This window comes from Streptomyces sp. NPDC088261 (assembly GCF_044740805.1).
Classification (GTDB): Bacteria; Actinomycetota; Actinomycetes; order Streptomycetales; family Streptomycetaceae; genus Streptomyces.
Window position 1 is genome coordinate 1 of sequence record NZ_JBIURL010000016.1, and the last position, 115343, is coordinate 115343.

General features: G+C 71.7%; 87 protein-coding genes and 1 pseudogene (1 of these 88 running past the window's edge). 43 read left to right on the forward strand and 45 right to left on the reverse strand.

Annotation, left to right across the window (positions count from 1 at the left end; all coding sequences use genetic code 11):
- The first annotated feature begins 257 nt into the window (after positions 1-257).
- Complete coding sequence (locus tag ACIODU_RS26390; protein WP_401770279.1) at positions 258-1148, forward strand: alpha/beta fold hydrolase; 891 nt, start codon at positions 258-260, stop codon at positions 1146-1148.
- 30 nt (positions 1149-1178) lie between these two features.
- On the opposite strand, the gene ACIODU_RS26395 is transcribed toward ACIODU_RS26390, so the two are convergent.
- Positions 1179-2090: an NYN domain-containing protein gene (locus ACIODU_RS26395; RefSeq protein ID WP_356432545.1), complete on the reverse strand. Its 912-nt coding sequence runs from the start codon at positions 2088-2090 to the stop codon at positions 1179-1181.
- A gap of 177 nt (positions 2091-2267) precedes the next feature.
- On the opposite strand from ACIODU_RS26395, the gene ACIODU_RS26400 reads away from it, so the two are divergent.
- Entirely contained in the window at positions 2268-2420 is a 153-nt protein-coding gene (locus ACIODU_RS26400) for a hypothetical protein (protein WP_165840668.1), read from the forward strand.
- A 134-nt stretch (positions 2421-2554) separates the two neighbouring features.
- Here the strand turns inward: ACIODU_RS26400 and ACIODU_RS26405 are convergent, their stop codons facing one another.
- The 4 genes from ACIODU_RS26405 to ACIODU_RS26420 all read right to left on the reverse strand — a co-directional run bounded on the left by ACIODU_RS26405 (position 2555) and on the right by ACIODU_RS26420 (position 5724).
- Entirely contained in the window at positions 2555-3160 is a 606-nt protein-coding gene (locus ACIODU_RS26405) for a MarC family protein (RefSeq protein WP_401770284.1), read from the reverse strand.
- 169 nt (positions 3161-3329) lie between these two features.
- Positions 3330-4199, reverse strand: a complete 870-nt coding sequence (locus tag ACIODU_RS26410; protein ID WP_401770286.1) for a PHP domain-containing protein — start codon at positions 4197-4199, stop codon at positions 3330-3332.
- Positions 4200-4362: 163 nt separating this feature from the next.
- The gene (locus ACIODU_RS26415; RefSeq protein WP_401770288.1) at positions 4363-5001 is read right to left on the reverse strand and encodes a DUF6758 family protein; all 639 of its coding nucleotides are present in this window, start codon (positions 4999-5001) and stop codon (positions 4363-4365) included.
- Between the two features lie 120 nt (positions 5002-5121).
- The gene (locus tag ACIODU_RS26420; protein ID WP_401770290.1) at positions 5122-5724 is read right to left on the reverse strand and encodes a suppressor of fused domain protein; all 603 of its coding nucleotides are present in this window, start codon (positions 5722-5724) and stop codon (positions 5122-5124) included.
- 421 nt (positions 5725-6145) lie between these two features.
- Between ACIODU_RS26420 and ACIODU_RS26425 the strand changes: the two genes are divergently transcribed.
- Both ACIODU_RS26425 and ACIODU_RS26430 read left to right on the forward strand, forming a co-directional pair.
- On the forward strand, positions 6146-7273 hold the full coding sequence (locus ACIODU_RS26425) for a magnesium and cobalt transport protein CorA (RefSeq protein WP_356432530.1): 1128 nt from the start codon (positions 6146-6148) through the stop codon (positions 7271-7273).
- A 61-nt stretch (positions 7274-7334) separates the two neighbouring features.
- The gene (locus ACIODU_RS26430; protein ID WP_401770293.1) at positions 7335-7850 is read left to right on the forward strand and encodes a hypothetical protein; all 516 of its coding nucleotides are present in this window, start codon (positions 7335-7337) and stop codon (positions 7848-7850) included.
- Positions 7851-7876: 26 nt separating this feature from the next.
- Here the strand turns inward: ACIODU_RS26430 and ACIODU_RS26435 are convergent, their stop codons facing one another.
- Complete coding sequence (locus ACIODU_RS26435) at positions 7877-8665, reverse strand: hypothetical protein (RefSeq protein WP_356432526.1); 789 nt, start codon at positions 8663-8665, stop codon at positions 7877-7879.
- Positions 8666-8932: 267 nt separating this feature from the next.
- Between ACIODU_RS26435 and ACIODU_RS26440 the strand changes: the two genes are divergently transcribed.
- The 3 genes from ACIODU_RS26440 (at position 8933) to ACIODU_RS26450 (ending at position 12066) form a co-directional block, all read left to right on the forward strand.
- A complete protein-coding gene (locus ACIODU_RS26440) occupies positions 8933-10249 on the forward strand; it encodes a magnesium transporter MgtE N-terminal domain-containing protein (RefSeq protein ID WP_401770296.1) in 1317 nt (438 codons plus the stop codon).
- Positions 10239-10829, forward strand: a complete 591-nt coding sequence (locus tag ACIODU_RS26445) for a DUF1003 domain-containing protein (protein WP_356432522.1) — start codon at positions 10239-10241, stop codon at positions 10827-10829. The genes ACIODU_RS26440 and ACIODU_RS26445 overlap by 11 nt, the downstream gene beginning before the upstream one ends.
- Positions 10830-10905: 76 nt before the next feature.
- Entirely contained in the window at positions 10906-12066 is a 1161-nt protein-coding gene (locus tag ACIODU_RS26450; protein WP_401770298.1) for an Mrp/NBP35 family ATP-binding protein, read from the forward strand.
- An 87-nt stretch (positions 12067-12153) separates the two neighbouring features.
- Here the strand turns inward: ACIODU_RS26450 and ACIODU_RS26455 are convergent, their stop codons facing one another.
- The 5 genes from ACIODU_RS26455 to sigE form a co-directional block, all read right to left on the reverse strand.
- The gene (locus ACIODU_RS26455) at positions 12154-12819 is read right to left on the reverse strand and encodes a hypothetical protein (RefSeq protein ID WP_401770301.1); all 666 of its coding nucleotides are present in this window, start codon (positions 12817-12819) and stop codon (positions 12154-12156) included.
- A gap of 116 nt (positions 12820-12935) precedes the next feature.
- Positions 12936-13406, reverse strand: a complete 471-nt coding sequence (locus ACIODU_RS26460; RefSeq protein WP_161308679.1) for a sec-independent translocase — start codon at positions 13404-13406, stop codon at positions 12936-12938.
- 137 nt (positions 13407-13543) lie between these two features.
- The gene (locus ACIODU_RS26465; RefSeq protein WP_401770303.1) at positions 13544-15100 is read right to left on the reverse strand and encodes a trypsin-like peptidase domain-containing protein; all 1557 of its coding nucleotides are present in this window, start codon (positions 15098-15100) and stop codon (positions 13544-13546) included.
- Between the two features lie 88 nt (positions 15101-15188).
- A complete protein-coding gene (locus ACIODU_RS26470; RefSeq protein ID WP_401770306.1) occupies positions 15189-16046 on the reverse strand; it encodes an anti-sigma factor family protein in 858 nt (285 codons plus the stop codon).
- Positions 16043-16801 (reverse strand): RNA polymerase sigma factor SigE, encoded by a 759-nt coding sequence (sigE, locus tag ACIODU_RS26475; protein ID WP_401770308.1) that lies wholly within the window; start codon positions 16799-16801, stop codon positions 16043-16045. The genes ACIODU_RS26470 and sigE overlap by 4 nt, the downstream gene beginning before the upstream one ends.
- Positions 16802-16942: 141 nt before the next feature.
- Between sigE and ACIODU_RS26480 the strand changes: the two are divergent.
- A pseudogene (locus ACIODU_RS26480) lies at positions 16943-17609 on the forward strand (O-methyltransferase).
- Positions 17610-17744: 135 nt separating this feature from the next.
- On the opposite strand, the gene ACIODU_RS26485 reads toward ACIODU_RS26480, so the two are convergent.
- Complete coding sequence (locus ACIODU_RS26485) at positions 17745-17912, reverse strand: DUF3117 domain-containing protein (RefSeq protein WP_003966491.1); 168 nt, start codon at positions 17910-17912, stop codon at positions 17745-17747.
- A gap of 319 nt (positions 17913-18231) precedes the next feature.
- Here ACIODU_RS26485 and ACIODU_RS26490 point away from each other — a divergent pair, with 319 nt between their 5' ends.
- Positions 18232-19035: an enoyl-CoA hydratase/isomerase family protein gene (locus ACIODU_RS26490; protein ID WP_401770311.1), complete on the forward strand. Its 804-nt coding sequence runs from the start codon at positions 18232-18234 to the stop codon at positions 19033-19035.
- Positions 19036-19833: 798 nt separating this feature from the next.
- On the opposite strand, the gene ACIODU_RS26495 is transcribed toward ACIODU_RS26490, so the two are convergent.
- Both ACIODU_RS26495 and ACIODU_RS26500 read right to left on the reverse strand, forming a co-directional pair.
- Positions 19834-20415, reverse strand: coding sequence for a DNA-3-methyladenine glycosylase I (locus ACIODU_RS26495; RefSeq protein ID WP_401770313.1), 582 nt, complete (start codon positions 20413-20415; stop codon positions 19834-19836).
- The gene (locus ACIODU_RS26500; protein ID WP_356430947.1) at positions 20412-20765 is read right to left on the reverse strand and encodes a DivIVA domain-containing protein; all 354 of its coding nucleotides are present in this window, start codon (positions 20763-20765) and stop codon (positions 20412-20414) included. The genes ACIODU_RS26495 and ACIODU_RS26500 overlap by 4 nt, the downstream gene beginning before the upstream one ends.
- 172 nt (positions 20766-20937) lie before the next feature.
- Here ACIODU_RS26500 and folP point away from each other — a divergent pair, with 172 nt between their 5' ends.
- The gene (gene folP / locus ACIODU_RS26505) at positions 20938-21807 is read left to right on the forward strand and encodes a dihydropteroate synthase (protein ID WP_401770316.1); all 870 of its coding nucleotides are present in this window, start codon (positions 20938-20940) and stop codon (positions 21805-21807) included.
- A 5-nt stretch (positions 21808-21812) separates the two neighbouring features.
- Here folP and ACIODU_RS26510 read toward each other — a convergent pair whose 3' ends face one another.
- Positions 21813-22562 (reverse strand): TIGR00730 family Rossman fold protein, encoded by a 750-nt coding sequence (locus ACIODU_RS26510; protein ID WP_356430944.1) that lies wholly within the window; start codon positions 22560-22562, stop codon positions 21813-21815.
- Positions 22563-22698: 136 nt separating this feature from the next.
- Entirely contained in the window at positions 22699-23778 is a 1080-nt protein-coding gene (gene dapE, locus ACIODU_RS26515; protein ID WP_401770320.1) for a succinyl-diaminopimelate desuccinylase, read from the reverse strand.
- A 91-nt stretch (positions 23779-23869) separates the two neighbouring features.
- Between dapE and ACIODU_RS26520 the strand changes: the two genes are divergently transcribed.
- Together ACIODU_RS26520 and ACIODU_RS26525 are read left to right on the forward strand one after the other, a co-directional pair.
- Complete coding sequence (locus ACIODU_RS26520; RefSeq protein ID WP_401770323.1) at positions 23870-24865, forward strand: hypothetical protein; 996 nt, start codon at positions 23870-23872, stop codon at positions 24863-24865.
- 288 nt (positions 24866-25153) lie between these two features.
- On the forward strand, positions 25154-25621 hold the full coding sequence (locus ACIODU_RS26525) for an ATP-binding protein (protein WP_401770325.1): 468 nt from the start codon (positions 25154-25156) through the stop codon (positions 25619-25621).
- A gap of 122 nt (positions 25622-25743) precedes the next feature.
- On the opposite strand, the gene dapC is transcribed toward ACIODU_RS26525, so the two are convergent.
- Together dapC and fdxA are read right to left on the reverse strand one after the other, a co-directional pair.
- On the reverse strand, positions 25744-26838 hold the full coding sequence (dapC, locus tag ACIODU_RS26530; RefSeq protein WP_401770328.1) for a succinyldiaminopimelate transaminase: 1095 nt from the start codon (positions 26836-26838) through the stop codon (positions 25744-25746).
- A 99-nt stretch (positions 26839-26937) separates the two neighbouring features.
- Positions 26938-27258 carry a ferredoxin gene (fdxA, locus tag ACIODU_RS26535; RefSeq protein ID WP_003985062.1) on the reverse strand — a complete coding sequence of 107 codons (321 nt, stop codon included), beginning with the start codon at positions 27256-27258 and terminating at the stop codon, positions 26938-26940.
- Between the two features lie 141 nt (positions 27259-27399).
- Between fdxA and ACIODU_RS26540 the strand changes: the two genes are divergently transcribed.
- Both ACIODU_RS26540 and ACIODU_RS26545 read left to right on the forward strand, forming a co-directional pair.
- On the forward strand, positions 27400-28395 hold the full coding sequence (locus ACIODU_RS26540) for a GNAT family N-acetyltransferase (RefSeq protein ID WP_401770330.1): 996 nt from the start codon (positions 27400-27402) through the stop codon (positions 28393-28395).
- 52 nt (positions 28396-28447) lie between these two features.
- The gene (locus tag ACIODU_RS26545) at positions 28448-29296 is read left to right on the forward strand and encodes a tetratricopeptide repeat protein (protein ID WP_401770332.1); all 849 of its coding nucleotides are present in this window, start codon (positions 28448-28450) and stop codon (positions 29294-29296) included.
- A 16-nt stretch (positions 29297-29312) separates the two neighbouring features.
- On the opposite strand, the gene ACIODU_RS26550 is transcribed toward ACIODU_RS26545, so the two are convergent.
- On the reverse strand, positions 29313-31514 hold the full coding sequence (locus tag ACIODU_RS26550) for a prolyl oligopeptidase family serine peptidase (protein ID WP_401770335.1): 2202 nt from the start codon (positions 31512-31514) through the stop codon (positions 29313-29315).
- Positions 31515-31671: 157 nt separating this feature from the next.
- Here ACIODU_RS26550 and ACIODU_RS26555 point away from each other — a divergent pair, with 157 nt between their 5' ends.
- The 8 genes from ACIODU_RS26555 (at position 31672) to ACIODU_RS26590 (ending at position 39332) form a co-directional block, all read left to right on the forward strand.
- Positions 31672-31866, forward strand: coding sequence for a hypothetical protein (locus ACIODU_RS26555; RefSeq protein ID WP_161310061.1), 195 nt, complete (start codon positions 31672-31674; stop codon positions 31864-31866).
- A 45-nt stretch (positions 31867-31911) separates the two neighbouring features.
- On the forward strand, positions 31912-32799 hold the full coding sequence (gene mshB / locus ACIODU_RS26560) for an N-acetyl-1-D-myo-inositol-2-amino-2-deoxy-alpha-D-glucopyranoside deacetylase (protein ID WP_401770338.1): 888 nt from the start codon (positions 31912-31914) through the stop codon (positions 32797-32799).
- Positions 32796-33206, forward strand: a complete 411-nt coding sequence (locus tag ACIODU_RS26565) for a DUF6113 family protein (RefSeq protein WP_356430928.1) — start codon at positions 32796-32798, stop codon at positions 33204-33206. The genes mshB and ACIODU_RS26565 overlap by 4 nt, the downstream gene beginning before the upstream one ends.
- A gap of 331 nt (positions 33207-33537) precedes the next feature.
- Positions 33538-35520, forward strand: coding sequence for a hypothetical protein (locus ACIODU_RS26570; RefSeq protein WP_401770341.1), 1983 nt, complete (start codon positions 33538-33540; stop codon positions 35518-35520).
- 220 nt (positions 35521-35740) lie between these two features.
- The gene (locus ACIODU_RS26575) at positions 35741-36688 is read left to right on the forward strand and encodes an ABC transporter ATP-binding protein (protein WP_356430924.1); all 948 of its coding nucleotides are present in this window, start codon (positions 35741-35743) and stop codon (positions 36686-36688) included.
- Positions 36685-37422, forward strand: a complete 738-nt coding sequence (locus ACIODU_RS26580; protein WP_356430922.1) for an ABC transporter permease — start codon at positions 36685-36687, stop codon at positions 37420-37422. The genes ACIODU_RS26575 and ACIODU_RS26580 overlap by 4 nt, the downstream gene beginning before the upstream one ends.
- A 92-nt stretch (positions 37423-37514) precedes the next feature.
- Entirely contained in the window at positions 37515-38636 is a 1122-nt protein-coding gene (locus ACIODU_RS26585; protein ID WP_356430951.1) for a sensor histidine kinase, read from the forward strand.
- Between the two features lie 81 nt (positions 38637-38717).
- On the forward strand, positions 38718-39332 hold the full coding sequence (locus ACIODU_RS26590) for a response regulator transcription factor (RefSeq protein ID WP_401770345.1): 615 nt from the start codon (positions 38718-38720) through the stop codon (positions 39330-39332).
- A gap of 167 nt (positions 39333-39499) precedes the next feature.
- On the opposite strand, the gene ACIODU_RS26595 is transcribed toward ACIODU_RS26590, so the two are convergent.
- From ACIODU_RS26595 to ACIODU_RS26615, 5 genes are all read right to left on the reverse strand, one after another.
- Positions 39500-40573 (reverse strand): dipeptide ABC transporter ATP-binding protein, encoded by a 1074-nt coding sequence (locus ACIODU_RS26595; RefSeq protein WP_356430918.1) that lies wholly within the window; start codon positions 40571-40573, stop codon positions 39500-39502.
- On the reverse strand, positions 40545-41540 hold the full coding sequence (locus ACIODU_RS26600) for an ABC transporter ATP-binding protein (protein ID WP_401770347.1): 996 nt from the start codon (positions 41538-41540) through the stop codon (positions 40545-40547). Before ACIODU_RS26600 ends, ACIODU_RS26595 begins: the two co-directional genes overlap by 29 nt.
- Positions 41541-41553: 13 nt before the next feature.
- Complete coding sequence (locus tag ACIODU_RS26605; protein ID WP_356430914.1) at positions 41554-42555, reverse strand: ABC transporter permease; 1002 nt, start codon at positions 42553-42555, stop codon at positions 41554-41556.
- Positions 42548-43471, reverse strand: coding sequence for an ABC transporter permease (locus ACIODU_RS26610; RefSeq protein ID WP_356430913.1), 924 nt, complete (start codon positions 43469-43471; stop codon positions 42548-42550). Before ACIODU_RS26610 ends, ACIODU_RS26605 begins: the two co-directional genes overlap by 8 nt.
- A gap of 133 nt (positions 43472-43604) precedes the next feature.
- Complete coding sequence (locus ACIODU_RS26615; RefSeq protein ID WP_401770351.1) at positions 43605-45257, reverse strand: ABC transporter substrate-binding protein; 1653 nt, start codon at positions 45255-45257, stop codon at positions 43605-43607.
- A gap of 362 nt (positions 45258-45619) precedes the next feature.
- Between ACIODU_RS26615 and ACIODU_RS26620 the strand changes: the two genes are divergently transcribed.
- From ACIODU_RS26620 to ACIODU_RS26640, 5 genes are all read left to right on the forward strand, one after another.
- Positions 45620-46648: an ABC transporter permease gene (locus ACIODU_RS26620; RefSeq protein WP_356430909.1), complete on the forward strand. Its 1029-nt coding sequence runs from the start codon at positions 45620-45622 to the stop codon at positions 46646-46648.
- 77 nt (positions 46649-46725) lie between these two features.
- Positions 46726-48510 carry an ABC transporter substrate-binding protein gene (locus ACIODU_RS26625; RefSeq protein WP_401770354.1) on the forward strand — a complete coding sequence of 595 codons (1785 nt, stop codon included), beginning with the start codon at positions 46726-46728 and terminating at the stop codon, positions 48508-48510.
- 87 nt (positions 48511-48597) lie between these two features.
- Complete coding sequence (locus ACIODU_RS26630) at positions 48598-49578, forward strand: ABC transporter permease (protein WP_161312454.1); 981 nt, start codon at positions 48598-48600, stop codon at positions 49576-49578.
- Positions 49579-49589: 11 nt separating this feature from the next.
- On the forward strand, positions 49590-50660 hold the full coding sequence (locus ACIODU_RS26635; RefSeq protein ID WP_356430905.1) for an ABC transporter ATP-binding protein: 1071 nt from the start codon (positions 49590-49592) through the stop codon (positions 50658-50660).
- A gap of 25 nt (positions 50661-50685) precedes the next feature.
- Positions 50686-51753 (forward strand): dipeptide ABC transporter ATP-binding protein, encoded by a 1068-nt coding sequence (locus tag ACIODU_RS26640; RefSeq protein ID WP_356430903.1) that lies wholly within the window; start codon positions 50686-50688, stop codon positions 51751-51753.
- A 167-nt stretch (positions 51754-51920) separates the two neighbouring features.
- Here ACIODU_RS26640 and ACIODU_RS26645 read toward each other — a convergent pair whose 3' ends face one another.
- From ACIODU_RS26645 to ACIODU_RS26675, 7 genes are all read right to left on the reverse strand, one after another.
- Positions 51921-53069, reverse strand: a complete 1149-nt coding sequence (locus ACIODU_RS26645) for a dipeptide ABC transporter ATP-binding protein (protein ID WP_356430902.1) — start codon at positions 53067-53069, stop codon at positions 51921-51923.
- A complete protein-coding gene (locus ACIODU_RS26650; protein ID WP_401770358.1) occupies positions 53062-54120 on the reverse strand; it encodes an ABC transporter ATP-binding protein in 1059 nt (352 codons plus the stop codon). The genes ACIODU_RS26645 and ACIODU_RS26650 overlap by 8 nt, the downstream gene beginning before the upstream one ends.
- Before the next feature lie 11 nt (positions 54121-54131).
- Positions 54132-55088: an ABC transporter permease gene (locus ACIODU_RS26655; RefSeq protein ID WP_356430898.1), complete on the reverse strand. Its 957-nt coding sequence runs from the start codon at positions 55086-55088 to the stop codon at positions 54132-54134.
- Positions 55081-56010: an ABC transporter permease gene (locus ACIODU_RS26660; protein ID WP_401770361.1), complete on the reverse strand. Its 930-nt coding sequence runs from the start codon at positions 56008-56010 to the stop codon at positions 55081-55083. Before ACIODU_RS26660 ends, ACIODU_RS26655 begins: the two co-directional genes overlap by 8 nt.
- Positions 56011-56144: 134 nt before the next feature.
- Positions 56145-57782 carry an ABC transporter substrate-binding protein gene (locus ACIODU_RS26665; RefSeq protein WP_356430894.1) on the reverse strand — a complete coding sequence of 546 codons (1638 nt, stop codon included), beginning with the start codon at positions 57780-57782 and terminating at the stop codon, positions 56145-56147.
- 448 nt (positions 57783-58230) lie between these two features.
- The gene (typA, locus tag ACIODU_RS26670) at positions 58231-60105 is read right to left on the reverse strand and encodes a translational GTPase TypA (RefSeq protein ID WP_356430892.1); all 1875 of its coding nucleotides are present in this window, start codon (positions 60103-60105) and stop codon (positions 58231-58233) included.
- A gap of 336 nt (positions 60106-60441) precedes the next feature.
- The gene (locus ACIODU_RS26675; RefSeq protein ID WP_401770365.1) at positions 60442-62868 is read right to left on the reverse strand and encodes an ABC transporter substrate-binding protein; all 2427 of its coding nucleotides are present in this window, start codon (positions 62866-62868) and stop codon (positions 60442-60444) included.
- A gap of 254 nt (positions 62869-63122) precedes the next feature.
- Here ACIODU_RS26675 and ACIODU_RS26680 point away from each other — a divergent pair, with 254 nt between their 5' ends.
- Positions 63123-63350 (forward strand): hypothetical protein, encoded by a 228-nt coding sequence (locus ACIODU_RS26680; RefSeq protein WP_356430888.1) that lies wholly within the window; start codon positions 63123-63125, stop codon positions 63348-63350.
- A 103-nt stretch (positions 63351-63453) separates the two neighbouring features.
- Here ACIODU_RS26680 and ACIODU_RS26685 read toward each other — a convergent pair whose 3' ends face one another.
- Positions 63454-64005 carry an isochorismatase family protein gene (locus tag ACIODU_RS26685; RefSeq protein WP_401770368.1) on the reverse strand — a complete coding sequence of 184 codons (552 nt, stop codon included), beginning with the start codon at positions 64003-64005 and terminating at the stop codon, positions 63454-63456.
- A gap of 313 nt (positions 64006-64318) precedes the next feature.
- Here ACIODU_RS26685 and ACIODU_RS26690 point away from each other — a divergent pair, with 313 nt between their 5' ends.
- The gene (locus ACIODU_RS26690; protein WP_401770371.1) at positions 64319-64636 is read left to right on the forward strand and encodes a hypothetical protein; all 318 of its coding nucleotides are present in this window, start codon (positions 64319-64321) and stop codon (positions 64634-64636) included.
- A 61-nt stretch (positions 64637-64697) separates the two neighbouring features.
- On the opposite strand, the gene ACIODU_RS26695 is transcribed toward ACIODU_RS26690, so the two are convergent.
- The 6 genes from ACIODU_RS26695 to ACIODU_RS26720 all read right to left on the reverse strand — a co-directional run bounded on the left by ACIODU_RS26695 (position 64698) and on the right by ACIODU_RS26720 (position 71710).
- Positions 64698-67274, reverse strand: coding sequence for a SpoIIE family protein phosphatase (locus ACIODU_RS26695; protein WP_401770373.1), 2577 nt, complete (start codon positions 67272-67274; stop codon positions 64698-64700).
- A gap of 199 nt (positions 67275-67473) precedes the next feature.
- Positions 67474-67950 carry an ATP-binding protein gene (locus ACIODU_RS26700; protein WP_401770375.1) on the reverse strand — a complete coding sequence of 159 codons (477 nt, stop codon included), beginning with the start codon at positions 67948-67950 and terminating at the stop codon, positions 67474-67476.
- Positions 67951-68066: 116 nt separating this feature from the next.
- Complete coding sequence (locus ACIODU_RS26705; RefSeq protein ID WP_401770378.1) at positions 68067-68480, reverse strand: (deoxy)nucleoside triphosphate pyrophosphohydrolase; 414 nt, start codon at positions 68478-68480, stop codon at positions 68067-68069.
- Positions 68481-68586: 106 nt separating this feature from the next.
- The gene (locus tag ACIODU_RS26710) at positions 68587-68766 is read right to left on the reverse strand and encodes an SPOR domain-containing protein (RefSeq protein WP_356430877.1); all 180 of its coding nucleotides are present in this window, start codon (positions 68764-68766) and stop codon (positions 68587-68589) included.
- Between the two features lie 201 nt (positions 68767-68967).
- Complete coding sequence (locus ACIODU_RS26715; protein ID WP_401770381.1) at positions 68968-70686, reverse strand: purine-cytosine permease family protein; 1719 nt, start codon at positions 70684-70686, stop codon at positions 68968-68970.
- Between the two features lie 271 nt (positions 70687-70957).
- On the reverse strand, positions 70958-71710 hold the full coding sequence (locus ACIODU_RS26720) for a GntR family transcriptional regulator (protein WP_356430873.1): 753 nt from the start codon (positions 71708-71710) through the stop codon (positions 70958-70960).
- Positions 71711-71922: 212 nt separating this feature from the next.
- Here ACIODU_RS26720 and ACIODU_RS26725 point away from each other — a divergent pair, with 212 nt between their 5' ends.
- The 6 genes from ACIODU_RS26725 to ACIODU_RS26750 all read left to right on the forward strand — a co-directional run bounded on the left by ACIODU_RS26725 (position 71923) and on the right by ACIODU_RS26750 (position 100421).
- Entirely contained in the window at positions 71923-73347 is a 1425-nt protein-coding gene (locus ACIODU_RS26725; RefSeq protein WP_401770385.1) for a glycoside hydrolase family 18 protein, read from the forward strand.
- Positions 73348-73496: 149 nt separating this feature from the next.
- Positions 73497-76244 (forward strand): discoidin domain-containing protein, encoded by a 2748-nt coding sequence (locus tag ACIODU_RS26730; RefSeq protein ID WP_401770387.1) that lies wholly within the window; start codon positions 73497-73499, stop codon positions 76242-76244.
- A gap of 188 nt (positions 76245-76432) precedes the next feature.
- Complete coding sequence (locus ACIODU_RS26735) at positions 76433-76780, forward strand: hypothetical protein (protein WP_401770389.1); 348 nt, start codon at positions 76433-76435, stop codon at positions 76778-76780.
- A complete protein-coding gene (locus tag ACIODU_RS26740) occupies positions 76781-98968 on the forward strand; it encodes a lonely Cys domain-containing protein (RefSeq protein WP_401770391.1) in 22188 nt (7395 codons plus the stop codon).
- Between the two features lie 32 nt (positions 98969-99000).
- Positions 99001-99621, forward strand: coding sequence for a type VII secretion system-associated protein (locus tag ACIODU_RS26745; RefSeq protein ID WP_401770393.1), 621 nt, complete (start codon positions 99001-99003; stop codon positions 99619-99621).
- Positions 99622-99668: 47 nt separating this feature from the next.
- Positions 99669-100421 (forward strand): type VII secretion system-associated protein, encoded by a 753-nt coding sequence (locus ACIODU_RS26750; RefSeq protein WP_401770395.1) that lies wholly within the window; start codon positions 99669-99671, stop codon positions 100419-100421.
- A gap of 64 nt (positions 100422-100485) precedes the next feature.
- Here ACIODU_RS26750 and ACIODU_RS26755 read toward each other — a convergent pair whose 3' ends face one another.
- Positions 100486-101109 carry a hypothetical protein gene (locus ACIODU_RS26755; RefSeq protein ID WP_401770398.1) on the reverse strand — a complete coding sequence of 208 codons (624 nt, stop codon included), beginning with the start codon at positions 101107-101109 and terminating at the stop codon, positions 100486-100488.
- Positions 101110-101511: 402 nt separating this feature from the next.
- Here ACIODU_RS26755 and ACIODU_RS26760 point away from each other — a divergent pair, with 402 nt between their 5' ends.
- The 3 genes from ACIODU_RS26760 (at position 101512) to ACIODU_RS26770 (ending at position 104454) form a co-directional block, all read left to right on the forward strand.
- Positions 101512-103500 (forward strand): NACHT domain-containing protein, encoded by a 1989-nt coding sequence (locus ACIODU_RS26760; RefSeq protein WP_401770400.1) that lies wholly within the window; start codon positions 101512-101514, stop codon positions 103498-103500.
- A 428-nt stretch (positions 103501-103928) separates the two neighbouring features.
- Positions 103929-104198, forward strand: coding sequence for a type II toxin-antitoxin system Phd/YefM family antitoxin (locus tag ACIODU_RS26765; protein WP_401770402.1), 270 nt, complete (start codon positions 103929-103931; stop codon positions 104196-104198).
- Entirely contained in the window at positions 104191-104454 is a 264-nt protein-coding gene (locus tag ACIODU_RS26770) for a type II toxin-antitoxin system RelE/ParE family toxin (protein ID WP_401770405.1), read from the forward strand. The genes ACIODU_RS26765 and ACIODU_RS26770 overlap by 8 nt, the downstream gene beginning before the upstream one ends.
- Positions 104455-104587: 133 nt before the next feature.
- Here ACIODU_RS26770 and ychF read toward each other — a convergent pair whose 3' ends face one another.
- Complete coding sequence (gene ychF / locus ACIODU_RS26775; protein WP_356430705.1) at positions 104588-105676, reverse strand: redox-regulated ATPase YchF; 1089 nt, start codon at positions 105674-105676, stop codon at positions 104588-104590.
- Between the two features lie 182 nt (positions 105677-105858).
- Between ychF and ACIODU_RS26780 the strand changes: the two genes are divergently transcribed.
- Positions 105859-106497 carry a DUF6542 domain-containing protein gene (locus ACIODU_RS26780; RefSeq protein ID WP_401770408.1) on the forward strand — a complete coding sequence of 213 codons (639 nt, stop codon included), beginning with the start codon at positions 105859-105861 and terminating at the stop codon, positions 106495-106497.
- A 43-nt stretch (positions 106498-106540) separates the two neighbouring features.
- Here the strand turns inward: ACIODU_RS26780 and ppgK are convergent, their stop codons facing one another.
- Together ppgK and ACIODU_RS26790 are read right to left on the reverse strand one after the other, a co-directional pair.
- Positions 106541-107278, reverse strand: a complete 738-nt coding sequence (gene ppgK / locus ACIODU_RS26785) for a polyphosphate--glucose phosphotransferase (RefSeq protein ID WP_401770411.1) — start codon at positions 107276-107278, stop codon at positions 106541-106543.
- A 151-nt stretch (positions 107279-107429) separates the two neighbouring features.
- Entirely contained in the window at positions 107430-108458 is a 1029-nt protein-coding gene (locus ACIODU_RS26790; protein ID WP_401770414.1) for a 4-hydroxy-3-methylbut-2-enyl diphosphate reductase, read from the reverse strand.
- A 116-nt stretch (positions 108459-108574) separates the two neighbouring features.
- Here ACIODU_RS26790 and ACIODU_RS26795 point away from each other — a divergent pair, with 116 nt between their 5' ends.
- From ACIODU_RS26795 to ACIODU_RS26805, 3 genes are all read left to right on the forward strand, one after another.
- On the forward strand, positions 108575-110041 hold the full coding sequence (locus ACIODU_RS26795; RefSeq protein WP_401770417.1) for an APC family permease: 1467 nt from the start codon (positions 108575-108577) through the stop codon (positions 110039-110041).
- Positions 110042-110291: 250 nt separating this feature from the next.
- Positions 110292-111500, forward strand: a complete 1209-nt coding sequence (gene xseA, locus ACIODU_RS26800; RefSeq protein WP_401770419.1) for an exodeoxyribonuclease VII large subunit — start codon at positions 110292-110294, stop codon at positions 111498-111500.
- A gap of 157 nt (positions 111501-111657) precedes the next feature.
- The gene (locus ACIODU_RS26805) at positions 111658-111891 is read left to right on the forward strand and encodes an exodeoxyribonuclease VII small subunit (protein ID WP_356430715.1); all 234 of its coding nucleotides are present in this window, start codon (positions 111658-111660) and stop codon (positions 111889-111891) included.
- 762 nt (positions 111892-112653) lie between these two features.
- Here ACIODU_RS26805 and ACIODU_RS26810 read toward each other — a convergent pair.
- Complete coding sequence (locus ACIODU_RS26810) at positions 112654-113214, reverse strand: DUF4245 domain-containing protein (protein WP_401770421.1); 561 nt, start codon at positions 113212-113214, stop codon at positions 112654-112656.
- Positions 113215-113338: 124 nt separating this feature from the next.
- Between ACIODU_RS26810 and glpX the strand changes: the two genes are divergently transcribed.
- The gene (gene glpX, locus ACIODU_RS26815) at positions 113339-114370 is read left to right on the forward strand and encodes a class II fructose-bisphosphatase (protein WP_356430719.1); all 1032 of its coding nucleotides are present in this window, start codon (positions 113339-113341) and stop codon (positions 114368-114370) included.
- Between the two features lie 130 nt (positions 114371-114500).
- On the opposite strand, the gene ACIODU_RS26820 is transcribed toward glpX, so the two are convergent.
- Positions 114501-114875 carry a WhiB family transcriptional regulator gene (locus ACIODU_RS26820; RefSeq protein ID WP_356430721.1) on the reverse strand — a complete coding sequence of 125 codons (375 nt, stop codon included), beginning with the start codon at positions 114873-114875 and terminating at the stop codon, positions 114501-114503.
- A 207-nt stretch (positions 114876-115082) separates the two neighbouring features.
- On the reverse strand, positions 115083-115343 hold the final stretch of the coding sequence (locus ACIODU_RS26825) for a DUF1707 domain-containing protein (RefSeq protein ID WP_356430722.1). It continues 426 nt past the right edge of the window; 261 of the gene's 687 nt are visible here — the last part of the coding sequence; its start codon lies beyond the right edge, outside the window; the stop codon is at positions 115083-115085.

The following is a 115343-nucleotide window of genomic DNA, read 5'->3' on the forward strand; positions in this document are numbered from 1 at the left end:
TGGCGATCGTCAACCAATACGACCGGTCGCACGCGACGTAAAACATGCAGTGCAGGACACGACCCCTGACCGGCCCCCGGCAACAACCCGCACCCGGGACACCGGCCCGCAGCGGGCAAAATCAAGCCCGTCCGGCGATTGAGGACATCAGTAAGCCGCGCCCGCGCACCGGGCAGACGCCACAAACAGAGCCCGTCCGGCGATTGAGGACAAGACGCAACCTCAACGGACAACGCTCACGGGTTAGCCTCAAGAACATGAGTCGGCCCCCCACCTGGACCCCACCCCCCTGCGCCCACGCCACCGCCCTCGGAACCCGTCGCGGCCGCTTCGCCGCGCTCGACGCCCGTCCCGCCGGCCGCCCGCAGGGCACCGCGTTGCTCGTTCCCGGGTTCACCGGCAGCAAAGAGGACTTCATCGCGCTGCTGGAGCCCCTCACCCGGGCCGGGTACCGGGTCGTCGCCGTGGACGGCAGGGGGCAGTACGAGACCGACGGGCCCGACACCGAAGAGGCCTACGCCCAGGGCGAGCTGGCCGCCGACATCCTGGCCCAGGCCGAGGCCCTCGGCGCAGGCGGCAGCGGCAGCAGGGGCGGCGACGCCGATAAAGGCGACGGCCCCCTCCACCTCCTCGGCCATTCCTTCGGCGGCCACCTCGCCCGCGCCGCCGTCCTCCTCGACCGCACCCCGTTCCGTTCCCTGACCCTGCTCTCCTCCGGCCCCGCCGAAGTCGCCCCCGCCCAGCGCGAGAAGCTGAAGCTGCTCCGCGACGCCCTCACCACCATGTCCATGGAGGACGTGTGGGAGGCCATGCGGGCGATGGACGCGCCCACCGAGGAGACCCCCACCGACGGCGCCGACCTGCGCCGTCGCTGGCTGCGCACCCACCCCGCCCAGCTCCTCGCCGCCGGGCGTCAGCTCTGCGCGGAGCCGGACCGGGTCGCCGAGCTGGCCGCCGTACATCCGCTGCCCAAGCTCGTGATGTCGGGCGAGCGCGACGACACCTGGCCCGTGGCCTGGCTGGACGCGATGGCCGTCCGGCTGGCCGCCCGCAGGACCGTCATCGCGGGCGCCCAGCACTCGCCGAACACCGACCGCCCCGCCGAGACCGCGAAGGCGCTCGCGGACTTCTGGGACGAGGCGTACTAGAAGGCGTACCAGGCGGCGTACTGGCCGGCGTCAGTAGTTCGACTGGAGGTGCTGCCAGAAACCGTCCCGCAGCGCCCGCCGCAGCATGGAATGCCCCCGCAGCGACCGCTGGAGCAGCTTCTCCGCCTCGATCAGCAGGTCCTGGTCCACCGGCCCCGGGAGGTACGGGTGGCCCGGCAGCAGCTCGCCCATCGCCATCCGGCCCCGCTCCGCCAGCCACGTCGCCGCGATCTGCGCGCCGATGAAGCGCACCTGGTCGCGGGAGGGCGGCGGATCGCCCTCGTGCTCGTACGTCGTGACCGGGCGCCGCGTGACGAAGGGCTTGTAGAAGTCCAGGTCGAACGTGCGCTGGCTGTCGACCTCCCACAGCAGCGGCTCCGCCTGGTTGCGCCCGTCGGACGCCTCGATGCCCCACAGGTGGACCCGGGCCCCGTACCCCTGCGCCGCCTCGACGGCGGACACCAGATCCTCGTCGCCACCGACCAGCGCGGCGTCGCTGATGGCGCGGTGCCGGGCGAGCGATTCGAGATCCGTGCGGATCAGCGAGTCGACGCCCTTCTGCTGGTTGTTCGCGTTCAGGTTGCCGAGCCTGACCTTGACGTCCGGCAGCTCGGCGATGAACTGCTGCTCCGGGGTGTGGATCCGCCGTCTGGCCCCGTCGTACCAGTAGACGCGCAGCAGCCGGCTGTCCGCGAAGATGATCCTGGCCTTGTCGATGAAGGCCTCGATGATGCCTTCCGCGTCCAGGTCAAAGGACCGCCGGTCTTCCGTGCCCGCTACAAGCAACCCGGCCGCAGCATAGACGTAACCCGCGTCGACGAAGATGGCATGCGTGGACGGGGTCTTGGCGACCTCGGCGAGCATGCGCTGGAGCAGCTCGTTGGTGTGCTCCAGACGGGCGCCGATGTCGTGGAGCTCTGGGTTGATCTCTGCCTCGTTCATACGCGCTTCATTCTCCGTGGACCGCACCGTACCCACCAGTAGTTAGCCACCCGAAAAATTTCCTTAGCGTAGGGAATGTTTGCAGAGGGCAAGCCGTTGCAGACTCTTGTAAGCAACGGCGGGCAAGCCCGCCATCCATAGTTCTCCAGCAGGAGGATCAGACGAAGGGAGAAGCGCGTGCGCTTCGAAATCATGCGTCTTGACGATGTCGACGGTTCCGCAGTGGACTCGACCGTCGTGGACGCCGCCTCCGTCAATCGGATCGTGCAGCAGGCCGCAGCGATGGGGCAGCGCATCTACATCCGACCGGCCGAGTCCTCGGCCTCGTAACACTTACCCCATACCCGGACCACCGCTCGACGACCGACCACGCACGACGGACGCCTGACGACCGAGGGCCGACGACCGACGCCTGGTGAAAGCGCCCCTGTACGGATCACCCGTACGGGGGCGCTGCTGTGCGCTCAGGCGTTCCGGACGACCTGGGTCATGCCGTTGATGATCTGCTGCACGGCGATCGCCGACAGCATCATCCCCGCCAGCCGGGTCACCAGCACCACTCCGCCGTCCTTGATCAGCCGGATGATGACCAGCGAGTACCGCATCGTCACCCAGAGCACGGCGTGCATCGCCACGATCGCCGCCCAGACGGAGACCTGCGCCGCCGCGCCGTCCGCGTGCTGCACGGCCAGGATGACGGAGACGATCGCGCCGGGACCGGCGAGCAGGGGCATGCCGAGGGGTACGAGGGCGACGTTGACGTCCTTGGTCTGCTGGGGCTCGTCGGTCTTGCCGGTCAGCAGGTCGAGCGCGATGAGCAGCAGGAGCAGCCCGCCGGCGATCATCAGGGCGGGCACGGAGACGTGCAGGTAGTCGAGGATCTGCTGGCCGGCGACGCCGAACACCGCGATCACCCCGAAGGCGACCGCCGCCGCCTGCCAGGCCATGGAGCGCTGGACCTTGGCGGGCCGGCCCGAGGTGAGGGCGAGGAAGATCGGCGTGATCCCGGGCGGGTCCATGATCACGAACAGGGTGAGGAAGAGGGAACCGAATATGGCGAGGTCGAACACGGTGAGGGCCTAGCGCGAGTGACGGGCCGTCGGGCCCGTCCGGTGGGTGGGTGGAGAGCGCGGCGGGGCGGGGGAAGGGGCCGCGTGAGGGGTGTTTGTGGGTGGTGCGGAGGTACGGAGTGGTGCGGCGGTACGGAACCGGCGCCGCGCGGCGCCCCCGCGCCACCCGTCAGGAACGTCCGCCCGCGCCCGGTACCGGGAAGGCGCCCGACGCGCGCCGGGTGATCTCGCCGTAGATCTCGGGATCGGTGACGCACGCGCCCAGTTCCACGAACTTCCGCGTGCCGTGGTAGTCGCTCGACCCTGTGCCCAGCAGCCCCAGGTCGGCGGCGAGGCCGCGCAGCCGGGCGCGGGTCGGCGCGTCGTGGTCCATGTGGTCGATCTCGATGCCGTCGAGTCCGGCGGCGGCGAGGCGTTCGATCACGGACTCCGGCACCACCGCGCCGCGCGTGACGGCCTGCGGGTGGGCGAAGACGGTGACGCCGCCGGCCGCCTTGACCAGGCGGATCGCGTCGAAGGGGTCCAGTTCGTGCTTGGAGGCGTACGCGCGGCCCCCGTTGCCGAGCCATTCGGGCGTGAAGGCGTCGGAGACGGTCTCGACGATCCCGAGGTCGACGAGGGCGGTGGCGATGTGCGGGCGGCCGAGGGAGGCGTCGCCCGCGATCCGCGCGACCTGCTCCCAGGTGACCGGGACGCCCATCTCCTGGAGCTTGCGGACCATCGCCCGCGCGCGCGGGACGCGGTCGTCCCGTACCAGCTCGCGCTCGCGCAGCAGCTCGGACTCGTCGGGGTCGAAGAGGTACGCGAGCAGGTGCATCCCGACGCCGTCGATCCGGCAGGAGAGTTCGGCGCCGGTGACGAGGGTCAGGTCCCGGTCCAGGCCGGGGAGCGCGGCGATCGCCTCGGCGTGGCCGCGCGTGGAGTCGTGGTCGGTCAGGGCGACGACGTCGAGTCCGGCGGCGGCCGCGTTGCGGACCAGTTCGGCGGGGGTGTCCGTACCGTCCGAGGCGGTGGAGTGGGTGTGCAGGTCGATGCGCACGACGCGGGACTCCGGGGCTCGGGACGGGCTGGGGACGCTCCAGGATAACGGGGGGTGCGAGCGATTCGAACGCCCGGTTCCGGATGCCGGAGGTCCTGGAGGAACGCCCCCCCACGCCCCGCGGGGATCGCCCCGCGGGGATCGCCCCGCGGGGAAATGCCCGTCAGGACAGCAGCCTCGGCGACAGCGCCCCGCACGGCAGCAGTTCCACCTCCGCGCCCGCGTCCCGCAGGTCCGTCAGTACCAGCTCGTCGTACAGCAGCAGCCCCGACTGCTCCGGCCAGACGATCGCCCAGAGCCACAGCCCCAGCGCCTCCCCCGCGAACACCGCCCGGTCGTCCGGGGTGCCTTCCACCTGCCAGAGCGCGGTGGGCCGCCCGGCGGCCAGCAGCTTGGCGTGCGGCGGGCGGTCGACCCGTATCCGCGGCCCCGGGTCCGGGCCGTCGATCCCCGCGTACCGCGCCCCGAGCCCCACCCCCAGCTCCTCGGCGACGAGCAGCAGCTCCCCGACCCCGCCGAGCGGCGCGGGACCCGAGCAGGCGACGGCGGTGGCGCGGCCGCTGCTGCGGTCGTCGCCCGCGTGCGCGACCCCGGTGTAGAGCCAGCCGACGGGCAGGGGCCAGGGCATCCAGACGGGGACGCGCGCCCGGTTCACCACCACGCCGAGCGCTTCGACGCTGGGCGGTATCACCGGCTGGAGGGGCTGGATCGCGCCGTGCGCGCCGCACTCCCACGAGTCGGCGAAGAGGCCGGGCGCCCTGATCCGGCCACCGCACTTCGGGCAACTGGGTTCGCCCCTCATAGCGCCCCACGGTCCTCCCCGCTCGACGCCCCGTCAAGGACGATCACCTGGCCGGTACGGGAGAGGTCGCCGATCCCCGTCGCGGCCGGTTCGCCGACCGCCGGGTCCGGGCCTGGCGGGTCAGTCCAGCGCGACCGACCGGCGCAGCGGATCACGCAGGTCCGTGCCCCGGGACAGCCACCGCTCCTGGAGTTCCCGTGCCCCCCGTACCCGCTTCCACGCCGCCTCGTTCACCGTCATCGGCAGCAACGGCAGGAACCGCACCGGCTCCAGCGGCGCGTCCAGCGCCAGATCCGCCACCAGCCCGCCGGGCTCCCCCACCAGGACCGAGTGGAACGGCGCCCCCGGCCACAGCGGCCCGCCGACGTCCAGCGAGGCGCCCGGGGCCACGACCACCCCTTCGACCTGCGGAGACGCGGCCAGTACGGCCAGCGGGCGCAGCACCTGGTCGGTGGCGGCGAGCCCGGCCCGTACCGACAGGACCAGCTCCGCCCGGGGCCCCTTCACCGGGTCGGCGAGCATCTGCGCCGGGTCCCCCATCGGCCGCGCGGACATCCCGAGCGTCGCGTACCGCACCACCCCGTCACCGCCGCCGCCCGGGGAGTCCGCGAAGCGCAGCACCTCGAAGCGGTCCGTGCCCACGAAGGTCACCGCCGCGCGCGCGTCCGGTTCGCCCAGAGCGGCCGTGAGGTGGGCCTCGACCCGAGCCAGTATTTCTCCCATGCGGGGAGCATAGATCGCGTCAGGAACGGGCAAGAGGATCTATTGGCCCGCCGTCAGCTGATACTCTGGGCCGCCGGTAGGGACAGCACGCAGAAGCGTGTCTCTCGAGTCCCGACACACGTCGTCCCCCACGGGGGACCGGCCGGAGGAGGTGGGGCTGCGGTGGATCGAAGTCACCCGGCCAGTACCAGCCGCTCTTCCGCACCTTTCCTTTCTCTGTGATCTGAGGCCCCGCCCTTGTCGGGCCTGCGGCAGTTCGCACGACGGAAGAGCGCTTCAGCTCCCTTTTTTCTCGCCTGTCTGTAGCGAACGCCGTTGTCGCGACCCCGCGGTACGGCCCGCTTTGCGGACGTACGCCTCACGTCCCCATTCCGGGCTGTGCCACGCCTCGCCGACGGCCTCTCCGTGAAGGAGCCCAGCCATGTCGATGATTCGTGACCTGCGCGCGGCGGTCCGCCCGTCCCTGCGCAAGACCAGTGCCAGTTACGTCAAGTACGACACGTACGACGCCACCCGTGACCCCTCCGCGTCGACCGCGGTCGTGGACTGCGCCGTCTACCGCGACGGCCGGCGGGTGAAGAAGGACCCGTGCGTGACGCCCCACGAGGCGATGCTGCGGGTGCGGGAGAGCGGCGGTTTCGCCTGGATCGGCCTGCACGAGCCGACGGAGGAGGAGTTCGCCGGGATCGCGGCCGAGTTCGGGCTGCACCCGCTGGCGGTGGAGGACGCGGTGCACGCGCACCAGCGGCCCAAGCTGGAGCGGTACGACGACACCCTGTTCACCGTCTTCAAGACGATCCACTACGTCGAGCACACCGAGCTGACCGCGACGAGCGAGGTGGTCGAGACCGGCGAGGTGATGTGCTTCACGGGCCGGGACTTCGTCATCACCGTCCGGCACGGCGGCAAGGGCTCGCTGCGCACCCTCCGCCACCGCCTGGAGGAGGACGAGGAGCTGCTGGCCAAGGGGCCCTCGGCCGTCCTGCACTCCATCGCCGACCATGTGGTGGACGGGTACGTCGCGGTGGCGGCGGCCGTGCAGGACGACATCGACGAGGTCGAGATCGACGTGTTCTCGGCGCCGTCGAAGGCGGCGGGGCCGCGCGGCTCGGACGCGGGGCGGATCTACCAGCTCAAGCGCGAGGTGCTGGAGTTCAAGCGGGCGGTGTCGCCGCTGCTGCGGCCGATGCAGCTGCTGAGCGAGCGGCCCATGCGGTTGGTCGACCCGGACATCCAGAAGTACTTCCGTGACGTGGCGGACCACCTGGCCCGGGTGCACGAGCAGGTCATCGGCTTCGACGAGCTGCTGAACTCGATCCTCCAGGCCAATCTGGCGCAGGCGACGGTCGCGCAGAACGAGGACATGCGCAAGATCACCTCCTGGGCGGCGATCATCGCCGTCCCGACGGCGGTCTGCGGGATCTACGGCATGAACTTCGACCACATGCCCGAGCTGCACTGGAAGTACGGCTATCCGATGGTGCTGGTCGCGATCGGCGTGGTCTGTCTGACGATCCACCGCAGCCTCAAGCGCAACGGCTGGCTCTGAACGGCACCGCGCACCGCACTCCCCGAGGTCCCCGGCGGCCCGTCCGTCTAAGCTGCGGCGCATGACTGAACCACTGCTCGGCCAGGCGCTCGTCGAGGAGGCCACGAAGAAGTCCGGCATCGTCTGGGTGCGGGGCTCGGGTCCGGAACGGGCGCTCTGGTACGTGTGGCACGACGGCGCCCTGTACCTCGTCGGCGACGGCCCGGGCGAGCAGCCCCTGCCGGGTCTCGCCGACGGGGGCGCCGCCGAGGTGACCGTACGGAGCAAGGACAAGGGCGGCCGGCTGGTCGCCTGGACGGCGGCCGTCGCCGAGCTGGCACCGCGCTCGGAGGAGTGGGAGGCGGCGGTCGCCGAGCTGAAGGGCAAGCGGCTGAACGCGCCGGACGCCGAGGTGATGCCGGAGCGCTGGGCGCGTGAGTGCCGGGTCCTGCGGCTGACACCCGGTGACGTACGGAGGGAGCTGCCGGACGGCTCGCTGGCGGCCGCGCCGCTGCCGACCGGGGCGACGACCCGTCAGCCGGTCCCCGCCGCCCTGGGACGGCTGCTCTTCCCGCGCCGGAAGCGCACCGGGCGCTGAGCCGGTCCCGCGCGCCGGACGGCCCGTCAGCCGCCCGAGGAGGACGACTCCGGCAGGTCGCTGCCGTAGTCGACCGTCTGCCCCTTGGGGGGCGGCTCCAGGGTGAAGTCCTTGCCCCAGTCCGTCAGCGTCAGCGTCCCCGCGCCGCCCGCCCGCATCAGCTGGAGCGGGTACGGCACCCCCACCAGCGACACGTCGAGCGTGCCGCCCGCGCCCTTGCTCGCGACGACCTTGATCGTGCGGATGCCGCCGACCTTGCTGTAGTCACCCTTCGTCAGTTCGCCGTGCAGCGACAGCAGTCCGCCGAGCAGCACCTTGATGTCGGTGAAGCCGCGCAGCTGCTTGTACGAGGGGTCCTCCCGCGGCACCTTCACGTACTTGTCCTGGAGCTTGTCCGCCGCCTCGGTGTCGCTGGTGCTGGGCGGGGCGCTCTCCTTGCCGTCCGCGTCGCTCTCGTGCGTCCAGAAACCGGCGTCGGCCTTGAGGAACAGCTCGTCCTCGACGCGCAGCAGCTCGAAGGTGTCGTCCTTGGACGTCACCGAGCCGGTGCCGCCGTTCTCCTTGAGGCGCATGTTGAGGCGGTACGTCTCCCCCTGGCTGACCAGGGCCCCGGAGAGCCGGACGGCGGCGGCGCCGTCCACGGCCGCCTGCGCCTTCTTCTCGATCCCGGCCGCCGTCAGTTTCCCCACTCCGTTGGTCCCCGCGTCCGGGTCCTCGGGGCTGCTGCACGCCGCGAGGAGTGCCACGAGCCCGGCGCACAACGCGAGGGAGAACACGGCCCTGCGGGCACGGCCGGAGGACATGGGAGCGGTCACGTACACACTGCCTCTCATACGCGGTGGGAGGTGGCAGACCGCAGCGTACCGGGGCCGGGTGAGGACCCGGGCACGGAGCCTCGGGGACGCCGTACGGACGGATCCACCAAGGCGCCCCGCACGGGGACGGGCTAGCCTGAACCCGTAATCCCGCAGGATAGAAGGACAATCACGGGCAAGGGACCGGTCGGCGGAACGACAACCGGCGACAGCGGACGACAGCGGAACGACCACGCGACAACAACGGACGATCAAGGAGGCGCTCGGATGGCGGCAGGCGCGCCTCGGGTCTTCGTCTCGCACCTCGCCGGGGTGCCGGTCTTCGATCCCAGCGGCGACCAGGTGGGGCGGGTGCGCGACCTGGTCGCGATGCTGCGCGTCGGGCGGCGGCCGCCGCGGCTGCTCGGCCTCGTCGTGGAGGTATTGAGCAGGCGCCGGATCTTCCTGCCGATGACCCGGGTCACCGGCATCGAGTCGGGCCAGGTGATCACCACGGGTGTGGTGAACGTGCGCCGCTTTGAACAGCGGCCGACGGAGCGTCTGGTCCTCGGCGAGCTGCTGGACCGCCGGGTGCGGCTGGTGGAGAGCGACGACGAGGTGACGGTCCTGGATGTGGCGATCCATCAGCTCCCGGCCCGCCGCGAGTGGGAGATCGACAAGGTCTTCGTACGGCGCGGCAAGGGCGGCGCGCTGCGGCGGCGCGGGGAGGCGCTGACCGTCGAGTGGTCGGCCGTCACCGGCTTCTCGCTGGAGGAGGACGGGCAGGGCGCGGAGAACCTCGTCGCGACCTTCGAGCGGCTGCGCCCGGTCGAACTGGCCAACGTACTGCACCATCTGACGCCCAAACGGCGCGCGGAGGTGGCGGCGGCCCTGGACGACGACCGGCTCGCGGACGTCCTGGAGGAGCTGCCCGAGGACGACCAGGTGGAGATCCTCGGCAAGCTCAAGGAGGAGCGCGCGGCGGACGTCCTGGAGGCGATGGACCCGGACGACGCGGCCGACCTGCTCTCCGAGCTGCCCGACGCGGACAAGGAGCGGCTGCTGACCCTGATGCAGCCGCACGACGCGGCGGACGTACGGCGCCTGATGTCGTACGAGGAGCGCACCGCGGGCGGTCTGATGACGACCGAGCCGATCGTGCTGCGCCCCGACGCGACGGTGGCGGACGCGCTGGCGCGCGTACGGCAGCAGGACCTGTCCCCCGCGCTCGCCGCGCAGGTGTACGTCTGCCGGCCGCCCGACGACACCCCCACCGGCAAGTACCTGGGCACGGTGCACTTCCAGCGGCTGCTGCGGGACCCGCCGTTCACGCTGGTCAGCTCCATCGTGGACACGGACCTGCCGCCGCTGTCCCCGGGCACCCCGCTGCCGGCGATCACCAGCCACCTGGCCGCGTACAACATGGTCTCGGCGCCGGTGGTGGACGAGAGCGGGTCGCTGCTCGGCGCGGTGACGGTGGACGACGTACTGGACCACATGCTGCCGGACGACTGGCGCGAGACGGGCTTCCGCGGCGCGGAGGAGTCCGGTCGCGGTGTGGACGAGACCGACCGCGGCCCGGAGGAGACCGGCCGTGGCGAGTGACCGTACGGAGAAGGACGGCGCCGCCAGGGAGCGGGCGCGGGCCGGGTCGACCGCGTTGAACCGGGGCCCCCGGGTGCGGCTCGACCAGCCCCGCGTACAGCGGCGCAGGCTGCTCCCCGACTACGACCCCGAGGCCTTCGGGCGGCTCTCGGAGCGGGTGGCCCGCTTCCTGGGGACGGGGCGTTTCATCGTCCTGATGACGCTGGTGATCATCCTGTGGGTGATCTGGAACATCACCGTCCCGAAGGCGCTGCGCTTCGACGAGTACCCGTTCATCTTCCTGACCCTGGCGCTGTCCCTCCAGGCGTCGTACGCGGCGCCGCTGATCCTGCTGGCGCAGAACCGCCAGGACGACCGCGACCGGGTCACGCAGGAGCAGGAGCGGGTGCAGAACGAGCGGTCGATCGCGGACACCGAGTACCTGACGCGGGAGATCGCGGCGCTGCGGATGGGGCTCGGCGAGGTCGCCACGCGCGACTGGCTGCGCTCGGAGCTCCAGGACCTGCTGAAGGACCTGGGCGAGCAGCGGGAGCGGCTGGCGGAGGACGGCCGTCCGGAACGCGAGGACTCCGACCGCTGACGTTCCCGGCGGCGGCGTTCCCGGCGGCGGTGCCCGGCCTTACCGGTGGCGGTGCCGGGCGCCGTACCATCTCGGTATGGCTACCGACACGTACGGAACCGTCCTCCCGGCGGAAGACGCGGTGCGCGACGCACTGGCGACGGTGAACGACCCCGAGATCCACCGGCCGATCACCGACCTGGGCATGGTCAAATCGGTGGAGATCGGCGCCGGCGGCGCGGTGGCCGTGACCATCTACCTGACCGTGTCGGGGTGCCCGATGCGCGACACCATCACCAGGACCGTCACGGAGGCGGTCGCCCGGGTGGCGGGCGTCACCCGCGTCGACGTCACGCTGGACGTGATGAGCGACGAGCAGCGCAAGGACCTGGCGGCGTCGCTGCGCGGCGGCAAGGCCGAGCGTGAGGTCCCCTTCGCCCAGCCGGGGTCGCTGACCCGGGTCTACGCGGTGGCGTCCGGCAAGGGCGGCGTCGGCAAGTCCTCGGTGACCGTGAACCTGGCGGCGGCGATGGCGGCCGACGGCCTCAAGGTCGGCGTGGTCGACGCGGACATCTACGGGCACAGCGTCCCCAGGATGCTCGGGGTGGACGGCAAGCCCACCCAGGTCGAGAACATGATCATGCCGCCGTCGGCGAACGGGGTGAAGGTCATCTCGATCGGGATGTTCACGCCGGGCAACACGCCGGTGGTGTGGCGCGGGCCGATGCTGCACCGGGCGCTCCAGCAGTTCCTCGCGGACGTGTACTGGGGCGACCTGGACGTGCTGCTGCTCGACCTCCCGCCGGGGACGGGCGACATCGCGATCTCGGTGGCGCAGCTGGTGCCGAACGCGGAGATCCTGGTGGTCACCACCCCGCAGCAGGCGGCGGCCGAGGTCGCGGAGCGGGCCGGCTCCATCGCCGTACAGACCCACCAGAAGATCGTCGGCGTGGTCGAGAACATGTCGGGCCTGCCGTGTCCGCACTGCGACGAGATGATCGACGTGTTCGGTACGGGCGGCGGCAAGGCGGTCGCGGACGGCCTGACGAAGACGACGGGCGCGACGGTGCCGGTGCTGGGCGCGATCCCGATCGACGTACGGCTCCGGGAGGGCGGCGACGAGGGCAAGCCGGTCGTGCTCTCCGACCCGGACTCGCCGGCGGGCGCGGCGCTGCGGGACATCGCGAACAAGCTGGGTGCCCGTCAGCGGGGCCTGTCGGGCATGTCGCTGGGGATCACCCCGAGGAACAAGTTCTGAGCCGCTGAGCCCGCGGTGACACGGGTTCACGACGGAGGGGCGGCTGCCGCGGCAGCCGCCCCTCCGTCGTGTGCTCGTGTCAGCGGACTAGTGGGCGTACGACGTGATGTCCTCGATCGCCGAGAAGCCCAGGCCGTACGCGCTCATGCCGCGCCCGTACGCGCCGATGTGGACCCCGCTCTCCGCCGACCCGGCCAGGACCCAGCCGAACTCCGTCTCGCGGTAGTGGAAGGGCGTCGGCACCCCGTCGACCGGCAGGGAGAGCGCGGACCAGTCGGCGCCCTCCAGGTCGTCGGCCAGTTCGAACGCGGCCTCGGTCTGCTGGGCCAGCCAGTCGTCGCGCAGCATGTGGTCGAGCTGCGCGGGCCAGGTGGACACCAGCAGCCCCGAGCCGGCCAGCCAGGCCGCCGACGACACGGTCGTGGCGTCCAGATGCCCCGTACCATCACCGGTTCGGCGTACGGGTCCGGCCGCGACGGTCACGACGACCGCGAAGCGTTCCTTGTCGGCGGCGGACGCCTCCGGCCTTATGGTCGGCTCCTCGCCGTGGCCGGTGGAACCGTGCTGGACCGTGCCGTCCGCGGCGGCGCCGACCTGCATCAGCCAGCGGGGTCCCGTGAACGCCTCGTCCAGCCCGTACCAGGGGAAAGCTGCCCGCAGATAGCCTTCGACCGTACGCCGGGCCGCCGGCACCCCCTCGGCGGCGGATGAGCTGGACGCGGTGTGCGCCCCTGCCCGACTCGTCGTCTCCATCTACCCGGACGCCTCCTCGATCTCGGTGTCCGGAGCGGCCCGCCCCCGACGGGCGCCTCACTGCCGGACAGATGGAGGATAGCCACCCGGTCCCGACTCGTTGGGATTGGTCGTACTCAGGTGGCGTCTGCGTCGAAGGGGGGCCGGTCGTCCCGATCGGGGTTTTCGCGCTTCTTCAGCAGGTCCGGCGTGCCCCCGGAACCGTTCACCGCGGACGTGGCCGCCACGGGCGTGTCCTTGGCCGCCGCGGCGTCCTCGCGGCTGTTCACCGCGTCGGCGACGTCCGTGATCTCCTTGCGGAGGTCGAACGAGCTGCGGATCTCCTTGAGGCCGAAGGTGTCCTCGTCGCCGTCCGTGAGGTGCTTGCGCACGAACGTCTTCGGGTTGAGGTCCTCGAACTCGAAGTCCTTGAACTCCGGGCCCAGCTCCGACTTGATGTCCTCCTTGGCGCTGTCGGAGAACTCACGGATCTTCCGGATGAACCGGGTGGCGTCCTGGATGACCTTGGGCAGCTTCTCGGGACCGAAGACGAGCACGGCGAGGACGACGAGCGTGACCAGCTCAAGCGGTCCTATGTCATTGAACACCTAGCTGCTCCTCGTGTTCTCCGTGTGGTCTCCGGGCCCCGGGCCATGACCGTTATGTCCTGACCTGAGGGGGCTCGGGTGCCGGGCCGTTCCACGGTACCTGCCCGAACTGTCCGGGCGGTACCTTCCGGTGGCCGTCAGGTGCCGTCGGCGGATCCGAGGGTCAGGTTCACGGTCCGCTCCCTGCCGCCGCGCAGCAGGGTCAGTGCCAGCCGGTCGCCGGGGCGGTGGGCGCGGATCTTGACGATCAGCTCCTGGCCGCCGTGCACCCGCTGGCCGTCCACCTCCGTGATGACGTCCCCGGGCCGGATGCCGGCCTTCGCGGCGCCGCCGCCGGGCACCACCGACGGGCTGCCGTCCGCCGCCTTCTCGCCGACGCGGGCGCCGTCGCCGGTGTACTCCATGTCGAGGCTCACACCGATCACGGGGTGGGCGGCCTTGCCGGTGTTGATGAGTTCTTCGGCGACCCGCTTGCCCTGGTTGATCGGTATGGCGAAGCCGAGCCCTATGGAGCCGGCCTGGCCGCCCTCGGTGGCGCCGCCGGTGTCGGCGGCGCGGATGGCGCTGTTGATGCCGATGACCCGGGCCTTGCTGTCCACCAGCGGGCCGCCCGAGTTGCCGGGGTTGATCGGGGCGTCGGTCTGGAGCGCGTCCACGTAGCTGACGTCACTGCCGTCGCCGCTCTCGCCGCCCGCGGTGATGGGGCGCTCCTTGGCGCTGATGATCCCGGACGTCACGGTGTTGGAGAGGTCGAAGGGGGCGCCGATGGCGACCACCGGGTCGCCGACCCGGACGTTGTCGGAGTTGCCGAGCGGCAGCGGCTTGAGGCCGGAGACGCCGGAGACCTTCACGACCGCGAGGTCGTACCCGCTGTCCTTGCCGACGATCTTCGCCCGCGCGGTCTCGCCGCCGCTGAACGTGACGGAGATCTCGCCGGAGGCGCCCGCCGGCTGGACGACGTGGTTGTTCGTCAGGATGTGGCCCTGCCGGTCGAGGACGAAGCCCGTGCCGGTGCCCTGCTCGTCGGCGCCGCTGACATGCAGGGTGACGACGCTGGGCAGGGCGCTGGCGGCGATCCCGGCGACGCTGTCGGGGGCGCGGTCGCCGAGGTCGGGTCCGGCCTGCGGGAGTTCGACGCTGCCGAAGCCGTTGTTGCGTTCCACGTTCGCGCCGACCGCGCCGCCGACGATGCCGGTGAGCAGCGCGAACAGCAGGGCCCCGACGATCCCGACCCGCCTGCGCGGGCGCGGCGGGGTGCCGTGGTCGGTGAACGGCTGCGGTCCGGGGACGCCCCAGGGGTCGTACGGGCCCCACTGCGGGCCTCCGGGGAGGCCGGGGCCGCCCGGACCGGCCGGGGGCTGCTCGCCCGGTCGCTGGTCCGCCGGGGGCAGGAACACGCCGTGCGCGGGGGTCGGCAGCGGTACCTGCGGCGCGGGCGCCCAGGGGCCCGGGCCGCCGTAGGGCGGGGTGCTGTAGGCGTCGGGCTCGTGCAGCGGCTGTCCGTGCTGCCGCGGCTCGGGCGCCGGCCCCGGGTGTCCCTCTGCTTCGGGGGACGGCCGTGCGTCTCCAGGTGCGTGTCCCGGTGGCTCGTGGGACGGCCGGGGGTCCGGCTGTGGCCCCTGCTCCGGCACCCGGCCCGGCGCGGGTCGGCTCCACCACGCCGCCTTGGATCCGGTGGGCTTCCCGTCGTCCATGCTCTCCCCGCAACTGCCGCTCCGCGCCCCGACGGGGGCACCCCTGGGAGGATTCAACCAGGTTTACGAATCGGTGCGCAGGACGCGGTCAGCGGGCGGACGAGAGCGGACCGGTCGGAGCCGCGAGCTGGGACGGGCGGGGGGTCGCCGTCGGGCTCGTCCCGGAGGGCGCGTCGACCTGGAGGGCCGGGCCCGTGGGTTGCAGGTACGGCGCCAGGGACGGCGTCGTCAGATACGGGCTGCTCAGATACGGGCTGTTGAGCATCCCGGGAGGCGCCGAGGGGGCCTGCCGGACCAGCGACACCGAGGGCGGCCCACCGCCGAAGCGGCGGCCGGTCTCCGCGCCGAGGGGCGCCGGGGCCGTGTTGCCCGCCGGGGCGCGCAGGGGCGTCACGCTGTTGCCCGCGCCACGGGGCAGCACGTCGGCCGCCGTGCCCAGCGGCACGGAACCGCCGAGCGCCATCGCGGCGAACGACACCGCGCTCGCCGCGGCGAACGCGAACCGCCGTGCGCGCCACGGGGAGCGCTCCGCCGCCTCGCGTCCGACCTCGTGGATACGGAATCCGGAGCCGCCCGGGACCATTCCGGAGTGCGCCGCGGCCGGTTCGTATCCGAACCCGCCCGAGCCCACTCCGAACACGCCGTTCCCGAACGTGCCCCCGTCGAAGAGGCCGCGACGGGGGTCGTCGTCGTCCCGGCCGGAGGAACCGCCGCCGGGCAGCCCCTGGAGTCTGGCGAGCAGGCCCGCGGACATCGCGGGTCCGGCGGCCTGCGCGAACACGTTCTTGAGCCGGCGCTGGGCGTCGGCCTCCGCCTTGCACTTGGCACAGGTCGCGAGGTGGGCCAGCACGCGCTCACGCGCGTCATGGTCCAGCTCCCCGTCCACGAGGGCGGCGAGTCGGTCCCCCAGATGCTGTTCGGCGGGGGTCGGGCTGGTGGCACTCACGCCGGTCCGCCCTCCCCGGCCACACTCACGAAGGCACGCTGCTCGGCCCGGGCCTCGGGCGAACGGTGCTGGAGGGCCTTGCGCAGGTGGGAACGCCCGCGGTGGATCCGGCTGCGCACGGTGCCGAGCTTCACCCCGAGCGTCGCCGCGATCTCCTCGTACGACAGTCCCTCGATGTCACAGAGCACCACCGCGGCACGGAACTCGGGCGCGAGGGTGTCCAGCGCCTGCTGGACGTCCGCGTCGAAGTGGGTGTCGTGGAAGACCTGCTGCGGGGACGGCTCACGGCTGGGCAGCCGCTCCGCCGCGTCGTCACCGAGCGCGTCGAACCGGATCCGCTGCTTGCGGCGGACCATGTCGAGGAAGAGGTTGGTGGTGATGCGGTGCAGCCAGCCCTCGAACGTGCCGGGGGTGTAGGTCGACAGTGATCGGAAGACCCGGACGAACACTTCCTGGGTCAGGTCCTCCGCGTCGTGCTGGTTGCCCGTCAGCCGGTAGGCGAGGCGGTAGACACGTCCGCTGTGCGTGCTGACGATCTCCTCCCAGCTGGGGGGCGTCCACGCCTGCGCGTCCGCATCCGATGCGAAAGTCGCCGTAACTGCGGAGTCGTTGGAGCGAGAACGGTCAGCGAAGTTGGTCACGGATCTCGGCTCACCCGCCGACCCGAGGAAGCGCCGGAGCACTCCTCCCCGATCCACAGGCTCAGCCGCACCTCCCCTATCGGCTCTGGTGGTGTCCAGTCGAGCCCCTACCATAGCCACCTCGCCCGTTAGCTCCGGATAAGAATCTTTACGTGAATATGGGGCCGATCCCGGCCGCTCTTCCCCCTGCCGCCCGCCCCCTCATAACGTCCGGTCCCATCTGCGGGTTCCCGGGCGCAGCGGATACAGTCACCGTTGCGCCGCCAACGGGGACAAGGAGAGGGTCATTACCGCCAACCGGCAGACGAGCTGGGCGTTCTCCGACGCCTACGTCGCCGAGGACGAAGCACTCCACTGGGCCCGCGACAGGGCCCATGAGACGGGGCTTCGCTCGGTGTCACCGGGCACCGGTGCCGCGCTGCGTCTGCTCGCCGCCACCCTGGACGCGAAATCGGTGGCCGAGATCGGCACCGGGACGGGTGTCTCAGGGACGTACCTGCTCCAGGGCATGCGGCCCGACGGCGTGCTGACCACGGTCGACACCGAACCGGAGCGCCAGCAGTTCGCCCGGCAGACCTTCCGCGCGGCCGGCTTCACCGGCAACCGCGCGCGCTTCATCCCCGGCCGCGCCCTCGACGTCCTGCCCCGGCTCGCGGACGGCGGGTACGACCTCGTCTTCTGCGACGGGGACCGGCTGGAGTCCCTCGACTACCTCGACGAGTCGCTGCGGCTGCTGCGGCCGGGCGGGCTGGTCTGCTTCGAGGGCATGTTCGCGGACGGCCGGACGGTCGACTCCGCGGCGCAGCAGACGGAGGTGCTGCGGCTGCGGGAGCTGCTGCGGGCGGTGCGGGAGAGCCAGGAGCTCCAGTCGGCGCTGCTGCCGGTGGGCGACGGGCTGCTGTGCGCGGTCCGCCGCGGCTGAGTCCTTTTGTATGTCTTGGTGAAGATTGTATGTCCGGGTGAAAAAGGGCTGCCCCGGCGCGGACCTGATCCGTGCCGGGGCAGCTGTGGTGTCGATCCGGGGATGACGCACGACCCCGAAGACTGTGCGTTCCGCTCAGCCGACGACCTTCTTGAGAGCGTCGCCGAGGGCATCCGCCTCGTCCGGGGTCAGCTCGACGACGAGCCGACCGCCGCCTTCGAGCGGAACGCGCATGACGATGCCCCGCCCCTCCTTGGTCACCTCGAGCGGGCCGTCGCCCGTCCGCGGCTTCATGGCCGCCATGCTCGTTCCCCTTCCTGAAACCAGCTCATCTCCGCCGGCGGCCCCATGACAGGCGCTGTGTCACCGGCATCGAACACATTGCTTCCAGGCCATTATCCCGCATGGCGGGACCCGATGACCAACATCGGTCGGCATCGCTTGCGCAACGCGCTTCCGCAAAACCACTCAATTCGGCGATCCGCCTGCGATACTTCGCCGCCGCCGGGACCTGGTACGAACGGGCGGGACACGGGCGGGACCCGTGCGGCACCCGGCGGCCGGCTTTCCTGGGCCATGCTGGACCCGGACAGGACTGCCCGAGCCGCGAAGGGACCCGATCATGGCCGACACCGTGCTGTACGACGTGAGTGACGGACTCGCAACGATCACGATCAACCGGCCCGAGGCCAGGAACGCGCTCGACGTGGCGACGAAGGCCGCGCTGCGGGACACGCTGGAGACGGCGGGCGCGGATCCGGCGGTACGGGGTGTGCTGCTGACGGCGGCGGGGGACCGGGCGTTCTCGGTGGGCCAGGACCTCAAGGAGCACATGGCGCTGCGCGCGGCGGACCGGGAGCGGGGCTCGGACGACACGATGCGGACGGTGCGGGAGCACTACAACCCGATCGTCCTCGCGATCGCGACGATGCGGAAGCCGGTGGTGGCGGCGGTGAACGGGGTCGCGGCGGGGGCGGGCCTCGGCTTCGCCCTGGCGGCGGACTACCGCGTGGTGTCGGACACGTCGTCCTTCACGACGGCGTTCGCGGGGGTGGCGCTGACGGCGGACTCGGGGGTGTCCTGGACGCTGCCGCGCCTGATCGGCGCGGGCCGGGCGGCGGACCTGCTGCTGTTCCCGCGGACGGTGGGGGCGGAGGAGGCGCTCGCGCTGGGGCTGGTGCACCGGGTGGTGCCGGCGGGTTCGCTGGCCGCTGAGGCGGTGTCGGTGGCCCGGTCCTTGGCGTCCGGGCCGACGGTGGCGTACGCCTCGCTGAAGGAGTCGCTGGCGTATGGGGTGGGGCGGACGTTGGAGGAGGCGGTGGTTCGGGAGGCGGAGTTGCAGTCGGTGGCGGGTTCGTCCGAGGACCATGGGGCGGCGGTGGAGGCGTTCCTGTCGAAGACGCCGCCAAGGTTCTCGGGCCGCTGACACCGACTCCGGGGCCGGGCCTTTTGTCCTCAATCGCCGGACGGGCGTCTGCGCCCATGTGGTGGGCGCGGCTTACTGATGTCCTCAATCGCCGGACGTGCTTGATTTTGCCCGCGCGCCCGGTGCCGGGTGCGGGTCACTGATGTCCTCAAGCGCCGGACGGGCTTGATGGTGCCGCTGCGGCCCGGTGCCCCGGGCGCGGGTTGTCGCCGGGGGCCGGTCAGGGGTCGTGTCCTGCACTGCATGTTTTACGTCGCGTGGGCGCCCTCGCTTTGTTCAACGGTAGCCATGCGACACAAAACACGCTTTACGTTCCGGACACGACCCCTGCCCGTCCCCCTTCCAGGCCCGCGTCAAAACAACCCCGGCCCACCCCGGGTCTTAGCCCGTCCGGCGATTGAGGACATCGGTGACCCGCACCCGGCAACGGGCGCCCGCCCGGACGCACCCCCAGCCCGTCCGGCGTTTGAGGACATCAGTAAGCCGCGCCCGCGCAACGGGCAGCAGGAACCCCGGTGCCGGCGGGGTCGTTCAGTTCACCCTCGGCGTGAGGGGGGTGGGGTCGGAGGAGGTGCGTGTGGCCGGACGTAAAGCGTGTTTTGTGGCGCATGACTACCGTCAAACAAAACGAGACCGTGCACGCGCCGTAAAACATGCAGTCCGGACATACGTACCTCCGCAGGCCCCGCCCCCCGTCACCACGACACACCCAGCCCGTCCGGCGATTGAGGACATCAGTAAGGCGCGCCCAAGCACCGGGCCGCAGAAGCCCGTCCGGCGATTGAGGACAACAGACGGTCAGCGGAACTCGCAGCCCAGGACGTGATCGTTGACCAGCCCACACGCCTGCATCAACGCATACGCCGTCGTCGGGCCCACAAAACGGATCCCCCGCCCCTTGAGCGCACGCGCAAGCGCCGTCGACTCCTCCGTCACCGCCGGAACATCCGCCCCCGTCCGCGGCACCGCGCGCGTCGTCGGGTCAGGGGCGTGGGACCAGATCAGCGCGTCCAGCTCCCCCGGCGACCACCCCGCCAGGACACCCGCGTTCGCCAGCGTCGCGTCGATCTTCGCGCGGTTGCGGATGATCCCCGGGTCCGCCAGCAGCCGCGTACGGTCCGCGTCCGTGAACTTCGCCACAGTCGCGATGTGGAAGGAACCGAACGCCGCCCGGAACCCCTCCCGCCGCCGCAGGATCGTGATCCAGGACAGCCCGGACTGGAACGCCTCCAGGGAGATCCGTTCGAAGAGCGCGTCGTCGCCGTGGACGGGCCGGCCCCACTCGGAGTCGTGGTACGTGACGTAGTCCTCCGCCGACGTGCCCCACGGACAGCGCAGCCGCCCGTCCGCGCCCTCCACCACGCCCGTGGCGCGGGTCATCGGGGGCCCTCCCAGCCGGGCTTCTTGAAGAGGTCGGGCGAGGAGACCGCCGTCGCCTGCGCCCCCGCCAGCGCCGCCTCCAGCTCGGCGATCCGCGCGTCGCGCTCCGCGAGTTCCGCGCCGAGGCGGCCGAGGGCGTCGTCCACGTCGGCCATCCGGTAGCCGCGCAGCGCGACGGGCAGCCGCAGCGCCTCGACGTCCGCGCGGCCGACCGGGCGGGTCGCCGGCAGCGGGTCCACCAGCTGTTCGGGCGCGACGTCGGGCAGGACCGCGCGCTCCCCGCCGCCGACCACCGCGAGGGTGACCCCGGCGACGACCACGACCATCGTGATGAGCAAGAACAAGAACACGTGCTTCTCCCCGGGCAGGAAACGTCCGGTGCCGATCGTGCCATGGGATCGCGGCACGGACCGACCCGGCGCCACCCCCGGGCACCGGCTCCCGGACGCCCCCGCGCCGCCGTCGCCCCGCGGACCCGCGGTCTAAGGTCGCAGGCGAGTGGACGTGAGGAAGGAAACACGCATGCGCGGGACCCTGCGGCTGGGACGGCGGGAATTCGGGGTGGAGGAGCCGGTGATCATGGCGATCGTGAACCGGACCCCCGACTCCTTCTACGACCGGGGCGCGACCTTTCGCGACGGGCCCGCCCTCGACCGCGTGGAGGACGCCGTCGCGCAGGGCGCCGCGATCATCGACATCGGCGGGGTGAAGGCCGGCCCCGGTGCCGAGGTGACCGCCGGGGAGGAGGCGCGCCGTACGGTCGGCTTCGTCGCCGAGGTCCGCCGGCGCCACCCCGACGTGGTGATCAGCGTGGACACCTGGCGCCACGAGGTCGCCGAGGCCGTCTGCGAGGCGGGGGCGGATCTGCTGAACGACGCGTGGGGCGGCGTGGACCCGAAGCTCGCCGAGGTCGCCGCGCGGTACGGCGTCGGGCTGGTGTGCACCCACGCGGGCGGCGCCGAGCCCCGGACGCGTCCGCACCGGATCGCGTACGACGACGTGATGGCGGACATCCTGCGCGTCACGCTGGGGCTCGCGGAGCGCGCGCGGGCGCTGGGGGTGCGGGAGGACGGGATCCTGATCGATCCGGGCCACGACTTCGGGAAGAACACCCGGCACTCGCTGGAGGCGACCCGGCGGCTCGGGGAGATGGCGGACACCGGCTGGCCGGTGCTGGTGTCGCTGTCGAACAAGGACTTCGTCGGGGAGACCCTCGACCGGCCGGTCAAGGAGCGGCTGATCGGCACGCTCGCGACGACGGCGGTGTCCGCGTGGCTGGGGGCGCGGGTCTACCGCGTCCACGAGGTGGCGGAGACCCGCCAGGTGCTGGACATGGTGGCGTCCATCGCGGGCCACCGGCCCCCGGCGGTCGCCCGCCGGGGACTGGCGTAGGACATCTACTTGCCGGTCTCCTTGGTGACCAGCGCCACCGCTTCTTCCACGTCGTCCGTGACGTGGAAGAGCAGGAGGTCCTTCTCGGACGCCTTGCCCTGCGCCACGACCGTGTTCCTCAGCCACTCGACCAGGCCGCCCCAGTACGCCGTACCGAAGAGCACGATGGGGAAGCGGGTGACCTTGCGTGTCTGGACGAGGGTCAGGGCCTCGAACAGTTCGTCCAGCGTCCCGAGGCCGCCGGGCAGGACCACGAAACCCTGCGCGTATTTCACGAACATCGTCTTGCGTACGAAGAAGTAGCGGAAGTTCACGCCGATGTCGACGTGCGGGTTGAGCCCCTGTTCGAAGGGCAGCTCGATCCCGAGGCCGACGGAGACGCCCTTCGCCTCGCGTGCCCCCTTGTTCGCCGCTTCCATGGCGCCCGGGCCGCCGCCCGTGATGACCGCGAATCCCGCCTCGACCAGGGCGCGGCCGATCCGCGTGCCGGCCTCGTACTCGGGTGTGCCGGCCGGGGTGCGGGCGGAGCCGAAGACGCTGATCGCGCTCGGCAGTTCGGCGAGGGCGCCGAAGCCCTCCACGAACTCGGACTGGATGCGCATCACCCGCCAGGGGTCGGTGTGCACCCATTCCGAGTCGCCCTCGGTGTCCAGCAGCCGCTGGTCGGTCGTGCCGGCCTGTACCTGTTCCCGGCGGCGGATCACCGGTCCGAGCCGCTGCTCCTCCGGCTTTCGCGCTCCCTCAGGCATGCCCATGAGCTGCTCCCTCCGCTGCGGTGCTTGGTTCTCGGCAAGGGTAGGTCCACGGACGTGACAAATGGCGAAATTCCGGTGGTCGGCAGGGCGGAGAGCCGGGGTTCCCGCCACCGGCCCGCGAAGACACGACCTCGCGTCAGGCGGTGAGCCACTCCCGCAGCCGGTTCTCGCAGTGGGTGATCCGCTCGACGGCCACGTGCTCGTCCCGCTTGTGGGCGAAAAGGGGGTTGCCGGGGCCGTAATTGACCGCCGGGATCCCGAGCCCGCCGAAGCGCGCCACGTCCGTCCAGCCGAACTTGGGCCGTGCCGTGCCGCCGACCGCCGCCATGAAGGCCGCCGCAGCGGGGTGGGAGAGCCCGGGGAGGGCCGCCCCGGAGTGGTCGTCCACGACGAACTCCGCGACACCGCAGTCCGCGAACACCTCGTGGACATGGGCCAGGGCCTCCGCCTCGCCGAGGTCGGGGGCGTACCGGTAGTTGACGGTGACCGTGCAGGAGTCGGGGATGACGTTGGTGGCGACGCCGCCCTCGATCCGTACCGCGTTGAGGCCCTCCCGGTACTCCAGTCCGTCGATCACGGGCCTGCGGGGCTCGTACGCGGCGAGCCTGTCGAGGATCGGCGCGGCGGCGTGGATCGCGTTGGACCCCATCCAGCCGCGCGCGGAGTGGGCACGTTCGCCTTCCGTACGGAGGAGGACCCGCAGGGTGCCCTGGCAACCGCCCTCGACCTCGCCGTCGGAGGGCTCCAGGAGGAGGGCGAAGTCGCCCTCCAGCCAGTCGGGGTGGGCCTCGGCGACGTGCCCGAGGCCGTTGAGGTCGGCGGCGACCTCTTCGTTGTCGTAGAAGAGGAACGTGAGGTCGCGGTTGGGCTCGGGGACCGTAGCGGCGATGCGCAGCTGGACGGCGACGCCCGACTTCATGTCGCTGGTGCCGCAGCCCCACAGGATGCCGTGGTCGTCGAGCCGGGAGGGCACGTTGTCCGCGATGGGGACGGTGTCGATGTGTCCGGCCAGGATGATCCGCTCGGCGAGGCCCCGGTTCGTACGGGCCACGATGTTGTTGCCGTACCGCTCGACGGTCAGGTGCGCCAGCGGGCGCAGCGCCAGCTCGATCGCGTCGGCGAGAGCCTTCTCGTCGCCGCTGACCGAGGGGAAGTCGACGAGGGCGGCGGTGAGCGCCGGTCCGTCCAGGGTGAGGTCGAGCGCGGTGTCGGACATGGACAGGACCCTAGACGAATCGTCGGAGGCGGGGGGAACGGGACCCTGCCGGACGAGATCCGGACGGGGGACCCTCCAGTACGGTGGGCGCGTGTCCGACACCATCTCCCCCTCCCGTCGCGGTCGCCCCCTGCGGATCGCGGCCGCCTTCGCCGTCCTGCTGGGCCTGGTGGCCTATGTCGTGGTGCAGTACGTGACCGGGGGCGGCGGCCCGCCCCGGTGCACGGTCCGGGCGGCGGGCGCGGGCAGCGGCGACGGCGGGCCCGTGTACGAGATGACGCCGGAGCAGGCGGCCAACGCGGCGGTGATCTCCGCGGTGGGCACCACGCGCGGGCTGCCGGAGCGGGCGGTGACGATCGCGCTGGCGACGGCCCTCCAGGAGTCGGCCCTGCGGAATCTGGGGCACGGCGACCGCGACTCGCTGGGCCTCTTCCAGCAGCGCCCCTCCAAGGGCTGGGGTACGACGGCGCAGATCCAGGATCCGGTGTACGCGGCGGGGCAGTTCTACGACCACCTGGTCAAGGTGCCGGGGTATTCGCGGCTGCCGCTGACCGAGGCCGCGCAGCGGGTGCAGCGCAGTGGTTTCCCGCAGGCGTACGCGAAGCACGAGCCGGACGCGGCGCTGCTGTCGGCGGCGCTGACCGGCCGGGCGGCGGCGGCGCTGACCTGTTCGTCGCTGGACAGCGCGGTGGCGGGTGATCCGGCGAAGGTACGGGCGGAGCTGGTGCGGTCGTTCGGTCCCGGCGTCCTTCCCAAGGACGCGAGCGTGTCGGCGGGGGCGCCCGCCCATGAGGTGTTCGTGCCGGTGGGGTCGGTCGTGAAGTCCGAGGCCGGGAACGCCGGGAACGCCGGGGACACGGACGCGGCCGGCGGTACGGCGAAGGGCGGGGCGACGGCGCGGCGCGGCTGGGAGCTGGCGCAGTGGGCGGTGGCGCAGGCGGCGGTCCTGCGGATCGACGAGGTGTCCTACGCGGGCCGGGTGTGGAGCGCGAAGGACGCGGGGCAGGGCTGGCGTACGGACGACGGGGCGGGGTCCGGCGAGGCGGCGAAGGGCGCCGCGAACGTCCAGATCCGTACCGCACGGTAGTTCGGCCCGTCACCCGCACGAGTCCCCCGGGGTCCGCCGGAATCCCCTTTCTCCCTATGAATCGAACGGCGTGGGCCGTCCGGGTCACTTCCCTTGCGGCGCGCGTGAAGTGACGGTTCGCCGCCCGCGCCGGAACACACTTGTTTGCCCGTTTTTATCCGGGGCGGACCCAGCGGCGCATTACCAACTCTTTACCCGGGCGCACCGCAACTTCCGCCGCCCTTCGAGGGGTTGTCACAGTGTCCGATCGACGGACAAGCACTGTTTCTCTCCCGTCAAAGGAGCATCATGTCCCTCCCCCTGACCCGTCGGATCGCCCGTGCCGCGCTGCTCGTCGCGGCGGGCGCAGCTCCCGTGGTCGGTGCGGCCGGCTCCGCAGGCGCCGCGGCGCTGCCGCAGACCACCGACCTCGGCGCCATCAGCGCGCTCGACGGCGCCGCCGTGGGTGACACCGTCGACAGCGGCGCCCGGACGACCACCGCCGTGGCGGGCGAAGCCGGCAGCCAGGCGGTCAAGAAGACCGTCCCCGCCGCGGGCAAGACCGTCGGTGCGGCAGGCAAGACCCTGACGCCCGCCGCGCAGAAGCTGGCCGGTGACGCCGCGGGCAGCGCGGGCGAGGCCCTGGGCGAGACCGCGTCGGCCGCCTCCGGCAGCGCCGCCCCCGCCTCCATGCTCGGCGGCCTGCCCACCTCGGGTCTCCCCACCTCGGGCCTCCCCACCGGCGGGCTGCCGGTCGGTGGCCTGCCGATCGGCTGACCGCGCCGGGCGCGCGAGGCGCGTCCGTGACGGCGTGAAGGGGCCCGGGGAGCTTGGACAGCTCCCCGGGCCCCTTCAGACGTGCCGGACCGTTCAGCCGAGCCGTCACACGTGCCGGCCGCTCAGCCGAGCCGCTTCACCGCCGCCTCGATCCGCTCGTCGGTCGCGGTGAGGGCCACCCGTACATGACGCTCCCCCGCAGGCCCGTAGAAGTCCCCGGGCGCCACCAGGATGCCCAGCTCCGCGAGGTGCGCCACGGTGTCCCAGCACGGTTCGTCCCGCGTCGACCAGAGGTACAGGCTCGCCTCGCTGTGGTCGATGCGGAAGCCGTGCGCCTCCAGCGCGGCGCGCAGGGCGTCGCGGCGGGCCGCGTACCGCTCCCGCTGCTCCCGTACGTGCGTGTCGTCGGCGAGCGCCGCGACCGTCGCCGCCTGTACGGGCGCGGGGGTCATCATCCCGCCGTGCTTCCGGATCTGGAGCAGCTCGCCGAGGACCGCCGCGTCACCGACCAGGAAGGCCGCGCGGTACCCCGCGAGGTTCGAGCGCTTGGAGAGCGAGTGGACGGCGACAAGGCCGTCGTACGAGCCCCCGCAGATGTCCGGGTGCAGGACGGAGACGGGCTCCGCCTCCCAGCCCAGCTCCAGGTAGCACTCGTCGCTGAAGACCAGCACACCGTGCTCGCGCGCCCAGGCCACGATCCGGGTCAGCTCGTCCCGGCCCAGGACCGCCCCGGTCGGGTTGGACGGCGAGTTGAGCCACAGCAGCCGCAGGCCGGCCGGGTCCAGCGTGGTCGGGTCGTCGTACGGTACGGGCTCCGCGCCGCAGAGCCGCGCCCCGACCTCGTACGTCGGGTAGGCGAGCCGGGGGTAGGCGACGCGGTCGCCCGCGCCGAGGCCGAGCTGCGTCGGCAGCCAGGCGACCAGTTCCTTGGAGCCGACCACCGGCAACACGTTCGAGTGGGTCACCCCGCGCGCGCCGAGCCGCCGTTCCGCCCATCCGGTGAGCGCGTCCCGCAGCTCCGCCGTCCCCCACACCGTCGGATACCCGGGGGAGTTCGCGGCCCCGGCCAGGGCCCGCCGGACCGCCTCGGGGACCGGGTCGACCGGCGTGCCCACGGACAGGTCCACGATCCCGTCCGGATGGGCCGCGGCCGTCGCCTTGTAGGGCTCCAGCTTGTCCCAGGGGAAGACGGGGAGACGCGAAGAGACTGCGGACACGGTGCTCACTCTTTCTCGTACGGACGGACACGCGCCGGCCACGGGAAACACGGCGGCCCCGTACGGCGGGCGCGCCGTACGGGGACCGGGGGCGCGCCGTCAGCCGTTCTGCGGCGGCAGCGCGGCGATGAAGGGGTGGTCCCGCTCGATGAGGCCGAGCTTGGACGCTCCACCCGGCGACCCGAGCTCGTCGAAGAACTCCACGTTCGCCTTGTAGTAGTCCTTCCACTCCTCGGGGGTGTCGTCCTCGTAGAAGATGGCCTCGACCGGACAGACCGGCTCACAGGCTCCGCAGTCGACGCATTCGTCCGGGTGGATGTACAAGGACCGGGAGCCCTCGTAGATGCAGTCGACCGGGCACTCCTCGATGCACGCCTTGTCCTTGACGTCGACACAAGGCTGCGCGATGACGTAGGTCACGCTGTCGTTCCTCCTCGATAGGGCGGCGGCGGGCCGATCTGCGGCTCCGTCCACGGGCGCGCGGGAGCGCGGCGTCGTCGATGCCCGCATCTAGTATCTCCGTTCCTGGGCACGATCCGAACAGGAGGGGCGTACCGAGCTGTGGAATTCACCGCCGGCGGACGGTTCGAGGTCCGTATGACACGGGCTGACGTGGGCAAACGGGTATCAGTCAGACAGCTGACGGAGAACGGCGGCCCGGCGGAGAAATTCACCGACACGGTCGGCGTTCTCACATCCTGGGACGACGGTGTGCTGCTGATCACACGCAGGACCGGCGAGAGCGTCCGGGTCCCGGAATCGTCCCTGGTCGCGGGCAAGGTCGTGCCGCCCGCGCCGGCCCGCCGCCGGGGCCCCTCGGCGACGTACCGGGAACTGGCGCTCGCCGGCGCGCGGGCCTGGCAGCCGGTGGAGAGCGAACCGCTCGGCGCGTGGCGGCTGCGCGCCTCCGCCGGATTCACCCGCAGGGCCAACTCGGTGCTGTCCCTCGGCGATCCCGGCCTGCCGCTGGACGAGGCGCTGGAGCGGGTGCGCCGGTGGTACGGGGAGCGGGGGCTGCCGCCGTACGTCCAGACCGCGACCGGCGCCGAGGGCACCCAGGAGACGCTCTGCGCCGAGCTGGAGAAGCGTGACTGGTCGGCGGAGGTGAGTGCCGAGATGCGGATCGCGGCCCTCGCGCCGCTCGGCGACCGGGACGCGGACGTGGCCCCGGTGCGGCTGGACCGTACCTGCGACGAGGCGTGGCTCGGCCGCTACCAGCGCTCCGAGACGCCGGGCCCGCACGTCCTGCACGTGCTGAACAGCGGGCCCTCGGTGTGGTTCGCCACCGTCCCCGGCGAGGCCGGGACGCCCGCCGCGATCGGGCGGTGTGTGGTGGACGGACGCTGGGCGGGGTTCATGGCGGTGGAGGTCGATCCGGACCGCCGGCGCCGGGGCCTGGCCACCGCTGTGATGACCGCGCTCGCGCGCCGCGCCCTGGAGGAGGGCGCGTCGGCGGCCTGGCTCCAGGTCGAGTCCCGGAACGACGGGGCGCGTGCGCTGTACGAGGGCATGGGCTTCGCGGTCCACCACCACTACCACCACTACCGGCCGGCGTGAGCGGGGTGCCGGTCGTGCGGGGGTATCGGCCGTGACGGGGTACGAGTCGCCCATGGACCCGGATTCGACAGGCCGGCGGCAGCGGTTCGCCGAGGAGGCACGCGGGGAGCGCCCCGACCTGGCCACGCTGTGTCTGCTGATCGGGGCGGAGGGCGAACCGGCCCTCGGCGAGGCGGGCACGGACGCCGCCCAGGCGGAGCTGGACCGGCTGGCCGGGCTGCTGCCGTACGGGGTCAGGGGGGCGCGCGCCTGGGCGGCGGCCCTCGCCGAACTGCTGGGCGGGCGCCTGGGCTTCCACGGCTCCGCCGACGACTACGAGCGTCTGGAGTCCTCGCTGCTGCCCGCCGTGCTGCGGCGCAGGCGGGGGCTGCCGATCCTGCTGTCGGTGGTCTGGATGGAGGTCGCCCGGCGGGCGGGCGCGCGGGTGTACGGGGTGGCGCTTCCCGGCCATTTTGTGATCGGCCTGGGCGATCCCGCCGAGCAGGTGCTGGCCGACCCGTTCGCGGGCGGGCGGCCGCTCTCGGGGCAGGACGCGAAGAACCTGGTCGCGGAGGCGACGGGTACCGCCCCGGGCCCCGGGGACGGCTTCTCCCCGGACCTGATCTCGCCCGCCGACCCGCTGGACATCGTGCTGCGCGTCCTGAACAACATCCGCGCCTGGGCCGCCGCCCGCCCGGAGCGCAGTGACGTGGCGCTCTGGGCGGTCGAACTCTCCCTGCTCCTGCCGTCCCACCCGGCGCGGCTGCGCTACGACCACGCGCATGTGCTGATCCAGCGCGGGGAGTTCCTCTCCGGCGCGACGGAGATGGAGGCGTACGCGGAGGTGGTGGCGGCGGTCGAGCCGTCGACGGCGGAGGCGATACGGCGCAGGGCGCGGGCGGCGCGGGCGATGCTCAACTGACGCGCGGTGGCCGCCGTCAGTGGTCCGCCCCCAGGGACCGCTTGAGGAAGTCCACCTGGAGCAGCAGCAGGTTCTCGGCGACCTGCTCCTGGGGGGTCATGTGCGTGACGCCGGTCAGGGGCAGCACCTCGTGCGGGCGGCCCGCCGCGAGGAGGGCCGACGAGAGGCGCAGGGTGTGGGCCGCGACCACGTTGTCGTCGGCCAGGCCGTGGATCAGCATCAGGGGCCGGGCCGGGTTCTCCGGGGCCGACAGGCCGTCGTCGGTGACCAGCGAGTTGGCCGCGTAGACCTCCGGCGCCTCGTCGGGGGTGCCGAGGTAGCGCTCGGTGTAGTGGGTGTCGTACAGCCGGAAGTCGGTGACCGGGGCGCCCGCGACCGCCGCGTGGAAGACGTCGGGGCGGCGCAGGACCGCGAGGGCGGCGAGGTAGCCGCCGTACGACCAGCCCCGGATCGCCACCCGTCCGGTGTCGAGCGGGAAGCGGCCCGCCAGGTCCTGGAGCGCCTCGATCTGGTCGTCGAGGGTCAGGACGAAGTTGTCCTTGACGGCCTTCTCCCAGGCCGGGGAGCGGCCCGGGGTGCCCCGCCCGTCGGCGACGACCACCGCGTACCCCTGGTCGGCGAACCACTGGGAGGTGAGGTGGGCGTTGTGGGCGGCGAGCACCCGCTGGCCGTGCGGGCCGCCGTACGGGTCCAGCAGGACCGGGAGGCGCCCGTCCGACTCCTGATAGCCGGTGGGGAGCAGGACGGCGCACGGAATGCGCCGTGCGCCCCCCTCCGTGAGCGTCACGGCCGCCGTGAGCACCGGCTGTTCGGCGTACGAGGCGACGGAGGCGACCTGCTTGCCGTCCCGGAACACCTGGGCGGAGAGCCCGGCGGCGGTCGGCCGGGCCGACACCAGGACCGTCACCCGGCCGGACCGTACCGCGGAGTGCACGCCCGCGCCCGCCGAGAAGCGCTCGACGCCCAGCTCGTTGACCCGGTAGACGTGCACCTCGCCGGTCTCGGGCTCCGCCGCCTCCTCGCCCGCCGAGGCCGAGACGAGGACGTCGTGCTCGCCGATGTCCAGCACGGCGCGCAGCTGCAACTGCGCCCCCGTGAGTGCCCGGTCGCCGACCACCAGGACGCGCGCGCCCCCCTCGTCGGCGATCCGCACCAGCCGCCCGTCGGGCGCCCAGGCGGGGGTTCCGGGGAAGAGCTCCAGCCAGGCCGGGTCCTCGTCCCGGTGCACCGTGCGGGTCGCCCCGGTGGCCGGGTCCACGGCGAGGTACAGCTCGCTGGTCTGGTCGCGGGACTGGACGAGCAGCAGGGGCGCGCCCGCCGACGACCAGTGGACGCGGGCGAGGTAGGGGTGGCGGGCCCGGTCCCAGACGACCTCCGTACGCTCCCCGCCGGCGCCCTCGCCGTCCGCCCCGTCCGCGCCCGCCGGCCCGTGCAGGCCGACCAGGAACAGCCGTACCTCCGCGTTCGGCGTGCCCGCCGCCGGGTACGCGGCCCGTACCGGCTCCCGGTCCGGGTGCGCCGGGTCCGCCGTCCACCAGCGGTGCACCGGCGCCGTGTCGACGCGGGCGACCAGCAGCCGGTCGGACTCGGGCGACCACCAGTAGCCGCGCGAGCGGTCCATCTCCTCGGCGGCGACGAACTCCGCGCGCCCGTAGGAGACGTTCTCCGGGTCCTCGCCGTCCCCGGGGGCCGCCAGCGCCCGGTCACCCTCGCCGTCGGCCCCGACGACCCGCAGGGCGCCCCGTACCGTGTACGCGATGTGCCGCCCGTCGGGCGAGGGGCGGGGGTCGATGACCGGCCCGCGCACGGGCAGCGCGCGGGCGGTCCCGGCGCGCAGCTCGGCCGCGAACAGCCGCCCGGACAGGGCGAAGGCGGCCAACTCGACGGCGCCGTCCACCGCGTAGCCGACGATTCCGGCCGATCCCTCGCGGCTCCGTTCGCGCCGGGAGCGTTCTTCGGCGGACAGCCGCTCGGTGGCGCCGCCGAGCAGCGTCGCCGGGTCGGCGGCGATCCGTTCGGCGGGCCCGCCGCCCGCCGCCGTACCGCCGTCGAGGTCCAGCACCCAGAGGCGGTTCACCCGGTCCGTCCCGTCGGCGGACCGCAGGAAGACCACCCGCGCTCCATCGGGTGACACGGTGAAGGCGCGCGGGGCACCCAGGGTGAACCGCTGGGTCCTGGCGTACTGGCGCGGGAACGAGAGCTGCTGCCTCAAGGTCATGTGACCGAATCTAGTATCCGTGCGCCCCCATGTGCTGCTGTGCACCGATCAATGCGTACCAACGGATAGTTATGATCCGTAGCGCTAGGTGGGTAGGAACCTGTCGGCACATGCGTCCTGCGATGTCCGGGCTGAATATTTATGGAGGTGAACCGTCGTGGCACTCTCGATTTCGGCGGTGGTGCTGCTGGCGGTCATTGTCTTCCTGCTGATCCGGAAATCCGGGCTCAAGGGGGGGCACGCGGTCGTCTGCATGCTGCTCGGCTTCTATCTGGCCAGCTCCTCCATGGCCTCCACGATCAGCGAACTCACCACGAACGTGGCGGGGATGATCGGCGGAATCAAGTTCTGACCGGGGCGTGTCGGGCGGGCCCGGCCCGCCTCGTACGCTGTCCCCATGACCGATCCTGCCGTCCGCCGTCTGCTGCTGGTGCACGCGCACCCGGACGACGAGTCGATCAACAACGGGGCCACGATGGCCCGGTACGCGGCCGAGGGCGCCGGGGTCACGCTCGTGACCTGCACCCTCGGAGAAGAGGGCGAGGTCATCCCGCCCGCTCTCGCGCACCTGGCGGCCGACCGGGAGGACGGTCTCGGCGCCCACAGGAGCGGTGAACTGGCCGCCGCGATGAAGGAGCTGGGGGTCACCGACCACCGCTTCCTGGGCGGCCCGGGGCGGTTCAGGGACTCCGGGATGATGGGGCTGCCCCAGAACGACCGCGAGGACGCCTTCTGGCACGCGGAGCCGGACACCGCCGCCGCGCACCTCGTCGCGGTGATCCGCGAGGTCCGTCCGCAGGTGCTGGTGACGTACGACCCCGACGGCGGGTACGGACATCCGGACCACATCCAGGCCCACCGCGTCGCGACGCGCGCCGCGGAGCTGTCCGGCGACGTCGGTTTCCGGCCGGATCTGGGAGCGCCCCACACGATCGCCAAGATCTACTGGAACCGCGTGCCGCGCTCGGTCGCCGAGGAGGGTTTCGCCAGGCTGCGCGCGGCCGGTGACCTCTTCCCGGGAGTGGCCGGGGTCGGCGACGTGCCGGGGGTGGTGGACGACGCGGAGATCACCGCGGAGGTCGACGGTACGGCGTACGCGGACCGCAAGGCGGCCGCGATGCGCGCCCACGCCACCCAGATCCTCGTGGACGGGCCGTTCTTCGCCCTCTCCAACGACCTCGGGCAGCCGCTCTTCACCACGGAGTACTACCAGTTGGCGCACGGCACGTCCGGGGCACCCGCGGGTGAGCGCGAGACCGACCTGTTCGCGGGTACGGTCGCGTGAGCGGGCAGCGCGGACCCGGGCCGTACGGCACCGCACCGGCGGGACCGGGACGTATCGCCGCCTATCTCCTCCTGCTGGTGCTCGGCGCGGTGGTGGGGATCGCCGGTTCGCTCGTCCAAGGCGGTTGGTTCCCGGGCGGTTTGCTGCTCGCGCTGGTCGCCACGGCGGGAGTTTTCACCGGTGGCATGCGGGTAACCGGCACGCAACTGGGCGTCGGAGCGCCCGCCGCGGGCTGGTTGGTGGCGGTCATCCTGTTGAGTATCGGCAGACCTGAGGGGGACGGAGCCTTCGCCGCGGGCCTCGGACCGCTCGTCTACCTGCTCGGCGGGATGGTAGTGGCTGTGATCTGTGCCACCATGTCGCGGTTGCCGCAACCGGGCTCGAAGTCCGGCCGACTTGGGAAGTGACGCGCCCGTCTGCTGCTGAATTGACCGTGTCCGTCACACCGCCGGGGCTCTCGCTCCGTACGGTCGTCGGTTACGGGTCGGCGCAGCCCAGTATGGTGGTGCGCGCTCCGGGCCGTCCCCTCCTGCATGGGGGACCGAGAAGTTGAGTGCCAGTAAGAACGGGCGGCGGAGCCAACCGGGAGAACCTGCTTTGAGTCGTGAAACTGACAGTTCGTCCTCCGGGCCCCAGGGGCGCGGCGGAGCAGCGTACCCCTCGGGGACACCGCCGTACGGATCCCGCCAGTATCCGTCGCCGCATCCCCAGCAGGACGCCTCGGAGGAGACCGGCGTCATGCCCGTCCCCCCCCAGCCGGACGAGCCCAGAACCGAGACCACGCTGACCACCCGCATCCGGATCAACATCCCGGGTTCGCGGCCGATCCCCCCTGTCGTGATGCGTACGCCCATGGCCGACGGCGAGGGCACGGACGGCCGGGGCGCGGCCGCCGCCGAGCAGACGGGCACCTTCACTCGCCCCGACGCCGCCCCTGAGGGGCAGGACGAGGGCGACGCGCGGGCCGAAGGGGCCGCGGAGGACGGCGCGGGGAAGCCGCCCAGCGACTGGTTCGCGCCACGCAAGGCGTCGAACGCGCCCCCGCCCGGTGGCGGGATGGGCGCGGGAGCGGCGGCCGTCGCGGGCACGCCGGGCCAGCCCCCGGCGGGGCAGGGCTCCCCGGCGGGGCAGGGCGGGGGCGAGGGCCGCCCCGAGCTGCCGTACCGCACCGAGGAACAGCGGCAGACGCCGCACAGCTCCCTCAGCGACCTCGACGCCGGCGCGGGTCCGCGTCCCGGCGCCGGGGGCAACGCCTTCACCCCGGGCGGACACACCCCGGGGGGCGGTTTCCGGCCGGCCGGGGACGGGCCCAACGGCCCGACCACGGGGCCGGTCACGGGCAGTTCGCCGCTGACCACCCCGCCCTCGGCCTTCACCCCGCCGGGGACCGGCCACGGCGCCCCCGGGGCCGGCCAGGGTCCCGGCGCGTTCGGCGGGGGTCCCGGCGGTCCGCCGCGGATGTCCGACGACACCGCCGTACTGACCCCGCAGGTGCACGCCCCCGAGCCGTCGCCCGGCGCCGGCCACGTCTCGGGCGACACGCTCACCAGCGGGATCCCCGTGGTCCCGCCGGAGCACCGCTCGCCGTTCCCGGGCTCGGCCCCGGGCGCCGGCGGCCGGACCGGGCACCCGGACGACGCGGCGGGCCGCGACGACGCCGACCGGGCGATGCCGTCCTTCCCCGGCGGCCCGGGCGGTCCCGGTGGTACGCCCGCGGCGCCGGGCACCAAGTCCCCCGCCCCGCGCCCCCAGGCCGCCGCCCCGGCGCCGAGGAAGAAGGGCCGCTCCAAGCTGGTCCTGCTGACCGCCGCGCTGGTCGTGGCGGCCGGCGGCCTCTACGGCGCCGGCCTGCTGATGAACCACTCCGCGGTCCCCAAGGGCACCACGGTCCTCGGGGTGGACATCGGCGGCGGCACCCGCGACGAGGCGGTCAACACGCTCGACACCCGGCTCGGCAAACTGGCCGCCACGCCGATGGAGCTGAGTGTCGGCGGCAAGACGGAGAAGCTGCCGCCGGACAAGGCGGGCCTCACCCTGGACAGCCAGGCGACCGTCAGGAACGCCGCGGGCAGCGACTACAACCCCGTGTCGGTGATCGGGTCGCTCTTCGGCGGCAAGCGGATCGTCGAGCCGGTGATCCCGGTGGACGAGGAGAAGCTGAGCGTCGCGCTCACCGACCTGGCCGGGGTCTCGGGCTCCGCCAGGGAGGGCACGATCCGGTTCGAGCCGGGCAAGGCCGTCGCCGTACCGGGCAAGGCGGGTGAGTCCCTGGACGTCAAGCGGTCGATGCTGTCCGTGCAGGACGCGTACCGGGCGCAGGTCCAGACGGGCAAGGTGACGGTCGTCGAGCTGCCCGTCACCACCCGCCAGCCGGCGATAAGCCAGGCGGAGATCGACCGGGCGATGAAGGAGTTCGCCGAGCCCGCGATGTCCGACCTGGTCACGATCCAGGCGGGGGGCAAGCAGATCCAGTTCGGTCCGGCGAAGTCCCTCCCGAAGATCCTGTCCATGAAGGCGGTCGACGGGAAGCTCGTCGAGTACTACGACCGCAAGGCCATCGACCAGCTGCTCGAAGGCGTCTTCGACGGCATCACGATCACCCGCGCCGACGGCCAGGAGCACCCGGTCAACTCGGCGGACGTGGCCCTCGCGATGCAGAAGGCCCTGCGCGGCAAGACGCCCGCGGAGCGCACGCAGGAGATCGATCTCGACCCGAGCTGACACCGGTCGCGCGCCGTGCGACAGGCGCCCGCCCACCGCTCTCCCCGGAGCCCCCGCCCCCACCGGGCGGGGGCTCCGGCGTTTCCCGGGACCCGGGGACCCGGAGACCCGGACCCGGAGACCGGGACCCGAAGGCGTGTGCGGAAGATGACGGATGTCATACCGGGTCCACGACCCGGGACACTGACGCCGGTACGGTTCCTGGCGCCACGATGGGTCCATGACGACGACCACCGCACCCCCCACCACGGCCACGACGTCCGTCGTGCGCTTCGAGGACGTGCACAAGCGGTACGGCTCCGTGCACGCCGTCGCCGGCCTGTCCCTCACGCTGCACCCGGGCGAGACCGTGGCGCTCCTCGGCCCCAACGGCGCCGGCAAGTCCTCCGCCCTCGACCTGCTCCTGGGGCTCAGGAACGCGGATTCCGGCACGGTGACCCTGTTCGGCACGAGCCCCCAGGAGGCCCTCGCGGCGGGCCGGGTCGGGGCCATGCTCCAGAGCGGCGGGCTGATGGAGGAGGTCAGGGTGCGGGAGCTGGTCAAGCTCGCCTGCGACCTGCACCCCAAGCCGTACCCCGTCTCCGAGGTGCTGGCCAGGGCCGGGATCACCCAGATCGCCGACCGTATGGTCCACAAGCTCTCCGGCGGCCAGGAGCAGCGGGTCCGCTTCGCGCTCGCCACGGCGGGCGCCAACGACCTGATCGTCCTGGACGAGCCGACCACCGGCATGGACGTCACCGCCCGCCAGGCGTTCTGGGCGACGATGCGGGAGCAGGCGGACCAGGGCCGTACGGTCCTCTTCGCCACCCACTACCTGGAGGAGGCCGACGCGATCGCCGACCGGGTGCTGGTCCTCTACAAGGGCCGGCTGCTGGCCGACGGGACGGCCGCCGAGATCAAGGCGAAGGCGGGCGCCCGCCGGATCTCCTTCGACCTGGACCCCGGCGAGCACGGCGTGATCGACGAGAACGACCTGCGCGAGCTGCCGTTCCTGAGCACGCTGTCCGTGTCGGGGACCACCGTACGGATCCAGTCGCACGACGCGGACGCGACCGTGCACGCGCTGTACCGGGCGGGTCTCTACCCGCAGAACCTGGAAGTCGCCGGGCTGGGCCTGGAGCAGGCCTTCGTCGCCCTCACCGAGGCCGAGGAGGCCAGGACCGCGTGAACACCCTGATCAAGCTGGAGATCACCCGCACCCTGCGGAACAAGAAGTTCATGTTCTTCTCGGTGATCTACCCGGCCGTGCTGTTCCTGGTGATCGCGGGCCCCCAGGGCGACGGCGAGGTGCCCGGCACCGACCTGTCCCTGGGCGCCTTCTACATGGTCGCGATGGCCTCCTTCGGCGCTCTGACCGCCGTCCTGATGGGCAACAGCGAGAAGATCGCCAAGGAGCGGGAGAAGGGCTGGGTCCGGCAGCTGCGGCTGACCGCCCTGCCGGGGCGCGGCTACGTGCTCGCCAAGATCGCCAGTTCCGGTGTGGTGGCGCTGCCGTCCATCCTGATCGTCTTCGTCGTCGCGGGGGTCTCCAAGGGCGTGCGCCTGGAGGTCTGGCAGTGGCTCGCCCTGACCGGGGTCATCTGGGCGGGCAGCCTGGTCTTCGCCGCGCTCGGGGTGGCCATCGGCTACCTCGCCTCGGGGGACGCCGTCCGGCCGGTCACGATGATCCTGTACTTCGCGCTGTCCATCCTCGGCGGGCTCTGGCTGCCCACCACCACGTATCCGAAGTGGCTCCAGAACATCGCGGAATGGCTGCCCACCCACGCCTACGCGGCCCTCGGCCAGGCCGTCGAGCTGGGCGGCTCACCGCATCCCAAGGACGTCGCGATCCTGGTCGCGTACTTCGCGCTCTTCGCCGGTGGCGCCGCCTGGCTCTACCGGAAGGACACCCTGAAGGCGTGAGTACGAAGACCTTCGCGCCCCCGGGGCCGCCGCCGGAGCGGACCCGCGTCGGGCAGCCGCCGGAGCAGTCCCGCCAGACCCTGGTGAAGCTGATGTGGATCGGCATCTGGCTGGCCTTCCTGGGCGCGCCGCTGAGCGACATCTTCAGCGGCGCGCACACGCCGGGGGCGGACGTGCTCGGCGGGCTGGGGCTGGCCGCGTTCGTCGCGGTCTACCTGGGCCTGATCTTCCGGCACACCGCGAGGACGCTCGACCCGCGGACCGTGTACGCGGCGCTGGCCTTCATGTTCGCCCTCTCGCTGCTGCTCTCGGCGACGCTGGACTCGCCGTGGCTCGTCCTGTTCGTCTACACGTCGGTGGCGGCCGGGGCGGCGCTGCCGCCGTCCTTCGCCCGGCCGGCGATCCTGGTCGCCGTGGCCGCGATGACCGTGACCGGCCTGTGGACGGACGAGGGGCGCGACTTCGTGACCTCCCTGGTGATCCCCGCGCTGCTCGGCGGCTTCGCGATGTCGGGCGTACGGCAGCTGGTCCGTACGACCGTGGAGCTGCGCGAGGCGCGGGCCACCGTCGCCCAGCTCGCCGCCAACGAGGAGCGGCTGCGGCTCGCGCGGGACCTGCACGACCTCCTCGGCCACTCCCTGTCGCTGATCACCCTCAAGAGCGAGCTGGCGGGCCGGATGCTCCCCGGGCGCCCGGAGCGGGCCGCCGAGCAGGTCGCGGACATCGAGCGGGTCAGCCGCCAGGCGCTCACGGACGTACGGGAAGCGGTGTCCGGCTACCGCAGGCCCACGCTCCCCGGCGAGCTGGCGGGGGCCCGTACGACGCTGGCGGTCGCCGGCATCGCCGGGGACGTACCGACCGGCCTGCCGCCGGGGCTGGCGGACGGGGGGCTGTGCGAGAAGAGCGAGGCGGCGCTCGCCTGGTCGCTGCGGGAGGCGGTCACCAATGTCGTACGGCACAGCGCGGCGCGCCGCTGCGTGGTCTGCCTGACGCCGCGCCAGACGCTGGAGGGCCCGGTGCTCGAACTCACCGTGGAGGACGACGGCGTCGGCACGGCGGGCACGGGCACCGCCGGTTTCGGCAACGGCCTCACCGGCCTGACCGAACGCCTCGGCGAGGTCGGCGGGACGCTGGAGGCGGGGTCGACGCGGGGCGGATTCGTCCTGACCGTCCGCGCACCGCTGGCCGCCGCCCCGGACGGCCCGTCGCGCTGAGGAGCCCGTCCGGCGGTCGAGGACACCTGCGGGCCGCGCCCGCGCACCGGGCAGGCGGACCGCGCTGTCTACTGTGGCCCCATGGTGAGCCCCGTGAGAGTCCTCCTCGCCGAGGACCAGTCGATGGTGCGCGAGGCGCTGGCCGCGCTGCTCGGTCTGGAGCCGGACATCGAGGTGGTGGCGCAGGTGGCGCGCGGCGACGAGGTCCTCGCGGCGGCGCGCGCCCAGGAGGTGGACGTCGCGCTGCTGGACATCGAGATGCCGGGGATGTCCGGGATCGAGGCGGCGGCGGTCCTGCACGAGGAACTGCCCGCGCTCAAGGTCGTCGTCCTGACCACGTTCGGCCGGCCCGGGTATCTGCGCCGTGCGATGGAGTCGGGCGCGGACGCCTTCCTGGTCAAGGACGCGCCCGCGGCCCAACTGGCGGACGCCGTACGGCGGGTCCTCGCCGGGGAGCGGGTCATCGACCCGACCCTGGCGGCGGCGGCCCTGGCGGACGGCGCGAATCCGCTGACGGACCGGGAGCGCGGGATCCTGCGGGCGGCGGCGGACGGCTCGACCAACGCGGAACTGGCCGCGGCCCTTCACCTGTCCCAGGGCACGGTCCGCAACTACCTGTCGACGGCGATCCAGAAGCTGGCGGCCCGCAACCGCGCGGAGGCGGTCCGGATAGCGCGGGAGAAGGGCTGGCTCTAGACCGCACCCGCCGCCGAGGAGAGGACACGCGCACGGCAACCGGCCGGGACCCTGGAGTCCCGGCCGGTTTACGGCACCCGCACGGCCGTACGCTGTTCAGACTGACGCGTCCGTATATCGGTACCGGGTCCGTCAAGTTGCCTGCGTGTTAAAGAAATTGTTGTGCTTTATTCGCTTTCGTCCCCCGAATCCGTACCGCCGCCGTTTTCGTCCCGCCCGGCCGGTACGATCCGCCGCTCCTCCGCGAAATGGCAGGCGGAGGGGTGCGCGGCGGGCCCGGACGCCGCCGCGAAGACCTCCGGGACCGCCAGCACCGGCTGCTCCCGCGCGCAGATCTCCTGGGCCTTCCAGCAGCGCGTACGGAACCGGCAGCCGGACGGCGGGCTGGCCGGTGACGGCACGTCACCCACCAGGATGATCCGCTCCCGGTGCTCCCGCGCGGTCGGGTCGGGCAGCGGCACGGCGGAGAGCAGTGCCTGCGTGTACGGATGGGTCGGGTGGTCGTAGATCTCGGCGTCGCTGCCGATCTCCGCGATCCGCCCCAGGTACATGACGCCGACCCGGTCGGAGATGTGCCGGACGATCGACAGGTCGTGCGCGATGAAGATGTACGACAGGTCGAACTCGTCCTGGAGCCGTTCCATCAGGTTGATGACCTGCGCCTGCACGGACACGTCCAGGGCGGAGACGGGCTCGTCGGCGACGATGATCTCCGGCTGGAGCGCGAGCCCGCGGGCGATGCCGATGCGCTGGCGCTGGCCGCCGGAGAACTGGTGCGGATACCGGTTGATGTACTCGGGGTTGAGGCCGACCACGTCGAGCAGGTCCTGGACCTTGCGCCGCCGGTCGCCCTTCGGCGCGACCTCGGGGTGGATCTCGAAGGGTTCCCCGATGATGTCGCCGACCGTCATGCGCGGGTTGAGCGAGGTGTACGGGTCCTGGAACACCATCTGGATGTTGCGGCGCACGGCCTTCAGCGCCCGCCCGGACAGCTTGCCGATGTCCTCGCCCTTGTACCGGATCTCCCCGGACGTCGGCCGTTCCAGGTTCACCAGCATCTTCGCCACGGTCGACTTGCCGCAGCCGGACTCCCCCACGATGCCGAGGGTCTCGCCGGCGGCCAGGTCGAAGGAGACCCCCGAGACCGCCTGGACCGCCCCGACCTGCTTCCTGACGAGGATCCCCCGGGTCAGCGGGAAGTTCTTGACCAGGTCACGCACTTCGAGAATGGCCTCGGCCATCGAGCGTCTCCCTCCAGAAGTAGCAGGCGCTCTCGCGGCCCGCGCCGACCTCGAACAGCGGTGGCACGTCCTTGCGGCAGACGTCCTGGGCCAGGGGGCAGCGCGGGTGGAAGGCGCAGCCCCGCGGGATGTTCGTCAGGTTCGGCGGCAGCCCCCGGATCGCGTACAGCTGGGAGCCCTTCTGGTCGAGCCGGGGGATCGAGTCGAGCAGGCCGACGGTGTAGGGGTGGGCCGGTTTCTTGTAGATCTCGAAGACGGGGGCGGACTCGACGATGCGTCCCGCGTACATCACCGCGATCTTGTCGGCGACGTCGGCGACCACGCCGAGGTCGTGGGTGATGAGGATCAGCCCCATGTTCAGTTCGCGCTGGAGTTCCGCGAGCAGCTCCATGACCTGGGCCTGGACGGTGACATCGAGGGCGGTGGTCGGTTCGTCCGCGATGATGAGCGCGGGCTCCAGGGCGAGCGCCATCGCGATCATGATGCGCTGGCGCATCCCGCCGGAGAACTGGTGCGGGTAGTCGTTGACGCGCTCGTGCGCGGCGGGGATCCGTACCCGGTCCATCAGTTCGACCGACTTGGCCTTGGCCTCCTTGCGGGACATCCCCCGGTGCACGATGAACATCTCGCCGAGCTGGGCGCCCACGGTGAGCACCGGGTTGAGCGAGGAGAGCGCGTCCTGGAAGATCATCGCCATCTGGGCGCCCCGGATCTTCCGCCGCTGGTCCTCCTTGAGCTTGAGGATGTCCTGGCCCTGGAAGATCACCTCGCCGCCGGTGATCTTCCCCGGTGGCATGTCGAGGATGCCCATGATGGCCTGGGCGGTGACGGACTTGCCGGACCCGGACTCGCCGAGCACGGCGAGGGTCTCGCCCGCCTCGACGGAGTACGTGACGCCGTTGACGGCCTTGGCGACGCCCTCGCGGGTGTGGAACTCCACGTGCAGGTCGCGCACTTCGAGCAACATGGGACCGGGCTCCTCAGCGCAGCTTGGGATCGAGGGCGTCGCGTACGGCGTCGCCGAGCATGATGAAGGCGAGCACGGTGAGCGCCAGCGCCCCGGCCGGCCAGAGCAGCGCGTGCGGGGCGTTGCGGATGTTCGGCGAGGCGTCCGAGATGTCGATCCCCCAGGAGACGGTGGGCGGTTTGAGGCCGACACCGAGGTACGAGAGGGTCGCCTCCAGCGAGATGAACGTGCCGAGCGCGATGGTCGCGACGACGATGACCGGGGCGATGGCGTTGGGCATGATGTGCCGGATCAGCATCCGGGTGTTGGAGGCGCCGAGCGCGCGCGCCGCCTGGACGTAGTCGTGCTGTTTGACGGTGATGACCGAGCCGCGGGCGATGCGGGAGATCTGCGGCCAGCCGAGCACGATCATGAATCCGACCACGGGCCAGACGGTGGAGTTGGAGACCACGGACAGCAGCACCAGACCGCCGAGGACGACGGGGATGCCGAAGAAGATGTCGGTGATGCGGGAGAGGACCGCGTCCCAGCCGCCGCCGTAGAACCCGGCGAGTCCGCCGAGGATCGAGCCGACGAGCGCGACGCCCGCGCTGGCGCAGACGCCGACGGTGACCGAGGCCCTGGCCCCGTACACGGTACGGGTGTAGACGTCGCAGCCCTGGGCGTCGAAGCCGAAGGGGTGGCCCGAGCGGGCCCCCTGCTCGGAGTCGATGAGGTTGCAGGTGAGGGGGTTCTGGGTGGCGATCGAGTACGGCCAGATCGCGATGACCACCAGGAACAGGATGATCAGCCCGGAGATGACGAAGACGGGGTTGCGCCGCAGGTCGCGCCACGCGTCGGACCACAGGCTGCGGGCCCGCCCCTCGGAGCCGCCTCCGTCGGGGCCCTCGGGCTCGTTCTCCAGGGTGGCGCCCTCGCTGGTGGCGAGGTCCATCGCGCCCCCGGCTCCGGTCGCCGCGATGGCGCCACCGTCCTCCGGGACTCCGTCCTCGGCGGGAAGCTGCGGCTCAGGCATACCGGATCCTCGGGTCGAGAACGGCGTAGAGGAGGTCGACCAGGAGATTCGCCAGCAGGAAGACGATGACCAGCACGGTCACGAAGCCGACGACGGTCTGGGTGTTCTGGCGCAGGATGCCCTGGTAGAGCTGGAATCCGACGCCGTGGATGTTGAAGATGCGCTCGGTGACGATCGCGCCGCCCATGAGCGCCCCGATGTCCGTACCGATGAAGGTGATCACCGGGATCAGGGAGTTGCGCAGCAGGTGCCGGATGACGACCCGGTGGCGCGGCAGGCCCTTGGCGGTGGCGGTACGGACGTAGTCGGAGCGGGCGTTCTCGGCGATCGAGGTCCGGGTGAGGCGGGTGACGTACGCGAGCGAGACGGAGGCGAGCACCAGCCCGGGGACGATGAGTTCGTCGAGCGGCGCCGAGGAGGAGACGGACGGCTCGATGATGTTCCACTTCACGCCGAGCAGCAGTTGGGCCAGCAGGCCGGTGACGAAGGTCGGGACGGCGATGACGACCAGGGTCAGCAGCAGGACGCCGGTGTCGGTGAAGCTGCCCCGGCGCAGTCCCGTGATCACGCCGAAGATGATCCCGATGACGAGTTCGAAGACGATGGCGACCAGGGTGAGGCGGATGGTGACGGGGAAGGCCGAGCCCATCAGGTCGATGACCTTCTCGCCGTTGAAGGCGGTGCCGAAGTTCCCGGAGAACACGTGGCCCATGTAGGTGAGGTATTGCTGCCAGAGGGGCTTGTCGAGGCCGAAGTCCTTGCGCAGCTGGGTGATGGTCGCCGGGTCGCACTGCTTGTCACCGCACAGGCCCGCGATGGGGTCTCCCTGAATGTTGACCATCAGGAAGATCAGCAGCGTGGTGCCGATGAAGACGGGGATCATCTGCAGCAGACGCCGGATCACATAACGTCCCATGGACGGCTCCGGGGGTCGTGGGATGCGGGGCGCTCGGGGAGGGGCGGGCCCTCCCGCTCGGGGAGGGGCGGGCCTTCGGCGAACGGTGTGCGGCCCGGCACGGGACGCGCGCCGGGCCGTGCGCCGCGGTGGCTCAGCCGACCTTGATCTCGTTGTAGACGGGGACGCTGAACGGGTTCAGCGCGACGTTCGAGATCTTGTCCGAGAAGCCGGCGCTGCCGTTCTGGTACCAGAGCGGGACGGCGGCCATCTGGTCCCGTACGACCCCCTCGGCCTGCTGGAAGGTCTTGACGGCCTTCGCCTCGTCGGTCTCGGCGTTGGCCTGGTTGACCAGCTTGTCGAACTGGGGGTTGCTGAACTGGCCGTCGTTGGAGGAGGCGCCGGTGAAGTACAGCGGCTGGAGGAAGTCCTGGATCAGCGGGTAGTCCATCTGCCAGCCGGCCCGGAACGGGCCCTTCATCTTGTGCTGGCCGATCTGGTTGCGGAAGTCCGCGAAGGTGCCGACGGGCCGGCCCACGCAGGCCTTGTCGTTGCCCACCACGTTGTTGATGTTGTTGCAGACGGCGTCGACCCACACCTTGTGGGAGCCGGTGTCCGCGTTGTACGTGATGGTGAGCTTGCCGCCGGGGAAGCCGCCGGCGTCCGAGATCATCTTCTTGGCGGCCGACGCGTTGAACGTGCACTTCGAGCCGCAGAGCCCGGCCTGGTAGCCGCCGGCCTTGCCGAGGACCGGGGAGGTCCAGTCGGTGGCCGGGGTACGGGTCTTCTGGAAGATGGTCTCGGTGATCTGCGGGCGGTTGATCGCCATGGAGATGCCGGTGCGGAGCTTGACGCCGTTCGGGCCGCTCCATGCCTTGTCGTAGAACGGGAAGGCGAGGGTCTGGATGATGCCGGCCGGGGTGTTGATGTACCGGCCGTCGAGGTCGGACTTCACGTTCCGCAGCTGGTTCGCCGGGACGTCGTCGACGAGGTCGAGGTTGCCCGCGACGAGGTCGGTGTAGGCGGTGTTGTTGTCGGTGTAGACCTTGAGGTCCACGCCCCCGTTCCTGGCCTTGTCCGGGCCGGGGTACTTCTTCCAGGTGCGCAGGGACATCTGGGAGCCCCGGTCGTACTTCTGGACCTGGTACGGGCCGTTGCCGACCGGCTTGGAGAGCCAGGCCGAGTGGTGCGTGAAGAACGTCTGCGGAAGCGGCGAGAAGGCGGCGTACCCGAGGGTGTCGGGGAAGGTGGAGAACTTCTGCGAGAGGCGGATCGTGAACGTCTGGCCGCCGGTGACCTTGAGGCCGGACATCGTGGTGGCGGTGGCCTTGCCCGTCTCCGGGTGGACCTTGTCGTACCCGTCGATGTACTGGAAGAACGACGCGTTCTTCTGGTTGTTCTTCAGGGCCGCGCCGTAGTTCCAGGCGTTCACGAAGGACTTCGCGGTGACCTTCTCGCCGTTGCTGAACGTCCAGCCGTTCTTGACGGTGACGTTGAAGTTCTGCGCGTCCTTGGTGGTGATCGACTGCGCGAGCGCGTTCTCCGCCTTGGCGGTCTTCGGGTTGTAGCGCTTGAGTCCCCGGAAGATCAGGTCGAGGACCTTGCCGCCCTGCACCTCGTTGGTGTTGGCGGGTTCGAGGGGGTTCTGCGGGTCGCCCCAGGAAGCGCTCACGACCCCGCTGGATCCGCTGCTGCCACTACTGCTGCTGCCGCTGCCGCTCCCACTGCCGCCGCTGCCACAGGCCGTCGCGGCAAGAGCGACGGCCACCGTGCATGCGGCCCACTTGGCGTGCGTGGCTCCACGCATGGAACTGCCTCCTCGGAGTACGTGTCTCGCGTACGCCCAAATATCAGGGCATAAGAGACAAGACGCACACTTAACCCACCCGAATGGGCGTGACTCCATCCGGATGTACGCATTCCGGCGCTCCGGTGCCCGCATATCGGACTCATCGACCCAACCGTCCCGATATGTCACCGAACGTCTCTTCGGTTCCCCCATGCGTGTACCAAGCATGTATCTGGTCGAGGTCATGCGCCGGTCATGGCCCAAAAGAGGGCGTCAAGCTCGTCCGGATTTCATTGACTCTGCATGAATTGCGTTGAAAAGGTCCGCATAGCCCGTGGGTCGACCGCGGATACCTCTGTCCCCTCCGGGCCTGGAGCATCATGACGTTTTCCACTCCCCCGGCCACCGCCCCCTTCGAGACGGTGGCCGCCGGCGGCGCCCCGGCCGCCGGCGCGCCCGCCCCCAAGGGCGGGGCCGGGCGTTCCCCCGGGCAGCTGGCCTGGCGGCGCTTCAAGCGGGACCGCACCGGTCTCGTCTCGGCCGTCGTCGTGGTCCTGTTCTTCGTGGTGGCCGTCTGCGCGCCGCTGATCGCCAAGGTGTACGGGAAGAACCCGTACGACACCTACGGCCAGGACCGTCCGGGGCTGCTCAACGAGTTCGGCTTCCCGATCAAGCCCAACGGCGGCATCAGCGGCCAGTTCTGGTTCGGCCTGGAGCCCGGTCTCGGCCGGGACGTCTTCACGTTCCTGCTGTACGGCATCCGCAACTCGCTGCTCATCGCCACCGCGACCACCCTCCTGGTCACCGGCCTGGGCGTGGTGGTCGGCATCACCGCCGGGTACCTCGGCGGGAAGACCGACTTCTTCATCGGCCGGATCATCGACATCCTGCTGGCCTTCCCGTCGACGCTGTTCTTCATCGCCCTGTGGCCCGTGCTGATCTCGATCCTCGTCTCGCCCGAGGAGAACACCCCGGTCTGGCTGACGGTGTTCAGCCTGATCGCGGTGATGACCGCGTTCGGCTGGGCGCCCATGGCCCGGCTGCTGCGCGGCGAGGTGCTGGCCCTGCGGGAGCGGGAGTTCGTGGAGGCGGCGAAGGTGACCGGCGCCTCACCCGCGCGGATCATCTTCAAGGAGCTGCTGCCCAACCTGTGGACGCCGATCCTCATCCAGGCGACCCTCGCGCTCCCCCTGTACGTCACCACCGAGGCGGGCCTCGCCTTCCTCGGCGTGGGCCTGACCTCGCCCACCCCCGACTGGGGCGTGATGATCCAGCGCGGCTCGAACATCTACCAGAACGACATCACCTTCATGCTCTTCCCGGGCGTGGCGATGGTCGTCTTCGTCATCGCGTTCAACCTTCTCGGCGACTCGGTGCGCGACGCGCTCGACCCCAGGACCAGGCGCTGAACCAAGGACTCCCCTCCGGTCCGGGCGACGGCGCCCGTCGGACTCATCGTTTCTCTCTTCGACCAGGGCAGGAAGCAATGTCCCTCTCCCGCAGGAACTTCATGATCGCCACGTCGGTCGCCGTCGGCGGCTCGATGGCACTCGCCGCGTGCAGCAGCGGAAACTCCGGAGGTGGCGGCACCGGGGGCGCCAAGGCCGGCACGAACACGTACACGGGCAAGTCGGTCACCGTCGGCACGGCGGCGGACTCGACGGGCCCCGCGCCGGAGATAGCCGGCGCCACCAAGGGCGGCACCCTGCGGCCGATCGGGATGGACGACTTCTCCCACCTGGACCCGCAGCGGATCTACTTCTCCTGGAACTCCCAGGTCGGCAACCTGTACATCCGGTGCCTCACCGGCTACAAGATCGCGCCCGACGGCACGATGAAGCTGGTGGGCGACCTCGCCACCGACGCGGGCACCATGTCCGACGCGGGCAAGACCTGGACCTTCACGCTGAAGGACGGGCTCAAGTGGGAGGACGGCAGCGAGCTGACCGTCGACGACGTGCGCCACGGCATCGAGCGCGGCTTCGCGAGCTTCACCACCGAGGGCGCCACGTACGTCCAGAACGCGCTGACCGGCAGCACCGACTTCCGGTCCGTCTACAAGGGCCCGTACAGCGGCAGGCACCTGGACTCCGTGGTCACGGACGCCGCGAAGAAGACCATCACCTTCCACCTGAAGCTGGCCCGCCCGGACCTCAACTTCACGCTGGCGATGCACTCGTACGGCGCGGTGCCGGTCAAGCTGGACACCAAGGAGAAGTACGACAAGGACCCGGTGTCGGCGGGCCCGTACAAGATCAAGCAGCACGCCGTCGACAAGTCGATGACCCTGGTGCGCAACCCCCACTGGGACCCGGCGACGGACTCGATCCGCAACGCCTACCCGGACAGCTTCGCCTTCGAGTTCGGCCCGCAGGGACTGGCCCAGACCGACCGGCTCATCGCCGACTCCGGCGACGACCAGTACGCGCTCCAGGCGTACGGCAACGTGCCCGCCGAGCGCATCCAGCAGGTCCTCACCGACGCGACGCTCAAGAAGCGCTCCATCGACGGCCTGCTGACCGGGCTGTACTACTACGCGATCAACATGAAGCGGATCCCCGACCTGAAGGTCCGCCAGGCGCTGATCCACGCGTGGCCGCTGGAGCAGATCCGTACGATCTACGGCGGCCCCTCCGCCGGTGACTACGCGACCACGATCCTGAGCCCCGACATCCTCGGCCGGGTGAAGTACGACGCCTACGGCAAGCTCACCAAGCCGCAGGGCGACCCGGAGAAGGCCAAGGCGCTCCTCAAGGAGGCCGGCAAGACCGGTCAGAAGATCGTCTACGCGTTCCCGCAGAGCGACACGTACGACAAGACGAAGGTCGTCATCGAGAACGCGCTCAAGAAGGCCGGCTTCACCCCGGTCATCAAGCCGCTGGACTCGACCAGCTACTACGACCAGATCCAGCAGATCGACAACCAGTTCGACGTCATGTGGTTCGGCTGGGCCCCGGACTGGCCGACCGGCTACACGCTGATCCAGCCCCTCCTGGACGGCAGGACCATCGGCAACGGCGCGAACAACATCTCCCAGCTCAACGTCCCGGCGATCAACAAGGAGATCGACAAGGACGTCGTGATCCCGGACCCGGTGAAGGCCGGGGCCGCCTGGGCCGCGCTCGACAAGAAGATCATGACGGAGCAGGCGCCGCTCATCCCGGAGACCTACCAGCGCCGCTTCTACCTGTACGGCTCGAAGGTCGGCGGCTCCCTCTTCGACCCGCTGTTCTCCGCGTCCGTCCTCTACAAGCTGTACGCGAAGGCCTGACGCGATCCGGTGGGGCGCCGCACCCGCGGTGCCCCGCCGGCCGGCCCCACCCACCGCCATCGGCGCCTGCCAGGGAAACCCATCGCCATGTTCCGCTTCCTCGTCCGCCGGACATTCGGCGCACTCGTGATCCTGCTGATCATCAGCGCGATCACCTTCGTCCTCTTCTACGTCGCACCGCGCGACCCCGCACGCGTCGCCTGCGGCAAGGTCTGCACGCCCGAGACCCTGGCTCTGGTGCGCCGCAACCTGGGGATCGCCGATCCGCTGCCCGTGCAGTACTGGCACTGGCTGCAAGCCGTCTTCGTCGGCCGCGACTACCCGTCGTTCGGGCACTGCCCCGCGCCCTGCCTCGGGTACTCCTTCCACAACCGGGAGCCGGTCCTCGGCACGATCCTCGACCGCTTCCCGACGACGCTCTCGCTCTCCATCGGCAGCGCCGTGGTCTTCGTGATCGTCGGAGTCGGTACGGGCATGCTCGCCGCGGTGAAGCAGGGCAAGGCGCTGGACAAGGTGGCCTCCTCGGCCTCGCTGATCGGCTCCTCGCTCCAGATCTACATCGTGGGCGTCCTGGCGGTGTACTACCTGACCGACCAGTGGCACCTCCTCAGCCGCCCCCAGTACGTCCCCCTCACCGAGGACCCCTGGGGCTGGTTCCAGGGGCTGCTGCTGCCCTGGTTCGTGCTGGCGCTGATCTTCACGGCCAACTACACCCGCATGGCCCGCTCCCAGCTGGTCGAGTCGCTCAGCGAGGACTACGTGCGCACGGCGCGCGCCAAGGGCCTCTCCCGCCGGACCGTCTTCTTCCGGTTCGCCTGGCGGGGGGCCATGGGGCCGATCGTCACGATCTTCGGCCTCGACCTCGGCTATCTGCTCGGCGGCGCGATCATCACCGAGCAGACCTTCAGCCTGCACGGCATCGGCGCCCTCTCCATCAAGGCCGTCCAGGACAACGACCTGCCCCTCCTGCTCGGCGTCGTCCTGGTCGCCGCCACCGCCATCGTCGTCTTCAACATCATCGTCGACGCGGTGTACGCGCTCATCGACCCGCGCGTGCGCCTCGCCTAGGAGAGATCCCCATGACCACCCCCTCCCTCTCCGGCCCCGGCCCCTCCGCCCCCACCCCCTCCGGTCCCTTCCTCGCCGTACGGGACCTGCGGGTCCACTTCTCCACCGAGGACGGCACCGTCAAGGCCGTCGACGGCCTCTCCTTCGAGGTGGAGAAGGGCAGGACCCTCGGCATCGTCGGCGAGTCCGGCTCCGGCAAGTCCGTCACCAACCTGTCGATCCTCGGACTGCACGACCGGCGGCACACCACGATGGAGGGCGAGATCCTCCTGGAGGGCAAGGACCTGCTCACGGCGTCGGAGGGGGAGCTGGAGCGGCTGCGCGGCAACAAGATGTCCATGATCTTCCAGGACGCGCTGGCCTCCCTGTCGCCGTACCACACGATCGGCAAACAGATCTCGGAGACGTACCGCAAGCACACCGGCGCCTCCAAGAAGGAGGCCCGCGCGCGGGCCGTCGAGATGCTGCGGCGGGTCGGCATCCCGCAGCCGGACGTACGGGTGGACGACTACCCGCACCAGTTCTCCGGCGGCATGCGGCAGCGCGCGATGATCGCCATGGCGCTGGTCTGCGACCCCGAGCTGCTGATCGCGGACGAGCCGACGACCGCGCTCGACGTGACCGTACAGGCCCAGATCATGGACCTGCTCAAGGATCTCCAGCAGGAGACCGGCACGGCGATCGTCTTCATCACCCACGACCTCGGCGTCATCGCCGACATCGCGGACGAGGTGCTGGTGATGTACGCGGGGCGCTGTGTGGAGCGCGGCACGAAGAAGGACGTCCTGAACGCTCCCCAACACCCGTACACCTGGGGGCTGCTGGGCTCCATGCCGAGCCTCGACGGACCGGTGGACGTGCCGCTCTCGCCGATCCCCGGCACCCCGCCGAGCCTGCTCAACCCGCCGTCCGGCTGCCGCTTCCACCCCCGGTGCGCCTTCGCCGAACAGGTCGGCGGCGGGCGGTGCGCGACCGAGCAGCCGCCGCTCGACCTGGTGGACGGGCGCGGGGCCGCCTGCCATCTGACCCCCGCCCAACGGGTCGAGTTCTCCGCCGACTTCGCCGGTTCCCGGCTCCACTGACGTACGACAGAAGGGATTTCACACCATGAACAGCACCGAACCCCTCCTGGACGTCGCCGGGCTCACCAAGCACTTCCCGATCAAGGGCGGTTTCCCGGTCCGGCGGACGGTCGGCGCCGTCCAGGCGGTCGACGGGCTCGACTTCACCGTCGCCGGGGGCGAGAGCCTCGGCCTGGTCGGCGAGTCGGGGTGCGGCAAGTCGACCACCGGCCGGCTGATCACCCGGCTGCTGGAGCCGACCGCCGGCCGGATCACCTACCGGGGCCGGGACATCACCCACGCCTCGCGCCGGGAGATGGCCCCGCTGCGCTCCGAGATCCAGATGATCTTCCAGGACCCGTACGCCTCGCTGAACCCCCGCCAGACCGTCGGCAAGATCATCTCCGGCCCGATGGAGATCAACGACGTCAATCCGCGCGGCGGCCGGGAGCGCCGGGTGCGGGAGCTGCTGGAGACGGTCGGGCTCAACCCCGAGCACTACAACCGCTTCCCGCACGAGTTCTCGGGCGGCCAGCGCCAGCGGATCGGCGTCGCCAGGGCCCTGGCTCTGGAGCCCAAGCTGATCGTGGCCGACGAGCCGGTCTCCGCGCTGGACGTCTCCATCCAGGCGCAGGTGGTCAACCTGCTCCAGCAGCTCCAGCGCGACCTCGGCATCGCCTTCCTCTTCATCGCGCACGACCTGGCGATCGTGCGGCACTTCTCGCAGCGGGTCGCGGTCATGTACCTGGGCCGGATCGTGGAGGTCGCCGACCGCGACGACCTGTACGGCAACCCCCGCCACCCGTACACCCGGGCGCTGCTCTCCGCCGTGCCCGAGGCGACCGCCGAGAACGTGCCGCGCCGTGAGCGGATCCTGCTCACCGGGGACGTGCCCTCACCGGTCCACCCGCCGTCCGGCTGCCGCTTCCGCACCCGCTGCTGGAAGGCCACCGAGCGGTGCGCGACCGAGACTCCTCCGCTGGTACGCGTGGAAGGCAGCCGCTCCGGCCACCTGACCGCGTGCCACTACCCGGAGGACCCACAGACGGTGCCGGCGGCTCGGGGCGTTGCCGCCGGCACCCCTCTCCCCCCAGACCCCCCGGCACGGTTCTGAACACCCCTTTTTCGAACCGCGCCGCCAGAACCGGTCCCGGCCCATTGACCCGAGCCCCATGAGACCGGTTCCCGGGGAAAAAGAGAGGCCCGCGCCCCGCCCTTCCCGGGCGGTGCGCGGGCCTTTTCCCGTCGTGTGTCCCCCAGTCCCTGGGCGAGGGGTGGGGACTACGCCGCGTGGACGACGTCCTTCTCCTCGGCGAAGTGGCACGCGGACTCGTGCGCGACCTCGCCGCCCGCCGCGACGAAGCGCTCGGGAACCGCCAGCAGCGGCACCTCGGTCGCGCAGCGGTCCTCCGCCTTCCAGCAGCGGGTACGGAACCGGCAGCCGGACGGCGGGTTCGCCGGCGACGGCACGTCCCCGGTGAGGATGATCCGCTCCCGGCCCTCGCGCGCGGTCGGGTCGGGCACCGGGACCGCCGACAGCAGCGCCTGGGTGTACGGGTGCGTCGGGTGGTCGTAGATCTGGGTGTCCGTACCGATCTCGGCCATCTTGCCGAGGTACATGACCCCCACCCGGTCGGAGATGTGCCGGACGATCGACAGGTCGTGCGCGATGAAGATGTACGACAGGTTGAACTCGTCCTGGAGCCGTTCCATCAGGTTGATGACCTGCGCCTGCACGGACACGTCCAGCGCCGAGACCGGCTCGTCGCAGATGATGATCTCGGGGTTGAGCGCGAGGCCGCGGGCGATGCCGATGCGCTGGCGCTGGCCGCCGGAGAACTGGTGCGGATACCGGTTGATGTACTCCGGGTTCAGCCCCACGACGTCCAGCAGGTCCTGGACCTTCTGCCGCCGGTCCCCCTTCGGCGCCGCCTCGGGGTGGATCTCGAAGGGCTCCCCGATGATGTCGCCGACGGTCATGCGCGGGTTGAGCGAGGTGTACGGGTCCTGGAACACCATCTGGATGTTCCGGCGCACCGCCTTCAGCGCCCGGCCCGAGAGCCGGGTGATGTCCTGGCCCTTGAAGAACACCTCGCCGGCCGTGGCCTTCTCCAGCGTCATCAGGAGCTTGGCGACGGTGGACTTGCCACAGCCGGACTCGCCCACGATGCCGAGGGTCTCGCCCTGGTAGAGGTCGAAGGAGATGCCGTCGACCGCCTTCACGGCGCCGACCTTCTTCTTGAAGAGGATGCCCTGGGTCAGCGGGAAGTGCTTGACCAGGTTGCGCACCTGGAGGATCGGCTCCCCGCGCTCCACCGGCGCCTCGATCGCGGCGACGGCCGCGCTGTCCGTGGCCGCGTCGACTATCTCGACGTCGGTCACGTTGGGCGTGGCGTCCACCGGCTCGCCCTGCCGGCCGAGGTCAGCCATGGATCGTCTCCTTCCAGAAGTGGCACGCGCTGCCCCGCCCGGGCAGTTCGGTTCCGTCCTGCTCGGTCACCGCGTGCAGCGGCGGCAGTTCGGTGCGGCAGATGTCCTGCGCACGCGGGCAGCGGGGGTTGAAGGCACAACCGGACGGGACGTGCAGCAGGTTGGGCGGCAGGCCCTTGATCGCGTAGAGCTCCTGGCCCTTCTGGTCCAGGCGCGGGATCGAGTCCAGCAGTCCCCGGGTGTACGGGTGGGCAGGCCGCTTGTAGATCTCGTGGACCGGTGCGGTCTCGACGATCCGGCCGGCGTACATCACCGCGATCTTGTCCGCGACGTCGGCGACCACGCCGAGGTCGTGGGTGATCAGGATCAGGCCCATGTTGAACTCGCGCTGGAGCTCCGCGAGCAGGTCCATCACCTGGGCCTGGACGGTGACGTCGAGCGCGGTGGTCGGCTCGTCCGCGATGATCAGGTCGGGCTCCAGGGCGAGCGCCATCGCGATCATGATGCGCTGGCGCATGCCGCCGGAGAACTGGTGCGGGTAGTCGTCCACCCGGTCCTTCGCGGCGGGGATGTGCACCCGGTCCATCAGCGCGACGGCCCTGGCCCTGGCCTCCTTCTTGGAGAGGCCCAGGTGCACCCGGTACATCTCGCCGAGCTGGTAGCCCACGGTCAGCACGGGGTTGAGGGAGGACAGCGCGTCCTGGAAGATCATCGCGATCTTCCGGCCGCGCAGCTGCCGCCGCTCCTCGTGGGACATGGTGAGCATGTCCTGGCCGCGGAAGAGGATCTCGCCCTTGGGTATGCGGCCCGGCGGCATGTCGAGGATGCCCATGATCGCCTGGGCGGTCACGGACTTGCCGGAGCCCGACTCGCCGAGGACGGCGAGCGTCTCGCCGGCGCCGACGCTGTAGTTGACGCCGTTGACGGCCCTGACGACTCCGCCACGGGTGGCGAACTCGACGTGCAGGTCACGGACTTCGAGCAGCGGGCCGCCGGGGGCGGTGCCGTCCTGTGCGGCGGAGGCCGCCGAGGTCTTGTCGATGATGGTCATGTACGCCTCCCTCAGCGCAGCTTCGGATCGAGGGCGTTGCGCACCGCATCGCCGAGCATGATGAACGCCAGCACGGTGATGCTGAGCATGATCGACGGGTAGATGAGGATGTGCTGAGCCACCCGGATCTGGTTGGCGCCGTCCGAGATGTCGATGCCCCACGAGACGGTCGGCGAGGAGAGCCCGAGCCCCAGGTAGGACAGCGTGGCCTCGGCCGAGATGTAGCCGCCGAGCGAGATGGTGGCGACGACGATCACCGGGGCGAGGGCGTTCGGCAGGATGTGCTTGAACAGGATGCGGGTGGTGCCCGCGCCCAGCGCCTTGGCGGCCTGCACGTAGTCGGCCTGCTTGATGGTGATGACGGAACCGCGCATCACCCGCGCGATCTGGGTCCAGCCGAGGAAGGCCAGGGCCAGGACGACGACCCACACCTTGCGCTCCGTGAAGGAGTTCATCACGACCATCGCGCCCAGCAGGAACGGGACGCCGAAGAAGATGTCGGTGAGCCGGGACAGGACGGAGTCGACGATGCCGCCGAAGTACCCGGCGATCATGCCGACGACGCCGCCCAGCACGGTGACCAGGAGGGTCACCGAGATGCCGACGATCACGGAGGCGCGGGCCCCGTAGATGAGGCGGGCGTAGACGCTGCGGCCCTGCCCGTCGTATCCGAGCCACTCCGGGGAGAAGAGGTGTCCCAGTTCAGGCTTCTGGAGGAAGTGGTTCTTGAGGTCGCCCACGCCGGGGTCCGCGCTGGTGAACAGGCCGGGGAAGGCCGTGACGACCAGCAGCAGGAGGATCAGGACGGACGAGACCACGAAGTACGGGTTGCGGCGCAGGTCCTGCCAGGCGTCGCCCCACAGGGAGCGCGGCTTCTCGATCGCGGGGCCCGCCACCCCGGCGGCCGCGACGGCGGCCGTGGTCTCGGGTGCGGTGCTGTCGACCGCGGTCTTGGTCAGATCAGGCATAACGGATCCTCGGGTCCAGGACCGCGTAGAGCAGGTCGACGATCAGGCTGGTCGCGAGATAGACGAGGACGAGCACCGTCACCAGGCCCACCAGGGTGGTGCCCTCACGGCGCTTGATGGACTCGAAGATCGTGCCGCCCACACCGTGGATGTTGAACAGGCCCTCGGTGATGATCGCGCCGCCCATCAGGGCGCCGATGTCCGTGCCCAGGAAGGTGACGACGGGGATCATCGAGTTGCGCATCAGGTGCACGCCGATCACCCGGCGCCGGGGCAGGCCCTTGGCCACCGCGGTCCGCATGTAGTCGGCACGGAGGTTCTCGGCGATCGACGTACGGGTCAGCCGGGCCACGTACGCGAGGGAGAGCCCCGCCAACACGACGGCCGGCATGACCAGTTCACCCCAGTTCGCCTCTCCGGAGACGTTGGGGTCGGTCCAGCCGAGCTGGAACGCGAAGACCGTCTTGAAGATGAAGCCGAGCACGAACACCGGCACCGAGATCATCAGCAGCGTGAAGACCAGCACGGCCGAGTCGGCCAGGCGCCCTGCGCGCATGCCCGCGATGATGCCCAGTCCGATACCGAAGACCAGCTCGATGACAAACGCGAGCACCGCGAGGCGGATGGTGACCGGGAAGGCGTCGCCGAGGACGTCGGTCACCGGTCTCTGGCTGGCTATCTGGGTGCCGAAGTCACCTTGCAGCAGGCCGGTGAGGTAATGCCAGTACTGCACCAGGATCGGCTGGTCCAGGCCCAGGTCGTGCCTGATGCGCGCCACGGTCGCCGGATCGGCTCCCTTGTCCCCGAAGAGGGCGCGCACGGGGTCACCGGGCAGGGCATACACCATCAGAAATATGAGCAGGGTCGTCCCGATGAAGACCGGGATCATCTGGAGCAGTCGTCGTGCGACATAGCGCCCCATTATTCCTCCATGTCAGTCGCTGGGGCAGCCGACGGGCCCCCCTCCCGGAACTCGGAAGAAGGGCCCCCCGGCCGCCACCCGCACCCGGTGTCACTGAAGCGAGTCAGGACCGGACGCGCGATGCGCGATGTTTGCTACTTCTTGACCTGGACGCTGGTGAGGATCGGGTCCCCGTCCTGCGCGTAGTCGACACCGGACACCTTGTCCGAGTAACCGGCGTTGACCTTGTAGTACCAGAGCGGGATGGCCGGCATCTCGTTGACCATCTCCTTCTCGGCGTCCTGGTAGAGCTTGACGGACTCGTCCAGCGAGGGAGCCGCGTCCGCGCCCTTGATCAGGCCGTCGATCTTCGCCGAGGAGAAGCCGCTCGTGTTGCCGTCCGACTTGGTGCCGTACAGGTCACGGATGAAGTTGGCGTTCACCGGGTAGTCGAGCACCCAGCCACCGCGGTACATGGACTTGACCTCGTGGGCGTCACGCGCGTCGAGGTCGGCCTGGAAGTCGGCCTTGGAGTCGCCGGTGCAGGCGACGCCCGTGGCCTGGGTGATGCTGCCGCAGACGGCCTCGACCCATTCCTTGTGGCCGCCGTCGGCGTTGAACTGGATGGAGATCTTGTTGCCGGGCACACCGCCGCCGGCCTTGATGAGCGCCTTGGCCGCGGCCGGGTCGTACGTGAAGACGTCGCCGCCGACGTTGTCCTGGTACCCGAGCACGCCCTTGGCGACGAAGCCGGTGGCGGGCTCACGGGTGCCCTGGAGGACCGTCTTGGTGATCGTGTCGCGGTCGATCGCCCTCGACAGGCCCTGGAGGACGCGGGGGTCGATGTCCTTCCACTGCTTGGTGTAGAAGGCCGGGACGATCGACTGGACGGCGGAGTACGCCTTGTCCACGGCGCGGTCGCCGAGGTCGTCACGGTAGACGGGGAGGTCCTTCGGCGCGATCTGCCGCAGGACGTCGACGTTGCCGGACTTGAGGTCCTCGTAGGCCGTTTCCAGGTTGGTGTAGTTCTTGAACGTCACACCACCGTTCTTGGCCTTGTCCGGACCGGTGTAGTCCGCGAAGGCCGTGACCTCGATGCTCTTCTTGTGGTCCCAGCTGACGAACTTGTAGGGACCGTTGCCGACCGGCTTCTCACCGGCGGCGGCCGGGTCGGCGTAGAAGGACTCGGGGAGCGGCGAGAAGACCTCGTAGCCCAGCTTGTAGATGAAGTACGGGATCGGCGTGCTGAGCTCGATCGTGAAGGTGGTGGGGTCGACCACCTTCAGGCCGGACATCTCGGTCTTCTTCGGGTCACCCTTCTCGGGGTGGACGTCCGCGAAGCCGGCGATGTCCGAGAACCAGAACGAGTTCGTCTGGTTGTTCTTGATGTTCGCGGCCCAGTTCCACGCCTTGACGTAGGACTCGGCGGTGACCGGGGTCCCGTCGTGGAACTTCCAGTCCTTCTTCAGCTTGACCGTGTAGGTCTTGTTGTCCGTGGTGTCCACCGATTCGGCGTTCACCATGACGATCTTGCCCGCGGCGTCGTAGTCGACGAGCTGCTGGAAGAGCGCCCCGACCACGATGCTGCCGTTGGACTCCATGGTGTTGGCGGGCTGCAGCGGGTTCTGCGGCTCACCCACCTCGACGGAGAACTTGCCGTTCGGATCGAACGAGCCTGTGCTCGCCTTGTCACCGTTGTCGTCGCTGCCACTGTCACTGCCGCCACAGGCAGTTGCGGCCAGGGCGACGATTATCGCTCCCGCGACCCACTTGGCGCTCTTGGCACCACGCATGGGTTCCTCCTCATGAGTCCACTAGTCACAACAAGAAGGGCACTGTCTACGCGCGCTGACACCCCTGACAGCGAGCTGATCAAATGCCCCGAGTGTGCTCGTGAGTCGGCGCTCCCCACTGCGCGTGACCCATTGACCCGAGCTCAATGAGCCAACTATTAGGTACGGCCCGGCTGTAAACCACAGCTAAAGGGTCTCGTTTTGACAACATCAGCCTGGGACGTCCGCCCGAAATCCGGACAAAATGATCATAGACAGACACCCCCGAAACGGACCGTTAACACATGTTCCGGTGAGCGGTGGCCGATATCCGGACACCTGGCGAGGAAAACCCGTTGACGAACGGCTCGGCCCCCCGCGTTCCGGCGGGGGGCCGAGCCGTTGCCTGACAGGATGTCAGCCCCTGGTCACGGCCCGGAGAAGGTCCGGGACCGGACGGGGTGTCACCTCAGCCGTTCTTGGCGCGGGACGCCGTGCGCCCGCGCTGCTTCTGGTCCAGGACGACCTTGCGGATACGGACCGTCTCCGGGGTCACCTCGATGCACTCGTCGTCGCGGCAGAACTCCAGCGACTGCTCCAGCGAGAGCTTGCGGGGCGGGACCACGTTCTCCGTGTTGTCGGCGGAGGCCGCGCGCATGTTGGTGAGCTTCTTCTCCTTGGTGATGTTCACGTCCATGTCGTCGGAGCGCGAGTTCTCACCGATGATCATGCCCTCGTAGACCTCCGTGCCGGCCTCGGTGAAGATGACACCGCGCTCCTGGAGGTTGATCATCGCGAAGGGGGTGACCGAACCCGCGCGGTCCGCGACGAGCGAGCCGTTGTTACGGGTGCGCAGGTCGCCGAACCACGGCTCGTGGCCCTCGAAGATCGAGTGGGCGATACCCGTGCCGCGCGTCTGGGTCAGGAACTCCGTACGGAACCCGATGAGACCGCGCGACGGGACGATCCACTCCATGCGGATCCACCCCGACCCGTGGTTCGTCATCGTCTCCATGCGGCCCTTGCGGGTCGCCATCAGCTGCGTGATGGGGCCCAGGTGCTCCTCGGGCGAGTCGATCGTCATGCGCTCGATCGGCTCGTACGTCTTGCCGTCGACCTGCTTCGTGACGACCTCGGGCTTCCCGACGGTCAGCTCGAAGCCCTCCCGGCGCATCGTCTCGACCAGGATGGCCAGCGCCAGCTCACCGCGGCCCTGCACCTCCCAGGCGTCGGGGCGCTCGGTGTCCAGGACGCGCAGCGAGACGTTACCGATCAGCTCGCGGTCCAGGCGGTCCTTGACCTGGCGGGCGGTGACCTTGTGGCCCTTGCCGCCCTTGCCGACGAGCGGCGAGGTGTTCGTACCGATGGTCATGGAGATCGCCGGCTCGTCCACCGTGATCAGCGGCAGCGCGATCGGGTTCTCCGGGTCGGCCAGGGTCTCGCCGATCATGATGTCCGGGATGCCGGCGATGGCGCAGATGTCGCCGGGGCGCGCCAGCTCGACGGGCTTGCGGGTCAGCGCCTCCGTCATCAGCAGCTCGGTGATCCGGACGTTGGACATCGTGCCGTCGCGCTTGATCCACGCGACGGTCTGGCCCTTCTTCAGCTCGCCCTGCTCGACGCGGCAGAGTGCGATACGGCCGAGGAAGTTGTCCGCGTCCAGGTTGGTGACGTGCGCCTGGAGCGGGGCGGCCTCGTCGTACTCGGGGGCGGGGACGTGCGACAGGATCGTGTTGAAGAACGGCTCCAGGTTGTCGCTGTCCGCCGGGACGGTGCCGTCCGCCGGCTTGGTCAGCGAGGCGACGCCGTCACGGGCGCACGCGTAGACGATCGGGAACTCGATCTGCTCCTCGGTCGCGTCCAGGTCCAGGAACAGGTCGTACGTCTCGTCGACGACCTCGTCGATCCGGGAGTCGGGGCGGTCCGTCTTGTTGATGCAGAGGATGACGGGCATCTGCGCCTGGAGGGCCTTGCGCAGGACGAAACGGGTCTGCGGGAGCGGGCCCTCGGAGGCGTCGACGAGCAGGACGACCGCGTCCACCATCGAGAGACCGCGCTCGACCTCGCCGCCGAAGTCGGCGTGGCCCGGGGTGTCGATGATGTTGATCGTGATGGGGTCCCCGCCGGTCTTGGGGTGGTACTTCACGGCGGTGTTCTTGGCCAGGATCGTGATGCCCTTCTCACGCTCCAGGTCGTTCGAGTCCATCATCCGGTCATCGAGGTGCTCGGCGGCGTGCGCGGCGAACGCGCCGGCCTGCTTCAGCATGGCGTCGACCAGAGTGGTCTTGCCATGGTCGACGTGGGCGACGATGGCGACGTTACGGATGTCGTGGCGCGTGGGCATGCTGGCTGGCGCTTCTCTCGATCGTGGGATGCGGCGTTGTGTGCTCGTACGCCCGCCGGGCGGACAGGCCACGGCTCGTCCCATGGTACGGGGCCGGGGCGACAAGGGCTGCCCCGGCCGGGCGGAGCGGGGCCGCGGGGGCCCGGCGCACGGGGCGGCGCGGGGGTCCCGCGAGGGCGGTACGGAGGGGTGCCGACGGGGTGCGCGCGGGGGTGACGGGGTGCGGAGCCGCTCGGGTCGGAGGGCCGGGAACGAGCTTGCCCGCCGGGGGGACCGGCGGGCAAGTGAATTGATCGGGAACAGAGCTTCCCGCGCCGGGAAGCAGATGCTGACCTGCTAGTTCTCGGGCTTGACCGACTTCTCGGCAGCGGTCGGCACGGAGGTCGGCAGCGCGGTCGGCACAGCGGTCGGCCCCGAGTTCCCGCCCTTCTTGAACCCGATGTCCTGGTAGCGCGGAGCACTGAAGCCGAAGGCTCCCGCGTTGGCCAGGGCGGGCTTGGTGGCGACGAGCTGCGGACGCTGATACAGGGGAATGGATCCGGCGGCGGCCCAGATCCGGGCGTCGGCCTTCTTCATGAGGTCGCGGGCCTCGTCCTCGTCCAGCTCGGACGCGGCCTGGTCGAAGAGCTGGTCGATGTGGTCCGTACCGACGCGGGTGTAGTTCTGCTCCACCACGAGGGAGCCGTCACTGGCCGGGACCGGCTTGGCGAAGATCGGGCGGCCGTCGGTCGCCGGGTAGGCGGTGGCGGGCCAGGAGTAGAGGGCCAGGTCGTAGTCGCCGGCGGCGATGTGGTCCTTGAAGTAGCTGTTGTCGGCGACCTTGATCGTCTCCGTGCCGATGCCGACGCGGTCGAGCATGGCCGCGATGCGGCGGCCGACGGCCCGCAGGGACTCCGAGCCCTCCCCGGACGGCAGGACGAAGCGGAGGGTGAGGGCCTTGCCGTCCTTGCCGAGCGGGCCGGCGTGGGGGGCGGGCGCCTGGGTGCCGCGCGGGGCGTACGCGCCGGCGACACCGCCCGGCTTGGTGTCGTGGGCGGGCTTGTCGTCGCCGGCGGAGCCCTCGTCGGAGGAGGAGCCCTCGTCGGAGGAGGAGCCGGTCCTGTCGCCGCCGTTCCCGCTCGTGTCCGCGTTCTCGGCCGGGTCGGCCTTGTCGGGCTTGTCGGCCTTTTCCGTCTGCTCCGTCCGCTCCGTCTTCTTCTCGGTCTTCTCCGTCTCTGTCTTCTCTTCCGTCCTGTCGGCCGGGGCGCTCTTCTCGGCCTTCTTCTCCGGGTCCGCCTTCTTCCCGGCGTCCTTCCCGGTGGCCTCCGGGGCCGGGGACTTCTCGCCGTCGCCCTCGCTGCCCGCCTTGGTGCCCTCGTCCGTCTTGCGGGCCCCGCCCGGCGTCCAGCCCGCGTCGGCCAGCAACGCCTGCGCCTCGTGGGTGTCCTGGGTGCCGAGCGCGTCACTGCTGTCCGCGTACCCCGGCTGTCCCGCCACCGCGAGGTGGCTGCCGAGCGGCTTCGACGGCAGTCCGAGCGGCTTGAGCACGGAGTCGGCCAGCTGCTTCCGGTCGATCGCGCGGGCCACGGCCCGCCGTACCCGCTCGTCGGCCAGCGGTCCCGACTCCCCGTTCAGCGCGAGCTGCGTGTAGGCGGGCTCCAGCGACTTCCGTACGACGTACCCGCGCAGGTTCCGCTGTTCACGGGCGAACGTCTCCGCCACCGCCGCCGTCCGCTCGCGCGCCGAACGCGCCGCCTCGGCCTTCTCCTCGGGAGAGCCGTGCGCCATCGCGCGGGCCCGGAGCGAGGCGGCCGGGGCGCTCCCGGCCTCAGGACCGCTCCCCGCCTCCGGGCCGTGGGCCAGCGGCTGGCCCCCCGTACCGCCCTTGCCACGGGCGGCCGCGGTGATGCGTTCCGCCGCGCTCCTGTCGATGTCCGCGATGTCGAGCGTGCCGGCCGCCAGCGCGACGGCGCGCCGGCCGCGAGGCACCGCGCTCAGGACGATCGAGTCGAGCTTGGCGCGCTTCCCCCACCAGCGCGGGTTGCGGACGAGCGTGGCCTTCTTGGCCTTGCGGTCCACCGACTTGAGGTTGAACGGGCCCGCGCTCGTCCTCAGCGAGGACCTGGCCCCGTCGTTGAAGGAGGTCGGGGAACCCATGACCTCCTTCGGGTAGAGGGGGGTGAAGAGGGACTTCCAGTCCGCGTACGGCCGGTCGAAGGTGACCCGTACGTCCAGGTCGTCCTTGCCGCGCTCGATCTTCTCGATCCGCTCGTACCCCGCGTTGCGGGCCGTCCAGTACGCGGTGTCCTTGCCGCGCAGCGCGTGCCACTGGGCGACGAAGTCCGGCGCCCCGATCTCGGTGCCGTCGCTCCAGACCGCCTGCTGGTTGAGCTTGTAGAGCACGACCTGCTTGGGCTCCCGGTCCACGATCTTCGCCGACTCCAGGTAGTCGCCGTTGCGCTGCGGGCGGCCGGTGCGGTCGAGCGTGAAGAGCGCGGGCAGGACGGCTCCGGCGATCCGGCTGGTGGCGGCGTCGGAGTCGGCCTGGAAGGCGTTGAGCGTCGTGGGCATGGCGTCGACCGCCCACCGCACCGTGCCGCCCTGCGCGATCGCGTCCCGGCCGGTGGCCTCGATGTCCACGGGGGCGGCCTGGGCCTGCCCGGCGGGCTTCTCCGCGGTGCACGCGGACAGGACGGTCAGGGCGAGTACGCCCGTGGTGAGGAGCGAAACGCCGCGGAGGGTTCGGGAGCATGTCCTCCCGCGTGGGGCGCCGACGTGGGACATGGCTTCTACCTCTTCGTCCGGTTTGTGGAATTTAGAGATGATCACACCTATTTGCCCACCCACTGAAAGGGATGGAGGCGCGGCCATGACGGCGACACGGCGTCCAGCATCCGAAACGCCACCCGTGCGGCCCAGCGGCACCCTTGCGAAAACGGTGTGTGACGGGCGACACTCGAAATTGCATACTGTAGACAGTCGGGGCCACGACCCCGCTACCCCGCCTGCCACCCGAGACGTGGAAGTGAGGGCAACTCATGTCCCTGCACGAAGAATTGACCGCGGTCAAACGGTCCCTGGACGACCTGGTGCGGACGGTCGGACAGCTGGAACGGCGCCTCGGCGAGACCCGCGCCGCCGAGGCACGCCCCCTCGCGCCGGCCCTGGTCCACGAACTGATCCCGATCCCCGACACTCCGTACAACCACGCCCTGTGGACCGACTCGGACGACGAGGGACTGGGCGTCCACAGCCGCCGGACCTAGGAGGCGTCTTTCCGATCGGGCCGGGGTACGGAAAGGGCCCGCGTCCTGGTGGACACGGGCCCCGCGTGCGTGGCGTACCGGCGCATCGAGACGCGGCGGCGGCTCAGCCGAGCAGCTTCAGCACGTCCTCGGTGGTGCCGGTCTCGCCGAGCGCCGGGAAGATCTTCTCCACGGAGTTCCGGTGGGCGTCCCCGTCCGTGTCCGTCACGGCGTCGGTGACCACCGTGACGTGGTAGCCGTGCTCGTGGGCGGCGCGGGCGGTGGACTCGACGCCCTTGGTGGTGACGATGCCGGTCACCACGACCTGCGTGACGCCCCGGCGGCGCAGCTGGAGGTCGAGGTCGGTGCCGTGGAAGGCGCCCCAGGTGTGCTTCGTGACGACGATGTCGCCGTCCGCCTGCCGCAGTTCCGGCACCAGGTCGGCCCAGTCGGCCCGCGGCGGGAGCCCGCGCGCCGGCCCCTCGGTGCGGCCGGGCGCCCCGCTGGTGACGCGGACGAGCACCACGGGCAGGCCCTTGGCCCGGAAGGCGTCGGCGAGTTCCGCCGAGCGCGCGACGATCTCGGCGGCGGGCTGGACGGTCGGCAGCCCGACGACGCCGTTCTGGAGGTCGACGACGACCAGGGCCGTGGTCGGGTCGAGCGTGGTGACGGTCATGAGGATGCTCCTTGCTGTCCCGGCGCGGTGCGGGGGCCGCCCCGGCGCGGTGCGGGGCTCGTCCGCCGTGCCGCCACCGTAAGATATACGCAGGCAGCCTGACAAGTTTCCCTGTGCATCTTTATTCGTCCCCTACCCCCCGCGACCGCGCGCGCTTCGGCGTGGCGGTGAGGTCGACTTCGCGGCCACCGAGGGCGACCGGTCGGCGTACCGGGACGGCTGGGGGTGCGTCACGGCGTCGTGCTGATGCCGTACGCCCCGGCGGATCGCGGCCCGGTCGCGGGGCCCGCGTACCGGACATAGCCTCCTGACTATGTCTCCGCTGGTGCGCCGGACCCGGGTCGCGACGGCGCCGCTGATCACGGCGTGGTGGCTGCTCGTGCCCGGTGCGGGGGCCGCCCGCGCGGCGGGTTCCGGGCAGAGCCCCGCGGAGTCGGGATGGGCGGGGAATCTGGTGCTGCCCCTCGGGGTGCTGGTGCTGGTCGTGGCGGTCGCGGCGTACGTCTTCGCCAAGCGCAGGCACCGGGCGGCGCGGGCCGCCGAGCACAGGGCCGGTCGGGCGGCGGAGGAGCGGCGGGGCGGCAGGGGTACGGAGCGGCAGGACCGGCAGGACACCCCGGGCGGCTCCTGACCGCCACGGCGTCCTCCGCGGGGTCCGCGAGGTCTCCGTACCGCCGTCAGACCCCCCGCCGTCAGAACATGCTCAACAGCTGCTCCACCGTCGGCTCCGCCGTCGAGTCCCCGTCGGGGAGGGGCAGTTCGAACCAGACCGTCTTGCCGCGCGGTGTCCTGCGCGAGCCCCAGGCCGCGCTCAGCAGGCCCACCAGCTGGAGCCCCCGCCCGCCCTCGTCGGTGTCACGGGCCCGCCGCCTGCGCGGCTGTACGAGGCCCGCGTCCCAGACCTCGCAGACGAGCGTACGGTCGAGCAGCAGCCGGAGCCTGATCTCGCCCTCGCCATAGCGCAGGGCGTTGGTGACCAGCTCACTGACCAGCAGCTCCACCGTGTCGACCAGAGGTTCCAGGTCCCAGGCGACCAGCTGCGCGCGGGCCAGCTCCCTGGCCCGGCCCACCGAGCGCGGCTCGCGCGGCAGCCGCCAGTCCCCCACGGCTTCGGCGGGGAGCCCCTGGATCCGGGCCATCAGCAGGGCGATGTCGTCCTCGCCGTGCCGGGTGTCGAGCGTGTTCAGGACGTGGTCGCAGACGTCTTCCAGGGGCCGTACGGGGTTGGCCAGCGCCGCCCGGAACGCGGTCAGGCCCTCGTCCAGCGGCTGGTCCCGCGACTCGACCAGGCCGTCCGTGTAGAGCGAGAGCAGCGCGCCCTCCGCCAGCTCGACCTCCACCTGCTCGAAGGGCTCGCCGCCCACGCCGAGCGGCATGCCGGGCGGCACGTCGAGCATCAGGGGCTCCTCCCCCGGCTCGACGACGACCGGGGGCGGATGCCCGGCGTTGGCGAACGTGCAGCGCCGGGTGACCGGGTCGTACACCGCGTACACACACGTGGCGAGGTAGACCTCGGAGAGGTCGGCGTCCCGCGACTTGTGGGCGACACGGGAGGCCTGCTGGGCGCCGCTGGGCGTGCCGAGGCCGCGGGCGATCTCGTCCAGGGCCGAGAGCACTTCGGCCGGTTCCAGGTCGAGGAGCGCCAACGTACGGACGGCCGTGCGCAGTTCGCCCATGGCGACGGCGGCCCGCAGCCCGCGTCCCATCACGTCGCCGACGACCAGGGCGGTGCGGTGGCCGGGCAGTTCGATGACGTCGAACCAGTCGCCGCCGACCTCCGTCGCCGTGTTGCCCGGCAGGTAGCGGCAGGCGATGTCCAGGCCGGCGGCCTCGGGGTCGCCCGGCGGCAGCAGGCTGCGCTGGAGGATCAGCGCGCGCTCGTGCTCCCTGCGGTAGAGGCGGGCGTTGTCGATGCAGACGGCGGCGCGCGCGGCCAGCTCGACCGCGAGGGCGCGGTCGCGGTCGCCGAACGGCTCGCTGCCCTTCGTACGGGAGAACTGGGCGAGCCCCACGACGGCGTCGTGCGCGACCAGCGGGACGGCGAGCGTCGACTGGATGAGGCTGCCCGCGCCGCCGGGGATCGACTGCACCCGGCCGGTGCGCAGGGCGCTCGCGGCGAGCGAGGCGAACGGGAAGCGGTGGACCGCGCCGACCTCCGGGGGCACGTACCCGCCCTCCAGCAGGTCGCCGGGTCCGGTCAGCGGCGCGTCCGAGACGGCGCTGGCGAAGGCGACCCGGCGCAGCGAGGCGCTGCCGCCGCCGGACTCGGAGCGGGAGGAGCCGCCGCGTCCGGGCGGGGCCTCCTCGCCGGTGAGGAGGGACTGGTAGAGGTCCACGGCGGCCAGGTCGCAGAAGCCGGGGACGGCGACGTCGAGCAGCTCGCGGGCGGTGGTCTCCAGGTCCAGCGAGTTGCCGATCCGGGCGCTCGCGTCGTTGAGGAGGGCGAGGTTCCGGCGGGCGCTGGCGGCCTCGCGGGCGGCGATGTGACGGCGTGTGACATCCGTGCCGATCCCGGCCACCCCGATGGGGCGGCCCGCTCCGCTGTGGACGCGGTAGAGGTTGACCGACCAGTGCCTGCGGTCCCTGCCGCCGGGCTCGGTGCCCACGATCTGGAAGTCGTTGACCGCCTCGCCGGTCTCCAGGACCCGCTTGAGGGCGCCGGTCAGCCGCTCGGCCTCGGGGCGGGACAGGTAGTCGTGGACGGTGCGGCCGCGGTGGTCCTCGATCGCACCGCCGAAGACCTTCGCGAAGCGTTCGTTGGCGCGCTGCACCTTGAGGTCGGTGCCGAACAGCAGGAAGCCGAAGGGAGATTGGCCGAATATGGCCTGCGACGAGGCGAGGTCGGTTTCGATCCTGCGCAACGCCCTGACGTCGACCACGATGCAGAGCGCGCCCCGCCCGCCGGTCTCCGTCTCGCTCGGCATCACATAGATCTCGGCCAGACCGTGCGCACCGCCCTCATGGGGCGAACGGCCCTCATGGGGCATACGGAAGGGGACGAGGCCGGTCCACTCCTTGCCGTCCAGGATCTCGGCGACCTGGCGGTGCCCGCGCGGACGCAGGTCGGCAGGCATGAACACCTCGACCGGGTCCTTGCCCCTGACCTGGTACGGAGCGATCCCGAACAGCTCAGTGGCGCGCGCGCTCCACTGGTCGACCAGGCCGTCGGGGCCGATCGAGAACGAAGCGACTCTGATGTAGTCATAGATCGAGCCGGGCGGACTGCTCTGCCATACGACGTCGCCCGTCGTCCCAGGTATCTCGCTCACGCGACCGTCCCCTCCAGCTCACGCACCGGACCGGCCATTCCCGCAGTATTCAGCACTACGGCCCCGGCAGGCACGGCGTTCACAATCACAGCACGGTCTCGTTCTTTTTGAGCCGAGTCCGGTCCCGGTCGCACCGGGTCCGAACCGATCCGAACGAGTCCGACGTGATCGTTCCCGTGATCATCGTCCCTTCACACTTCTAACCAGGCAGCGGTAGCTCGAACCACACCGTCTTCCCCGTCTTCCCGCGGCGCGTGCCCCACCGCCGGGACGAACAGGCCACGAGCCGCAGGCCACGCCCGCCTTCGTCGTCGGGTCCCGAGGCGCGGAGGGCCGGCGGGTCGGGAAGGGGATCGGAGACCTCCACGAGCAGGGCGCGGGCGGGGGCGGTGACCACGTCCACCCGGGTGCCGTCCGCCGGCGGGCGGGAAGGGGCGTCCGGGGCGGCCGCCAGGTCGACCACGGCCAGCCTCACCCCGATGGGGCCGGACGCGTACGTCAGCGCGTTGGTCACCAGCTCACTGACCAGCAGGACGGCCGCCTCACAGACGGGAGGGGCGATCTCCCAGGCGTGGAGGGTGTCACGGACGGAATGGCGGGCGGTGCGCACGGCGCCGGGCTCGGCGGGAAAGGTCCACTCGGAGCGCGCGCCCTGTGTGTCGATCAAGCCGACCACTTCTTCCCAACCCGCCGACAGAACCGCATCCCTTTTAGGGGGGTTAATCTGCCCATACCCGAAATGCGGGGCGAGCTATCTCCTCCAACCGGTCACACCTTCCGGCGTACGGTTTCTCAGCCCGCCGGGCCCTCCGGGGCAGCCCGCAGCAGACGGACGGCCCCGGCGACGGCCGGCCGGTCCTGGTCGAGCCAGTCGACCGTGTGGACCTCGCCGAGGCCGAGCCAGCGCACCTCGTCGTGGTCCTCCAGGGGCCGGGGCTCACCGGAGAGCAGCCGGGCCGTCCACACCTGGAGGACATGGCCCCGGCCCAGCGGCCACTGCCCGGGGATCCGCTCCACCGGCCGCGTCTCGACGCCCAGTTCCTCGCGCAACTCCCGTACCAGCGCCTCTTCCGGGCCCTCCCCCGGCTCCACCTTGCCGCCGGGCAGCTCCCAGCGGCCGGCCAGTTCGGGCGGCGCGCTGCGGCGGGCGGCCAGCAGCCGCCCGCGGTCGTACAGGGCGCCCGCGACCACGACACGATCTTCCATGGGCGGGAGCGTAACGGGCCGGGGGCGGCGTCCGTGCCGCGTGCCGGAGGGTGGTCCGTACGGGTCGGCGGGTGGTCCGTACGGGCCGGCGGGTGGCCTGGACGGGTCAGCGGGCGGTCTGGACGACGCGCTCCACCCAGTAGAGGCGGCCGGGGCCGCGGGCGTCCAGGGTGTCGGCGATCTTCTGCGCCTCGTCCTTCGTGGCGTATCTGCCGACCCGGTAGCGATTTCCGTTGCCGTCCTGCCGTATGACCAGCCAGGGGAGCGCGGCTCCGCTGTCGTTCATCGCGCCCCTCCCGCCGCCGGCCTGTGTCTCACTGAAGATTCCCGGGAAACCGCAGTACGCATATGCCCGAGCGTACGCCTGACCTTCACTCAGCGGATACGTATTCACACAAAGAGGTACACGTCCCGCGTGCGAACAGCTGCACGGGCCGGGGGACGCACGCCGGGCGTGCGCCCCCCTACGCTCCCATCTCCCGTGCCGTCAGGCCGGTTTCACGTCGTGTCGGACCGTACGGACCGTCGGCAGCGGCATCAGGACCGGCGCCGCGTCCGTCACCTTCCGGCAGGCGTCCCCGCACGTCGCGTCGAGCGAGCAGCACAGCGAGCAGATCGGCCCCGACTGGACCGGGCAGTCGGCGATGTCGGGAAGTTCGTACGCCGTCTCGCAGACCGCGCACAGGTGGGTGGCGGTGAGGTCGGGGACGTCGGCGTCCGGGCCGTTCACCGGGTTCGGCCGCGCCAGGTAGTACCTGCCCTTCGTCAGCCAGGCGATCAACGGGCAGAGGATCAGGGCGAGTCCGGCGGCGATGAAGGTCGAGAAGGCCTCCGCGTACGTCCCGAACAGCCCGAAGAAGGCGAGGATCGAGACGGTGGAGGCGATCACCATCGCACCAAATCCGGCCGGGTTGACCGCGTACAGGTAGGCGCGCTTGAACTCGATGTACGGCGGGCTCAGCCCGATGCGCTTGTTGATCACGAGGTCGGCGGCGACGGCGGTGATCCAGGCGATGCCCACGTTGGAGTAGAAGCCCAGCAGCTTGTTGAGGGCCGCGAACATGTTCATCTCCATCAGCGTCAGCGCGATGGCGAGGTTGAGGAAGATGTACCAGACGCGCCCCGGGTGCTTGTGCGTGACGCGGGAGAAGAAATTCGACCAGGACAGCGAGCCGCTGTAGGCGTTGGTGACGTTGATCTTGATCTGGGAGACGATCACGAAGATCGCGGCGGCGGGCAGGGCGAAGGAGCCGAGCCACGGCTTGAGCGCCTCGATCTGCGGGGCGATGGGTTCCAGCGCGTGGGTCTTGCCGACCGCCTCCAGCGCGACGAAGGCGAGGAACGCGCCGCCCAGCTGCTTGGCGGCACCGATGATCACCCAGCCGGGTCCGGCGGCCAGGACGGCCGCGTTCCAGCGGCGCTTGTTCGCCTCGGTCCTGGCCGGCATGAAGCGCAGGTAGTCGGCCTGCTCGCCGATCTGGGCGATGAGCGAGAGCGCCACCCCCGTACCGAGGCCGAAGCCGATCCAGTCGAAGCCCGCGCCGGCCCCTTCCGTACCGCCGAAGGAGCTGAACGCGCCCCAGGAGCCCGGTGCGTGGAAGGCGAGGACGACAAAGGGCAGGACGAGGCCGATGAGCCAGATCGGCTGGGTCCACGCCTGGACCTTGGCCAGCGCGCCCATCCCCCGGAACACGATGGGGATGACGATCAGGGTGGTGACCAGGTAGCCGATCTGGACCGGGAGTCCGATGGCCTGGTGCATGGCCTGGGCCATGATCGAGCCTTCGAGGGCGAAGAAGATGAAGGTGAAGGACGCGTAGATGAGCGAGGTCAGCGTCGAGCCGAAGTAGCCGAAACCGGCGCCGCGGGTGATCAGGTCCATGTCCAGGCCGTACGTGGCACAGGCTCTCGCGATCGGGACACCCGTGATGAAGATGATCGCCGCCGCCGTGAGGATGGAGGCGAAACCGCTGGTGAAGCCGTACGTGAACACGATCGAGGCGCCGATCGCGAAGTCCGCCAGATACGCGATCCCGCCGAGCGCGGTGCCCGCGACCATCGAGGGCGACCAGCGGCGGAACGAGTGCGGCGCGTAGCGGAGCGAGAAGTCCTCGCGGCTCTCGTCGGCGGCGAGCCTGGCGTAGCTGCGCGTCGGCCGGCCCTGGTCGGGTGGGCTGTCGGGGGTGGGGATCGCGGTGTCCGTCATCGCTGCCTTCCCGTTCGTCGGCGTGTACCGGGAGCGGTACGAACGGGAAGGTAGAAGCCGGACATGACAAGGCGCCCCAGCGCGCCGTTGCCCCGCCGTTACGGCGCGGCGCCGGGAGTTAACTCGCCGTCACGGCGGCCGGACGGCGCGCTCCGACTATCGGTCGTACGACAGAAATACCCGCGGGGTTCTCGCGGGGAGGTTCACCGCCCGGCCGGCCGGGCCCTGTTCACTTCGCCGACTCGCCGACTGGCGCACGGGCGGGCGCCGTTCACTTCACCGACAGGTGGTACGCCACCCGGTACCGGTCCGCCGGCACCACCACGTCCGCCGTCTCCACCGCGCGCCCCGACGCGAAGTACGTCCGCTCCAGGACCATCACCACGTGTCCGGGGACTCCGCCGAGCGACAGGAGCTCCTCCGCCAGCCCCGGCCGCGCGCCGACCTCCTCCAGCACGTTGTCCACGACGATGTCGATGGCCGCCATCCGCTCCACGACCCCGCAGCCGCCGAGCGGCCCCTCCTCGGGCAGCATCACCGGCGTCCGCCCCGTGAGCGCCAGGGGCTCCCAGGAGGTGGAGAGCATCATCGGCTCGCCGCCGTCCCGGAACACGTACCGCGTGCGCATCACCCGGTCCTCCGGCTCGATGCCCAGGCGCGCGGCGATCTCGGGCCCCGCCACGTCCTGTTCGCTGCTGGACTGCCACGTCCCCCGCATGCCGTCCGCCGCCTGTTCCTGGCGGAAGGGGCTGGAGCCGCTCGGCGGCCGGTAGCCCGAGCGGGAGATGCGGCGCGGGACCGGGCGCTCGCGCACGTACGTCCCCGACCCGGAGCGGCCCTCCACCAGTCCCTCGGCCATCAGCACCTTGCGCGCCTCCAGCGCGACCGTGTCGGAGACTCCGTACTCCTCGCGGATGCGGGCCTGCGAGGGCAGTCTGGTACGGGGCGGCAGCGCGCCGTTGGCGATCTTCTTGCGGAGATCGCCGGCGACGCGCAGATAGGCGGGCTGCTCACCAAAGGCCATTGACCACTCCCGACGGGTTGACAGACAGCAACAGCCTGGCAACCGTGGGTTGTTATCCGCAAGCATGGGCCAGGGTTTCACCCGAAGTGATGATTTGTATTTACGGAAGGCTTACGTCAGGGACGAATGATCCGGACGTACCGGATCCTTCCCCGCAATCGCGTCACATCCCCTCTTGACCTCAATGGTCCAGACCAATACCTTTCCTGCCCATGAGCCTCACGCTGAGCAGCGCTCGAAGCGCAGGAACTCCCCGGAACACCCGAAGAACCCTTGGCAGGCTGGCCGTTGCCGCCTGCTCCCTGTCCCTTCTCGCCACCCTCTCGCCCGCGGCCTCGGCGGTCACCACCGCCCCGGCCGCGCCGGCGTCCTCGGCGAAGCACGACGGCGGCACGAACGGCCGTGCGTACAAGCGGGTCGGCTACTTCACCCAATGGGGCGTCTACGGCCGCAACTTCCAGGTCAAGGACCTGGACACCAGCGGGCAGGCGGCCAAGCTGAGCCACATCAACTACGCCTTCGGCAACGTGAACGCCGAGGGCAAGTGCTTCACGGGCAACGTCGCCGGCGAGGCCGACGCGTGGGCCGACTACGCGCGCCCGCTCGACGCGGCCGGTTCGGTGGACGGCGTGGCCGACACCGCCGAGCAGCCCCTCGCGGGCAACTTCAACCAGCTGCGTGAGCTGAAGGCCAAGCACCCCGGCCTCAAGGTGCTGATCTCCCTGGGCGGTTGGAGCTGGTCCACCCACTTCTCGGACGCGGCCCGCACACCCGCCTCGCGCAAGGCGCTGGTCTCCTCCTGCATCGACCTCTACATCAAGGGCAACCTGCCCGTCGACGGCACGCGCGGCGGCGCGGGCGCGGCGGCCGGCCTCTTCGACGGGGTCGACATCGACTGGGAGTGGCCCGGTTCCGAGGGCGACACGGACACCGTCTTCCGTCCCGAGGACAAGCGGAACTTCACCGCGCTGGTGCACGAGTTCCGTACGCAGCTCGACGCGTACGCGAAGAGTCAGGCGCCGCGCAGGACGAAGCCGAAGCACTACGACCTGTCGGCCTTCGTGCCGGCCGCCCCCGCCAAGATCGACGCGGGCTTCGACGTCCCCCGGATCATGCGGGACTTCGACTTCGTGAACCTCCAGGGGTACGACTTCCACGTCTCGGGCGAGAAGACGACGTCCCAGCAGTCGGCGCTGTACGCGGCGCGCGGTGACTTCAGCGTCGACCAGACCGTCCGCGACTGGGAGCGCCGCGGCGCCCCGGCCCGCAAGCTGGTCGTGGGCCTGCCCTTCTACGGACAGGGCTGGACCGGCGTGACGGGCGGCGGCGACGGCCTCGGCCGGCCGGCCGCGGCGCCGGCGCCCGGGGTGTGGGCGCCCGGCACGGAGGACTACAAGGTCCTCAAGGGGCTCGCGGCGGCGGGGACGTACAAGGTCCACCGCGACGTGAAGAACGGCAGCGCGTGGCTCTTCGACGGCACCACGCTGTGGACGTACGACGACCCGCAGGTGCTCCGCGCCAAGACCGCGTACATCCGTCACAAGGGCCTGGGCGGCGCCATGGTCTGGTCCATGGACGGCGACACGGCGGACGGCGAACTGACGACGGCGATCGACCGGGGTCTGTCGGGTCGCTGATCCGCTCGGGGTCGCGCCGCCCCCGGGCCGCGCGACCCCTCAGCGGGGATGTGCCGGGCCGGGACGGCGCCCCGGACCACGCGGGATTCAGCCGTTCACCCCGCGTGGTCCGGGGCGCCGTCCCGGCCCGGCGTCCGTACGGTCGTGCGGTGAGCCTCTCGCAAACGCATCTCGCCGCCGCCCCGCTGATCGCGGCGGCCCTCGTCGCCGCCGTACCGCCGGTCTCGTACGCGGAGGCCGCGCGGCCCGCCCCGTACGCGCTCGCCCCCTCCTGCGGCGAGGAGCGGGATCCCGGCTGGGCGCCCGCCGCCACGCGCCTGCCCGATCCGGCCGACGGCCACCACGCCTACACCGGCAACGGCTACCTCGGCACACGCGTGCCGCCCCTCGGCGCCGGGTACGACGAGCGCGGGGGCGCGACGGGCTGGCCGCTGTTCACGCCGCGCTACGACGGCGCCTTCGTCGCCGGGCTGTACGCGCACGAGCCCGCCACCACCGCCGACCGCCAGGTCCTCGCGGCCCTGCCGACCTGGACGACGCTGGACGTACGGGTCGGCGGGGAGACCCTGGGCCCGGAGAGCCGCGTCTCCCGCTACCGGCAGAGCGTCCTGCTGCGTTGCGGAGTGGTCCGTACGGCGCTGCGCTGGACCACCGGCGACGGCCGCGTCACGGACCTGACGTACGAGGTGCTCACCGACCGCTCCGACCCGCACGCGGGCGCCGTACGGCTGCGGCTCACCCCGCGCTGGAGCGGCGAGGCGCACCTCGGGGCGGGCCTGGACTGGCGCGGGGCGCGGCGGCTGGCGCGGACGGGCGGGGAGGCCGGGGGGACGGAGACGGCGGGGCACAGGGAGACGGGCGGCAGCACGGAGACGGCCGGGCACACGGAAGCCGCCGGCAGCACGGAAGCGGTCGGCGGCATGGAAGCTGCTGGCGGCACAGAAGCGGTCGGCAGCACGGAAGCGACGTTCCGCGCGCTCGGCACGGGCACCGCGGGCGCCGTCGCGACGACGCTGCGGCCGGACGTCCGCGGACCGGTGCGCGTCGAGGCGGACCGTACGTACACGCTCGTGAAGTACGTCGGTGTCGACACCGCCCTCACCGCCCCCGATCCGCGCGCCGCCGCCCGCGCCGCGTCCCGGCGGGCGGCCGCGCGCGGCTGGCAGGGGCTCTTCGCCGCCAACGCGGCGGCCTGGGCGCCCCTTTGGGACGCCGACATCTCCGTTCCGGGGCATCCGGACCTCCAGGCGTGGCTGCGGGCGGCGCAGTACGGGCTGCTGACGAGCGCGCGGGAGGGCGGCGCCGACAGCATCGCGCCGACCGGGCTGAGCAGCGACAACTACGCGGGCCTCATCTTCTGGGACGCCGAGACGTGGATGTTCCCCGGCCTGCTCGTCACCCGTCCCGAACTGGCCCGCTCGGTGGTCGAGTACCGCCACCGCACCCGCGCCGGGGCCGCCGCGAACGCCGGGAAGCTGGGCTTCGAGGGGCTGTTCCACGCCTGGACCAGCGGCGGGCACGGCGAATTGTGGACGGAGTGCCAGAGCTGGAACCCGCCGCACTGCGTGACGCAGAACCACCTCCAGGGGGACATCGCGCTCGCGGTATGGCAGTACTACCTGGCGACGGGCGATCGCGGCTGGCTGCGTGAGCGCGGATGGCCGCTGCTGAAGGGGAGCGCGGAGTTCTGGGCGTCGCGGGTCACCGCCAACGCCGACGGCAGCTACTCGGTGAAGGAGGTGGCCGGGCCCGACGAGTACAGCAACGGCGTCACGGACGGCGTCTTCACCAACGCGGGCGCGGCGACCGCGCTGCGAAACGCCACCCGCGCCGCCGCGCTGGTCGGGGAGGCGGCTCCCGCGCGCTGGTCGGAGATCGCGGACCGGATCCGTATCCCGTACGACGCGAAACGGAAGATCTACCTCCAGTACGCGGGCTACACCGGTTCGCGCATCAAGCAGGCGGACACCGTGCTGCTGACGTACCCCCTGGAATGGCCGATGCCGGCGGGGGCGGCCGCGGCCACTCTGCGCTACTACGCCGCCCGCACGGACCCGGACGGCCCGGCGATGACGGACTCGGTGCACGCGATCGACGCGGCGGCGATCGGGGAACCGGGCTGCGCGGCGTACACGTACCTCCAGCGCGCGATCAGGCCGTTCGTACGCGGCCCCTTCGCGCTCTTCTCGGAGGCCAGGGGCACCAAGGCGGGCGCGGACGACCCCCTCTCCGGCTCCCCGGCGCAGGACTTCCTGACGGGGAAGGGCGGCTTCCTCCAGGTCTTCACGCACGGCCTGACGGGCCTGCGGCTGCGCGAGGACGGTGTACGACTCGACCCGACGCTGCCGCCACAGCTGGCGGCCGGGGTGAACGTACGGGGTCTGCGCTGGCAGGGCCGTACGTACGACGTCCTGATCGGCGCCCGGGAGACCACGGTACGACTGACGTCGGGCACGCCCTTCACCCTCCACACCCCCGCGGGCCCGAGGCACCTGACGTCCGCCCTCACCCTCCCGACCCGCCGCCCGGACCTCACCCCGACCACCAACACGGCCCGCTGCCGCCCGGCGACGGCGTCGTCGGAGGAACCGGGCCAGTACGCGAACGCGGCGGTGGACGGCAGCGAGGCCACGTCCTGGATCCCCACCACACCCACCTCGACCCTGACGGTGACCCTCCCCCACCCCACGAGAATCGCGACGGTCACCGCCCACTGGACCACGCCCACCCCACCGTCCCACCAAGTGGAAACATCCCCGGACGCCACCCACTGGCAGCCCTTCCACCCGGGCACAAAGACCCAACACATCCGCCTGAACCTGACACAAAGCCCCACAACAGAGCCCACCAGGACAGGCATCCGCGAACTGACGGTCACCCGCACCGCACACCCCTGAAGCGCGCCCCGGCTCACCGTAGGGACATCGGTGAACGCCGGTGTGTGGAGGGACAGTTCGGAGGAGGGAACAGTCGACGGGCCGTCGTGATGGGTGTTAAATGATCGACTTGGCCATCGAGGAGTCCGGGGTGAGCCAGTCGCTGACGGGCCATGAGCCGACGGACGGGCGACAGGGAGCGTGTAGCCGTGGCGGGAAACTACTCGGCCGACATCCAGGCGATTCTCGCCGGGTCGAAGCACATCGCCGCCGCCGTCTCGTACGGCGAGCGCATGGTGCCCAACTTCGAGTCGGACAGCGAGGGTTACTCGGGCTGGTGGGGTGAGGAGGGGGGTGACGACCTCTTCGCCAATCAGGTCGGGGAGCAGGTCAGGGACGAGCAGGAACGTGTGATCACCACGGCCAACGCCATCACCGAGGGGTTCCTCGCCCTGGTCGACGCGGTGGCCGGGGAGGCTCAGAACGTGCGGAGGCCGCAGGAGTTGGCGCTCGACGACATCACCACGCACGGTACGGAAAGCGAATCCAGGCGCTGAATGGCGATCATGTTCCCTCCCGCGCTGCGGGAGTTCATCGAGATCTGGGTGGGCGCCAACGTCGCCACCGGCAATGAGGACCGGGGCTACGACAGCCGCAGTGCCTACAGCCGGCTGGCCGACGACGTCGACGCGCTCTCGGATGCGATGAAGTCCGCCGTCGCCACGGCGGGGGACTCGCTGCCGCCCAGGATCGCCACGGAGTTCGTCGCCGCGGTGAAGACCTTCGTGGACGACGGGGGCCGGAACCACCTCCAGGACTTCTCCGCGGAGATCCGGGCGACCGGGCGCCGTCAGGTGGACCGCTCGATCCAGCTCTCGGAGAGCAAGTACCAGATCCTCCTCGAGTTCATCTTCATGAATCTCGAACTCGCCCTGATCGCCGCGCTCGCCGTGTTCACCGGCGGCACCTCGGTGACCCAGGTGGCCGTGGTCAAGGCCCGCAGCGCGCTCGCCATCCTGCTGATCCTCCAGCGTATGGGGCGCGCCGTCCCCACGCCGTTGTCGGCGTTGTTCGAGGCGATCCAGGAAGCGTTCATCACCTTCGCCGCGCAGGTCATGTCGATGACCCTGCCGGACCTGCCCGACCGGCGGCGCAAGGACTTCGACTGGGGGGACATCGGGCAGTCGGCGGTTCTCGGGGCGCTGGCGGGGGCGTTCGGCGGCTTCTTCTCCCAGGCGACCGCGCCGTTCTTCAAGGACTTCTTCAAGAAGAACCCGGGGTGGAAGGAGGTCTACGAACTTCCGCACACGTTCATCAACGAGGGCCAGGCCGAGACCTTCGCGACGACGTTCACCAACCTCTTCTTCTTGGGGACGTTCGCCGTCAATCCCGCGACGTTCGTGAGCGCCGGGCTCAGCGGGGCGTTGTACGAAGGTGCTTCCGATGTCGCGGGGTACGGCGGGAAGTGGGTCAACAAGACGTTCTTCCCGGAGCTCAACTGGGGCCGGGGTGACGTGGATCACCAGGCGGAGGGGGGCGGGGGTGGGCGCGGGCGCGGCGCCGACAACGACCGGCCGGGCGGCCACGATTTCGGGCCCCTGCCCCGCCCCTACACGGCTTCGACGTACGAGAGCCCCGAGAGCTGGGACGGTCCTGGTTCCGTCGGGACGGGGAACGGATCCGGGACGGGTCCGTCTGTGGCGCCGTACCGGTCCGACGTGGACAACGACGACAGCGGGTCGTTCATCAGCGACCTCTCCTCCGGTTCCGGTTCCAGGTCCGGCTTCGATTCCGGCTTCTATTCCGACTCCGATTCCGACTCCGAGGTGGACTTCGGTCCCTACAGCGCCTACAGCGACACCTCGTCCGTGACGGACTACGAATCCGCCTTTGGCGCCTACCCGGCGCAGGGGTTGGTGTCCCCCACGGCGCCGGGTGCGACGACCGGACTCGGCGTGGGGGGCACGGTCAAGTACTCGTCGGCTGTCGACGGCACCGTTGACGACGTGTGGGGGGATTCCAGCGGCGAGTCCATCGCCTCCGTGCTCAACCCTCAGGCCGGTTCCGGTGCGAGGGGCTTCGCGAACAATCCGTACGCCGACGCAGGCGCGGTCGGCGCCGTGCCGACCGGGTCCGGGGCGCCCGCGACCGTATCGGCCATATCCACGGCGTCGGCCGGCGAGACCGGGACGGGGTCGGGTGAGGCCGCCGGGGCCCTCGGGGCGTCGCCCGATCAAGCGCTCTCCGACGACGCCAAGCTGGATGCCGGGCGTGGGTTCAGCGCCCTCATGCAGGAGATCGGCCACCCCGTCGTCCTCGGGGGCGACGCCCAGGGCAGGGTGCAGTTCGACAACCCGCGTCCCCTCGGCACCCTGGAGTTTTACCTCCCCTCGGAGGTGGGCCGGTCGGAGGTGGGCCAGTTCGCCGACGACATCAACCGGGCCCTCGCCGACGGGGGGCCCGGGGTGTCGCCGGACGCCCTGCGCGTGGGCCCGGACGGGCGGTCGCTGACCGGTGTGGTCCAGGGTACGGAGATCAGCGTCGGCGCCGCCCCGCACGCCTTCGCCGACACCACCGTGGCCGACGGCTTCACCGTCCCCGCCGTCACGGAGTCCCTGGCGGACACCGCGTACGCGCTGGCGCTGGCCACCGACGAGCAGCAGCGGGCGAGGGACTTGCTCGATCTGCTGTGGGGGCTGTCGCACACCCCGGCCGACAACCCGCTCCCGCCCGCGCGGCTGGAGGCCCGGCACGGAGACGCCTACCGTGCCGCGCACCCCTCCGGGGCCGCCCCCACGCTGACCGCCCGGCTGAGTGAATTGCTCGACGGGATCGCGAGGAACCCCGACACCCGGTCGGTGTACGAGGCGACCTGGTCGGCCCTCGGCGCCGTACCGGACGACCTGACGCTGCTGAACGACCAACTCACCTCCCTCGCCGAGGCCTTGCGCCCCTCCGAGGCGATGCCTCCCGACCCGGCGGTCTCCGAGGCGACCGCCCCCGACGAGTCCGTCGTACGGGAGGCCGAAGCCGAGCTGACCCGTGCCGAACAGGCCGTCCGGGACGCGGAGGCGCTGCCGACCGCCGAGCAGGTGCGACAGGCACGGCTGGAGTGGAGGCAGGCGCTCGCCGAGGCGCGGAGCGTCGAGCGGTCGGCCACGGAGAGCGGTCCCCGGCCGGGCCCGGAGGACGCTGCGCGGACGGCGGACGCTCAGGAGCGTGCCGCCACCGCGCATGAGCGGTGGCTCGACCTCCAGCGGCGGTACGAGGGCGGCGCGGCGGCCCTGAGCGGCGCACGGGCCGCGCTTTCCACGGCTCGTACGGCAGTGGACACCGCACGGGCAGCCGCCCAGGAGCGGGACCAGCGCCCGGAGACCGACCCTGCCGTGGCCGAGGCGCGGAGTGAGGAGCGGCGCAGGGCGAGGGTGGTGTCGAGCCGGGCGCGGTTCCACGACACCGGCCTGGGCGGCGGGCCGAGCGACGGCCGCCGACGGACCCCGGCCATTCCGACGACCCCGGTCAGCCCGGTGGGCCCGGTTATTCCGACCACCTCGGTCAGCCCAGCCGGACCGGCCATTCCGGCTACCCCGGCCAGCCCTGCGATTCCAGTCACCTCGACCACCCCGGCAATTCCGGTCACCCTGGCCACCCCGGCAATTCCGCCCGCCCCGGCCAGCCCGGCGATTCCAGTCACCCCGGCCACCGCAGCGACCCCGACCACCCCGGCGACCCCGGCCACCCCCGTCCGCCCCGCCGCCCACTCCTCCCCCCTCCGCCCCGCCACCCAGGACGAGACCGACGAGCTTCTCCTCCTCTCGCCGCCCGCCGCCCCGCCCGCCGCCTCTTCCACCAGCCCCGCTCCCACCCCAACCCCCACCCCAACCCCCCAGACCACGTCAGCCACCTTCACCGGTGCCTCCGACCCGTTGCTGTCGGCCCACACCCTGATCGCCGGTCCGGCGGCGGCGCGTCAGGGCCGGAACTGGACCGGCAAGCCCGTCAGCCGGGTCCGGCCCCACCGGCTACGGGTCATCGAGACGCGGCCGGGCGCGCTCGCGAAGATCGTGTCCGAGGAGGACGCCCCCTGGCCGGACTCGGCGTACGTCGTCGCGGCGGACGGCGACCCCGGCGGGATACGCGTCTCCGACGGCCGGGTGCTGGACACGGAGACCCTGGCCGAAGTGCTCCTCGCCGACTCCGAGTTGGCCGGGCTGCCGAAGAATGTACCGCTGCTCCTGGCCGTACCCTTCGCCCAGCGCTCCCTCGATCTCCAGCGGTTGGCGAACCGGCTGGGCCGGCCGGTAATCGGCCCCAGCGGTGACGGACGCCTCGTCCGGGACGGGTCGAGGAACGAACACCTCCCCGTCCTCGTCGACCGCGCCGCCGACAAGCCGGTCGGCGTCTGGGCACCCTTCGAGCCGGTGGCCACCACGCCGCCCTTCGAGGACCGTCAGTGGACGGCACTGGACGGGACCACGTTCCGGGACAGCGACGTCGACACCCGCCCCCTGGTCTCCGCCGGGCACAAACGGCGGTTCGGCCAGATCTCGGTACAGGGCGGGCATCTGCGGGAGTTCGAGCACCGGTTCACGTCGTACCTCGACATGCGGCGCCTCGTGCACAAGATCCCGGCCGGCGCCGACCATCAGGACGGCGAGACCGAGGAGTTGACCCCCGATCCGGCGGTCTACGTCTACGCCGCTCACGGAAGTCCCGGCCGGATGACGCTCGCCCTCCGCGACGGAAGGACCGTGTGGCTGGGCAAGCAGGACGCCTCGCGGTACGTCGCCGGGCTGCCCGAGGTACGCCAACTGCCCCCGGGCCACCGGCTGCACCTGGAGATCTGCTGGAGCGCGTCGGACGGCGACCCGCGCCGCCAGCAGCCCCACCACGGTCCGGCGCCCCACGTCGACGACCCCTGGGGCGACGTCCCGTTCGGTCAGTACGCCGCCAACGCCAGCAGGCTGGAGACCACTTCGGCGACGCGGCAGACCGGCATGACGAGCAAGGACCGCGTCCTCATCGCCGGGGCGGACGGGGAAAGAGGCCGTCGCGTCACGTTCCCGCCCGAGCCGCTCGAACCCGAGCTGGACCGGCTCGCGCGCGACGCCGGCCTGCACCCGGGCCCCGGCCCCGTACCGCCGGAGACCCGCACCACCATCCTGCGGCTGGTACGGGGACTCCGCGGCCTCTTCGGCAACAGCGTCGAGCAGGACCGCGGCGTGCCCGGCGGACGGTACGCACGCCTGCTCAGCGGCATCGGCGCCCTGGAAACCATGCGCGCGAACGACCCCTCGCTCAGCGGGGTCACCCCCCTGCGCGAGGACATGGTCACCTTCTACGCCCAGCAGCACAGCGGGGGCATCGCGGACACCGCCGCCTTCGAAGCCCTCCTGGACTTCGCCCGCGACCGGATCCTCGCGGACCCCGGCGCACGGCTCAGCACCGAGATACCGGCACCCGCCCTCACCGTCACCCTCAACGAACTCGCCACGTCCGGCGAAGCCCTGCTCCGTACCGTCCAGTCCCTCCCCACGGCCGCGGCGGCGACCCCCGGCCAAGTGGCCTCCACCCTCTGGGCGATGGTCCGGGCCGGGAAGACGCTCTTCAACGAGATCCCCCCGGCCGACCGGGAAGCACACGCCCGCGCCGTCCTCCACCTCACCGACACCGACGCGTGGGACCTGCCGAAACAGAAGTCCCTCTGGGCCCTGACCGCCAAGGCCCTCACCGAGGGGCTGGACGTCACCGACCCCAGCCTGCTGGCCGCCTACCACCTGACGCAGACCGGTGCGTTCGGACCGGCCGCGCTGCTGTGGCAGGGGGACAGCGTCCAAGGCGTCTACTGGAGCGACACACCCGCGCCCGCGGGGATCGACTGGCGCAGCGTGGACCGGACGACACGCGGGCCGGACGGGACCTCCGTCGAACGGGTCGTGCCGGAGTGGGCCGGCCCGGGGAAGCCCGACCCCCTCCTGAACCTGGTCCACGTCGACCGGGCCGGGACCATCGTCCTGCACCTGCCCGGCCGCCCCCCGCTCCCGGTGTCCGACGACGAATTCCTCGCACTGCTCGACCTGGATCCGGGCCTCCGTACCACCCCGCTGGGCACCCCCGTCCTCTTCCTCACCTCCGGCCCCGGAACCCTCAGGCCGGAGCTGATACAGCGATTCGCCCAGCGCACCGGCCGCCCCGCCTTCAGCTACAGCGCCCCCCTCACCCTCACCGCCCCCGACCCGTCCGCCCCGCTCACCATCGCCGCCCCCCTCGACCCGGTCACCCAGGCCCCCGGCCGGTGGACCAAGGCCACCCGACAGCCGGCCGTAGGGTCCGGGCAGTCCACCACCCCCTCGGGCTCCATCAGCATCCTGAGCCCGTCACATCCGCCCGAACCGCCCGATCCGCTGCTCGCCGCCGAGACCCTGATGCCGGGCCCCTCCGGCGCGCACCAGGGCCGCAACTGGACGGGCAAGCCGGTGACCCGCGTGCGGCCAGGACAGATACGGCTGTACGAGGTCCGCCCCGGCCGGACGCCGCTGATCGTGTCCGAGGAGGACGCGCCCTGGCCCGACTCCGCGTACGTCGTCGCCGGCCAGGGGGAGAACGGAGGTGTACGGGTCCCCGACGGCCGGGTCCTGGACGCGGAGGCGCTGGCCGGGGTGCTGGCCGCCGACCCCGAGCTGTCCGCGTTGCCGCAGGACGTGCCCGTGGTCCTGGCCGTCCCGGACATGGGCCGCGGGTATCTGGACGGGGTGGCCCGCCGGCTCGGCCGGAAGGTGTGGGCGCCCAGCGGTGAGGGGCGTCTGATCCCCGACGGCACGGGTGACGGGCATGTCCTGGGCCTGGTCGACCGCGACGCGGATCTGCCGTACGGCGCCTGGGTGCCGTTCGATCCCACGCCCAAGAACGCGGCACCGTACGAAGACCGTGAGTGGACGGCGCTGGACGGCACGACGTTCCGTGACAGTGATGTGTACACGCGGCCGCTGGTCTCGAAGGACCACGAGCGGTACGGGGTGATCTCGGTCCCCGACCGCGACGCGCTGCGGCGGCGGGAGCAGCGGTTCAGGACGTTCCGGCAGATGCGGCGACTCGTCCATCTCGTACCGGCCGGCGGCGACCGGCACCACGGGGAGTCCGAGGAGGTGACCCCGGACCCCGCGATCTACGTGTTCGCGGGGCACGGGAAGCCCGGTCTGCTCGCGCTGACGCTCCGCGACGGCCGGATCGTACGGCTGGGCAAACTGGACGGCGCCCGGTACGTCGCCGGGCTGCGCGAGGTGCGTGAGCTGCCGCCGGGGCACCGGCTGCACGCGGAGGTGTGCTGGGGTGCCTCGGACGGCGACCCGACGCGGCCTCCCCTGGACACCGCTCCCGCGCCCCATGTCGACGATCCGCTGGAGGACATCCCGTTCGGTCATGTCCTGGCGAACGAGAGCCACTTGGAGACGTCGGCGGCCACCCGGTCGACCGGCCTGAACGACGATGCGCGGGTGCTGCTGGACGGCGCCGGCGGCGAGCGGGGACGCCGGGTCACCTTCCGTTTCGACCCGTCGGATCCCGAGCTGGACAAGCTGGCCCGCGACATGGATCTGCACCAGGGGCCGGGCGAGGTGCCGCCGGGGACGCGCGCGACCACACTGCGGTTGGTACGGGCCCTGCGGACCACGCTGGGCAACCGGTTCGAGGACAATCCGTTCCGGTACCGGCAGGCGCTCAAGGGCATCGGCGCGCTGGAGACGATGCGCGCGAACGACCCGGAGCTGAGCGACCGCACCCCGATCCGTCTGGACATGCTCGATGTCCTGACCCAGGAGTACACCGGGAAGCCGCCGGACGCGGCCGGTCATCTGGCGCTGCTCGCCTTCGCCCGCCGGCAGATCGCGGCGGATCCGCGGGCGGAGCTGAGCAAGGTGATCGATTCACGTGCCCTGCGCCTGGCCCTCGGTCAGTTCTCCACCGACGGTGAAGCGGTGGTGCGCGCCGTGAAGGCCCTGCCGGGCCAGACGCAGATACGGCCCCGGGACGTCGCGTCCGCGCTGTGGGCGACCGTTCGCGCCGCGCGGCGGATCGGGCAGGTGCCGGCGCCGGAGCGGGAGGCGTTCGGCCGCACGGTGCTCCATCTGCCCCCCACCGGGACCTGGGACCGGGCGGCGCAGCAGACGTTGTGGGAGCTGACGGCGAAGGCGATCGCCGAGGGTACGGACGTCACCGACCCGGATCTGCTGGCCGCCTACCACCTGACGCAGACCGGTGCGTTCGCGCCGGCCGGGCTGCTGTGGCAGGGGCAGAACGTCCAGGGCGTCAACTGGAGCGGCACGCCCGCGCCGGCGGGGGTCGACTGGGGCGGCGTGCGCCGGATGACGCTGGGGCCGAGCGGGACCGGCGTGCAGCAGGTTGTGCCGGAGTGGGCCGGGCCGGGAAAGCCCCCTCCCCTCCTGAACCTGATCCATGTGGACCGGGCCGGGACCGTCGTGCTGCACCTGCCGGGCCGTCCCCCGCTCCCGGTGTCCGACAACGAGTTCCTGGCTCTGCTCGACCTGGACCCGGCCCTCCGTACCACCCCGTTGGCCACTCCTGTCCTCTTCCTGACCTCCGGCCCAGGGGCCCTCAGGCCGGAGCTGGTACGGCGGTTCGCCGAGCTCACCGGCCGCCCCGCCTTCGGCTACAGCGCGCCGCTGATGCTGACCGCCACCGATCCGTCGGCCCCGCTCGCGATCCTCGCCCTCCTGGACCCGGCCACGAAGACCCCCGGCCGGTGGACCGGGGCCACCCGGCGACCGCCCTCGTCCGCGCCGCCCGCGGCCTCGGCCGAGGCCGAGGCCGACATCTTCGCTCCCACCGACGCTGCCTCGCAGCCCATGGACCCCTTGCTGTCGGAGCGCACCCTGATGGCCGGTCCGTCGGGTCCGGCGCACGGGCGGAACTGGACGGGCAAGCCGGTGGGCCGGGTGCGCCCCGATCGGGTACGGGTCATCGAGACGCGGCCGGGTGTGCTGGCGAAGATCGTGTCCGAGGAGGACGCGCCGTGGCCCGACTCCGCGTACGTCGTCGCGGCGGACGGCGACCCCGGCGGGGTACGGGTCCCCGACGGCCGGGTCCTGGACACGGACGCCCTGGCCGAAGTGCTGCTCGCCGACCCGGAGTTGGCCCGGCTGCCGAGGAACGTACCGCTGCTGCTCGCCGTACCGTTCGCCCAGCGGTCCCTGGATCTCCAGCGGTTGGCGACCCGGCTGGACCGGCGGGTGATCGGTCCCAGCGGTGAGGGGCGGCTGGTCCGTGACGGGTCGAGGAACGAACACCTTCCCGTCCTGGTCGACCGGGACGCGAAGAAGGCGTTCGGCCTCTGGGTGCCGTTCGATCCCCTGGCCACGACCCTCCCGTCCGAGGACCGGGAGTGGACGTCGCTGGAGGGGACCACGTTCCGGGACAGCGACGTGGACACCCGCCCCCTGGTCTCCGAGGACCACGAGCGGTTCGGCCGGATCTCGATGCGGGACGGCGAGAGCCTGCGGAGGTCGGAGCAGCGGTTCACGTCGTACCTCTCCATGCGGCGGCTCCTGCACAAGATTCCCGTCGGCGCCGGCCTTCAGAACGGCGAGATCGAGGAGATCACCCCCGATCCGGCGGTCTACGTCTTCGCCGCCCACGCGAAACCCGGCCGGATGGCGCTCGCCCTGCGCGACGGCAGGACCGTGCGGTTGGCCAAGCAGGACGCCGCGCGTTACCTCGCCGGGCTGCCCGAGATACGCCAACTGCCCCCGGGCCACCGGCTGGGCCTGGAGATCTGCTGGAGCGGCGCGGACGGCGACCCGCGCCAGAACCACCTCTCGACCCTGCCGGTGCCCCACGTCGACGACCCCTGGGGCGATGTCCCGTTCGGCCAGTACGCGGCCAACGCGAGCAGGCGGGAGACCGACGCGGTCACCACGCAGACCGGGATGGACGGCGTACGGCGCCTGATCGTGGCCCCGGCCGACGGGGAGAAGGGGCGCCGCGTCAGGTTCCGGCCCGAGCCGCTGGAGACCGAGCTGGACGGGCTGGCGCGCGACGCCGGCCTGCACCCGGGCCCCGGTCCCGTACCGGCGGAGACCCGTACCACCACGCTGCGGCTGGTACGGGGACTCCGCGGGCTCTTCGGCAACGGCGTCGAGCAGGACCGCGGCGTGCCCGGCGGACGGTACGAGCGGCTGCTCAAGGGCATCGGCGCCCTGGAGACCATGCGCGCGAACGATCCCGCGCTCAGCGGGGTCACCCCCCTGCGCGAGGACATGGTCACCTTCTACGCCCAGGAGCACGGTGACGGCATCGCGGACACGGCCGCCTTCGAAGCCCTCCTGGACTTCGCCCGCGACCGGATCGTCGCGGACCCCGAGGCGCGGCTCGGTACGGAGATACCGGCGCCTGCCCTGAAGGTGACTCTCGCCGAACTCGCCACGTCCGGCGAGGCCCTGCTGCGTTCGGTGCAGTCGCTCCCGTCGGCGGCGGTGGCGACCCCCGGGCAGGTGGCCTCCACTCTCTGGGCGATGGTCCGCGCGGGGAAGATGCTGTTCCACGACATTCCCCCGGCCGACCGGGAGGCACACGGCCGCGGTGTCCTCCACCTCACGGACGCGGACCCGTGGGACCTGCCGAAGCAGAAGAAGATCTGGGCCCTGACCGCCAAGGCCCTCGCCGAGGGGCACGACGTCACCGACCGCGACGTGCTGGCCGCCCACCACCTGAGGGGTTTCGCCTTCGTCAAGGTCATCCTGCTGCGGCAGGGGCAGGTGATCCAGGGCGTCAACTGGAGCGGCAGGCCCGCGCCTTCGGGGATCGACTGGCGCAGCGTGGACCGGACGACACGCGGGCCGGACGGCACCACCGTCGAACAGGTCGTGCCGGAGTGGGCCGGTCCTGACATGCCCGCGCCCCTCCTCGTCCTGATCCACGTGAACGAGTCCGGGAACGTGGTCCTGCACCTGCCCGGCGGGCCGCCGATCGAGGTGTCCGACGACGAGTTCCTGGCCCTGCTGAGGCTGGACCCGGCGCTGCGGACCACGGCCCTGGGCACCCCCGCGCTGTTCCTGACCTCCGGTCCCGGGGCCCTCAGGCCGGAACTGGTACGGCGGTTCGCCCAGCGCACCGGCCGCCCCGCCTTCAGCTACAGCGCGCCCCTCGCCCTCACCGCCGCCGATCCCTCGGCCCCGCTCACCATCGTCGCTCCCCTCGACCCGGCCACCCAGGCGCCCGGCGCGTGGACCAGGGCCGACCGGCGGACGACGGGCCCGTCCGGGGAGTCCACCGCGTCCTCGGGCCCCGCGACCATCTTCGGGCTGCCGGACCACGCGGAGTCGGTGGAGTCGGTGGAGTCGCCGGAGTGGCAGGAATGGCTGGAGTCGCTGGACGTCCGGGCGCCGGAGGACGATACGGAACGGGACGCGCGGACCGGGATCGCCTATCCGGCGCCCGTCCAGATCAACACGACTCCGGTCTCCGCCGACGACCCCGGCACGGACACCACGGACCCCACAGGTGACCCCGGCTGGTCCGTCTCCTCCTGGCGCCCCGCCGGATCCCCGGACCGGGCCCGGTTCGAGAGCCTGTACCGGGACCGCGAGTGGCGCCACCGCAGTGTGGCCCTGGAGTTCGTGTTCGCCGGGCTGATGGGCCAGGTCCCCGCGTTCACCGCGTCGGCCCGTGACGGCGTGTTGCGCCTGTACGAAGGACTGGCCGCGCGGCACGGCGAGCCGGCGGCGCGCCGCGCCTTCTTCGCCCCCGACGCGGTCCCCGCCGACCCCGCCGCCGCGCTGGAGCGGCTGCGCACCCTGCCGCCCGGTCCGCTCGCGCTGGACGAGCTGATGGCCGCGCTCACGTACGCGGCGTACGCGGAAACGGAGTTGCCGGGCCCGCTGGCCGACACGCTGGCGCGTCCGGCCGGCCGTCGGGCCCGGTACGCACCGGGCAGTGCCTACCGCGCGGTGCACGACAGCCGTGGCTTCCGCCGGGTGGGCGGCGCGGACGGTCCCGCGCGCCGGCTGCTCCGTACCTACGCCGCGCTCGGCGCCTCGCCCGCCCAGCTGCTCGCGTTCCGGGGCGCGCTCATCGCCTGGGCGGTCCCGGCCGATCTCCAGTCGCTGCACGAGATCCTGCGCGCCTCCCACCCGCTCGGGGTGGGGAACGCGGAGGAGCGCGGCGCGGTCCTGCGGGACGGGGCCGGGCTGCACCACTGGGTCGCGGAGTCGGCGCGGAACGCCGGCTTCCAGCGGTTCGATCCGTACGGTCATCTGATCCCGCCGCACCGCCGGCTGTACGGCGAGCGGATGACGTACGGCGCCGAGGTCACCGCCGGTGAACTGGATCTCCCGGGCGACCTCGTGGCCCTGACCGGCGCCGCGCTCGCCGGAACCCTCCCGTCCGGCACCCGCAGGGAACGGGCGCTGCACGCGTGGCTCCGTACGTACGGCGACACGGGCAGGCGCGCGCTGGCGCGCCTGGCACCGGCCCACCTGACGGCCCTTCACCTCTACGGCGGGCCCGACTACCGGCTGATGAAGGCGTTCCTGAACGGTGAGCGGCTGGGCGCGGCGATGGGCCGTCGCCTGGTACGGCTCAACGTCTGGTCGTTGACCCGCAAGGCCGTGGAGCTCGACGCGCCCGCGTTCCTGCCGACGATGCTCCGCGCCCATCCCGGCCTCGAAGCGCTCTTCGACGACCTGCGGGCCGAGCCGGACCTGGAGACGCCGGGCGCGGAGGTGGACGCGCTGCGGGGCCGGTCCGACGTGATCGCGGACTGGCTGTACGCGCGGATGGCGCCGCACGTCGACATGGCGATCGAGGCGCTGGAGATCCTGCCGCCGGTGAACGCGGACGTCTGGTGGGGCGACCGGGGGATACCGGGTTCGCTCGACGCGGTGCCGGTGGACGGGTCGGCGACGGACGGGACGCCGGCGGACGGCACGTCGGCGGACGGACCGGGCAACGGGCCCGTCTACGGCCGCGACACCCTCACCATGCCGTTCTTCCGCAGTACGTCGCTGGTGCGCGACCGGGCGCACGCGTTCATGACGTGGAGCAAGCGACCGCCCGCCGGTTCCCACCCCGGTCTGGTGCACGTCCCGCGCTCGACGGCGCGCGAGATCACCCCCTTCGTGGCCTCCCTGTCGGAGGCCGAGGTCACGTACCCGCCCGGCGCGGTCTTCCGTATCACGGGCCGGGGCGTCGTCCCGGGCGGCGAGGGGACGGTGTCGTACGAGTCGATCACCGCCGAGGAGGCCCCCTGGGCGGAGAGCCGCCGTCCCGCGCCGGTGCTGCGGGAGATTCGGGCGGCGGACGGCCGGGTCGTCGGCGCGGCGTCGTTCGACGACGCGGACTGGGCGGTACGGCGGGACGCGTACACGCGGCTGGACGGCGCGACGGGGTTCGTGTCGTGGGAGCGTGACGCCCAGAAGGGTCCGGTGGCGACGCTCAAGCCGCTGCCCGGCGGCGGGACCGCCGGGGGGACGTTCTTCTTCGCCTCGCACGGCGGCGCCGAGGGGCTGGCGCTCGCCGAGGACGGCGGGGGTGTCCTGCGGGACGACGGGGCGTACGCGGCGCGGCTGTTGGCGGGGGTACGGAACCGTGGTTTCCGCAGCGTGACCGTGCTGGCGTGCGGTCCCGGCGACGCGCCCGGGAGCGTGGCGGAGGCCGGGGCGCGGGCGGGGCGGCTGGCGGACGTGGTGGGCCTGCCGGTGCATCTGGAGGTGGGCCGTACCGCCGTCACCGCCGACCCCGGCGGCGGTCCGGCGCTGATCCACGCGCTGGAGGGCGCCGAGGGGCGGGCCACGGGGTGGGTGACGGCGTATCCGGGCGGCGGGCCGGCCGCGGGCGCGCCGGCCCCGGACACCGGGCGTCCGTTCGACGCCGGCTATCCGGCCTCCGGGCTGGTCAACGCCGACACCGCCATGGAGATGGACCTCGATCCCGGCGCGACGTCGTCGGAACCGGACGCCGAGCTGGAACCGCCGTACGACGCCTCCGAGCCCGACGCCGAGCTGGAACCCCCGTACGACGCCTCCGAGCTCGGCGAAGTGTCCGACGCCGGCTCCGGCAACTCCGCGGACTCCACCGACTCCACGGATTCCGACGGCCAGTCGTCCATGCGGATCCCGTCCTGGCGGATCACCGGCGCGCCCGACACCCCGCGTTTCACCGGCTACTACGCGAACCCCCACTGGCGCCGGAGGAGCCTCGACTTCGAGTTCACGCTCGCCCGGCTCCTGGCCACGCGGCCCGAGGTGACCACCGCAGCGCGCGAGGCGGTGGGCCGGGCGCACCGGTTCCTCGTCGAGCGGTACGGGGAGGAGGCGGCCACCCAGGCGTTCTTCCCGCCGGACGACCCGGGCCGGGCGGCACCGGGCGGCCCCCTCCCCCGGCTCCTGGGACCGGACGCCACAGCCCCCCTGCCCGAGCTGATGCGGGCGTACGCTAACGCGGTCTTCGCCCACACCGGCCCCGCGACCGTCAGCCGCGCCCTGCCCGGCCGGATCCGCCACGCCGGACAGCCGCTGAGGAGGCTGAACCCGGCGGACCGCGCGAGCTGGCAGCGGCACGACGCCCTGGGCTTCCGGCAGGTGGCGGGGGTGAACGGGCCCGCGCTGTGGCTGCTCCAGGGCGCCCGGGAACTCGGCGCCACCCCCGCCGAGATGGCCACGTTCCGCACGGCGCTGATCTCCTGGACCATCCTGGAGGGCATCCACTCCCTCCACGAGGTCCTGCGCGCCTCGCAGCTGATCGGTCTGGGCGGCGAGGAGGAGCGCGTCGCGACGCGGCGGGACGCCGCCCGTACGCACGGGTGGGCCAGGGACCACCTCGTCCCCTGGCAGCACATCCCGGAGACCCCCGAGGGCCTCGCCGTCCGCGACCGTCTGCGCGCCCCCCACGTGGCGCTGTACGGCGACGGCGTGCGCTTTCCCCGCGCGGCGACCGACGGTCTCGCCGTACCGGACGACCTGCTGGCGATGGTCGACTTCCTCCTCTCGGGCGCCTCTTCGGCGTTCCCCGACGACGAACGCACGTCGGTGGCACGGGCGTGGCTGGAGCGGTACGGCGCGGAGGGCCGGGCCGCGCTGCTGAAGATGGCCCCCGCCCACGTCACCGCGCTGTTCATCTACAGCATGTCCGACTACCGGCTCATGAAGGCGCTCCTGAACGGGGAGCGGTTCGGACAGCACGTGAGCCGGTGGATGGTGCGTTCCGTCGCCTGGACGCTGGTCACGCGCGGCGTCTACGTCGTCTGGTCGGGCGAGGCCGGGGCGTGGGAGAGCCACGTACCCCTCACGCTGCGGACCCAGCCGGGTTTCCACGAGGTGTTGCGGGGGTTGGTGGACCTGCCCGACCTGGAACCCGGCCCCGGGCTGTCGCGGCTGCGCCGCCGGCTCGACACGATCGCCGACGGGCTCCACGGTCAGCTCAAGGTGCACATCGAGATGGCCGTCGAAGCCCTCGAACTGCTCCCTCCGGTGCGGCGTACCGTCTGGTGGGGCGACCGGGGCGTCCCCGGATCCCTGGCCCGGCCGGCGGCCAACTCGGCGCTGTACAACGGCGCGGTGATCTCGGTGCCGTTCTTCCGCAGCACCTCCATGGACGTCGGCGCGGCCCTCGCCTTCGCGCTGTCCAGGGGCAGCGGGCCGTCGGGGACCCACCCCGGGGTGTTCGAGATCCGCGACTCCCGGGGCAAGGAGATCGCCATGTTCTCCGCCTTCTCCGACGAGTCGGAGGTCCTCTATCCGCCCGGTTCCGCCTTCCACACCCGGAACCGGACCATCCGTACGAACGAGGACGGCCCGGAGCGGCGGAGGTACGCGTACTCCGTGATCGAGGACGTCACCGCCGACCGGCCGGCCGCGCCGCCGAGCCCCCCGGCAGGCCCCGCCGACCCGGACGACGGCGACGGGCCGGTCCTCCGTACCTTCTACACGGATCCGCGCTGGTGGGTTCTGAGCCGGGAGTACGAGACGGCCCTCGGCGAGGTGCTGGCCCACGAGCCCGCCGTGGTCGACGCGGCGCGCGCGGCCGTCCGCGTCCTGCACACCTACCTGTCGCACCACCTCGGCGCCGACACGGCGGCGCGCGCCTTCTTCCCCGACCTGTCCGGGACGGGCGACGCGCGGGCCGAGATGGACCTCTTGCTCGACGAGGACATGGCGGTGAGCGTACGGACGTTCGTGCTCGCGCTCCTCGACGCCGGCTACGCGTCCGCGACCCGGGGAGCGGGCCCCTCGCTCGGCCGGCTGTGGGCGAACCGCCCCGAGCTGAACCTCCAGGGGCAGCTCACCCTGGTCGAGGACGCGACCCCGCACCGGCGTACCGGTCCCTGGTACCGGGACCGGCACGACCGGCTGGGGCACCGCGTCGGCAACGGCCGCGCGACGGGCGTCGCCTGGCTGCTCAAGGCGTTCGGGAGCCTGCCGGGCACCGACCCGGCCCTGCTGCTGGGGCTGCGGACCGCGCTGCTGGCCGACCGGCTGATGTCCGGCGCGCACTCGCTGGCGGAGGTGCTGGAGGCCGCGCAGTCGGCCGGGGTGCGCGACGAGGCGGAGCCCGAGCCCAAGGACGTCGAGGCGGCCCGGCTGTACGCCTGGGCCGACGCCGTCTTCGCGCCCGCGCGGCGTATCGACTCCGAGCCCGAACTGCGCGGGGCGTACGCCGGCGACAGCGCCCTGCGCGAGCGGCTGCGCCTGCCCCACCAGCGGATGTACCAGCGGCGCACCACCTGGCTCGCGCCCTGGCTCACCGGCAACGCGGCCGAGCCCGCCGCCATCGTCCAGCTCGCGGGGCTGGAGGGGAGCACCTGGACCGCCGAGGATCTGCGGACGCTGCCGTGGCCCACCGGCCCGGCGGCCCGCGAGCGGCGTGCCGCGCTGCGCGCGTGGCTGCTGCGGCACGAGAGCCAGGCACTCCTGCGCAACGTCACGGCGGCCCACGTACCCGCGCTCCATCTGCTCAGCGGTCCGGACGCCGCGCTGACCGACCCGCGGTTGACGACGGGCCCCGGGTCGCCGGACCGGCTGCGCCAGGCGGCGGGCGCGCTGGTCGGCCGGCGCGTCGCCCAGGGCGCTCCGGACCACCTGTTCCCGCTGACGCTGCTGCGCGACACCCGCCTGCGGGCCCTGGTGCGGCAGGCCAGGAACGTACCGCCGACGACCCCGCACCGACCGGCCGTACTGGCCCAGTTCGCCCAGCGGGCGGCGGCGCTCGCCGCCGAGCTGGCGCCCGGGACGCGCGAGGATCTGGTCCTCCTGCGGCGCATGGGGCGCGAGGCCCTGCACCTGCTGCCGCCGGTGGACGCGCCGGTGTACTGGTCGGCCTGGGAGGCCGGGACCCTGGAGGAGGCCCAGGAGGCGCCCATGGCGGGCCTCTCCTTCACCGTTCCCCCCTTCCACACCGCCTCGGCGTCGCGGAGCGCCGGACTGCGCACCCCGCCGGGCCCCCCGCCGGAGGGGGAGAGCCGCCTGGTCCTGTACGAGGTACGCCGGGCCTCCGCGCGGGACATCGCGCCGTTCAGCCGGACGCCCGGGGCGCGGCAGGCGATGTTCCCGGAGGAGACCCGTTTCGAGGAGGAGTCGCGCGAGGTCCGGTACGACGCCTCGCTGGGCCGGTCTCACCTGCGGGTGGTCCTGCGCGAGGTGCCGGCTCCGGCGCCGGAGCGGTGGGACCGGGAAATCCTCACCCGTCCCGTCATCGCGCCCGACGGCACCTGGTCGGGCGTCACCAGCTATACGGCGCAGGAGTGGACGGAGCGCCAGGACGCGCTCGCCCATCTGCCCGGCCTCACCTACTTCAAGTACTACGACACCGAGGCCGAGACCTGGGAGAAGGACCGCGTCCCGGTGCCCTGGGGCCGGGGCTCCCTGTTCTTCGCCGCGCCCGGCGACGGCCGGCTGGTCCAGGTGGGCTCCCCGTACGGGTCCAAGCTCGCGACCGCCGGAGAGGTCGGCGGCTTCCTGCGCGAGCTGCTGCGCCGCTCCCCCGCCCGGGAGAGCGCCGCGCTCGTCGTCTTCGGCCCGCCCGCCGGGGCCGGCCCGCTGGCCCAGCGGATGGCCGACCGCACCGGGCACGACACCGCGGGATCCACGGTCCCGGCCGAGACGTTCGAGCGGGGCAAGGACGCGGACCCGCGGTACGGGCTGGAACTCGAACGCGATCCGGCGCTCCCCGCTCCCCGGTGGGTCGTCCGCACCCCGCGCGACCAGGACTCCCTTGAGGACGAGGCACCCCGTGATCCGTCACGGAACGCGGAGCGTTTCGCCCCGGTGTACGCCGATCCGCGCTGGCCGGAGGCCGCCCGCGACTGGGAGCGGGCGCTGGGCCGCGCCCTGTCCGCCGATCCGCGTGTCACGGCCGCCGCCCGCGCGGCGCTGGAGGCCGTCCACCGGTTCGGCGTCGGCCGGTTCGGCGAGGCGGGGGCGACGTCGGCGTTCTTCTCCGCCGCCGACGACGACGCGGGCGTGGACCTCGACGCCGCCCTGCGGCGGCTGCTGGACCCCGACGGGGGCGCCGGGCTGCCGGAGCTGATGGAGGCGTACGCGCGGGGGGTGGGGCTCAGCGTCTGGTTCACGCCTCCGGCGCCACTGGACCGGGAGGGCAACTGGTACCGGGAGTTCCACCACGACCGGGGCTTCCCCGTGGGCCACGGCCCGGCCGACGCCGCCCGCGAGGCGCTGGCGCGCTACTCGCGGCTGGCCGGGGTGCGGCGGGCCGATGTCCTGGCCTTCCGGGAGGCCGTCCTCGGCTGGCAGCTGTCCCTGGACCGCCACTCCCTGATCGAGGTCCTTCTCGCCTCGCACGCCCTCGGCCTCGGGGACACCGCCGAGCGGGCGGCGGCTCTCGGCGACGCCGTCCACCTCTACCAATGGGCGGACGACGCCCTGTCCCCCCGTACCCGTTCCGACGCGGCGGGACAGGACGGCGGCCTGCGGCTGCCGCACCGGCGGCTGTACGGCACCGGGGCCGGCCGGTTCGGCCCGGAGGCCACCGGGGCCGGTACGGTGCCGGACGGTCTGGTCGGCGCCGTACAGCGCGGGGAGAGGCTGCTGTCCGGGGAGTACGACCCCGACGAGCTGGCGGGACGGGAGGAGGCGCTGCTCGACTGGCGGCGGCGGCACGGCGGTTCGCCCCTCGACGGCCTGGACCGCGCGCACGTCACCGCCCTCCACCTGCTGGGCGGTCCGGACGCCGCGCTGCTGGGCACGCCCGACCCGGTGGGGCGGGCCGGGTCCCTGGTCGCGGGCGAACTCCGCGGCGGCGGCTTCGCCTTCCCCGTCCTGCTGAGGAACGACCCCGGCTTCCGGGGTCTCGCGGCGCGGGCGGAGGCGCTCGCGGAGAACGCTCCCGACCGGGGGGAGCGGCTGGCGGAGCTGCTCACGGCGATGGGGCGGCGGATCGGCGAACTGGCGCCGCGTATCCGGGCGGAGGTGTCCCAGCACAGCGCGTTCGGGTCCGAGGCGCTGGACCGGCTGCCGGCGGTGAACGCTCCGGTGTGGTGGGCGGGGTGGCTGCCGGGGGATCTTGCTTCGGGGGCCGGCGGGGCGGGGGTGTCTGGGCGCGGCGGGGTGGGGGCGTCTGGGGCTGGCGGGGCGGGGACGACCGGTGAAGACGGTGGGGGGTTGTCCGGTCCTGACGGTACGGAGTCGTCGGGTCCTGACCGGTCGGAACCGCCCGGTCCTGACCGTACGGAAGCGCCCGGTCCGCTGGACGGGGTCTCCACCTCCTCGTTCCATGTCGCGCGGCGCACGGAGGAGACCGCGCTGGACCTGCTGGCGTCCGGCGGGGACGCGCTGGCGGGCAGGCACCCGGTGGTCTTCGAGGTGGCACGCTCCTCGGGCCGCGATGTCTCGGTCTTCGCCGGGGACCCGGACGACGGGCCGGTGGTCTACCCCGGACCGGCCGACTTCACGGTGGTGCGCCGCTCTGTCCGTACCCATCCGGAGACGGGGCGTCGCTACGAACACGTCCTGCTCGCGGAGACCGCCGCCACGCGCCGGGCGCTCGCGGGCCCGCCGACGAACTCCGGGGCCTCCGAGCCCTCCGAGGCCCCGGACTACCCGGAGCCGGAGTACTGGAACGCGCCCTGGGAGGGGCACGAGACCGCCGGGTCCGGGTCCTCGTCCCGGTCCGGGTCCCTGTCCCCGTCTCTGGACCGGACGGTGGTCCAGGAGATCCGCGCGGACGGGCGCACGGTCGGCAAGGCGTCGTTCTCGCGGCACGACTGGTCGTTGCGCGAGCGTCCGTACGGCCGGCTGCCCGAGGCCACCACGTACACGGAGTGGAGCCGTGACCCCGGCGGGGAACGGGTGGCCCGCCGCCGCCCGCTGCCCGCCACGGGCCGTACCGGCACGTTCTTCTGGGCCTCCCACGGCCAGGACGGCGGCTACGCCGTCGTCGGCCAGGACGACCTCCCCGTCGGCGCCGACAGCGAGCGGGTGGGACGGCTCCTCGGCCCCGACCTGGCGGCGGCCGGCTTCACCAGCGTCACGGTCCTCGCGTGCGCCCCCGGCGTCCCGGGCGACGCCGCCACCCTGGCGCGCTCCGTCGAGCGGGCGCGGGGCATCGCGTACACGACGGGCATGGAGGTCTACATCAACTCCGGCGGGGTGGCGGTCACGCCCGGCCAGGACGAGAACGGCGGCACCACGGCCGACATCCACCTCCTGGAGTCGGAGGACGGCAGTCCGACGACGTGGCTGCGGATCCCCCCCGGGTCCGGCGTGGTCGCGGAGGACACGGCACGGGGGCCCGACGAGCGGGCGCCGCGCGGCACTTACCGACGCACCGGGCCGTACGCCGCCGAACTCGACGGCACGGTCTTCGCGTTGCACGAGTCGCACCCGCACGAGTCGTCCCGTAGCGAGTCGCCCGGTCACGAGTCGGCCGGTCAAGAATTGTCCCGCCACGAGTCGCCCGGGGAGGGCGACCGGTCCGCCGCCGACGCCCTGCTGCTGGCCCTCCGGTACGCGGCCCCCACGACACTCGCGGACGCGGGGATCGACAGCCCCGCCGCTCTCCTCGGCTGGCTGGGACGGAACGTCACCGACGACGACCTGTCCCGGGAGACGCCGCTTCCGCTGGACGGGGCCCGGATGATCCCGCTGGCGCTGCTGGACGATATCGGCGCGCCGACCAACGCCTCCCAGCGCATGGAAGCGGTCCTCCTCGGCAATCAACTCCCGGCCTCGGACGTCGCCCTGAGCCCGGCCGAACGGTTCCGGCTGTTGCTGCGGGACCCGTCGTACGGAGGAGAGAACGGCAGGCGCGCGCTGACGGACGCGATGGTGGCAACGGCCCCTCGCACGCTAGGCGTCGGGCTGGCGGTGGTGGGCCAGGACGGGCAGGTGACGTACCACGGCACCACGGCGGACGGCAGCCCTGACAGCCGTACCCCTGACCCCAACACCGCCGTGGACGCGCCACCCGCCCTCCTCGTCCACGACGGCGACCGCCACCTCGCCGGGCTTCCCTATGGACCGGGCGACACCACCGCCGCGAGCGAGGCGCGGACGCGCCGGGTGGTGGAGGCCGTGTCCTCCGCACCGGCGTCCGTAAAGCGGCGGCTGGCGACCCCGCGGGCACCGGACTGGATCCGGGCCCGCATCCGTTTCGCGGAGGAGGCCGAGCGTTTCGAGGAGCGGCTCGGCCGGTATCTCGGCGACCACGAGGCCGCCAACGCCCAGCTCGGCGTGATGGTACGGGAGATCTGGACCCGTGCCGTGGCGGCCGGCCGCTGGGCGGAGCTGGGCTCCGCCGACCCCACCACCGACGGCGCCGTGGGCACCGAACGGGACCGGATCGAGGCCGTGGTGGAGTCGGGCAACCTGCGGGAGCGCATGGGCCTGCTGTGGATCGGCGCCCCGCATCCGGCCGGGGGCCTGATCTCCGACCTGCTGAGCACGCCCGCTCCCATGCCCCGGTCGATCATCGACGAGTACGCCGAGCGACTGCCGTCGAACGGGATCACCACCTACCGGGCGGTGCGCGCGCAGACGCGGGACCTGCCGCCCGAGGAGCGGGCGCGCCTGCTCGCCGAGGCCGAGCGGCCCCTGCGGACAGCGGCGCGCCCCGATACCGTACGGCCACCCCTGAGCGAGGCCGAGCGGGCGCTGATGCCGGACGAGGATCTCGCGTGGATCCCGGGGAGGAACCGCTGGGACTACGCCATGAGCAGCCGGTTCCAGGCCGCCACCGAGCCGACCGGCGGCCTGGTCCTGGCCGGTACGTCCGGCTCGTCGCAGCGGCTCATGACCCAGGCCGTGGCGATGCGCGACGTGTGGGGGCTGGACCTCGACCTGGGCCTGGTACGGGTCGCGTTGCTGGCGGAGATGCTGACGGCGGAACACCACTCCCTGCACGAGATCATGCGCGGCTGCCAACTGGTCTTCGACCAGCTGCGGGAGCGCGGCACGCCGGAGTCGCCGGATCTCGACTACGTCGACAACTGGGGCCGTTACTGGCGCATCGCGCCCCTGACCGAGGCCGAGCTGCGGCAACACGTGGCGGTGGACGGCCGGTTCCCGGACGAGCACGCGCTGGCCGAGACGGACTGGCCCACGGGCGCCGGACCGGACGAGCGGGACGACCAGGACGACCAGGACGACCGGGACGACCAGGTGACGGAATGGCTGGCGGCCTACGGTGACACCCTGGAGGACATACGAAATGCCCTGCTGGCACTGGCTCCCGTGGGCTCCCTGGCCGAGAAGCTCCGCCAGATACTGAACGACCGCACGTAACACCCCCCACGTGACACCCCGACGAGGAGCCCATGAACGACACCCCCGCCACCGGAACCACCGCCACCGCCGACGCCCCGCCCGTCCCCGAGGAGATCAAGGAGGCGGCCCGGCTCGCCCCCGACCACTGGCTGGGCATGGTCGACCCGGCGTGGTCGGGGAAGGGCGACCCGCCGAACTGGGCGGTGGTGGGCCAGTGGAGGTCCGGCCTGGACGGGGAGATCGAGGAGTGGCGCGCCAACGAGGAGTACCGCCCCTCGCCCCAGGCCCTCGGCTGGCCCGCGCCGACGGACGCGGTGGACGAGGCGGTCCAGCTCGCGGCCACGGGGTACGGCCCCGGGGACGCCGTACCACGCGCACTGGCCGGCGCCCAGGTGGCGGTCCTGCTCGCTCCCGACGGCACTCCCCTGTCGGCCGTCTCCCCCGACGGTACGTCGGTGGTCCCCGTCTTCACGTCCCCCGCGTACCTGCACGCGGCGGGCCGCTTCGGATACGAACTGACGCCGGTGACGGAGCTGGCGGACCGCATACCGGAGGGACACGTGCTCTACCTCAACCCTTCGGGCCCGGTAAGCATGACGGTGGAGACGGAGGCGCTGCACGAGGCGCTGGAGGCCGTCGGGGAGTCCACGGAAAAAACCCCAACGACCTGACCGAGAAGGCAGCACCCTCCCTCGTACACATCAACGGAGCCCCCTACATGACGAGCCCCACGCCGAACCCCGCGCCAGGCCCCCTCCCGAGCCCTTCCGCCCCACCGGACGACGAGCCGAAGAACACCGCACCGGCAGACGCCGAAGAGGCTCCCGCCGGCGGACACGCGGGCGCGGCGGGGACCCAGGGCGGCCCAGGCGCGGTGATCAGGGGCCAGGAGGGCTTCCGGGAGCCGCCGGAGGACTACGTCAAGGCGGCCAGGGTGGCCCCCCACCACTGGCTGTCCGTCATCGACCGCCACTGGAACGGCGACGAGGACGAACCCCCGCCGCCCTGGGCGAGCCTGGGCCGCTGGCGCAGCGACGAGGAGGGCGAGATCGTCGAGTGGGAGGCGAACACCGAGTACCGCCCTTCCCCGGACGCGTACGGCTGGGCGCCACCGATCAGCCCCGTGGACGCCGCCGTACAACTGGTGGCCACCGGTTACGCCTCGGAGGAGCTGTTCGCCCTGATGCTCGCCGACGCCGAGGTGGCGGTATGCGTGGACGAAACCGGCGCCCTGTCAGTGACCGAGGCCCAGGACGGCACGACGGCGGTCCCCGTCTTCTCCCCCTCACCCAACCTGGCGGAGGACAAACTCCCCCCACACGAGGTGATGTCGATACCGGCCCTGCTGAAAAAACTCCCGGCCGACAACGAGATCCTGTTCCTCAGCTCCTCCGCCCCCGTAGCCCAACTGGTCACAGCAACGGCCCTACGCCAAAGCAAGTCCGACCTGGACCGCTACGACCCGAGCTGACCGAGCCGGAGAGCGATCCGGCAGCCGAAAAAGGCGCAGCCCCCAGAGGGTATGTCGTGCGGGGTTACGGCTTCGTGGTGTTCGGCGTGAGGGGCCCGGCGACAGAGCCCAGGACGTCGAAGCTGGCGTTGCCCTCGAAGAACGGCGTGCCGGCCGGGACCGGGCTCGTACCGAACGTACCGGCCAGAGCGTCGGCACCCTGCTGGGTCAGCGCCATCGGCAGATCCTCCGCGCTCACCTTCGTCAGCGAGAGCTTCGCGCCGACCTTGGTGGAGGTGAACATCTCGATGCGCCGGCCCGCGTGTTCGGCGGTCCACGAACCGCTGCGGTCCAGGTTCAGAGCGACCCGGGGCCGGGTGAACTCGGCCCGTACCCCCTCGCGCCGGAACGCGAACCCGCCGGTGCCCTCACCACTCAGCCCGGTCAGGTCGGTGTTGATCTGTCCGCTCGTGAGAGTGCCGCGCATGCAGGTGCGGTCCTTGTACGTCACCACGGTGTTCGGCGAGACCGCCTCCAGGCTGATCCGGGCGTTGGCCAGGGCCTTCTCGGTGGTGTCGGTCAGACAGAAGTAGTACGGGTCACCGGCCTTCAGCGGCAGCGGCGGCAGGGCGCTGTGCGCCTGGCGCGCCGAGACCGGCGGCACGACCGCCGCGAGGACCGCCAACGAGCCGACGACAAGACCGGCCATACGCAGAGAGGACTTTCCCACGGCACAACTCCCGGTGAACGAGACGGATGATCGTGAAGATCCAGGTCGGATCAAGATCCACTCCGTCAACGCGAGCGCGCCCCGCACGTCACGGCCCCGACGCCCACCACCACTCCCCTGGACCCGCTCCCGGGCCCGGTCAGGATCGGGGACATCAAGGTCCGGAGGGAACTGCTGCGGATACGTCCTGTCCGGTCACCGCGGCGCCCGGTAGTCCACTTCGTGTTCGTGTGAGGCCGCCGTGTGACGGGTGTGGGATCAGGGGAATGCCCTTTCATGCCTATATCACGCTCACGGCGGGCAACGTTGTTGTTCCTGGTCCTACAGATCGGGACGGTCGCGCTGGCATTGTGGATCTCGAAGCAGTTTCACGTGGCCCGCATGGCCGCCACACTGATCGCGCTGGCCCCGACGGTGTCCGCTTCGTACGTGGCCTGGGCTGCCTACCAGAGGGACCACACCGAGGCCGCCGCAGATGTGGAGGCGAAGACCAGAACCTTGGCCGGGGTGGTGATGGTCGCCGAGACACGGCAGCGCGCCCAGCTGATCGGGGAGGGCGCCAAGCGCATCGACCTGGCATTCGGCTACCGGCGGGAGCGCGCCAACAACACCGCCGGCGCGGCCCCCGAAGGACATCTGACGGAGATCGTCGCCTACTACCGCGCCCTGTCTCCGGCCCGGCTGGTCATCACCGGTGAGCCCGGTGCGGGCAAGACGCTGCTCGCCCTGGAACTTCTCCTCGGTCTGCTGGCCGGGCGCGCGGACACCGACCCCGTACCGGTGCGCTTCTCTCTGGCGGGTTGGGACACCGCGCGGCCGTTGCGGGAGTGGCTGGCCGAGCAGGTCCACGACCGGCTGCGCTACCGGGGTATCACCGTCGAGGACGCGCGCCTGCTGGTCGATGAGTACCGGGTTCTGCCGGTGCTGGACGGTCTGGACGAGATGGATGCCGATACCACCCCCGCGGGCCGCCGCCGTGCCACCGAAGCGCTGGCCCAACTGAACGCCTACCAGGACCCCGTCGGCAGCGCGCCGGTCGTACTGACCTGTCGTACCGCTCAATATGATCACCTGGTCGCGCGTGATGTCCGTATGCGCGAGGCCGCCCGCGTGGAAATCCACTCGGTCGACGCCGCTCAGGCCGCCGCCTACCTGATGGCCCGTACGACCGACCCCGACCGCTGGGCGCCCGTCCTGCACGTCCTCACCGCGGAGCCCGCCGGTCCCGTAGCCACCGCGTTGAGCACGCCGTGGCAACTGAACCTGGCTGCCGCCGCCTTCGAGCAGCGCCACCCCGACACCCTCGCCCCCGTCTCCGACCCGGCGGAGTTGCTCGCCTTCACCTCGCCCGAGGCGGTGCACGACCATCTCCTGGCCGCCTACCTGCCCGCCGCCACCGGCCAGCACCCCACGCGCCCCGGTCGCTACCGGCCCGAGCAGGTCCACCGCTGGCTGGCCACCCTCGCCACCCATCTCGGCACCAGCCCGGCCGGTACCTCCGGCGCCGGTACGGACCTGGTCCTGCACCAGTTGTGGCCCCAGGCCGGGTCCCGGCGGGTCCGTACCGTCGACGCCCTCCTCGCCGCACTCCTCATACTCCCGCTCCTGCTCCTGACCCAGACCCTCCTGGGGTTCTCCCCTCACCAGGTCCTCAGCGCCCTACCCATCACGATCATCGGACTGGTCGCCATTCAGCGTGCGGGCAGATCCGAGGTCCCGCAGCCCCGCACACGGCAGCTGCACCGGCTGCGGGACCGGGCCCAACGCGGCCAACTCGTCGCACGGGTGCTCAGAACAGGGCTCACCGTCGGAATCGCCGTCGGAGGCGCCGTGGGAATCGGGCCCGGGCTCAACGCCGGATTCGACGGCGGACCCGCCCACGGAATCACGGTCGCGCTTTCCGTCGCGTTCTCGGTCGCGCTCGCCGTGGGAGTCGCGGCCGCCCTCTCCAACCCTCTCGGCGATCCGACCACGACAACCGCCCACAGAAGCGGACTTGCCGCACCGACGCGTCCCACCTCACCCGTTCTGGACGATCTCGTGGCGGGAGTCCTGGGCGGATTCGTCGGCGGAGCCGTGTTCGTGGCCAGCCTCGCGACCGTATCCCTCGCGGCCGGCCTCGTGTTCACGCTCGGGCTCGCCATCGTGGCCGGCCTCGTGGTCGGTCCCGTCCTCGGCATCTACTACTTCACCGGTGCGGGACGCCGCTACGTCGTGTACTTATGCTGCTCCCGGGGCCGGCTTCCGTGGCGGCTGGGCCCATTCCTCGACTGGTCCTACGAAGCCGGTCTCCTTCGCATCTCAGGTATCGCCTACCAGTTCCGCCACCGAGAACTCCAGAACTGGCTCGCCACCCACCCCACCCCCTGACACCACCGCTCCGTCACTTTCCCAAGTGGACGTTCTCCGGACGCAGGCCGCCGCGGTCGAGGTCGAACTGCTGTCACCGGCACGGGCCGGGAAGGGCCGGCGGTGTCTTCGCACCGGCGGGGCAGCGGCGCCCCAGGCGATGTCCTCGTGTTTGGCCGCCAAGGCCAGGTCCGGCACGGGAAAAACCCAGGGGCCCCACCCCCGGAGGAGTGGACCCCTTCTGACCTGCACGTTTGCCAGACAGCGGTGGGATGGCAGGTCACCCGCCAAACGTTGAAACGAAACGTTCAGCGCAGCGCTCCGACCTGCGAAAACGCGATTGTGAAAGTGGCTGTCCAGCACCGATCCAGCACGGTGCCGGCTCATCCAGCTCATCCAGCACCACGAGAGAGTGGTGTACACATGGCACACTCGGTACACTTGAGCACATGACGCAGCCGCTGCCCATAGAGTCCATCCGCGACGTGCGCGCCCACCTGGCGGAAGTCGTGGAGCGCGCGGACCGCGACGACGTACCCACAGTCATCACCCGCCGAGGCAAGGAGGTCGCCGCCGTCGTCTCCATCGAGGTGCTGCGCAAGTACCAGGAGTGGGAAGAGCGCGAGATCAACCGGATCATCGATGAGCGCATGGCCAACCCCACACCCGGCATCCCGATCGAGGACATCATGAGGGGGACGCTGGCGCGCGGTGAGTGAGTACCGAACCGTCTTCCACCCCGAGGCGCAGGCCGAGCTCCGGAAGATCCCTCGCGACATGGCCCTGCGCATCCTGGCCAAGCTGACCGAGCTGGAGAGCGATCCCCTCGGCTTCAACACCACCGCGCTCGTGTCGCAGCCGGAACGCCGTCGACTGCGAGTCGGCGACTACCGCGTCGTCTACACGATCGACAACGGGGAGCTCGTGGTGTGGGTCGTACATGTCGGGCATCGCTCGACCGTTTACGACACCTGATCCCGACCAATCCAGCGTCCGAACATCCAGCACCGAACCAGCACGGCAGGGACGAAGGGGCCGGTCTCTCAAGAGCCCGGCCCCGTGTGATCTGCTTGTTGCCACATCAGCGACGTGGCGTTATTTCATCCGCTCACACGTTGAAGCGGAACTCCACCACGTCCCCGTCCTGCATCACGTACTCCTTGCCCTCCATGCGGGCCTTGCCCGCCGCGCGGGCCTCGGCTACTGAGCCTGTCGTGACCAGGTCGTCGAAGGAGATGACCTCCGCCTTGATGAAGCCCTTCTGGAAGTCCGTGTGGATCACTCCGGCCGCCTCGGGGGCCGTGGCGCCCTTTTTGATCGTCCAGGCCCGGGATTCCTTGGGGCCCGCCGTCAGGTACGTCTGGAGGCCCAGGGTGCGGAAGCCCACGTGGGCCAGGGTGGCCAGGCCCGGTTCTTCCTGGCCGACCGACTGGAGGAGTTCAAGGGCCTCGTCGTCGTCCAGTTCCGCCAGGTCCGACTCCAGCTTGGCGTTGAGGAAGATGGCCTCGGCGGGGGCGACCAGGGCGCGCTGGGTGTCCTTGAAGGTGTCGTCCGTCAGCTCCTCCTCGTCCACGTTGAAGACGTAGAGGAACGGCTTGGTGGTCAGGAGGTGCAGGTCGTGGAGGGGTTCCGCCTTCTCCGTGCCCTGGACCAGGCCCGCCGAGAACAGCGTCTCGCCCTTCTCCAGGATGGCCTGTGCCTCCTCGATGGCCTTGACCTTCGGCAGGACGTCCTTCTTGATGCGCGACTCGCGCTGGAGGCGCGGGAGGACCTTCTCCACCGTCTGGAGGTCGGCGAGGATCAGCTCGGTGTTGATCGTCTCGATGTCGTCCTTGGGCGAGACCTTGCCGTCGACATGGACCACGTTCTCGTCCTTGAAGGCCCGGATGACCTGGCAGATCGCGTCGGACTCGCGGATGTTCGCCAGGAACTTGTTCCCCAGGCCCTCCCCCTCCGAGGCGCCGCGCACGATGCCCGCGATGTCGACGAAGTCGACCGTCGCCGGGAGGATCTTCTGCGAGTTGAAGACCTCGGCGAGCTTGGTCAGGCGCGGGTCGGGCACGCCGACCACCCCGACGTTCGGCTCGATGGTGGCGAACGGGTAGTTGGCCGCCAGCACGTCGTTCTTGGTCAGGGCGTTGAACAGGGTCGACTTGCCGACATTCGGCAGGCCGACGATTCCGATCGTGAGCGACACGTTGGCGACTTCCTGGGGAGAGGGGAGAGAGTAGGAAGCCCAGTTTACGGGCGGTGGTTCACGCTCCACGACGGGTTCCGGGGCCCCGCGACCCGCCCGTACGCCTCGAACGCAACGCCAAGCTCGCCCAAAGGGCGTGTCCTGTGCCGGATTCGTCCCCCTCCGCCGCCTACGTTGGTCCGGTGGACCAGCACAGGACACGTCAGCCCCAGCGCCGGACCAGGCCGGGGACACCCCCTTCGCCCCGGGGCGCCGTCGCGGAGGCCGCGAGCGTCCACCGGGTGCCGCCCGCGCCGGTACGGCGGGTTCCGCCGGTCGTCGACACCCTGCGCGGTCTGCCCAACCCCCGGTTCACCGGGATCGGCGCGGGACTGTTCGCGACCGCCGTCATGGTCTTCGTCGCGTTCGTGGACGAGCTGCTGTTCGACGGGGCGCCCTTCCCGTACGGTTTCATGTTCCTGCTGGTGAGCGCCGTGACCGCGCTCTGGGTGCGGGAGGCCGACCTGGTGACCGCGCCGATCTGCGTCCCGATCGCCTTCGCCGTCGGTACGATCCCGATCGCCGGCGGTACGGGCGGGTTCGGCGGGAACATCATGGCGGTCGTCACCGCCTTGGCCGTACACGCGGGCTGGCTGTACGGCGGCACTCTCATCGCGGGCCTCATCGCGTCCGTACGCAAGATCCGCCAGATGGGGCGCCGCCAGCTCGCCCGCGACGTGGCGGCCGCCGCCGCAGCGAACCGGGCCGCGGGAGCGGGTGCGGGAGCGGGAGCCGGGGCACGTACGGCCGCCGGTCCTCGCAGGGCCGTACCGCGCGGGTAGGAACAGCGGACACCTACCTCCGTGTGCGGTACGGCCCCGACGCCTACCTGCCCGCCGCCGCCATCGCCGCGCCCACGATCCCCGCGTTGTTCTGGAGCTCCGCCGGGACGATCTCGGCCTTGATGCCCTCGATCAGCGGAATGAACTTCTCCGCCTTACGGCTCACCCCGCCGCCGATGATGAACAGCTCGGGCGAGAACAGCATCTCCACGTGCGCCAGGTACTTCTGCACCCGGTGCGCCCAGTGGTGCCAGCTGAGGTCCTCGTCCTCCTTGGCCTTCGTCGACGCGTGCTTCTCCGCGTCGTGGCCGTGCAGCTCCAGGTGGCCCAGCTCGGTGTTGGGCACCAGCTTGCCGTCCACGAAGAGCGCGCTGCCGATGCCCGTACCGAACGTCAGCAGGAAGACCGTGCCCTTGCGGCCCCGGCCGGCGCCGAAGGCCATCTCGGCGACCCCCGCCGCGTCGGCGTCGTTGAGGACGGTCACCCGGAGGTTCAGCTTGTCGCCGAGCAGCTTGCCCGCGTCGACGTCGATCCACTTCTTGTCGACGTTGGCGGCCGTACGGATCACGGAACCGGTCACCACCCCGGGGAAGGTGATGCCGACCGGACCCGACCAGCCGAAGTGCCGTACGACCTCGACCACGCCGTCCGCGACGCTCTCGGGCGTCGCGGGGTGCGGGGTGAGTACTTTGTGACGCGGTTCGACCAGGTCGCCGCGCTCCAGGTCCACGGGCGCGCCCTTGATCCCCGAGCCGCCGATGTCCACTCCGAAGACGTTCATGGACACAACGTTACGGGCAGACGACCGCCACGCGCTCCGTTACCCCTCGACCGTACGTACGGACTTTCCGGCCGAGCAGATGTACGTACGGTCCGAGAGGTGTACGTACGGTCCGGTCGCCCGTGCGATCAACCACGGACCGCGTCCGCGCTCACTTCGCCGTCAGCGCCGCCGCCTCCGCCCGCAGATCGCGCCGCAGCTCCTTCGGCAGCGAGAACACGATCGACTCCTCCGCCGCCTTCACGACCTCGACGTCCTCGAAGCCACGCGCCGACAGGTACTCCAGGACGCCCTCGACCAGCACCTCGGGAACGGACGCCCCCGACGTGAGACCGACCGTCTCCACGCCTTCGAGCCAGGCCTCGTCGATCTCGTCGGCCGCGTCCACCAGGTAGGAGGCGCGTGCGCCGGCGCCGAGGGCGACCTCGACCAGGCGGACGGAGTTGGACGAGTTCTTGGAGCCGACAACAATGACCAGGTCCGCGTCCGCGCCCATCTGCTTGACCGCGATCTGGCGGTTCTGCGTCGCGTAGCAGATGTCGTCGCTGGGCGGCGAGATCAGCAGCGGGAACTTCTCCTTGAGCCGGTCGACCGTCTCCATGGTCTCGTCCACGGACAGCGTGGTCTGGGAGAGCCAGACGATCTTCGACTCGTCGCGGACCGTCACGTTCGCCACGTCGTCCGGGCCGTCGACCAGCGTGATGTGGTCCGGGGCCTCGCCCGACGTACCGATGACCTCTTCGTGGCCGTCGTGGCCGATGAGGAGGATGTCGTAGTCCTCACTCGCGAAGCGGACGGCCTCCTTGTGCACCTTGGTGACGAGGGGGCAGGTCGCGTCGATGGTGGCGAGGTTGCGCCGGGCCGCCTCCTCGTGGACGACCGGCGCCACGCCGTGCGCGGAGAACATGACGATCGATCCCTCGGGGACCTCCGCCGTCTCCTCGACGAAGATGGCGCCCTTCTTCTCCAGGGTCCGTACGACGTACTTGTTGTGGACGATCTCGTGCCGGACGTAGATGGGCGCGCCGTACTGCTCCAGCGCCTTCTCGACGGCGATCACGGCACGGTCCACCCCCGCGCAGTAACCACGGGGGGCGGCGAGCAGGACGCGTTTGCCGGCGCGGCGCGCGGCGTCTCCACTGGGGGTGGCGGCGGGCGACGGGCGGGACGTGTCAGTCATGCGTCCCATCGTAAGGCCGCCCAGAACAGGCGGGGCGTCGCCCATGGACCCGACACTGGGCCTACGTGACGGCTACGTGGCGGCTGCGTGACGGACGGAGCGGACGGAGGGACCCGATGGGCGGTACCGGCGACACCGGCGACGGCGACACCCGCGGCACCGGCGGCACCGGCGGCACTGGCGACGGTACGGACGGAAGGCCGGCGGCCGGGGCACCCGTGTGGGGCGGCGGGGCGGAGAGCCTGCGGGAGCCGGCCGACGGGCAGCTGCGGCGGACGCTCGGGTTCCGGGACCTCGTCGTGTACGGGCTGCTGTTCATCGCCCCGATGGCCCCCGTCGGCGTGTTCGGGACGCTCGACGCGAAGTCGCACGGGGCGGTGGCGCTGGTGTACGTGGTGGCGACGGTCGCCATGGCGTTCACCGCGTTCAGCTACGCCCAGATGGTCCGGGTGGCCCCCCAGGCCGGGTCCGTCTTCAACTACGCGCGCAAGGGGCTCGGCGAGGGGCCGGGGTTCATCGCCGGGTGGATGGCGATGCTCGACTACCTGCTGATCCCGGCGGTGGCGTACCTCTTCGCGGGGATCGCGATGGAGGCGCTGGTCCCGTCCGTGGACCGGTGGGTGTGGACGTCGATCGCGGTCGTGGTCACGACGCTGCTCAACCTGTGGGGGGTACGGGCGGCGGCCCGGGTGGGCATGGCGGTGCTGGCGCTGGAGATCGTGGTGCTGCTGGTCTTCGTGGTGGCGGCGATCGTGGTGCTGGCGCGGGACGGGGCGACGCGCGGCTGGTCCACGCCGTTCACCAGCGACCGGGGGTTTTCGCTGACGGCGGTCATCGGGGCGGTGTCGGTCGCGGTGCTCTCGTATCTGGGCTTCGACGCGATCGCCTCCTTCGCCGAGGAGGTGACGGGCGGCTCGCGGAAGGTGGCGCGGGCGGTGCTGTTCTGCCTGGTGCTGGCGGGGGTGCTGTTCGTCGCGCAGACGTATCTGGTGGCGCTGCTGGAGCCCGTGGGCTCGGCGCGGCTGGCGGCCGACCCGGCGGCCCAGGGGACGGCGTTCTACGACGCGGTGGATTCGGCGGTCGGTACGTGGCTGCACGACCTGGTCGCGTCCAGCAAGGCGATCGGCGCGGCGTTCGCGGCGCTGGCGGGTCAGGCGGCGGCGGGCCGGCTGCTGTTCGCGATGGGCCGCGAACGCCGGCTGCCGCGCGGCCTGTCCCGTACGGACTCGGGCGTCCCCCGGGTGGCCCTGCTGCTGGCGGCCGTGGTGACGCTGGGGGCGGCGGTGTGGGCGGCCCAGCGGGGCGACGGCCTGGACAAGCTGGTGTCGGTGGTCAACATCGGGGCGCTGTCGGCGTTCATCCTGCTGCACGCGTCGGTGGTGGGCTGGTTCGCGGTACGACGCGCGGAGGGGGCACCGCGCTGGTTCCGGCACGTGGTGCTGCCGGTGGTGGGCGCGGGAATCCTGGTCGCGGTGATCGTGGAGGCGTCGGGGACGGCGCAGGTGGTGGGGGCGATCTGGCTGGCGGTGGGGTTGGCGGTGCTGGTGGGGCAGCGGGGGCGGGTGGGGGCGAGGGCGGGCTGACGCTTAGCGCGTTTGAGGTCGCGCTGGTGGGGTGGGGGCGGGTCGCGCTGGTGGGGTGGGCTGTGCAGGGAGGCGGGGGGGGCGCGCATGCCGTCCGAGGCGGGGGGTCGCGTACTCCGTCCACGTCGCGGACCCTGGCCGAGCGCGGCCCGGCGCGGTGTCCGGGCGCATCGCCGACGCCGCGCCCGACGTGTCGCGTGCGTTCTCCGGACGCCCGGGGATGTCAGAGGCTGCCGATACGCTCCTCCGTATGGCTCTCAACACGTCCGCGGACGCCCCGCTGCCCGTCGGTGAGGTGTCGCGGCTCATCGGTGGGTGGATCGACCGGCTCGGGGCCGTCTGGGTCGAGGGTCAGATCACGCAGCTCTCGCGCAGACCGGGCGCGGGGGTGGTCTTCCTGACGCTGCGCGATCCGTCGTACGACATCTCGGTGGGTGTGACGTGCTACCGCCAGGTGTTCGACGCGATCGCGGATGTGGTCTCGGAGGGCGCGCGGGTTGTGGTGCAGGCCAAGCCGGAGTGGTACGCGCCACGGGGGCAGCTGTCGCTGCGGGCCACGGAGATACGGCCGGTCGGCATCGGCGAGCTGCTCGTCCGGCTGGAGCGGTTGAAGCAGGCACTGGGCGCGGAGGGGCTGTTCGCGGCCGACCGCAAGAAGCCGCTGCCGTTCCTGCCGCAGCTGATCGGGCTGGTCTGCGGCCGGGCGTCGGCGGCCGAGCGGGACGTGCTGGAGAACGCGCGGCGGCGGTGGCCCGCCGTCCGTTTCGAGGTGCGCAACACCGCCGTGCAGGGCGTGAACGCGGTGGCGCAGGTCGTGGCGGCCGTCGAGGAGCTGGACGCGCTGCCGGAGGTCGACGTGATCGTGGTGGCGCGGGGCGGCGGGAGCGTGGAGGATCTGCTGCCGTTCTCGGACGAGCAGTTGGTACGGGCGGTGGCCGCGTGCCGGACGCCGGTGGTCTCGGCGATCGGGCACGAACCGGACTCCCCGCTGCTCGACCTGGTGGCGGACGTCCGGGCGTCGACGCCGACGGACGCGGCGAAGAAGGTCGTGCCGGACGTCGGCGAGGAGCTGGACCGGGTGCAGGCGTTGCGCGACCGCGCGCTGCGGACGGTACGGGGGCTGCTCGACCGGGAGGAAAGGGGCCTCGCCCACGCGCTCGGCCGGCCCGTGATGGAGCGGCCGCAGCGGATGGTCGCGGAGCGCGCCGCCGAGGTGGACGCGCTGGCGGACCGGTCGCGTCGGGTGCTGCGGCATCTGCTGGACCGCGCGGACTCGGAACTGTCGCACACGCGCGCCCGCGTGGTGGCGCTGTCGCCGGCCGCGACCCTGGAGCGGGGGTACGCGGTGCTCCAGCGTCCTGACGGGACGGTCGTACGGTCTCCGGAGGACGTCACCGCGGGCGCCGAGCTGCGGGCGCGGGTGGCGAAGGGCGACTTCACGGTACGGGTCCCGGAGTGACCGGCACCGCCGTGGACGCCGTGGACGCCGTGGGGTTGGCCCATGAGGGCGGCGCCGCGGATGGCGGCCGTCTCAGCGGTGCCGCCCGGACCGTTCCGCACGCTCGACTGTTGCACCACGCCGGCTCGTACGCCGGCCCGTATGGAGGAGGGATCGCATGGCCACGACGGATGAGAAGGCCGCGCTCGGCTACGAGCAGGCACGGGACGAGTTGATCGAGGTCGTGCGCCGGCTGGAGGCGGGCGGGACGACGCTGGAGGACTCGCTGGCGCTCTGGGAGCGTGGCGAGGAGCTGGCGAAGGTGTGCCGCCGCTGGCTGGAGGGCGCCCGTGCCCGTCTGGACGCGTCCCTGGCGGACGACACCGCCGGTTCGGAGCGGGGCGAGGGCTGAGCGGGCCGGCCGGGGGCCGGGGGGACTGGGCGGACTGGGCGGCCTGGGGGCGGGGAGGGACCCTGGCGGTCGGGAGGGTCGGCGGCTGTCGGCGCGGTTGAGCTTGCGCTCTTGATCTTTGGGCTCGGCCCGGTCCTTGGTTGCGCTTACTGATGTCCTCAATCGCCGGACGGGCTGGGTTTGTCGTGGTGACGGGGGGCGGGGCCTCCGGAGGCACGTATGTCCGGACTGCATGTTTTACGGCGCGTGCACGGTCTTGTCTTGATTAACGGTAGCCATGCGCCACAAAACACGCTTTACGTCCGGCCACACGCACCTCCTCCGACCCCACCCCCCTCACGCCGGGGGTGAACTGAACGACCCCGCCTGCCCCGGGGGTGGCTGTGGCCCGGCACGCGGGCGCGGCTCACCGATGTCCTCAAACGCCGGACAGGTGGATGGCAAACCGAGGCCCTTACGCGCGCCGCAGGCCCGGCCGTGTGCCACGAAGACCGCAGGCAGGCGGGTAGGCGGGCCCGCCGAGCGGCGAGGAGCCGGCTCGGCTCCGTTCCGGGCGCGGCGGCCGGGGACCAGGCGCCTGGCGCGAAACGTGGGTGTCGGCCACGCAGGCAGGCCGGCGGGCGGGCCCGCCGAGCGGCAAGAAGGCGACTCGGTGCCGTTCCGGGCGGGGCGGGCGGCGTCGGCCTGGGGAAGCGGCGGGGCCGACGAGCGCGGAACGTGGGCGTTGGCCGCGCGGGGCGTCGGCCAGCCCGGCCGGCCGCGTCAGCTCGCCGCCGGGGCCGTGCCCAGGGCCGCCGCCATCTGGGCCAGGCGTTCGTACGACGCCGTTCCCGTGACCACCGTCGTCGCGCCTGCCTCCGTGCGGACCAGCGCGTCGTACTTGGGGCCGTCCCAGCGCTGCCACGTCTCGCCGGCCACCTCCTGCGTCCTGCCGGTGTTCTCGGCCCGCTGCGTGACGTCCGTGACGTACTTCCTCGCCGGCATCGTGGACTGCTCAACGGCGACGTACTCCCCGTCGGGGTCGAGGTAGCCGAGGTGCCACGCGTCCGCGTTCTGCCGTTCGTACGAGACCGACGTGGGCTTCCAGCCGTCCGACAGGCCCGTCGGCGCCACCACCGGGTACGGCGCCGCGCGCCGCGCCGTGAGGAGTTCCACGCGGTAGTCGACCGCCCGGACCGGGTCGGCCTTCTCGTCGTGCGGGATGAACACGTAGATCACCGCGACGACCGCGCCGATGACCAGCATCGACAGGAACATGTCCCGTACGGACTGTCTGCCCCTGCCCCGCTTCGCTGCCTCTGCCTCTGCCTCTGCCTCTGCCACGGCCCCATCGTCGCATCACGCCCACCCCGCTCATCCGTGGGCCCCGCTGCTCAATCTGTCGAGGTACGGATAGAGTCGTATCACCCTCTTTTCCGGTCGTCACCGCACAGAAAGGTGCGCTCCGATGTCCGACAGTCAGCTGCCGCCCCCGCTGGAAGTGTCTCCCGAAGCCCCCGACCGCAACCTGGCGCTGGAGCTGGTCCGGGTCACCGAGGCGGCCGCCATGGCGGCCGGGCGGTGGGTCGGGCGCGGTGACAAGAACGGTGCCGACGGCGCCGCCGTCAACGCCATGCGCACGCTCGTCTCGACCGTGTCGATGAACGGCGTCGTGGTCATCGGCGAGGGCGAGAAGGACGAAGCCCCGATGCTGTTCAACGGCGAGCACGTCGGCGACGGCACCGGCGCCGAGGTCGACATCGCCGTGGACCCCATCGACGGCACCACCCTGAACGCCAAGGGCATGCCCAACGCGATCGCCGTGCTGGCCGCCGCCGACCGGGGCGCGATGTTCGACCCGTCCGCCGTCTTCTACATGGACAAGCTCGTGACCGGCCCCGAGGCCGCCGACTTCGTCGACATCAACGCGCCCGTGTCGGTCAACATCCGCCGGGTCGCCAAGGCCAAGCGGGTCTCCCCCGAGGACCTCACCGTCGTGGTCCTCGACCGCCCCCGCCACGACACGATCGTGCGGGAGATCCGCGAGACCGGCGCCATGATCAAGTTCATCTCGGACGGCGACGTGGCCGGTTCGATCATGGCCGCGCGCGACGGGACGGGCGTCGATCTGCTGCTGGGCATCGGCGGGACCCCCGAGGGCATCATCTCCGCGTGCGCCATCAAGTGCCTGGGCGGTGTCATCCAGGGCAAGTTGTGGCCCAAGGACGACGAGGAGCGCCGGCGCGCGATCGACGCCGGACACGACCTGGACCGCGTCCTGTCCACCGACGACCTGGTCAGCGGCGACAACGTCTTCTTCGTCGCGACCGGCATCACGGACGGCGAGCTGCTGCGCGGGGTCCGCTACCGCTCGGAGACCGCGACGACCCAGTCCCTCGTCATGCGCTCGAAGTCCGGCACGATCCGTCAGATCGACTCGACCCACCGGCTGTCCAAGCTGCGCGCCTACAGCGCCATCGACTTCGACCGCGCCAAGTAGGACAAGTAGGACAAGTAGCGCGAGTACGAGCAGGACAAGTACGACGAGTACGCCGAGCAGCGCCTCCGGCCCGTCGCAAGGGGCGCCCCGCACACGCCGCGGGGTGCCCCTTCCCGGGTGGTACGGGCCCTCAGCCCGCCGCCGCGATGGGGCCGTTCGCCGCCGCGGCCGTCCTCAGCTCCACCTCACGGCGCCTGCGCCGCGCCAGCACCACCCGGCGCTCGGCGGCGGTGAGGCCGCCCCACACGCCGTACGGCTCCGGCTGGAGCAGCGCGTGCTCCCGGCACTCGACCATGACCGGACAGCGGCCACACACGCGCTTGGCGGACTCCTCACGCGACAGCCGTGAGGCGGTCGGCTCCTTGGAGGGGGCGAAGAACAACCCGGCTTCGTCCCGGCGGCAGACCGCCTCCGAGTGCCAGGGGCCAGCCTGATCCTCCCGGGCGGGACTCCGCGGGGACGGTACGGCGGCGACCTGCAAGGGCTGGTGCGGCGGATGCGGCACGGGTCTACTCCTGACGACGGCTTCGCGAGCGAGAGACGATGCAGCTGTCCTTACCCGCTGTACGCGCCGCTATGCACTGCGTGGCACGCGGTTCCGGAGTCCGGAACACGGTGCGGAATTCCGGACGCGTAACCACAACCGGACACCTTTGGCCGGAAAACATCGCCCCCGGACAAGCCCGCTCCGCCCGCCCGGCTCCCCCGCCCGTCAGTGTCCGAGGTGCTTCCGCGACCGCCGGTGCAGATCGGTGATCCACTTGCCCCGCTTGGGCTTGGCCTCGACGTTCCCGAACACCGAATAGCCGTTCACGATGACCACCGGCGCGTCGGGATCGGCGGCCTCCAGCGTCAGGACCTCGAAGTTGCCGAAGACGCCGGTGCCGTTGCCGCGCAGGGAGATGTTCTCGGGCACGCGGACCTCGACATTGCCGAAAATGGACGTCGCGTTGATCACGGTTGTCCGCTGCCC

Excerpts from the sequence above, each read along its gene's own strand:
- ACIODU_RS26390 (WP_401770279.1), top strand. The coding sequence starts at position 258 with ATGAGTCGGCCCCCCACCTGGACCCCACCCCCCTGCGCCCACGCCACC.
- ACIODU_RS26395 (WP_356432545.1), bottom strand. The coding sequence starts at position 2,090 with ATGAACGAGGCAGAGATCAACCCAGAGCTCCACGACATCGGCGCCCGT.
- ACIODU_RS26415 (WP_401770288.1), bottom strand. The coding sequence starts at position 5,001 with ATGAGGGGCGAACCCAGTTGCCCGAAGTGCGGTGGCCGGATCAGGGCG.
- ACIODU_RS26420 (WP_401770290.1), bottom strand. The coding sequence starts at position 5,724 with ATGGGAGAAATACTGGCTCGGGTCGAGGCCCACCTCACGGCCGCTCTG.
- ACIODU_RS26425 (WP_356432530.1), top strand. The coding sequence starts at position 6,146 with ATGTCGATGATTCGTGACCTGCGCGCGGCGGTCCGCCCGTCCCTGCGC.
- ACIODU_RS26430 (WP_401770293.1), top strand. The coding sequence starts at position 7,335 with ATGACTGAACCACTGCTCGGCCAGGCGCTCGTCGAGGAGGCCACGAAG.
- ACIODU_RS26440 (WP_401770296.1), top strand. The coding sequence starts at position 8,933 with ATGGCGGCAGGCGCGCCTCGGGTCTTCGTCTCGCACCTCGCCGGGGTG.
- ACIODU_RS26450 (WP_401770298.1), top strand. The coding sequence starts at position 10,906 with ATGGCTACCGACACGTACGGAACCGTCCTCCCGGCGGAAGACGCGGTG.
- ACIODU_RS26455 (WP_401770301.1), bottom strand. The coding sequence starts at position 12,819 with ATGGAGACGACGAGTCGGGCAGGGGCGCACACCGCGTCCAGCTCATCC.
- ACIODU_RS26465 (WP_401770303.1), bottom strand. The coding sequence starts at position 15,100 with ATGGACGACGGGAAGCCCACCGGATCCAAGGCGGCGTGGTGGAGCCGA.
- sigE (WP_401770308.1), bottom strand. The coding sequence starts at position 16,801 with ATGGTAGGGGCTCGACTGGACACCACCAGAGCCGATAGGGGAGGTGCG.
- ACIODU_RS26485 (WP_003966491.1), bottom strand. The coding sequence starts at position 17,912 with ATGGCGGCCATGAAGCCGCGGACGGGCGACGGCCCGCTCGAGGTGACC.
- ACIODU_RS26490 (WP_401770311.1), top strand. The coding sequence starts at position 18,232 with ATGGCCGACACCGTGCTGTACGACGTGAGTGACGGACTCGCAACGATC.
- ACIODU_RS26495 (WP_401770313.1), bottom strand. The coding sequence starts at position 20,415 with ATGACCCGCGCCACGGGCGTGGTGGAGGGCGCGGACGGGCGGCTGCGC.
- folP (WP_401770316.1), top strand. The coding sequence starts at position 20,938 with ATGCGCGGGACCCTGCGGCTGGGACGGCGGGAATTCGGGGTGGAGGAG.
- ACIODU_RS26510 (WP_356430944.1), bottom strand. The coding sequence starts at position 22,562 with ATGGGCATGCCTGAGGGAGCGCGAAAGCCGGAGGAGCAGCGGCTCGGA.
- dapE (WP_401770320.1), bottom strand. The coding sequence starts at position 23,778 with ATGTCCGACACCGCGCTCGACCTCACCCTGGACGGACCGGCGCTCACC.
- ACIODU_RS26525 (WP_401770325.1), top strand. The coding sequence starts at position 25,154 with ATGTCCCTCCCCCTGACCCGTCGGATCGCCCGTGCCGCGCTGCTCGTC.
- ACIODU_RS26545 (WP_401770332.1), top strand. The coding sequence starts at position 28,448 with ATGGACCCGGATTCGACAGGCCGGCGGCAGCGGTTCGCCGAGGAGGCA.
- ACIODU_RS26550 (WP_401770335.1), bottom strand. The coding sequence starts at position 31,514 with ATGACCTTGAGGCAGCAGCTCTCGTTCCCGCGCCAGTACGCCAGGACC.
- mshB (WP_401770338.1), top strand. The coding sequence starts at position 31,912 with ATGACCGATCCTGCCGTCCGCCGTCTGCTGCTGGTGCACGCGCACCCG.
- ACIODU_RS26570 (WP_401770341.1), top strand. The coding sequence starts at position 33,538 with ATGCCCGTCCCCCCCCAGCCGGACGAGCCCAGAACCGAGACCACGCTG.
- ACIODU_RS26575 (WP_356430924.1), top strand. The coding sequence starts at position 35,741 with ATGACGACGACCACCGCACCCCCCACCACGGCCACGACGTCCGTCGTG.
- ACIODU_RS26585 (WP_356430951.1), top strand. The coding sequence starts at position 37,515 with ATGTGGATCGGCATCTGGCTGGCCTTCCTGGGCGCGCCGCTGAGCGAC.
- ACIODU_RS26590 (WP_401770345.1), top strand. The coding sequence starts at position 38,718 with ATGGTGAGCCCCGTGAGAGTCCTCCTCGCCGAGGACCAGTCGATGGTG.
- ACIODU_RS26595 (WP_356430918.1), bottom strand. The coding sequence starts at position 40,573 with ATGGCCGAGGCCATTCTCGAAGTGCGTGACCTGGTCAAGAACTTCCCG.
- ACIODU_RS26600 (WP_401770347.1), bottom strand. The coding sequence starts at position 41,540 with ATGTTGCTCGAAGTGCGCGACCTGCACGTGGAGTTCCACACCCGCGAG.
- ACIODU_RS26605 (WP_356430914.1), bottom strand. The coding sequence starts at position 42,555 with ATGCCTGAGCCGCAGCTTCCCGCCGAGGACGGAGTCCCGGAGGACGGT.
- ACIODU_RS26610 (WP_356430913.1), bottom strand. The coding sequence starts at position 43,471 with ATGGGACGTTATGTGATCCGGCGTCTGCTGCAGATGATCCCCGTCTTC.
- ACIODU_RS26615 (WP_401770351.1), bottom strand. The coding sequence starts at position 45,257 with ATGCGTGGAGCCACGCACGCCAAGTGGGCCGCATGCACGGTGGCCGTC.
- ACIODU_RS26620 (WP_356430909.1), top strand. The coding sequence starts at position 45,620 with ATGACGTTTTCCACTCCCCCGGCCACCGCCCCCTTCGAGACGGTGGCC.
- ACIODU_RS26625 (WP_401770354.1), top strand. The coding sequence starts at position 46,726 with ATGTCCCTCTCCCGCAGGAACTTCATGATCGCCACGTCGGTCGCCGTC.
- ACIODU_RS26630 (WP_161312454.1), top strand. The coding sequence starts at position 48,598 with ATGTTCCGCTTCCTCGTCCGCCGGACATTCGGCGCACTCGTGATCCTG.
- ACIODU_RS26635 (WP_356430905.1), top strand. The coding sequence starts at position 49,590 with ATGACCACCCCCTCCCTCTCCGGCCCCGGCCCCTCCGCCCCCACCCCC.
- ACIODU_RS26640 (WP_356430903.1), top strand. The coding sequence starts at position 50,686 with ATGAACAGCACCGAACCCCTCCTGGACGTCGCCGGGCTCACCAAGCAC.
- ACIODU_RS26645 (WP_356430902.1), bottom strand. The coding sequence starts at position 53,069 with ATGGCTGACCTCGGCCGGCAGGGCGAGCCGGTGGACGCCACGCCCAAC.
- ACIODU_RS26650 (WP_401770358.1), bottom strand. The coding sequence starts at position 54,120 with ATGACCATCATCGACAAGACCTCGGCGGCCTCCGCCGCACAGGACGGC.
- ACIODU_RS26655 (WP_356430898.1), bottom strand. The coding sequence starts at position 55,088 with ATGCCTGATCTGACCAAGACCGCGGTCGACAGCACCGCACCCGAGACC.
- ACIODU_RS26660 (WP_401770361.1), bottom strand. The coding sequence starts at position 56,010 with ATGGGGCGCTATGTCGCACGACGACTGCTCCAGATGATCCCGGTCTTC.
- ACIODU_RS26665 (WP_356430894.1), bottom strand. The coding sequence starts at position 57,782 with ATGCGTGGTGCCAAGAGCGCCAAGTGGGTCGCGGGAGCGATAATCGTC.
- typA (WP_356430892.1), bottom strand. The coding sequence starts at position 60,105 with ATGCCCACGCGCCACGACATCCGTAACGTCGCCATCGTCGCCCACGTC.
- ACIODU_RS26675 (WP_401770365.1), bottom strand. The coding sequence starts at position 62,868 with ATGTCCCACGTCGGCGCCCCACGCGGGAGGACATGCTCCCGAACCCTC.
- ACIODU_RS26680 (WP_356430888.1), top strand. The coding sequence starts at position 63,123 with ATGTCCCTGCACGAAGAATTGACCGCGGTCAAACGGTCCCTGGACGAC.
- ACIODU_RS26685 (WP_401770368.1), bottom strand. The coding sequence starts at position 64,005 with ATGACCGTCACCACGCTCGACCCGACCACGGCCCTGGTCGTCGTCGAC.
- ACIODU_RS26690 (WP_401770371.1), top strand. The coding sequence starts at position 64,319 with ATGTCTCCGCTGGTGCGCCGGACCCGGGTCGCGACGGCGCCGCTGATC.
- ACIODU_RS26705 (WP_401770378.1), bottom strand. The coding sequence starts at position 68,480 with ATGGAAGATCGTGTCGTGGTCGCGGGCGCCCTGTACGACCGCGGGCGG.
- ACIODU_RS26710 (WP_356430877.1), bottom strand. The coding sequence starts at position 68,766 with ATGAACGACAGCGGAGCCGCGCTCCCCTGGCTGGTCATACGGCAGGAC.
- ACIODU_RS26715 (WP_401770381.1), bottom strand. The coding sequence starts at position 70,686 with ATGACGGACACCGCGATCCCCACCCCCGACAGCCCACCCGACCAGGGC.
- ACIODU_RS26720 (WP_356430873.1), bottom strand. The coding sequence starts at position 71,710 with ATGGCCTTTGGTGAGCAGCCCGCCTATCTGCGCGTCGCCGGCGATCTC.
- ACIODU_RS26725 (WP_401770385.1), top strand. The coding sequence starts at position 71,923 with ATGAGCCTCACGCTGAGCAGCGCTCGAAGCGCAGGAACTCCCCGGAAC.
- ACIODU_RS26740 (WP_401770391.1), top strand. The coding sequence starts at position 76,781 with ATGGCGATCATGTTCCCTCCCGCGCTGCGGGAGTTCATCGAGATCTGG.
- ACIODU_RS26745 (WP_401770393.1), top strand. The coding sequence starts at position 99,001 with ATGAACGACACCCCCGCCACCGGAACCACCGCCACCGCCGACGCCCCG.
- ACIODU_RS26750 (WP_401770395.1), top strand. The coding sequence starts at position 99,669 with ATGACGAGCCCCACGCCGAACCCCGCGCCAGGCCCCCTCCCGAGCCCT.
- ACIODU_RS26755 (WP_401770398.1), bottom strand. The coding sequence starts at position 101,109 with ATGGCCGGTCTTGTCGTCGGCTCGTTGGCGGTCCTCGCGGCGGTCGTG.
- ACIODU_RS26760 (WP_401770400.1), top strand. The coding sequence starts at position 101,512 with ATGGCCGCCACACTGATCGCGCTGGCCCCGACGGTGTCCGCTTCGTAC.
- ACIODU_RS26765 (WP_401770402.1), top strand. The coding sequence starts at position 103,929 with ATGACGCAGCCGCTGCCCATAGAGTCCATCCGCGACGTGCGCGCCCAC.
- ppgK (WP_401770411.1), bottom strand. The coding sequence starts at position 107,278 with ATGAACGTCTTCGGAGTGGACATCGGCGGCTCGGGGATCAAGGGCGCG.
- ACIODU_RS26790 (WP_401770414.1), bottom strand. The coding sequence starts at position 108,458 with ATGACTGACACGTCCCGCCCGTCGCCCGCCGCCACCCCCAGTGGAGAC.
- ACIODU_RS26795 (WP_401770417.1), top strand. The coding sequence starts at position 108,575 with ATGGGCGGTACCGGCGACACCGGCGACGGCGACACCCGCGGCACCGGC.
- xseA (WP_401770419.1), top strand. The coding sequence starts at position 110,292 with ATGGCTCTCAACACGTCCGCGGACGCCCCGCTGCCCGTCGGTGAGGTG.
- ACIODU_RS26805 (WP_356430715.1), top strand. The coding sequence starts at position 111,658 with ATGGCCACGACGGATGAGAAGGCCGCGCTCGGCTACGAGCAGGCACGG.
- glpX (WP_356430719.1), top strand. The coding sequence starts at position 113,339 with ATGTCCGACAGTCAGCTGCCGCCCCCGCTGGAAGTGTCTCCCGAAGCC.